This is a genomic window from Pseudomonas sp. SJZ078 (assembly GCF_007828255.1).
GTDB lineage: Bacteria > Pseudomonadota > Gammaproteobacteria > Pseudomonadales > Pseudomonadaceae > Aquipseudomonas.
Genome location: NZ_VIUG01000004.1, coordinates 1 through 115,343 on the forward strand (window position 1 = coordinate 1; position 115,343 = coordinate 115,343).

The window sequence follows — 115,343 nt, forward strand, 5'->3', positions numbered from 1 at the left end:
CTGAATGGGCATAAAAAATCCGATACCAGAGGACTGGTATCGGATTTTCTAGAAAGCCCGGCTTGGACTCAAATGCTTAAGTGAACAGCATTACGGCTTAGGCCGGGTTTTTTGTTGTGTGAATGATCCTCATGCGGCGAGGGTGGTCTGTCAGACGCATCGAAGTTTCTGACACGTTTTTAGGGTTGTCCCTCGGAAGCGAGGGCTCTAGCCTTTGGGTGTCGCTGCCAGTTCAGTGACCGGGCTTGACCGACCGAAGAATCACAGGGTATTGGCCCGGACAGTTTGTCCTGGGCTCCGTTAATTTAAGGAGTTTCCCTTTGAAAGATGATTCGAACGTTCGCAAGCCCGCAGCCACCTTCCCCTACGGCGACTACGCCCCCGAAAAGCTGCAAGAAGCCGCTGATCGTGCGCTGGACCATTACCTCAAACCCCAGGACAACCCGCCAGAACCCAAGCCCTCGCCGCAATTGTTCAACGTGAGCGATGCTGTCGACACCGAAGTCCTGCTGGCCAACCTCAGCGAAACCCTGGCCTCGGCCAATGCCATGCTCAGCGACCTGGCCTTCGACCTTGACGGCTCGCGGCGACATGTGGCGCTGGGGGTGGCGCAGATGATTGAGTTGGGCGCGCTGTTGGCGGACAAGGCGCTGGATCGGGTGGAGCTACGGGTTTGATGGCGTAAGGGCCGGCGTCATCGCGAGCAGGCTCGCTCCCACAGGGGGGTGTTCACAGATGTGTGGACCCCCTGTGGCGAGGGGATGAATCCCCTCGCCACAAAAGCTTTCATGTCGCAACAAGGCTTCCATGCCTCAACAAGCGCTTGCCACATAAGAGACAGAGGCTACGGCCGAATCTCGATCATCGTGCCATCCGGTACCAGATTCCAGACTTCGCGCATATCGACGTTGCGCATGGCAATGCAGCCATCGGTCCAATCCAGGGTGTGGAACAGCTGTTCAGGGTTTTCCTCGGAATCCGGCGTGCCGTGGATCATGATCATGCCCCCCGGCTCCACGCCTTCACGGCGGGCGCGGGCGGCGTCGCTGATGTTGGGGTAGGAGATGTGCATCGACAGGTAGAACCGGTCGCTGACCTTGCGCCAGTCGATCCAGTAGAAACCCTCGGGGGTGCGTTTGTCGCCCTCGATCAGCTTGGGGCCTTTCTTGGCGCCCTTGCCCAGGGAAATGCGATAGGTCTTGAGCGGCTTGCCGTCGTTGATCAATTGCAATTGATGAGCGGACTTGAGTACCAGCACTTTTTCGATGGGCTTGCCGTCGTAGGTTCCCACCGCAGAAGCCTGGGACACAGCAGCGAACGTCAAGCAGAACAGCACAAGCAACCAGCGCATTGAAACGGTATCCCTAGAGGTGTGGTGACGGTATGGTTTTTCAGGTCTTGGCAGGTTGAGCCAGCGGCGGGATCGATTCGGATCGCACCGGGTATTGCTCGGTTCGTCGGTCAGCATAGAAGTATTCCAAGGTCCGGCCCACTGTGCGGAAGGCCAGTTCGTCCCAGGGAATGTCCGCTTCTTCGAACAGTTTCACTTCCAGGCTCTCGGGGCCGGCGGCGAAATCCTCGTCCACCAGCTCGGCGCGGAAGAATACATGCACCTGGCTGATGTGCGGCACGTCGATCAACGTATAGATGTTCAGATTTCGCACCCGGGCGCAGGCTTCCTCGGCGGTTTCGCGCTCGGCGGCCTGTTCGACGGTTTCGCCGTTTTCCATGAAGCCCGCCGGCAGCGTCCAGTAACCGCGTCGCGGCTCGATGGCGCGGCGGCACAGCAGGACTTTGCTGCCCCAGGTCGGTACGCAGCCGGCCACGATGTTGGGGTTCTGGTAGTGGATGGTGTGGCAGGTGTCGCAGACAAAGCGCAGGCGCGAGTCGCCTTCGGGTATGCGCTGGGTCACCGGGTTACCGCACTGACTGCAGAATTTCATGCTTGGGTTCCTGAATGCTGCGCCTATCTTGGCGTGCGGGGCGGGTGTCGGCAAGTTGTCGTTTCGCGACACGACGCAGTCCGGGGGTTGGGCGGCTTGAACGATTGGTGCATGATGCAAGGTAGCGAATAAATCGAGAAGTCTCATGCTGGACGAGCTACTGCATCGAGTAAGCAACCATACCCCGCGTGACCTGCAGGTCGACCGACGTTTCCCTGAAGCCGCGGTGCTGGTGCCGATCACCCGCAGTGACGAGCCGGAGCTGGTACTGACCTTACGCGCCAGCGGGCTCTCGACCCATGGCGGCGAAGTGGCCTTTCCCGGTGGACGGCGTGACCCGGAGGACCCGGACCTGGTGTTCACCGCCCTGCGTGAAGCCGAAGAGGAAATCGGCCTGCCCCCCGGCCTGGTGGAAGTGATCGGCCCACTCAGCCCGTTGATTTCGCTGCATGGCATCAAGGTCACCCCCTATGTCGGGGTGATTCCGGATTTCGTCGAATACCAGGCCAACGATGCCGAGATTGCCGCGGTCTTCAACGTACCGTTGGAGTTTTTCCGCAAGGATCCCCGCGAACACACCCATCGCATCGATTACCAGGGCTGCAGTTGGTACGTGCCCAGTTACCGCTTTGGCGAGTACAAGATCTGGGGCCTGACGGCGATCATGATCGTAGAGTTGGTGAACCTGCTGTTCGACGCCGGCATTGACCTGCACAAACCACCCAGAAGCTTTATCGATACCTGAGCCCGAGGATCCTCATGAAATACCGCCTGGGCGAAGCCCGTGTCGAAACCCACCCACAGAGCTGGGTCGCGCCCAATGCCACGCTGGTGGGCAAGGTCCGCCTCGAAGAAGGCGCGAGTGTCTGGTTCAACGCCGTGCTGCGCGGCGATAACGAGTTAATCCTGATCGGCAAGGACAGCAACGTGCAGGACGGCACGGTGATGCACACCGACATGGGCTTTCCCCTGACTATCGGCACCGGCGTGACCATTGGCCATAACGCCATGCTCCATGGCTGCACGGTGGGGGATTACAGCCTCATTGGCATCAATGCGGTGATCCTCAACGGTGCGAAAATCGGCAAAAACTGCATCATCGGCGCCAATGCGCTGATCGGTGAAAACAAGGAAATCCCCGACGGTTCGTTGGTGATGGGCTCGCCGGGCAAGGTCGTGCGGGAATTGACCGAGGCCCAGAAGAAGATGCTCGAGGCCAGTGCTGCGCATTACGTCCACAATGCGCAGCGCTACGGCCGCGACCTGGCCGAGCAGGAATCATGAACAGCGTCGAACGTCCGGTGCCATCGCCCTGCGTGAGCATCTGCTCGCTGGACGATGACGACGTCTGCACCGGCTGCCAGCGCACCGTGTCCGAAATCACCCGTTGGCGCAGCATGGACAACGATGAACGGCGTAGCGTATTGGCCTTGTGTCATGAACGGGCGAAGGCCAGCGGGTTGGTGTGGATGTTGCCGGGAAGGTCCTGAATCATGAGGAACCCTTGTGGCGAGGGGATGAATCTCTAGCGAGCCCGCCACCGATCCAACCTCACCATCCCCAGCGCAATCCCGACAAACCCCAGCAATATGCCCCCGGCATTGATGAACACCTGTGGATAACCCAGGTTCGCCACATCGATGAAAGGGTAGGGGTATGCCCCCAGGAAACTCCCCCGCAACAGGACGTAGGCGAAATACACCACGGGGTAGATCACCCAGAGGCCGATGTGGCCCAGGCGCAAGGTGCCTTTGGGCACGCACTGCCACCAATAGGCGATGAACAGCAGCGGCATCACGTCGTGTAGCAACTCGTCGGCCACGAATTGCCACCCTCCGGGTTGCCACAGATGGCGCAGCAGCAGGTTATAGGCCAGGCCGACCAAGGCGATGTTCACGGCGATACCGCTGCAGACGGCGGGCCGCAGGAACCAGCGCCGGGCGGCCGATTCGCGGCGGGTCACTTCGCAGGTCAACACCACGGCCACCAGGGTGTTGGTCAGTACCGTGAAGAAACTGAAGACATTCACCAGGCCGCCCAGCAGGCTCGCGCCCAGTTCCCAACGCCCCAGCAGAACCAAATACAGCTGGATGCTCAATCCAGCCCAGCCTAGCAGCGCCGCCACCGATACGAAGCGCTGTCGAAGGTTCATGACTCAGACCGGCCGCTTGGTACGCATCAGCTTGATATACAACCGCTCGACTTTCTCCCGCGCCCACGGCGTCTTGCGCAGGAAGGTCAGGCTCGACTTGATGCTCGGGTCACTCTTGAAACACCGGATATCGATGCGTTCGGCCAGGCCCGACCATTCGTAGTGCTGCACCAGGGCGTTGAGGATCTGCTCCAGCGTCACGCCGTGCAGGGGGTTGTTGTGCTGTTCGGTCATGGAGGTATGTGCGTGAAGGGAATAGGCGCGCACCTTAGCCGAGGTGCCCATGGGTTGGAAGTCTAGCGGCAACACTGTTACCGGTTTCGAAAAGATTCATGTCGGCAAAAGCGCTTTCTCTATCGGGAGTGGAACATTATTCTTGCGCCGTCTGCTGAAACGGTTCTTCTAAGGCGTCAAGGCCGCTGCGGCCTTGCGTTCCAAGAATTCTCCTGAATGCTCCGTCTTTATAAGACAGCGCTGTCTTTGTGTGGGAGCGGGCTTGCTCGCGAAAACGGTGGTCAGTCGACTGAAACGGCGGCTGTGAAATCGCTTTCGCGAGCAAGCCCGCTCCCACAAGGGACGCTGCAATGTCTGGAGACTTTTTACTGAACCATGCCCGCACAGGATCGTCATCTAAAGTGATTACTTGCGCGGGACTCCTTAAATATCACGGAGAATCACACTATGAGCACTGAAGGTGCTTCGAATCGAGGCCGTCTGCTACCGAGCCTGCTCGGCATTCTGCTTCTATTGATGGGCCTGGCCCTGTTGGCCGGCGGGGTCAAGCTGAGCATGCTTGGCGGTTCGTGGTATTACCTGCTGGCCGGTATCGGCCTGGCCCTGACCGGTGTGCTGCTGATCATGGCCCGCCGGGCGGCCCTGGGCCTGTATGCGCTGGTGCTGTTCGCCAGTACGGTATGGGCTTTATGGGAAGTGGGCCTGGATTGGTGGCAACTGGTGCCGCGCCTGGCGATGCTGTTCGCCCTGGGCATTGTCATGTTGTTGCCATGGTTCCGCCGCCCGCTGCTGACGGCCGACGCGTCTCCCATGGGCACCCGCGCATTGGGCGCCGCCGTGGTCATCGCCGGTGTCGCGGCGCTTGCCAGCCAGTTCACCAATCCGGGTGAAATCAAGGGGCAACTGGACCGCGACAACGTCGCGGGCATGACCAACACCGCACCGGCAATGCCCGACGGCGACTGGAACTCCTATGGCCGTAGCGCCCATGGCGATCGTTATTCGCCGCTGGCGCAGATCACCCCCCAGAACGTCAGCAAGCTGGAGCAAGCCTGGAGCTACCGTACCGGCGACCTGCCGGGGCCGAACGATCCGGGCGAGACCACCGCTGAAAACACCCCGCTGAAAGTCAACGGCATGCTCTACGTGTGCACACCCCACAGTCAGGTGATTGCCCTGGAGCCTGAAACCGGTAAGGAAATCTGGCGTTTCGATCCGAAGCTTTCCACGCAGAAGGCGGAAAACTTCAAGGGTTGGGCACACATGACCTGCCGTGGCGTGACCTATCACGATGACGCGGTGTATGCCTCTGCCGAGCAGAGCCCCACCGGCACCGCCAGCCCCACGCCGGCCAGCACGGTGTGCCCGCGCCGGATTTTCCTGCCGACTGCCGACACCCGCCTGATCGCCCTCAATGCCGACACCGGCAAGATGTGCGAAGACTTCGGGGACAAAGGCCAGGTCGACCTGACCGCCAACATCGGTGGCTTCACCGCGGGTGGTTACTACTCGACCTCGCCTCCAGCCGTCACCCAGAACCTGGTGGTGATCGGCGGCCACGTCACCGACAACGTTTCCACCGACGAGCCCAGCGGCGTCATCCGCGCCTACGACGTGCACACCGGCAAGCTGGTGTGGAACTGGGACAGCGGCAAGCCGGACGACACCACGCCAATTGCCGAAGGCCAGACCTACACCCGCAACTCGCCGAACATGTGGTCCATGTTCAGCGTCGATGAAAAACTCGGCATGCTCTACCTGCCGATGGGCAACCAGACCCCCGACCAGTTCGGTGGCCTGCGTACCCCGGAATCGGAAAAATATTCCGCCGGCCTGACCGCGCTGGATATTGCCACCGGCAAGGTCCGCTGGTACTTCCAATTCACCCACCACGACCTGTGGGACATGGACGTCGGCGGTCAACCGACCCTGATGGACATGAAGACCGCCGACGGCGTGAAACCGGCCGTACTGGCCTCGACCAAGCAGGGCAGCATCTACGTGCTGGACCGCAGCAACGGTCAGCCGATCATCCCGATCAAGGAGATCCCGGTGCCGCAAGGCGCGGTGGAAGGCGACCACACGTCGCCGACCCAGCCGATGTCCGACCTGAATTTCGTGCCGCCGGTCCTCAAGGAACGCGACATGTGGGGCGTGACTCCGTTCGACCAGATGCTCTGCCGGATCGACTTCAAGTCGCTGCGCTATGACGGCATGTTCACGCCGCCGTCGCTGCAGGGTTCCATCGTTTACCCGGGCAACTTCGGGGTGTTCGACTGGGGCGGTATCTCGGTTGATCCGGTGCGCCAGATCGCTTTCGTCAACCCGAGCTACATGGCGTTCAAGTCGAAGCTGGTACCGGCGGCCGAAGTGGCCGGTGGCCCGGGTCGCAAGAGCGAAACCGAAGGCGTGCAGCCAAACAAGGGCGCGCCCTATGGCGTGATCCTCGAAGCGCTGCTGTCGCCCATGGGCCTGCCCTGCCAGGCACCGGCCTGGGGTTATGTGGCAGCGGTCGACCTGACCAACAACAAGACCCTGTGGAAACACAAGAACGGCACCGTGCGTGACAGCTCGCCAGTACCGATCCCGCTGAGCATGGGCGTACCGAGCCTGGGCGGCACGTTCACCACCGCCGGTGGCGTGGCGTTCCTGAGCGGTACCCTTGACCAGTACCTGCGTGCCTATGACGTGAAAAACGGCAAGCAACTGTGGGAAGGCCGCCTGCCCGCCGGCGCCCAGACTACGCCGATGACCTACACCGGCAAGGACGGCAAGCAATACGTGCTGGTGGTTGCTGGCGGTCATGGTTCCCTGGGGACGAAGCAGGGGGATTATGTGATTGCCTACAAACTGCCGGATTAAACCAGGCCGGTAGCAATGAAAAAGGCGACACCTTTGCGGGTGTCGCCTTTTTTGCGCCAATTTTCACTTGATCGTTCCCACGCTCTGCGTGGGAATGCAGCCCGGGACGCTCCGCGTCCCAAAGAGCCGAACGCGGAGCGTCCGCAGAGGCATTCCCACGCGGAGCGTGGGAACGATCAATACAGCAGGGTAGTAGCCAAACTTACAGCTCGATCTTCACCGCTTGAGACGCGCGGGTCGCCTTGGCACGGGCCGCTTCGATGGATTCGTCGCGGGCCAGGGCCACGCCCAGGCGGCGCTGGCCGTTGACTTCCGGTTTGCCAAACAGACGCAGCGCGGTGTCCGGTTCGCTCAGGGCGACGCCCAGGTTGGCGAAAGCGGTCTGGGTCGACTGGCCTTCCACCAGGATCACCGCCGATGCCGACGGGCCGAACTGGCGGATCAGCGGGATCGGCAGGCCGAGGATGGCGCGAGCGTGTAGGGCGAACTGCGACAGGTCCTGGGAAATCAGCGTCACCAGACCAGTGTCGTGGGGACGCGGAGAGACTTCGCTGAACCACACCTGGTCGCCCTTGATGAACAGCTCGACGCCGAACATCCCACGTCCGCCCAAGGCCTCGGTCACCGCCTTGGCGACGCGCTCGGATTCGGCCAGTGCCGCCGGGCTCATGGCCTGGGGTTGCCAGGACTCCTGATAGTCGCCTTTTTCCTGGCGATGGCCGACCGGTGCGCAGAAGGTGGTGCCGCCGGCATGGCGCACGGTCAGCAAAGTGATCTCGTAGTCGAAGTCGATAAAGCCTTCAATGATCACCCGGCCCTTGCCGGCGCGGCCGCCTTCCTGGGCATAGTCCCAGGCTTTCTGTACGTCGTCGCTGCTGCGCAGCAGGCTCTGGCCCTTGCCTGACGAGCTCATCACCGGCTTGACCACGCATGGGAAACCGAGGGTTTCAACGGCCTTGCGGTAGTCCTCCACGGTGTCGGCGAAGAAGTAGGGCGAAGTCGGCAGGCCCAGCTCTTCGGCGGCCAGGCGCCGGATGCCTTCGCGGTTCATGGTCAACTGCGCGGCGCGGGCGGTGGGGATCACGGTGAAGCCTTCGGCTTCCAGTTCCACCAGGGTGGCGGTGGCGATGGCTTCGATTTCCGGCACGATAAAGTGCGGCTTCTCGGCCTCGATCACCGCACGCAGGGCGGCGCCGTCGAGCATGTTGATCACGTGGCTGCGATGGGCCACTTGCATGGCCGGCGCATTGGCGTAGCGATCCACGGCGATCACTTCCACGCCCAGGCGCTGCAATTCGATTACCACTTCCTTGCCCAGCTCACCGCTGCCACACAACAAAACGCGGGTCGCGGTGGGCGACAAGGGAGTTCCGATACGGGTCATCTGAAGGTCCTCAAACAGGAGCGGATCATCGGGGTTGCGCGCCGGGCGAGCTTCCCATAGGGAGAAAGCGCGGCATTTTACATGAACCATGGGGTTTGGCTTCAATTGGCCATGACCTGCCGACGTAAGCGCCAGGCCATGATCAGCCAGACGGCGGTGACCCCGGCGAATTTCGAGGCCAGGGCGGTGATGACCACCGGTGGGGTCAAGGCATCGATCAGGCCGAAGAAAATGAAGGTGTCGAGGGGAATGCTCAGTGCCGAGCTGATCCACAACCGATCATGCAACGCACGCTTGGTGATCGTGAACACCAGCCAGTCGATGCACTCGGACACCGCGAACGCTGTGGCGCTGGCCAGAGCGATGGTCGGGTCCGAGGTGACATAGGACAACACCAGCGCCGCCAGCATCGCTGCGATGGCGCCATGGCCGAACCTGGTCTGCACCATGTCCCGCAGGACGAACACCAGGCCACCCCAGGCCGACCAGATGATGTCCAGGTGCGGTGCGGCGGAAAAGGCGTAGTTGATCAGCACGACGCTGCTGATGTAGGCGATCAGGAAAAGCATGGGGAACCTGGCTCAGCAAATAGTTCGAAGGCGAATGATAAGCCTGTGGCGAGGGGATTTATCCCCGTTGGGCTGCGCCAGCAGCCCTAAAACCAGCCAACCCGGTGTATCAGGCAGATTGAGTCCACTGTGATGGGGGCTGCTGCGCAGCCCAGCGGGGATAAATCCCGTCGCCACAGGGGGGCCGTTCAGAGGGACAGGGTAGTTCAGCCGCCAGTCTCTCAATCCTCCTCACTACCCTCCGCCTTCCAATACCCCACCGCCTTCACAAAGTCCTGGTCCAACCCTTTCTCCTCCAGCAACACCTTGCGAATCTGCCGTGACACCTTGCTTTCGGTGGCGACCCAGGCGTAGAGCTTGCCGCCCGGCATGTCCAGATGCTGCACGGTAGTCAACAGGCTGTCCGGGCGGCCTTCGCGCAGTACCCAGATCACGTGCACCTGCGCCGGACTTTGCAGGACTTGCTGCTCGGCACCGTTTTCGACTTCCACCACCACCAGCGCACGCCGGTTGGGCGTCAGGCCTTCGAGGCGGCGGGCGATGGCGGGCAGGGCGGTTTCGTCACCGATCAGCAGATAACTGTCGAAAATGTCCGGCACGATCATCGAGCCCCGAGGCCCTCCGATGTGCAGTGATTGCCCGGGCTCAGCCTGGGCCGCCCAGGTCGAGGCGGGACCGTCGCCATGGAGCACGAAATCGAGATCCAGCTCCAGGGCCTCCAGGTCGTAGCGACGCGGGGTGTAGTCGCGCATTTCCGGCAGCGGGCCCTGGGCCTTGCCGGCGCTGGGGTCGAAGGTTTCCAGGGCGGCCCGTTCCTCGGCGTTCTGCGGGAAAAACACTTTCACGTGATCATCCGTGCCCAGGCTGATAAACCCGGCCAGTTCCGGCCCGCCAACGGTGATGCGGCGCATGCGTGGTGTCAGGTCTACCACCCGCAATACTTGCAGGCGACGACGCTTGATCTCGTGGCTGACACGGTGAATGGTGTTTGGATCGATTTCAGTCATCGCTTGGCTCCGAAACGGGTGGACGGGCGGCGCCGTCACTGATGGCTTTGGCGGTGTCGTTGAGTAGATCGCGTATCCGCTGGATTTCTTCCGGGCTCCAGCGATCCTGGTGCCTCTGCAGGGCCCGGCGCAGGTTACCCACCGCTTCGTGGATTTCAGCCGGTCGATCCTGCTCGCGCAGGATGCGCTTGCTGGCTTCTATGCGTATCCGCACGCCATCCATCGCCTCGGCCTGGTCGTGAAGGAACAGACGTCCAGCGTCGGTTGCGCTGTAACATTTTTTACCGCCCTCGGCGTCTCCGCTGACCATCTTACTCATTTCCAGGTGGGTCAGGGTGGGGTAGATCACGCCGGGACTCGGGGTGTAGGCGCCGTCGAACATGGCTTCGATCTGCCGAATCAGCTCATAACCGTGACAAGGCTTTTCGGCGATCAGTGCCAACAACAGCAACTTCAGGTCGCCCGCAGCGAACACTCGTGGACCGCGCCCACCGCGCTCTCGACCGGGTGGGCGCCGTTCGAAACCATCACGATGATGTTGTTCGCGAGTGGGAGGGTAATAAGGAGCTGTCATCTATCTACTCTCTGTTCTGCATAAATAGAATCGAGATATATCTTTGACTTCAGATATATCTTCGACTATAGATATATCTTTGTTAAAAGATATATCTCGGTTGCGTCATACTTGAAGTGAAACAAGACCTTACCTGAATCCCTTGTGGGTGCGGGACGAAACCGGATGGGCGTCTGGGTGTTTTAACCGCAACTAGTGAGAATGTCGGAAGTCTCTTACATTCAAAGTTGCGTTTTGTCGAAAAATGCATATTTTTCGTAGTTTAGCGTGCGCGTTTTACTACATGACTCTGCGAACTTTCCTGCTTATTTTTAATTAAAGAGCGACGATCATGCACCGGCGTTGAAGGGGCACGCCAAGCTGTATTGGTGCGCAACTTCGGCCCTTCTCTCTTTATTGCTATGAACAGGTGTTAAACAATGCTCATGAAAATCGTAACCGCAGCCACCCTGACCACTGCGGCCCTGAGTTCTTCGCTGGCTTTCGCTGCCGACGACGCACGTTCGTCCATTCATATCACCGCGAACATTCCGACCGAGCAGTTCCACGTGCAGCCCCGTGACGGGAACTGGGGTAAGGACGAGACCATGACCTACAACACGGTCAGCGGCACCTTGACTTCGCTGCGTCAGACCTACGATGTGAAAAACACCGTCGGTTCGGTCAATGCCTACATCGAAGGCGGCCCGGCTTCGCTGTACAACGGCAGCGACGCCATCGCCCTGACCACTACTTTCAACGGCGTCACTCTGACCGCCATGTCCCAGGAAGTGGTAGACGATGCAACCTCCACCCCAGGGACCCAGGCCGAAATGGTCATCCTCCCGGCCAAGCCTCTCAACACTCAGAACGGCCTGTACACCGCCGACATGACCGTCATCTTCGACGCCGTGCCGCGCCCGTAAGGCCATTCGCTGCCCGGTGAGTTTCACCTCTTTCCCCGGGTATGCAGGGTCGACCGGTTCTCCCCGACGGGTCGGCCCGTACCTGAAACACCCCGATAGCTCGCTGATTATGAGAGTCCGTTGATGTTACCGATGACACCCATCGCGAGTGCGCTCGCGCTGTTGATGTGCGTCAGCGCATTGGCCGCACCGACTGCCCCCGGTACGACGCCGAGAAGCCTGCTGTCCCAGGCCAAGGGCCTGCCGGCGGAGTTTGAATCCCACTTCTTCGATGTGCCCATCGCGGTTCGTATTGAACTCAATCAACAGTTTCTCGGTGAAGCCATGGTGGTCATGACGCGCGATGATCGCATCACCTTGCTTGAGTTCAACGACACCCAGGACAGCACCATCAAGGCCGTTGAGCGCGAGCAATGGGAGCAACGGCTCAAGCAGGGAATGGTATTGGGCGCCTGCGAGACCAACTGCACGGCCGGACTGTTGGCGGTGCATTACAGCCTGGAAAATTCGTTGGTGTCGATTCTGACCCGCGACATCGAGCGTGGTATCGAAACCCAGCGTTATTACGAACAACCGGAAGGCGGCAGCCTCGGCCTGATCTTCAACAACCAGCTCAATCTCAATGGCGGCCAGGAGCAGGACACAGGCGGGCGCTATGGCCTCAACGCCAGTTCCAGCGTCGGCAACTGGAGCCAGTCGCTGGACCTCCAGCTTTCGCGTCTTGGCGGGCCGGACGACAAGCTGTATCACGCGGTCCATGAGTTGTTCACCCAGCGGGAAATGGAAGGCAATTTCTTCCGCCTGGGTTACTTCACCCCCAGCTCCGATGGCTTGAATCGCCAGATACGCTCCTTCGGCGCCAACCCGGATACCGCCCTGGGCCTGATGTTCGGCAGCTCCGACAGCCTGGCGATCGACAATCCCAAACCCAGCGTCTACCCCATTTATGTCACCGCCAGCCGCCAGGCTTCGGTGGAGATTTATCGCAATGGCCTGTTGATCAACACCCAGGCCGTCGCCGCAGGCTTGCAGAGTCTCGATACCCGGCCGTTGCCCGGCGGTATCTATGAAGTGGAAGTCCGCTTGATCGAGGACGGGCAAACCACCGCCACCAGCCAGGAGCTGGTCTACAAACCGAACAATTGGAGCAACGCCGAGGACCGCTGGCGCTACAACCTGTTCGCGGGCCGGGAAACCCGCCTCTGGAGCAATTGGGATGACCAGCCTTCAGGCTTCACGACGGCAGGGTTCGGCCTCAACTACCTGCTGCATCCCCGGGTGATCCTGGGCGCCTCTACCCGCAAGGTGCAGGACAAGATGCAGGTGGGCACCTCGGTGGATTGGACGCTTGCCAGCAGTACCAGCCTATACGCCAACGTCTATCACACCGAACAGTACGGCAATGGCATGGACTTGCAGGCGCTCTATAGCTACGGCCAGGGCAGCGTCGTCGCCAGCCACAACCGCAGCTGGCTGGACACCCGCAACACCTACGAAACCCTGCCGGACGGCACGCGCATCCGTCAGCGCAACGTCTACGTCGGCCAGACCAGCAACTCGTCGCTGTCGGTCAATCATCGCTTGAGCAACAAGACGTCTATCAACGGACGGCTTGCCTACAGCGAAGGCAATGTCCAGGGCACCGGCCTGGACCTGGGCTGGACCCAGCGCGGCAAGCTGCGCGGTAGCGACGCCAACTGGCGGGTGTCGTTGTTCGATCGCCCCGGCACGTCGAGCACCAACGACCGACGCAACCGCGGCATTGACCTGAGCGTCAGCGTGGCCCTGGGTGGGCCGGGCGAATACTGGTCCGGCAGCATCGGCACCCGGACCTCACGCGAGGGTGACCGGGACAACAACGCGTCGCTGACCTATCGCCGCGACCTCGAAGACCATGTGTTGCAAAGCGTCTCCGGCACCGCGCTGGCCGACACCTATGGCGTAGGCCTGTCCGGCATCGCCAGCTTCAGCACCGAGTCCCTCTATGGCGATGGCTTCCTGCAGCGCTCGTCCTACAACGACAACCTTACCGGCGGCCTGAACCTGAGCAGCACCGTGGCCGTGGGCGGGCAGAAGGCTGTACTCACCGGCCTGCCCCATGGCCGTGGCGCGGGGATGATCGTCGACGTGGAGACCGACCTGGACAATGTCGTCCTGCGTGCCGACGATCTGACAGGCGGCAGCACCACCCTGCATCCGGGTCGCAACTTCGTTCCGATCACCGCCTACCGCAACAGCATGGTGACCTTCGACTTCGAAGGCGTCCATCCACCGGCAGCGAACATTGAGCCTGCTCGCACTCGCTATCACCTGAACAAGGGCGGCGTGGACTACCGCAAGGTCAGCGTGATGAAAACCGTGACCGTGCTCGGTCGCCTGTTGGACGAAAACGGTGAACCGCTCAAGGGTCACCACGTGATCAACCACGCCAGCCGTGGAGTCAGCGAGGCGGACGGGTTCTTCTCCATGGAAATGAACGCCGCGTCCCCGACCCTGGAAGTGCGTTACGGCAACGAGCTGTTCTGCCGCTTCCGCCTCGACCCGGAAAGCGCCAGCGACGATGGCGACGTGTTGATGATCGGCGATCTGCGGTGCACGCCAGACACGCTGGCTGACAGCTCGTTGGCCGAGGCCGGTAAGGACTGGCAGCGCTCTTGATTTTTGGGTGTGGTGGGGAGCAAGGGTCGTTCCTCACGCAAGGATTTTCCTTCCAACTTGCAGGGATTTGCATTGATGTATGAGGTTGTATAGATGAAACCTTTTTCGGTAGCCGTGCGCAGCGTGGTTTCGCTGTTGTTGCTTGCTTGCGTGCCGGTGGCCAATGCGGCGAGTCAGAATATCAGCGCGATATTCAGACCCGATGCTTCGAAGCCAAACCTGAATCAATTTACCAATACCACACCGGTTTCAGGCTACTGCACTTTCTATCCGGCAGATTGCGCTGCGACGAAGATATTCAGCATTCAGTTGCCTATCAGTTTCAATTCGAACAGCCCTATCCAGGCGAACCATACCGATTATAGGCAAGGGGCGACCTTCAAGGTGCCCGCCAACTGGCGTACCGCACAAGTGACTCATGCCGAAACGGGGGAAATCGAAACCGTCGAAGTACGCTTTTCAGGCATCGGGTCGAGGTATCGACTTCCAATGAACGTGCTTGACCTGATAGGTAATCCGAACATTGACCTTGCATTGGCTCATAACCGGTTGTGGGGTGGCTACGGCCATAGCTGGGTGAATCCCGGCACACCTTGCGGGTATACCGGCCATGGAGGCCTTAATGCGACTACATATCGGTTTTTCTGGAAAACCAGGGTCGAAGCTGCGTGCTCCAAAAAGGCCAGCTTTTTGATCCCCAGCTTTACCTACGATTATCTGGACTTTGCCTACGAACTACGCACCCCAAATCCTCTGAAAATGTCGAGCGGTCTATATACCGGGTCACTGACCTATAACATTGGGCCAGGTCAGGACCTCGACATGGGCGATGTCATGATCCCTTCCGACCCGGTCCTTACCTTTAATTTCAATCTGACCGTCGAACACACCCTCAAGATCGAAGTCCCCCCCGGCGGCAACCGCGTGGAACTGGTGCCCCAGGACGGCTGGCAAGCCTGGCTCAACAGCGGACGCAAGCCGACGCGGCTGTTCCGCGACCAGCGCTTCCATATCTCCGCGTCTTCCCGTTTCAAGATGGCACTCGAATGCCAGCAAATCAGCGGCAACACCTGCGCGATTTCTGAAGCCGGCACCGGCCACGCCGTACCGGTGGACGTCAGCGTGACCCTGCCCGATGGCTTGACGGATGCCGGTGGGCAGCCGGTCAACCGCCGTCGGTTGCTGCGTGACGGCAGTGGTACCGAGCTGTTCCAGCCGGGCCTGTATGTCGACCGCAGGCCGGGAATGCTGCACTTCGAAGTGGCTCGCAGCAGCGTCGAGGAGATGCTCGACAGCGGTGCGAAAGCCTACACCGGCAACGTCACGGTGATCTGGGATTCGGAAGTTTAAGGGGCATGGATTGTCCAGCCTGAGGCGAAAGGACGGTGAGGTATCGATGAAACATTTACCGATGGCAGTGCGTAGTGTGGTCTTAGTGGGGTTGTTGACCTGTGCGTCGACGGTCAGTGCCGTGAGCGCGGACATCACCGCAGTCTACAGGCCGGATCCTTCGAAGCCCAACGACAATACCTTTCTCAACACCACACCGGTCTCAGGCTATTGCTTCAATTATGCGGCGCTGTGTGAGAGAGAGAAAATTTCCAGTGTCCAGTTTCTCCTCAACGCCCACTCGAATGCACCTATCCAGGCGGACCATGGTAATTCCCGGCAAGGGGCGATGTTCCATATGCCAGCCACTTGGCGTCTGGCACAGGTGACCCATACAGGAACAGGTGAAACCGAGATCGTTCAAGTACGCATAGCCGGCATAGGCTCGTACTACCAGCTCCCTGTCAGCGTCATTGATCTAGTCGGTGGTGGCGTGGATATGAGCACCGCTCACGCAAAGTTATGGGGAGGTTCCAGTTGGAAGTATGCGCCTTCACCCTGCCAATCCTCGGGTCATTCGGGCTTGAATGACCTCGTCTACATTTTCTTCTGGAAGACCCCGGTTGAAGGTGTGTGCGCCAAAAGGGCCAGTTACCAGATCCCCAGCATGTCCTACCACGGCTTGAACTTTGCCTACGAACTGCGCACGCCCAATCCATTGAGGATGTCGGCCGGTCAATACATCGGTTCAGTGTCCTATGGTGTTGGTCCGGGGCAAGACTTCGACATGGGCGATGTGATGATGCCCACTGACTCGGTGATTACCCTCAATTTCAAACTGAACGTGGAGCACGCCCTCAAGGTGGAGGTTCCGCCTGGCGGCAACCGGGTCGAACTGGTGCCTCAAGAGGGCTGGCAAGCCTGGTTGAGCAATGGCAGCAAGCCGACGCGGCTGTTTCGCGACCAGCGCTTCCATATCTCTGCGTCCTCGCGTTTCAAGATGGCAATCGAATGCCAAATCATCAGCGGCAACACCTGTGCGATCTCCGACACCGGCACCGGTCATGCCGTGCCGGTGAACGTCAGCGTGACCCTACCCGAAGGATTGACGGATGCCGGTGGGCAACCGGTCGACCGGCGCCCGTTGTTACGTGACGGCAGCGGTACCGAGCTGTTCCAGCCGGGTTTCTACCTCGACCGTAAAGCCGGAACGCTGCACTTCGAGGTCGGCCAGAGCAACGTCGAACAAATGCTCGACTCCGGGGCAAAAGCCTATAGCGGCAACGTCACGGTGGTCTGGGATTCGGAAGTTTAAGCGGCCTGTCGGCCAGGATTTTTTAGTGAGTCGCGTCAAATGCATGAGGTTCGAAAAGTGATGAAACATTTATTGGCATGGGTTGGTTTTTCTCTGTTTTGCGGCGTGGCCCAGGCCGGTCCGCAGATTGGGGTCGGGGTGGTCTACGACTATCTGGACGGCAACAAGACTACCTATATGAAGCGGGTGTTCAACGGCGGCACGTCCACAGCCTTCGTCAAGGTCAACATCCTGGAGATTATCTATAACGAGGACGGCACCTATCAGGAAGTGCCGCTGCAGAACCAGGCCAGTGCCCAGGCCAAGGACGGCCTGATGGCCAGCCCGGCGCGCCTGATCGTGCCAGCCAACGGCGTGCAGGGAACGCGCTTGCTGTTCATGGGCAACCGCGACAAGGAGCGCTACTTCCGTGTGCGCTTCGTGCCGGTGGTACCGGAGGCCGAAGACGAGTTCGCTGTCAGCAAGGAAGAGCGCGAGCAATATAAGAAGGATCGCGTGGGCGCCGGGGTCAAGGTCCTGGCGGGCTACGGCACGGTGTTTTTCGTGCGGCCCAAGAACACCCGTTTCGAGTCAGTGATCGAGGACAACCCCAACCGCTATCTGCTGCGTAACAAGGGCAACAGCGTCGTGGTGATCGATGAGTTCAAGGACTGCGAGGCCAAGAAAGACAACGAATGCCGCCCCACCACCAAGCACCACGTGATGGCTGGCCGTACGTTCTCGTTCGATAAGGAAGCGGGGCGTGAATACCGCTTCACGCTGATTGAAGGCAGCCAGACAAAAAACGTCGAGATCAAAGGTTGACGGTCGTCGTTGACGCCACAGGTAATCAAATATGTCCAAGACACTGGTACGCCCCTTCGCATTGACCGCCCTGACATTGCTTTCGGCTGCGGCCTGGGGCGCAGTCGAGCGGGAAACCTTCGAACTCTACGTGACCATTCCGACGGCCGACTTTCATGTGGTGCCCCTCGACCCGCAACTGGTCCAGCGCGAACAGCGCCTGCCCTTCAGCACCATCACCGGGGAGCTGAGCCCGTTGCGGGCCACTTACGAGGTGAAGAACAGCAACGGTTCCATCGGTGCGCGCCTCGGGCAGGAGGCGTATTTGTCCAATGGGCGTGATCGTATCGACTTGCGGGTGAGATTCAACGGCGTCGAATTGACTTTGGATTCGGCCCAGGTGGTCTCGGCCACGGAAGCCCGACCGGGGCGGCAGGTGCCGTTGGAGATCGCCGCCATCAAGCCCGATGACGATTACAAGCCGGGTGACTACTACGGCACGGTGCACATGGTGTTCGACGCTACCGCGCCGTAGCGAGGCCTCACCTTGCGGTGAGGATCATGAAACAACACGAAACCCTGTGGCGAGGATGTTGTGTTGGGCCCGTGACGATGGGAGCAAGGTGTGCTCCCGCGCTTTTCATTACTATAAAAAGGTATCAAGCATGTTTAAGAAAGTTGTATCCGTTATTGCTTTGGGGGCTGCTCTGAACCCTTCACTGGTGTTCGGGGCCGATGATGCGCGTTCATCCATCCATATCGAGGCGAACATTCCGACCCAGCAGTTCCATGTGCAGCCACGGGACCCTGAGTTTGGCAAGGATGAATATATGTATTACAACCCTATCACTTACAAATTCACGTCTTTGCGCCACACCTATGATGTGAAGAACACCGACGGTTCGGTCCACGCCTACATCGAGAATGCTAACGAGACAGGTGCCATCCATCTGACCAACGGTGTGGATGTGGTATCCCTGCGGGCTATTTTCAACGGGGTACCGCTGGACAACCGACCTCAGGAAGTCGTGGACGATGCCACGTCCACACCGGGTACCCAGGCGGAGATGCGTGTCGTTGTTGCGAACTCGCCTACACGCCCACTCTCTGCTGGTATGTACAACGCCGACTTCACGGTGATTTTCGACGCGGTGCCTCGAAACAACCCCTGATCTTGGGTCTACCCCTGATCTGAGGGCAACTCCTGACCTTTGTGGCGCGGGGATAATCCCCTCGCCATAGGTAACCTGCCTACATCGCCGTGACTCGCTGCCCCGCCACCAACGGCGTGCACTGGGTATGGCTGCCCGGCTGCAAGTAGGGCGTGAGGAACGGTGCCATGCCCTTGAGCACCTGTACCGGCAAGGCCGAGGTGAATTTGAAGTTCTGTGCCGAGGCCCCCGGGACATAGGCGGTGAGAGTGCCGAAATGGCTGTCGCCGATATAGAAGACGAAGGTGGCGGTACGGTTGATCGCCTTTGAACTGATCACCCGTCCACCGGCGCCAACGGCTTCGATACGGTTGTCGCCGGTGCCGGTCTTGCCGCCCATGGCCAGCGGCGTGCCGTCGGCCAGTTTGAAACTGCCGGCGACCCGTTTCGCGGTGCCGGCGTCCACCACCTGGGACAGCGCACCGCGCAGGGCCCGGGCCACTTCAACCGGCATCACGCGTTTGCCTTTGTCCGGGTCGTTGACCAGTTGCGTTTCGTAGGGGGTGTCGACGGCGAAGTGCAGGCTGTCGACCCGCAGTGCCGGTTGACGGATACCGTCGTTGAGAATAGTGCCCACCAGCTCTGCCAATGCGGCGGGGCGGTCACCGGAGCTGCCGATAGCCGTGGCCAGTGAAGGCACGAGATGATCGAACGGATAGCCGACTTTCTGCCAGCGCTGGTGGATATCCAGGAACGCCTCGATCTCGAGCATGGTGCGAATACGACTGTCGCGAGCGCTCTTGTGCCGGCTCTTGAACAGCCAACTGTAGACTTCCTGGCGTTCGAATTCACTGGCCTTGACGATCTGGCTGAACTTGGCGTCGGGGTTGTTCAACAGGTAACCCATCAACCATAGATCGAGCGGGTGGACCTTGGCGATAAAGCCCTGGTCGGGCAGGTCGTAGGCGCCGGGGCCGTAGCTCTGGTAGAGCCGTTCCAGGCGTTCGTCGGTGAGCTTTTCGTTGCTCTTGACCGATTTGAGGTGCGAACGCACGAAGCGGTTGAAACTGTCCTGGCTGTCATTGGGAAAGAAATAGCGGTGCACGGCGGCCAGGCGGATCGCCGTGGGGTGCATGCTGTCGAGAAAGGTTTCGAGGCGCTGGCTGGTGTCTTTCTTCTGATATTTTTTCCAGAACCTGAGCAGGAACGAGGTGCCTTCGCGGTCGGCGAACTGGGCCAGGTATTCCTGGCGCCGCGGGTTACTGTCGTCCTTGAGCAGCTCGGCGCTGTTGTCGGGCCCGGCATAGGTGGCGTAGCGCACCAGATCGCGCATCAGGCGGATGAACGGCAGGTTGATCGACTCACGCAGGGCATCGCGCAAGGTGGGGTTGCGGCCGTTGTCCTCGCTGCGGAAGTTGTGAAAGGTGTGCAGCCCGCCGCCGGTAAAAAATGCCTCGCCGGGGCTGGCGGAGTACGTACGATCCAGCGCCGCCTCGAGCATCTTCGGCAGGCTGCGGTCGCTGTTCTGGATCAGGTAGTCGACGGCCCAGCGGGACAGGCGATCCTGCTCGGCGACCTCGACTTTTTTCAGGGCCGCCGGGGGCTCCGCGCCATAGCGGTCGTGCAGCTCGGCGATGATCTGCAGATAGGTGGTCAGTACCCGCAACTTGGCAGTGGAACCGAGTTCGAGTTTGCTGCCTTCGTTGATGTCAAAAGGCTGGTCGGTGCTGTCGGTCTGCACCCGCACGCGGGAGCCGTCCGGGGTCAGTTCCAGCAGGGTGAAGCTGTAGCGCACCTGGGTGGTGCTGGTGGGGGTGAGCAGGCGTTCTCCCATCAGGCCGATTTCGGTCGCGAAGGCCGGGTCGGCCAAGCGCTTGAGGTACTCGGTGGCCTGGGTCTGCAAGTCGTTCTGCAAGGTGCTGGTGGCGGACAGGTCCAGGCGATCGAGGTCATACAATGGACGGTCGAGCAGCGTGGCGAGTCGACTGCGGGCGGCGCTGATGCCTTTATTGGTTTCGTTGGGCTGGATCGTCGGTTGCTGCACCCAATCGCGATAACTGACCTTGCTCGCCAGGGCTGCATCGGCCAGGGCACCGTCGATCACACCGTTCTGGGTCAGCAGCCGGATATGGCTGTCCGTCAGGCTTGCCAACTCGTCATGGCCCTTGGACAGGTAATGGGAAGGGCGGCGCTGGGCGATCATCAACGACAACATCTGTCGTAAGGCCAGGCCCTTTTCGGCCAGGCTCCGCGGGTCGGTGGCGGTGCTGAACAACTGCTCGTTGGCCCGGTTGAAATCGGCGCCGTACCAGACCCGCAAGCCTTCGGCCATGCCATGGACCTCTCCGTGCCCCGGTACGGCGGACAGCGGCACGCTGTTGAGGTAATCGCGCACGATCCGCTGCCGCGCCTCGAGGGTCTGCGGACCGGTCCGATAGGCGCGCACGCTGGCGGAAATCATCTGACGGATCTTTTCACCCCCCGAGACGGTCAGGCCATCGGGAGAATGGCGGTACTTTTCCAGCTGCGTCGCCAGGGTACTGCCCCCGGCGGACTGCCCCGGCAAGCTCAACAGCTTGGCCACCTGCGACCAGGCCGCCATGCCGAAGCGCGGCCAGTCCACCGCCGGGTTGGCCTGGGGCTGGCGGGGATCGAGCAGAAAGCGGTTTTCGATGAACAGCAGGCTTTGCACCACCACGGGGGGGATGGCGTCGAAACTGGCATATAGCTGTTGTGGATACTTGAACTGATACAGCGGCGCGGCGCGGCAATCGGTGATGGTCAGGCCGGCCTGGATCTTCTCCGGATAAGGCACGAACAGGCCTTTGCCGACGTAGTCCATCAAGGCCGGCGAAAACCGTGTCTGGGCCTGGATCACATAGTTGCGCTTGAGCAGTCGCGGCAGGAACTCCCCCAGCGAGCTGTAGCCCAGCCGCCGGTCGAATGGACCCGCACCGGGGTAGACGATGGCATCGCTGGGCCCCGGTTGCAGCGAATAGCTCAGGGATGCAGCGTATTTGCTGATCTCCCTGGCCTGGAACCTGGAAGTACGCATTTCCTTGGCCACCGCGAGACCGACCACCACGACAACAATCAGCAGCAGCAACCAGAACGCACGCCAGCCATGCCGCGCGCGGCGTTTTCTTGGGGGGATAGACGCTTCTTCCATACGTTCAGTCGGGACCATAGGTTTATTCGAATCGGTTTGCCATAGAGCGCCCATAGTCGACTGATCCATTCACGCAGATTGATCGGACTTGCTTGAAGCTTAGACGGTGGTTGGCGTGGGGGAGGGGAAATTGTGGACAGGCCGGCACCATGAATCCCCTCGCCACAAGGGCAGCGGTGCCCGTAAGTTGTTGAAGTGTCCTATCTGCGTAATTTTTACCCTCGTTTACACATTCCATTCCCTGTAATCCCAGTGAACGCCTCTCCAAAAACCCACCTTTTGTTATGGCTTATCCCTGAATTTCCAAGGTTTTACAGTGAAACTCTCTATCCCCGGCTTTTTATACTGCACGGCCCCATCGGTGTTGGCGTCTGGTTTACACGACGGTCTGTCCACGAGTCAGGCCCGGTTTCGGCAAGGTGGCAGGCTTATCGGCCTGTGCCCTTGGAAACCCGGTGGCTAATCCAATAACAAAATGGAGTTGTATCCCTATGCCTGTCGGCAATCATCTGCCCCCTGGCGAGACCGCTCAGGGCGGTCTGCTCAAACGTGAACTCGGCGAGCGGCATATCCGCCTGATGGCGCTTGGCGCCTGCATCGGGGTCGGGCTGTTCCTCGGTTCGGCCAAGGCCATCGAAATGGCTGGTCCGGCGATCATGCTGTCCTACATCATCGGCGGCCTGGCGATCCTGGTGATCATGCGTGCCCTCGGCGAGATGGCCGTGCACAATCCGGTGGCTGGTTCGTTCAGCCGGTATGCCCAGGATTACCTCGGCCCGCTGGCGGGTTTCCTGACCGGCTGGAACTACTGGTTCCTGTGGCTGGTGACCTGCGTGGCGGAAATCACCGCGGTGGCGGTGTACATGGGCATCTGGTTTCCCGACGTGCCCCGCTGGATCTGGGCCCTGGCCGCGCTGGTCAGCATGGGCTCGATCAACCTGATCGCGGTCAAGGCTTTCGGAGAGTTCGAATTCTGGTTCGCCCTGATCAAGATCGTGACCATCATCGCCATGGTCATCGGTGGCGTGGGCATCATCGCCTTCGGGTTCGGCAACGACGGCGTGGCCCTGGGTATCTCCAACCTCTGGACCCACGGCGGGTTCATGCCCAATGGGGTGCAGGGTGTCTTGATGTCCCTGCAGATGGTGATGTTCGCCTACCTGGGCGTGGAGATGATCGGCCTGACCGCCGGTGAGGCGAAGAACCCGCAGAAAACCATTCCCAACGCTATCGGTTCGGTGTTCTGGCGGATTCTGTTGTTCTATGTCGGCGCATTGTTCGTGATCCTGTCGATCTACCCCTGGAACGAGATCGGCACCCAGGGCAGCCCGTTCGTGATGACGTTCGAGCGCCTGGGCATCAAGACGGCTGCGGGCATCATCAACTTCGTGGTCATCACCGCTGCGCTGTCGTCCTGTAACGGCGGCATCTTCAGCACCGGACGGATGCTCTACAGCCTGGCGCAGAATGGCCAGGCTCCGGCCGGCTTCGCCAGGACCTCGGCCAACGGCGTACCGCGCCGCGCGTTGCTGTTGTCCATTGCCGCGTTGCTGCTGGGCGTGTTGCTCAATTACCTGGTGCCGGAAAAAGTCTTCGTCTGGGTGACTTCCATCGCCACCTTCGGGGCGATCTGGACCTGGGTGATGATCCTGCTGGCCCAGCTCAAGTTCCGTAAAGGCCTGAGCGCTTCCGAGCGTGCCGCCCTGAAATACCGCATGTGGCTGTATCCGGTCAGCTCGTACCTGGCCCTGGCCTTCCTGGTGCTGGTAGTAGGGCTGATGGCGTACTTCCCGGATACGCGGGTGGCGCTGTATGTCGGGCCTGCGTTTCTGGTGCTGCTGACGGTGCTGTTCTACACCTTCAAGTTGCAGCCGACGGGTGAGGCTCAAGGTTCGGTGAGTTCGGTGCAGTGATGCGATGGGTCCGACGAGGCTATTGTCAGGCTTGACGGTAGCCTCGCTCGATTCCGAATGATCGAGCGCTAACGCTGTGACATCTCCCGCAGTGACCTCGGAATGGCCGAGCGTTGTTCGTTCAGTTGCGTTCCCGAGGTCACTTCGAAGCTGGCCTGATTATCAGTGGCGGAGCTCCCTCCGACGTACACCGTGAACGTCCCGGACTCGACGACCGGCAGATAGTCGGCACTGAGTGAAGCGAAGTCATTCTGATCAAGTGTGAACTCCACGGTCTTTGCTTCTCCCGGCGCGAGCCGGACTTTCGTAAAACCACGCAACGTACGGACAGGACGTGTCACGCTCGCGACATTCTGGCGCAGGTATAGCTGGACCGTTTCGTCTCCGGTTCTTTGACCGCTATTGCGAACATTAACCTGTACCTTCAGTGTTTCATCGAAGGCCAACCGCTGTTTACTGAGAATCGGGGTTCCATACGTGAACGTGGTGTAGCTCAGGCCGTGGCCGAACGGATAGAGCGGAGTCCACTGTATATCCAGGTATCCGGATGTATAGGGGCTGATGATGCTCGGTGGCCGTCCGGTATTTTTATGGGCGTGGTAAAGCGGAATCTGTCCCACCGACCGGGGGAAAGTAGTGGGAAGCTTGCCGCTGGGATTGATATCGCCAAACAGCACGTCGGCAACCGCATGGCCCATTTCCGAACCTAGAAACCAGGTTTCGAGGATCGCAGGGGCCTGTTCGTCCACGGTGGGTATGGTCAACGGCCGGCCATTCATGAGAATGACCACCACAGGTTTACTCGTTTTGGTCAGCTCCGTGAGGAGCGCGTTCTGTGCCCCAGGCAAGTCAAGAGCGGCACGGCTGCGGGCTTCACCGCTCATGTCTCCTGTTTCGCCAAGCACGGCAACGATCACGTCGGCGTTGCTGGCCATGTGTTGAAGCCCGTTGGTACCGGCCACGTCGGTGCTTTCCGGAGCGGCCAGGGGCAGATAAGTAACCTGCGTCCCGGGCGATACGGCGCGCTTGATACCCTCCAGAACGGTGATCGACTCTTCGGCACGACCATCGGCCGACCAGGACCCTAATGTCGATTGCGCGTCGTTTGCCAACGCCCCAACGATGAGAAGGTTGCGCAGGTTTTTGGGCAATGGCAGCAACGCGTTATCGTTTTTCAACAACACAATGGATTTCTGTGCGGCTTCTCGTGCCAGCGCGCGGGTTTCTGGCGTCCCGAGTAGATTCCGTTCCCGTGTCGGATCGCTGTAACGGTAAGGATCTTCAAACAGGCCAAGCCGCTGTTTCGCCTGGAGCACCCGTCGCACTGCGTCATCCAGCTGGCGTTCTTGAAGTTGGCCGCTCTGTACTAATACCGGTAATTCACTGGCGTAATCGTAACCGCCCATTTCGATATCGATGGTCGCATTGAACGCGCGCAGGACCGCCGCTCGTGGTGTAGATGCGACACCGTGTTGGATCAACTCCCTGATAGCGGCGAAATCACTGACCACTATTCCCTGAAACCCCCACTCGTCGCGCAATTTATTCTTGATCAATCGTTGGTTGGCATGCATGGGCGTACTGTCTACTTCACTGAATCCAGGCATGAACGCATCGACCCCGGCTTGTACGGCTGCGCGAAACGGCGGCAGATAAACCTCCTCCAGCGTGCGCTCGGATATGTCCGAGGTGTTGTAATCGCGCCCACCTTCGGCGGCGCCGTAACCAACGAAGTGCTTTGCGGTGGCGAGCATCTTCGTGGTGTCGGGAGCGATTTCGCCGCGAAAACCCCATACACGTGAAGCCGCCAGCGCGGCGCCCAGGAATGGATCTTCGCCAGAACCTTCGACGATCCGCCCCCAACGTGGGTCTCGCGCAATGTCCACCATGGGGGCATAGGTCCAATGCACGCCGGCCGCTGTCGCTTCGACGGCGGCCGCTCTTGCGGTGCGTTGCGACAAGTCTGGATCCCAAGCCGATGCTTCAGCCAGCGGCACGGGAAACAGGGTGCGAAACCCATGGATGACATCCAGGGAAAACAGCACAGGAATATGTAGACGCGAACCCTGGACGGCTTCGTGTTGCAGCTTGCGAGTGGTTTCTGCGCCGTATGCACCCAATACTGAACCGGCATGAGCGACACCGATGGGGGGACGATCCCTGTTGTCCTCTACCGGGCCGGTGGGGGTTTGTTGCATGTTGAGTTGGGTCAATTGGTCAATTTTTTCTTCAAGGGTCATTTGCCCGATCAGTTGTTCGATAAAAGCAGCCTCTTCCTGCTGCTTCCTGGATGGGGCGTCGGCTCGGGCCGTTGAATGAAGCCAGGTGATGAAAATCAAGGTACCGAGCATGGCTGCGGTGGTGACGCGCATGAAATCCATCGCATCAGGCCTTTGGTGCGGTGGCTGATGATTGAATGAGGGTTTCTTGCATCACCGTCGCTGGCAATGAATTGGAGGGGTGGTACTGATACAGCCAGGATTCGGACAGCGTTTGTTCTGCCAGACGCAGGTATAGGCGCAGTTCGACGGGTTCATTTCCCTCAACGCTCAGGTCGAATTGAGCGTTCCAGTGTCCCGGTGTTTCACTGGACATCATTTCAGTGTGCACATTCGCAAACGAACCCCTGGAGGCCCAGAGTACGGCTTGCGGTTTCGTGTCTGAGGCAAGCTTTTCCAGTGGTGGGCCGATGAACTCCACAAAAAACTTGCGCACGCCCTTGGGGCGCGGCAGGCCCGGACGGCCTCCGTTTCCCAGGCGCGTCGCCACGCAGCGCGCCAGATTGCCTGGGTAAGGCTCATCGGCCAGCCAATGCAGTCGATATTTCAGACGGTATTGATTACCGGCTTCGGCGGGTTCCTTGGGCACCCACATCGCCACGATGTTGTCATTGATCTCGTCGTCGGTCGGGATTTCCACCAGTTGTACGCTCCCTTCACCCCAGTCCCCCAAGGGCTCTACCCATAGGCTGGGTCGACGCTGGTAATTCACATTGTCCAGGTAGTTGTTGAAAGAACGATCACGTTGAAGCAGTCCGAACCCTCGTGGATTCCTGTCTGAGAATGCCGAAGCCATGGTGCGCGTCGGATTGTTGAGCGGCCGCCAGATCCGTTCACCCGTCCCCGTCCATAGGGCCAGTCCATCGGAGTCGTGAACCTCGGGTCGCCAGTCGATAGCGCCAGGCTTGGCCGTTTCGCTGAACCAATACATGGACGTCAGGGGGGCGATACCGAAACGGTCAATGTTCTGGCGTAGAAACAACGCAGCATCGATGTCCATCAGCACACCCTTGGTGCGGCTGATCACAAATCGATAAGCGCCGCAGAGGCTGGGCCCATCGAGCAACGCATACAGGGTTATGTCGGGGTGCTGGTCGTCGCTCGGTGTCTCGATCCAGAAGTGGGTGAAATCCGGAAACTCTTCGGCCTTGTCCGCCAGGGCCACATCAAGCGCTATACCTCGCGCTGAAATTCCGTACTGGTATTGTTCGCCAATGGCCCGAAAATACGAGGCGCCGAGAAAAGCGACCCAGTCGTTTTTTTTCCAATCGTGGTCTTTTTGATTCCCCAGGCGGCTTTCCTGAAGACGAAATCCGGCGAAGCCGCTATCGGCTGCGAGTGCCTGGGCCGGGCTGTCGACAGGCAGATCGAACAGCGTTTTGTCGTAAGGGATTTCATGAGCCACGCCGTCGCTGACGACATGCATTTTGACCGGGGTGCGAAAGAATTTGCCCAGATGAAAGAAGGTGACGGGATACAGGCCAGGCCCGTTGGCAAAAAGAGCACGTGCGCTGTCGAATCGGATCTTGCCCAATGCCTCATAGTCGATATTCGAGAGCAGGTACTTGGGGAGGGCGGTCGACTTGACATAGGGCTTGAGCGCCGTCGCTTCGGCGAGCCGGATCAGTGTGTCAAAACTGAAGGGGAGCGAGGTGTCGGGCTTCAGGTCGCTGGAAAACGCGGGGATAGGCATGGGCAACGAGGCAGCAGCTGCACAGAGCGAGGTGAAGCTCACCAGATCGCGTCGGGTCAACATAGTCTGTTCCCTGAATTGAACGTCTGAGGGATGTTCAATTGCAGAGGCGCGGCCGTCTACTGTCAGAGTTAACAGGAGAGGAGCGGCGAAGCCGGGACTGTCAGTGATTTTGTGTTCGGGCATCACATGCGTTTGGGGGGCATGCCATGCCAAATAAAAAGACCGGCCAATAAGATCAAAGAGCTGCCCTCGATTCCGAAGGAACTGGTAGAACAGTTCGTCAACGGACCGATGACGGTCGAGTCGATTCTGGTGGTGCTGGCGCTTCTGGTGTTGTCGACGGTGTTGTTTTATATCTTCAAGTTGCGGCCAAGGGCTGATCAACAAGGCGCGGTGCTTCCGGTGTTGTAACGACGCCAAGCGGTAGAAATTGACCGCCTGTCGGAAACAGCTGCGGACCTGTAAGTTCTGACAGTAGACCATCCTGGATGGTGGCCCTAGCTTTGAAACCCGCTAACAACGGGTAAACGCAGGCTCCATGATGAAGGGATTCTCTGCATTGATGGTTATCGGTCTGGCCAATGGACTGATCCATTGGCAGGTCTTTTTCGTGTTGCGTAGCGCTGTCGGGCTGAGCCAGGCGGTCAGCAACCTGACGGCATTTTGTGTTGCCACAGCATTTTCATTCTATGTGAATGCGCTCTATATCTTTGAGCCTGGGGCGCCTCGGCGTGGTTACTTGCCGCTCAATGCTTCAATAGCTGGCTTGAGCTACGGCATTGGAGCTGTCGGCGATACCCGAAACCTGCCTGGATGGGGGGTGTTGGTTTCGTTTTCGTTGCTGAACCTGGCAATCGGCTACAGTTTTTTCCGGTTTGTCGTGTTTCGTGACCGTCATCCAGTATGAACGCCTGCGACCAGGTATTGCAGCCCATGACGGAGGACCGTTCAGTTTCGCTGCCCTTTGTTGTCGACCTGGATGGCACGCTGCTCAAATCTGATCTGATGTTTGAATGCGCCATGGCGTTTGTCCGCAACCAGACTTGGCGCTGCCTGAAAGTTTTGGCCTGGGTGCTCCGCGGAAAGGCCTATCTGAAGAAACAGCTGGCTCAATCGACGGATGTCGATGTCAGCCTATTGCCCTACGATCAGGATGTGCTGACCCTGATCGACGAGCAGCGCAGGCTAGGCCGCAAGATCGTGTTGGCCACCGCCAGTTATCATTCGTTGGCGCAAAGGATCGGCGAACACTTGCAGGTGTTCGATGAAATATTAGCGACTCGCCTGGAATGCAATCTGTCAGGTCCGCGCAAGCGTGACCGATTGATTGAATTGTTCGGTCAACGAGGCTTCGATTACGTCGGTAACGCACTGGACGACCTTGTGATCTGGCGCTCGGCCAGGCTTGCTTATGTGGTCAATCCTTCAGCACCTGTCGAACTGGCCATCTTGAAGCTGGGTAATGTGGTGCGACTGATCCGCTCCGACACGACGGGATTTAGCGAATGGCGGAAGGCCTTGCGCCTGCATCAATGGGCAAAGAATGCGCTGATTTTCGTGCCGTTGCTGGCCGCGCATCAGATCACCAACCCAATGTTGCTATGGCATGGCTTGCTGGCATTCATATTGTTCGGATTATGCGCTTCCGGCGTTTATATACTCAATGACCTGCTGGATCTGGAAGACGACCGAAGGCATCCAACCAAACGGAACAGACCCTTTGCAAGCGGATGCCTGTCGATCAGGTCGGGCCTGACGATTTGTCCAGTGCTATTGATCATATCGCTTGGCGGCGCTTGGTGGTGGCTACCTCCACGGTTCGTTTCGGTATTGGCTTTTTATTACGCCTTGACGCTGGTCTATTCGTTCAAGTTGAAGCACATCATGCCCCTGGACGTGATCACTCTGGCGTTGCTCTACACCTTGCGAATCATCGCTGGTGGCGCGGCCTTCGATTTGGAACTGACGCCGTGGATCCTTGCGTTTTCCATGTTTATTTTCCTGAGCCTCGCTTTGGTCAAGCGCTATACCGAACTCCTGGTGGTCTCGCGCAACGGGGTTAGCGGTAAAGCTAGCGGTCGGGATTATTACCCAGGCGATATGGCGATGCTTTCATCGCTAGGCGCGGCTTCCGGCTATCTCGCGGTATTGGTTTTGGCACTGTACATCCGCGACAGCGCAACCGTTGCCCTGTATGAGCGTTCACACATCATCTGGCTTGCGTGCCCCTTGTTGCTGTTCTGGATCACTCGGCTCTGGATGCTGACTCATCGCGGATTAATGAAGGAGGACCCGGTGGTGTTTGCGCTAAAGGACCGATTGAGCCTTGTCGTAGGGGTGTTGTTTTGCCTGATTTTCTGGAGTGCGACATGAACGATCGTTTTGATGCCGGGGGCCTGCTCGTTGATACCGCGCAGTCGTGCCTGCTATGAGCTTACCGTTGAGTTCGTGGGGGCAATATCCCGCAGAACCGCAAATCGCTCATCCCTGTGCCTGGCGAAATGATCTGGATGATCAGTGGTTGCGGGTCAGTAAAATGCATGGCTCGACATTGCCGTTCGGTAATGGCCGCAGCTATGGCGACAGTTGCTTGGCCAGTAACGGCCATGTATTGCACATGCGCCCGTTGAGTCGGTTCATCGACGCCAACTGGCAAACGGGAGAGATCTGCGCCGAGGCAGGGGTCACTTTGGGTGAAGTGTTGCAACTGGCGGTTCCTCGCGGGTGGTTTTTGCAAGTCACACCTGGAACCTGCCATGTGACACTGGGCGGAGCGGTGGCCAACGATGTCCATGGTAAAAATCACCACTGCCGTGGGACGTTTGCTCATTCGGTCTTGAGTTTCGGATTACACAGATCCGAGCAACCTTTGACGGTGTGTTCGCCAAGGGAAAATCCCCAGTGGTTTGCGGCTACTCTCGGCGGACTAGGTCTGACGGGCATTATCAGCTGGGTCAGAATTCGTCTGCGCAGAATCCAATCCAGTCGGATCGATACGACCCGGGTGCGATTTGGTGGACTAAGTGACTTTTTCGCACTGGCGACAGAGCTTGATGCTTCCCATGAATACAGCGTGGCCTGGATTGATTGCCAGGCCAAGGGCTCTGCGTTGGGGCGCGGTGTCATGATCGTAGGGGACCACTGTGAGCACGGACCGTTGGAAGTGCCGACGACCCGTGCCATGACTTTACACGCTCAGCCAGCAGCGTCCTTGGTCAACCCATTCATGGTGGGATTGTTCAACCGCTGTTACTGGCACATGCAGCCGGCCAGCAGGAAAAACCAGACGATTGCTTACCGTCCGTTTTTTTACCCGCTGGATAGCATTGAGCACTGGAACCGGATCTACGGCCGCAAAGGATTCCAACAGTTCCAGTGCGTAGTACCACAAGCGGTTGCCGAGGACGCCTTGGTGCAATTGCTCGACGTCATTGCCCGTAGCGGACAGGGATCTTTCCTGGCGGTACTCAAGCGTTGTGGTGATATCGCCTCCCCAGGACTGTTGTCCTTTCCGATGCCCGGGACCTCGCTGGCGCTGGACTTTCCCCAAAACGGCGCCCTGAACACCACCTTGCTGCCGCGGCTGGACACTATTGTCCATGAGGCTGGCGGTCGGTTGTACCCGGCCAAGGACGCGCACATGAGTGCCCGCGATTTTCGCCAGGCCTATCCCGCTTGGGAGCGTTTGGAGGCAATGCGCGACCCGGCATTGATGTCCCGGTTTTGGCAGCGAGTGACACAATGAAAAAAATCCTGATTGCGGGGGCTACTTCTGCCATTGCCTGTGCTTGCGCACGACTGTGGGCGATTGAGCAGAGCGAGTTCTTTCTGGTTGCCAGGGATGAGTCAAAACTGCTGCAAACCTGTGCTGATCTTAAGGCGCGAGGTGCAAGCAGGGTTACCCCCTGCGTGATGGACCTTGGCAATGTTGATGCACAAAGCATCATGCTGGAGCAGTGCCTGGCTGTGATGCAATCGATGGATATCTGTTTGATTGCTTATGGATCTTTGCCAAATCAACACGAATGTGAGCGAAGTGCTGAATCGGCCATGGCCGAGTTTGCCAACAATGGCAGTTCGGTAATTGCCTTGCTGACTCGTCTGGCGAGTCTGATGATCGTTCAGCGCGGTGGCACGCTGGCGGTTATTTCTTCAGTGGCGGGGGATCGCGGGCGTCCCTCCAACTACGTGTATGGCGCAGCCAAAGCGGCCGTTTCCACATTCTGCGAAGGTCTGCGCGCGCGGATGTCCAAGTCCGGCGTGCATGTGATCACCATCAAGCCCGGCTTTGTCGATACGCCAATGACCCGCGGATTGGCGATGCCGGCTTTCCTGGTAGCGCAACCGGAGGTAGTCGCTCGTCGAATTGTGGCGGGTATCGAACGCAAGGCCTCGGTGCTTTATGTACCGGCGTTCTGGGCGTTGATCATGTACCTGATACGGGCATTGCCGCAGTCACTGTTCAAAAGGCTCAACCTGTGAACCAGGCCGCGACTTTGGCTGGATGGCGCTATCAGTTGTTGATCGGTTCGGCGATCTGCTCCGCCCTGGTTTACCTCGCCATTTCCCTCTGGGGTGGGTGGGCGGCGGTGAGCGGGGCGGTCAGTCGGGTAGGGTGGGGGGACGGGGCGCAAATAATCGTTTTGGTTCTGCTTGGCTATGGGCTGCGTTTTTTGCGCTGGCAGGTTTATCTCAGGGCCTTGGGACATACATTGCCTTGTTGGCCCAGCTTGAAAATCTATCTGTCGGGATTTGCATTGACTACAACACCTGGCAAGGCGGGCGAGGCATTACGTGGAGTCCTGTTAAAACGCTGGGATGTGCCTTATGCACACAGTTTTGCTGCGCTATTGAGTGAGCGGTTTTCGGATTTGCTGGCGATAGTTGTTTTGGCGCTGTTGGGCTTGAGTGCTCACCCCAAATGGCTGCCGATGATGGCGGCCACTCTGGCGTTGCTGGTCTGCGGCGTACTGCTGATGGTGCACCCGGAACTGATAGGCAACATTGCCCGCCGCATCGGCAAGGGACGTAGCTGGATTTCCCGGATGCTGCGCTATCTCGTTCGGGTATTGCTCCAGGCACGCAGATGTCATACCCCACGTCGACAGATTGTCGCGACGTTATTGAGTCTCATGGCCTGGGGGCTCGAAGTGTTGGCGTTCGACTGGATTTTGAGGGCTGTGGCAGCGGACGTACCTCTCACATCGGTCATGTTCATTTATGCCATTTCCATGCTGATTGGTGCCCTGAGTTTCATACCCGCCGGATTGGGCAGTACCGAAGCGGTAATGGTGGCTCTACTGGTGTCTGGTGCCGTTGCGACGGCAAGTGCAATTGCCGCGACGATTCTGTTGCGGGTGGTGACGTTGTGGCTGGCGGTGGGGCTGGGGGCTGTCTTCTTGATCGGGCGGGAACGATCGTTACCTGGTCGCTGACGAGGAGAACAATGATGATTATGAAAGCAACTCCCGTTTGTGGGCAGGGTGCAGTTGCTCGGTATTGGAGTATTGGGTGAGTACGTCGGGGGAATTTATCTGAAGGCCAAGCATCGGCCTCGGTATGTCATCAAGGAAATGATCCGACAAGGCAGATTGAAGTCCCGGGAGGAATAACGGTGAACGATTTTTTCTATCGCGAGCTCAATCGTCGCCAGATTGCGCTGTTTTTCTTAGCCGCAATCTTGCTTTACGTCCTGCCGTTGATCCTTGCTGATTTTCGCTACATAGACGATAACTGGCGAGCGTTGGAAGCTGGAATGGGTTGGACTGGTCAAGGGCGCTGGTTCGTTGATCTGTTGTACCAAGTGCTGTCCTTCACCGGCGCCGCACCAGACATTTTCCCGCTGCCGCTATTACTCGCCGCATTGGCCATGTCGCTGGCTTTGACTCGCCTGACCTTTCATTACTTCCCTCAGCCGACGCTGGTCTGTTGTTTGGTCCCGTTACCTATCTGGTACAACCCCTTCCTGTTGCAGAACCTGTCGTATCAATACGATGGTCCCGCCATGGCATTAAGTCTGGTCGCTGTCATTTACGCAGTGACCTTTCAGGGGGCTTCGCGAATGCGTCAGTGGTGCGTGCCAGCCGGATTGTTGATGGTGTCATTCGGGCTCTATCAGATCAGCGTCAACGTGTTCCTGGGCCTGTGTTGCCTGGAACTGCTCAGGGCGGCATACAAACGGGAACCATACTTCCAGTTGCTTAAAATGTTGGGTTGGAAGGTGGCTCAATTTGGCTTGGCCGTTCTGATTTACCTGGTCTCCGCCGTCTTTCTGATGGGAACGGAGCGAACTGCATTGTTGAATTGGAAAGTCGATCCGCTGCTGCAGATTGGCATCAATATCGGGCGAGTGGTGGAAAAAGTCGCGCTACTGTTTCACGGTGGATACACCTGGCTATTGGCCGCGCTGATCTTGTGGGCAATTATTGGTGCCATGCGGTTGGGCTGCCGGATACTGGAGCGTAAGGAACAACGTTGGAAGACTGCCGTGTTGATCCTGGGGGGATTGCTGACGTTGCCCTTGTTGATCCTGTTAATACCTGGCATCGCGCTGTTTTTTCGTGATTTCAACGAATGCGCTCGCACCTTGATGGGCTTCGGTGTGTTGCTGATGTCGTTGTTTTATCTTGCTTTTCTGGCCCTTGCACCCATCCATCCCCGCCTGCCGCTGTTGCTGATCATCCCGCTTCTGGCAACGCTTTCACTTTCCTTCGCTTATGGCCGGGTGCTGACCTTCCAAAAAACGTTCAGCAACGGTGCGCTTTACAGTCTGGCGTATGACATCACTTCACACCGGGAGCTGTACGAAGCCAAGCGGATTTATCTATCGGCAACCCCTTCCTATCACTGGCTGGCAAGTGCTCGCGGCTCGTTTCAAGAATTGCCTGTTCTGCCTTATCTGTTAAATGTCTATTACTTCATGCTCCCGGAAAATTTGTCGTCAATGGGTATCACCAACGTAGCGTGGGAAAATGACCGGCACAACGCGACCTATGTTGGTTTTTTAGGTTATGTGCCTGTCGTGGACAACCGGAATTATCGGATTTATCTATTGGGCGACTATGGTTTCATCGTTTTGAAAGAGCCTGTGTGGGTCACTCGTCGTGTTGTAACGTGGTGACTTGGCTCGATAGTCATATCATCGCCTGTTCTTACGGTTGCCTTGAAATTGCGCAGCCTAGAAGTGGTTCGCTGCGCGATTGTTCACGCAACCTCCACCTCCAAAGGCTCAAAACTGTCCGCCCGCGCCATCTGCCACATCCGTGAATAAAACGCCCCATTCACCTCACCGGTGAGCAACTCCCCCGGCTTCAAAAACACATGCAACTGCGAAAACAGCTTGATCTCAGTCGCTGACATCCGCCGAACCAGGTGCTTGGGTTGCAGCTGCGAAGGGTGTTCGAGACCTGCGGCGGCGAGCATTTCGGCCAGGGCCTTGAGGGTGTTGCGGTGGAAGCTGTAGACCCGCTGGGCCTTGTCCGGGACGACCAGGGCGCGCTGGCGCAAGGTGTCCTGGGTGGCGACGCCGGTGGGGCATTTGTTGGTGTGGCAGCTTTGCGACTGGATGCAGCCAATGGCGAACATGAAGCCCCGGGCGGCGTTGGCCCAGTCGGCGCCGATGGCCAGTACGCTGGCGATGTCGAAGGCGCTGACGATCTTGCCGCTGGCGCCAAGCTTGATCTTGTCCCGCAGGTTCAGGCCCACCAGGGTGTTGTGGACGAACAGCAGGCCCTCGCGCAACGGCGCGCCGATGTGGTCGGTAAATTCGACCGGCGCTGCGCCCGTGCCGCCTTCCTTGCCGTCCACCACGATAAAGTCGGGCAGGATGCCGGTCTCCAGCATGGCTTTGGCGATGCCCATGAATTCCCAGGGATGACCCAGGCAGAACTTGAAGCCTACCGGTTTCCCCCCGGATAACTCACGCAGTTGTTGTACGAACTGCATCAACTCGATAGGCGTGGAAAACGCGCTGTGGCAGGACGGTGAAACGCAATCTTCGCCCATGCGGATGCCGCGGGTTTCGGCGATTTCCCGGGTGACCTTGTGCTTGGGCAGGATCCCGCCGTGGCCGGGCTTGGCGCCCTGGCTCATCTTGATTTCAATCATCCGCACCTGTGGGTCCCGGGCCTGGGCGGCGAACCGATCCGGGTCGAAGTGGCCGTCCGCGGTGCGACAGCCGAAGTAGCCGCTGCCCAGCTCCCAGGTCAGGTCGCCACCGTGTTCACGGTGGTAGGGGCTGATGCTGCCTTCGCCGGTGTCGTGGGCGAAATTGCCGAGCTTCGCGCCCTGGTTCAACGCCCGGATAGCGTTGGCACTCAGGGAGCCAAAGCTCATGGCGGAAATGTTGAACACCGAAGCCGAGTAAGGCTGGGTGCACTGCGGGCCACCGACCGTTACGCGAAACCCGCTGGGGTCGCTCAACGGAGCCGGGCGCATGGAGTGGCCGATGAATTCGAAGCCGGCCTGGTAGACGTCGATCAAGGTGCCGAAGGGTTTGTCGGCACTTTCGTTCTTGGCCCGGGAATACACCAGAGAGCGCTGGGCGCGGGAGAAGGGCAGGGCATCGCTGTCGGATTCGAGCAGGTACTGGCGGATCTCCGGGCGAATGCCTTCGACCAGGTAGCGGATATTGCCCAGGATTGGATAGTTGCGCCGCACGGCGTGGCGTTTTTGCAGCAGGTCGAACAACCCCAGCAGGCTCAGCAGGCCTGTCACCAGCGCGATCGGCCATAGCCAGTCATGGGCGAGGAACGGCAGGCTGGCGAGGGTGAACAGCACACAGCCAGCAAAGAAGGCGTAACGGCTCAGTAGCGACAGGCTCATGCGGTTTCCTTGGGGGAGGGGCGAAGGGCCATTCTGCGCTGGTGGCGAAAGGCTGGGCAACCGGTGATGAGAGGATTTCATGTGCTGAGGGCTTTAGCTGTGGCGAGGGGATTTATCCCCTCGCCACAGGGACTCAATTCACAGATAACTCTGCGTCACTCCGCCAGCTTCATCTGCCGCATCGGCAACTCGACCCGGAACGTCGTACCCACCCCCACTTCGCTGCGCACGGTGATCTCGCCGTTGTGTTTCTTCACGATGCCATAGGACAACGACAGCCCAAGCCCCGTGCCCTGGCCGATGGGTTTGGTGGTGAAGAACGGGTCGAAGATTTTTTGCAGGGTTTCCGGCGGGATGCCCGAGCCGTTGTCGGCAACTTCGATCCACACGGTGTCACCGTCGACGCCGTTGCGCAGGGTAATCGTGCCCCGTTCGGGGCCGATGGCCTGGGCGGCGTTGACGATCAGGTTCATGATCACTTGGTTGATTTGCGACGGCAGGCATTCGACCTCTGGTAGCGGGCTGTACTCCTTGACCACGTCGGCCTTGTACTTGATTTCGTTGGCTACGATGTTCAGGGTCGAGTCGATGCCCTGCTGCAGGTTCGCCATCTGCCATTCCTGGTTGGAGTCCACGCGGGAGAAGTCCTTCAGGTCCTTGACGATCTGTCCGACCCGGGCGATGCCGTCCTTGGACTCCTTGATCAGCAGTGGAATGTCCTCGACGAGAAAATCCAGCTCCACTTGTTCGCGCAGCTTGACCAAGTACAGCACCAGTTCCGGCGAGGCGATGGCTTCCTCGGCGTTGCCGTAGGCCAGGAGCATTTCCTCCAGCTTGTTGAAATAGCCGTCCAGCGCTCCCAGGTTGGAGGAGATGAAACCGATGGGGTTGTTGATTTCATGAGCTACCCCGGCGGCCAACTGTCCCAGCGAGGCGAGCTTTTCCGATTGCACCAACTGAGTTTCGAGCATCTTGCGTTCGTCGATTTCCATCTGCAGCAGGGTACTGGCTTGCTTGAAGGCCTGGGTGCGTTGCTGCACCAGTTCCTCTAGCTTGCTCATCTTCAACTGCGCGCGCGAAGTCATTTCCCATTTGGTGGTCAGGGTGTTGGCCATCTGCTGGACTTCGATGTTATCGAAGGGTTTTTTCAGGATCAGCAGGCGGTCGTGGCCGTTCAGTCGATCCAACAGTTCATCCCAGGAATAATCCGAATAGGCCGTGCATACCACCACTTGCAACTGCGAGTCGCACTTCCACAATTCCTCGATGGTCTTGGCACCGTCCCAGCCCTCTGGCATGCGCATGTCGACGAAGGCGAGGGCATACGGGCGGTCCTTCGCCACTGCCGCCTGCAATTTGCTCAAGCCTTCCTGACCGCCATAGGCCGAGTCGAGCTCGAACACCGTGCCAACCGGTTTCGGTGCTTCGCCAAACAGCGCGCTTTCCATGTCTTGCAGGTCGGCGTTGCTGTCGTCCTCGGGGGTGAGAATCTTGCGAAAATCCTCATGAATGGCGGGCGTATCGTCGATCAACAGGATTCGCCGGTTACTTAAATTGTTCATGAATCCTCTTCCGCAAGTTTCAGGGGCACATGTAGCACAAACGTCGCTCCCTTGCCGGGGCCCTCACTGTGGGCGGTGAGGCGACCGTTCATTTCGATGGCAGCCGTTGCACAGCTGTGCAGGCCGAATCCGTGGCCTTCCTTGCGCGTAGTAAAACCGTGGGCAAAGATGCGTGTCATGTTTTCTTCCGGAATACCTTCGCCTTCATCCTTGACGCTGATCTGCAACGTCTCGCCATCTACGACCCGCGCACTAAGGGTCATGTTCCGCGCATGATTCGAGACCCCGGCCATGGCGTATTTGGCGTTGCTGATCAGGTTGATCAGAATCAGTAGCAAACGGTGCTTGTCGCCCATGATCCGCGGCAAGTTGCCATACTCCTTGATCACCGTCACATGGTGCCGGGTCAGGGCGCCGGAGTTCATGCGCAGGGCATCTTCCAGCAGTTCGCCGATCACCAGCGGTTCCATCATGCTGTTGGCCCCGGCATAGGATTGCTGCGTGGAGACGATGTCCTTGATGTGGTCCACGCTCTTGCTCAACTGGGTCAATTCATCGATCAGGCTCTGCTGCTCCACCGCCATGGCCTCCACCAGCTGGTTGAGATAGCCCGGCAGCAACTTGCCTTTCTCGTCCTCGGTGAGGAAATGCCCCAGGTCATGGGGGTGTTCGTTGATCAGGCTCATTGCTTTGCCCAGTCCCTGGGCCTTGCTGCTGCGCAACTTGCGACTGACCAGGTCGGCGGAGATGTTCACGCTGTTGAGCACGTTGCCGACGTTATGCAGTACGTTGGTGGCGATTTCCGCCATGCCAGCCTGGCGGGCGGTGTCCATCAACTCGCTCTGGGTATCCTTGAGCTGGCGAGTGCGCTCTTCGACCCGTTGTTCCAGTTCGTCGTTGGCGGTTTGCAGGGCTTTGTTGACGCGCTTGATCTCGGCGAAGCTGCGTATCAGCCGGATGGCCAGCCAGATCAATATCAACACCAGGAGCGTGGCGAACACCAGCAAGTACACGTGATTGCGTTGGTATTTTTCGGCGGCTATTTCCTGGTCCTTCTCGAGCAGGCGGGTGATGGTGTCGAGATGATCCGAGACGGGAACGGCTTCGATGCCCTCCAGCAACTCATTGACCCGCGGTTGTTCGCGAAGGATCAGGGCGATGTGCCGGCTCAGGATATCGATGGAGTCATGCAGGCCCACCGGCAGGCGCTCCTTGTTGACATCGAGCCGGTTCAGGCCCAGCAGGACCTCGGCAGCAATTTCGCGGGTGGTGAGCAGAGAGAACTCCATGCTGCTGAGCAGCAGGTCGTAGGTGTCGATGGCGACGCTCTGCAATTGCAGTTTTTCATCGTCCGACAGTTGGGTGAACTCGGCCTGGATGTCGTCCTCGGCGGTGGGCAGGAACGCCAGGGAGTTGCGCAGCACCGCGTTATGCGACTTGAACTGTTCTACCAGGCGGGTCTTTTCCTTGATGGCCTTGAGGTATTCGTCGCGCTGGGTCTCCCACAGCGAGGGCGCGTGGCGACCCGGCTCCGACTCGATGGCGTCCAGGCGCTGCCAGAGACGGGACATCTCATGCAATGGGGAAACCAGGGGGTCATAGTTGTGGCTCAAGGCGATCCGGGATTTGAGGACCTCGTTGTCCCAGATGGCGTCCTGCTGCTTGAGCTGGCGGATCAAGTCCCGGGACTCGATGTACGAGGCAGCCTGCTGCGCGCTCGAATTGACGTACATGAACAGCAGCACCGAGGCGAGCAGGGCGCCGATGAAGAACAGGCCGAAGCGACGAAGGGTCTTCATAATGGCTTGCCCTCCCGTTCGCCGGTCAGGGTCTTGAGGAATTCGACGATCAGCTCCGTGTCGTTTTTCAAGGGCTCACGACCCAACTGGTATTTGAACATCACCTCCACCGCGCGCTCGAGGGTCGGTGCGGATCCGTCGTGGAAATACGGTGCGGTGACGGCCACGTTACGCAGACTGGGAACCTTGAAGACCTGACGGTCGGCATCATCGCCGGTAATGTTGAAGCGACCCTCATCGACCCGGGTGGGATTGCCCCGGTCCGCAATGTAGTCACCCATGACGCCGAACTTCTGGAACATGTTGCCGCCGATGTTCACGCCCTGGTGGCAAGCGATGCAGCCGTATTCCTTGAAGCGTTGGTAACCGAATTTCTCCCGGGGGCTGAGGATGTCGGTGTTGCCCAGCAGATATTGGTCGAAGCGCGAGTTGGGCGTCAGCAGGGTGCGCTCGAAATCGGCCAGGGCCCCCTGGATATTGGACTCGGTGACGCCGTCGGGATAGGCGCTGGCGAAATCCTTGGCATAACCTGGGTCACCGGCGATGCGCTCGACCACCGATTCCCAGGTATTACCCATTTCCGTGGGGCTGGTCACCACGGTGTGCACCTGTTCTTCCAGGGTATCGACGCGTCCGTCCCAGAACTGGTGGAAGTTCAGGCTGGCGTTGAACACGGTGGGTGTATTGACTTCCACCGGTTTGCCATCGAAACCCAGGGAAAACCGTTTGTCGTCGGCCCCGCCCTTGTCCAGGTGATGGCAACTGGCGCAGGACAGGGTGTTGTTGACCGACAGCCGAGGGTCAAAGAACAACCGTTGGCCCAACTGGACGCGCTTGGGGTCCAGGGCCGGAACAGGGGGCAGCGGTTTGAGCGGCTCGTCCAGTGGTGCGGCGTGAGCGGTCACGCACAAGCCCATGAGCAGGCCGAGAGCGAGTAACAGTCCAGATGACGCCATCGGGTGCTTCCTTGAATCTCGTGGTTGATGAGGGGGTCATGAAAGTGGATTCGGACGTCGTTCCCACTCGGCCATCCACTGGACAAAAGCCTGCGGCTCCACCGCCTTGCTGAAGTAGTACCCCTGGGCCTCCTCGCACTGGTGAACCTTGAGGAACTCCAGTTGCTCGCGGGTTTCCACCCCTTCGGCGATGATGTGCAGGTTCAGGCCCTTGCCGAGGTTGATGATGGTGCTCACCAGCTTGGCGTCGTTGCTGTCGATGCTCAGGTCGCCGACGAACGATTGGTCGATCTTCAGCACATCCACCGGAAATTTCTGCAGGTAACTCAGGCTCGAATAACCCGTGCCGAAGTCGTCGATGGCCAGCCGGATCCCCTGTTGCTTGATGGCCTTGAGGATGGCGACGGTGGTATCGATGTTTTGCATCAGCACGCTTTCGGTGATCTCCAGTTCTAACTGTGTCGGGTCCAGTCCCGTTTCCTTGAGGGTGCGGGCGATGCCTTCGACGAAGCTGCGTTGACGAAAGTCGATGGCCGAGACGTTGACCGACAGGTACAGCGGCCGCATGCCCTGGGCTTGCCAGGCGCAGGCCTGCTGGCAGGCTTCCTGGAGCACCCATTGGCTCAGTGGCACAATCAGCCCGCTGTCCTCGGCCACCGGGATGAAATCCGACGGAGGGACCAGCCCGTGCCCCGGCCGGTTCCAGCGCAGCAGTGCCTCGGCGCCGACCACCTTGCCACTGCGCAGGTCCAGCTTGGGCTGGTAATGCAGCACGAACTCCTTGCGTTGCAGGGCCAGTCGCAAGCCGGATTCGATGGTCTGTTGCTGTCGGGCCCGCCGATTCATGTCTTCGGTGAAAAAACGGTAGTCGTTGGGACCGGTTTCCTTGACGTTGCGCATCGCCGTCTCGGCTTTCTTGATCAACGCTACGGCGTCGAAACCGTCGGCCGGATACACACTGACACCCAGGCTCGCGGTGACGGTCAGGTCATGGCCATCGATCGGTTGGGGCGAGTTGATGGCTGTCAGCAGTTTTTCCGCCACGCCCTTGATCTGCTGCGGGTCGGTGATATCCCCCAGCACCACCACGAATTCATCGGAGCCGTAGCGAAACACCGAATCGGATTCACGCACCACCGTCGCCAATGTGCGGGCCACGCGCTTGAGCATTTCATCGCCCACCGGATGGCCGAGGGCATTGTTGATGCGTTTGAAGCGATCCAGGCCAATGAACATCACCGCCAGTTGCCGGTCATGGCGCCGGCACTGGGCCATGGCCTGGGTCAGGCGATCCCCGAGCAACATGCTGTTGGGCAACTCGGTGAGCACGTCGTATTGCAGCAGGTGGGACACCTTGAGCAATTCCTGGACCCGCTCCTCGATGGTGCGTTCCAGGCTGCGCATTTTTCTCGCCGCATCCTGGGCCAACTGCCATTTCCAGGTCATGGCGCTGGCCATCTGGCGGATTTCCAGGGTATCGAAGGGTTTTTTCAGGATCAGCAGTTGATCGTCGAACTCGATGCGTTCGGACATGGTTTCCCAGGTGTAGTCCGAGAAAGCCGTGCACAGGGCGATTTGCAGGCGCGGGTCGGCTTGCCACAAGCGCTCGATGGTTTGCAGGCCGTCCCAGCCCGGCGGCATGCGCATGTCGGCGAACACCAGCGCATAGGGCTGGCCTTCGGCCTGGGCGCGCTTGACCAGCTCCAGGGCTTCTTCGCCCTGGTAGGCCGAGTCGATCTGAAATTGCAGTCGGTTGACCTGGGGCGTGCCGAACAACAGGCTCTCGGTGTCGTCCAGCGAATCATCGCTGCCGTTGCCGGGGCTGAGGATTTTGCGAAAGTCCTGATGGATGGCCGGCGTATCGTCCACCACCAGGATCCGCCGGTTGGCAGGTACCGACATGGGGTTCATGGGTTGCTCTCCGATAGCTGGCTCGCCGGCCGGGTCCAGTGATCCACCACGGGAACGATGGTACCGGCCTTGAGCAGTTCGGCGGCCTGGCCGCTGTCCACCACCGTGCTGAAATAATGCCCCTGGGCTTGCATCGCTCCGCCGGTGGACATCAGCGTGGTGCGTTGTTCCTGGGTCTCGACGCCCTCGGCGATGATGCCGATGCCCACGTCCCGGGCAAAGTTGATGATCGCCCGCAGGGTCATGGCGTTGTCAGGGTCGTCGTTGGCACTGTCGAGCAGGCGCTGGGCGAGTTTGAGGTGATTGACCCGATAGGTCTTGAGGTAATCGAAGGAGGAATACTCGGTGCCGAAATCATCGATGGCCACCTGAACTCCCAGTTCACACAGGCGCGGCAATACGTCGTTGTGGGTCCATTTGGTCTGGGCGAGGGTGGCTTCGGTGACATCGAAACGCAGGTCCCAGGGGGCCAGTTCCCAGCGGGCGGTGGTGCGCAGGACGTCATAGATCAGTTCCGGCCCGGTCTTGAGCTGGGTCAGGGAGAGGTCGAGGGCGATCACCGGCGGCGCCATGCCCTGGTCGCGCCACTGGCGCATCTGTTGGCAGGCCTGGTCCAGTACCCAATGTCCGAGGGCGATGATGAGCCCGGTTTTTTCGGCCGCCGGCATGAACGTGGACGGCTCCAGCCAGCCCCGTTCCGGGTGCTTCCAACGAACCTGCACGCCCATGCCCAGGATCTTGCCGGTGCCGAGGTCGACCTCCGGCAGGTAGTGCAGATGCAGTTCGTGGTTCTCGATGGCCTGGCGCAGGTCATTGGTCAGGGCGACCCGGTCCGTCACCTCCTGGTTGATCTCTTCGTTGTGGAAGTGGTACTGGTTGCGGCCCTTTTCCTTGGAGCGGTACAGAGCCATGTCGGATTGGGCCATCAGGCTGTCGGCGCTCTGGCTTTCAGGGGTGTACAGGGCGATGCCGATGCTCACGGAGATTCGTACATCGTTGCCGTCCAGGGAGTAGGGCGCTACCAGGGTGTCGCGGATCTTGGCCGCCAGGGCGGCGCACTGGGTCGGCTCGTGGACATCCAGCTGCAGGATGGCGAACTCGTCGCCGCCCAGGCGCGCGACCACGTCGTTTTCCCGGGTACAGCCCTTGATGCGGGTGGCGACTTCCTGCAACAGCAGGTCGCCGATGGGATGGCCCAGGGTGTCGTTGATCCGCTTGAAGTGGTCCAGGTCCAGGTAGAACATCGCGAACGCCGGCGCCCCCCGTCGCGCTGCGGCGAATGCCTGGTGCAGCCGTTCGATCACCGTGGCGCGGTTGGCCAGCCCGGTCAGGCCGTCGGTACGGGCCAGCAGGGCGATCTTTTCCTCGGCGAGCTTGCGTTCGGTGATATCCAGGATGATGCCTTCCACCTCCAGCAACAGGCCTTGCTCGTTGCGCACCGGGATATAGCGGTTTTCCACCCAGCGGAACGCGCCGTCGCCGGTGCGCATGCGGAACTCGATCGACGCTCCCGCCGTATCGCGATCCAGCACCCGGACCATGGCCTGGTCGATCTTGGACTGGTCATCGGGGTGGATCAGCGCCTGCGCCCAATCGGGTGAGTTGACCAGTTGCGCCGCGACATGACCGAACTTGGTGATGTTGTGGGAGATGTACATCAATGGGAACGGTGGTTCGCCGCGCAGGCGATAGAGGATGGTCGGGCTGTTCTGCACGATGATGTTGGCATCGGCCAGTTCCCGGGTGCGCTCCTCCACCGCTTGTTCGAGCATGTCCATCTTCAGTGCCGCGTCTTCGGTCATCTGCCATTTGACGGTCAGGGTGCTGGCCATCTGGCGAATCTCGATGGCGTCGAAGGGCTTTTTCAGGATGAGCAGACGGTCGCCCAGTTCGAGGCGGTCGGCAATGTCTTCCCAGGAATAATCCGAATAAGCGGTACACAGCGCCACTTGCAGCTTGGGGTCGGCGCGCCACAGCCTTTCGATGGTTTCCAGGCCATCCCAGCCCGGAGGCATGCGCATGTCGATGAAGGCCATGGCATAGGGCTGCCCCTGGGCCAGCGCTGTCTCGACCTTGTTCAAGGCTTCCATGCCCTGGAAGGCCGAATCGAGCACGAAACTCTGGGTAGCGACCGCGACTGGTGCGCCGAACAGGGCCTCTTCGGCACTGCTCAGGTGGTCTTCGGCAGGTGCCTGGGGGCTGAGGATCTTTCGAAAATCCTCATGAATCGTCAGGGTGTCGTCGACGATCAGGATCCGCCGGTTGGCTCTCTCCAAGGGCTGGCTCATGGCCGTGCACCAAGGTGATGCTGACTACAGAACCGTGGGTACATCTGATATCCCTTTCGCTGGCATGAGTATTCTGGCCTGTACTTGGCCCTTCATGGGGTACAGCATAGTCGTCTGATCGGGATGCGCTCGGTCAGTGATGGCAAATCATGTCTAAATTCTTGCGATCTACTAGCCTGTCATTTGGGGGTAAGGTAGAACTGTAGTCGTCTTACAGGAGGGGGTAGTAATGGAAGATCAATCGCCGGACGTTCCGGTCATGAAGCCGACGGTGCTGTTGGTCGATGATGAAGAGTCGATTCTCAATAGCCTGCGTCGGTTGTTGCGCAGTCAGCCCTATGAAATCCTGCTGGCCGACAGCGGTGCCAAGGCCCTGGAAATCCTCAAGGAAAGGCCGGTGGATCTGGTGATGACCGATGCGCGCATGCCCAACATGGACGGTGCGACGCTGCTGGCCCAGATCCGCAAGCTCTATCCGTCGACCCTGCGCATCCTGCTCACCGGCTACGCCGATGTGGACATGATGACCAAGGCTATCAACGAAGGGGGGCTTTATCGCTACCTCAGTAAGCCATGGAACGATGATGAACTGGTACAGGCCCTGCGCCAGGCCCTGGCCCACCAGCATTCGGAAAGCGAACGCCAGCGCCTCGAAGCGCTGAACCGCGAGCAGAATCAGCAGCTCAAGACCCTCAACGCCACCCTGGAAAAGCGCGTGGCGTCACGTACCGCCGAGCTGCAGCAGACCGCCGACATGCTCGACCTGGCCTATGAAGAGCTCAAGCGCAGCTATGTGACCGGCACCGAGGTGTTCTCGCTGATCGCCAACCTGCGCCTGCCCAAGGCCAAGCAGACCAACCGGCAGATCATCGAACTGATCCGGGTCTATAGCCGGCTGCACTTTCTCGACGAGTCCACCGACCGCGACCTGACCATGGCCGCGGCGCTCTACAACATCGGCAAGCTGAGCTGGACCGATAACATGATGGTCACGCCGGTCGACATGTTGCATCACAACGAACTGGACCTGTATCGCTCCTATCCGAAGCAGAGCGAGTCGCTGCTGATGACCCTGGACCCGATGAAGGACGCGGCGCGAATCATTCTTCATCACCAGGAACGCTGGGACGGCAGTGGTTTCCCCGATCACCTCAAGGGCGAGGCGATTCCGTTCGGTTCCAGGCTGTTGAAGCTGGCGGTGGACTTCATCGAGTTGCAGCGCGGGTTGATTCTCGAACGGCAGATGAACAGCGACGAGGCACTGGTCTACATCCGCAAATACGCCGGCAAGCTGTATGACCCGAACATGGTGGAGGACTTCATCAAGGCGTGTGGCGAGTACCTGGAAGACGTGACCCTGTCCGACCCGACGGTGAAAGTCATGGACACCCGCGAACTGGCCGCCGGCATGGTCCTGGCCCGCAACCTCAACGCCGACAACGGCATGCTGTTGCTCAATGCCGGCAAGGTATTGAGCGGTCCCTTGGTGGAGAAACTCATCGCCTTCGAAGCGATGGAAGGGGCCCGGTACAGCGTGTTCGTCAAGACACCCGAGGAGGAGCTGGATCCTTCGGCGCCGAAGCCGATGTTGGGGTGAGGGCTTCTGCAAATCAACCTGTGGGAGCGGGCTTGCTCGCGAAGGCGGTGTATCAGTTGCATCTATATGACCTGACACTCCGCGTTCGCGAGCAAGCCCGCTCTCACAGGGATTTGTGTTGAGTCCATTGTGGTCTGTAATCTCCCTCGGCATTTTTCCGCCAAGGCCGACATCCATGACCACCCTCCTCATCCATATCGCCGCCGCCCTGCTGATCGGGCCGGACGGTCGGACCCTGCTGGTGCGCAAGCGCGGTACCCGGGCCTTCATGCAGCCGGGCGGCAAGATCGAGCCCCACGAGCAACCGGCCCAGGCCCTGGCCCGGGAGCTGGAGGAAGAACTGGGACTGACAATCGATCCGGCACAGGCTCGCTACCTGGGCCCGTTCAGCGCGCCGGCCGCCAACGAGCCGGGCTTTGTCGTCCAGGCCGAGGTGTTCCTGTTGATCATCGACACCGCTGTGCTCCCTGCTGCCGAAATTGAAGAGGTTCGCTGGATCGACCCGGCCGGCGACGGCGGGTTGCCGCTGGCACCATTGACAGGTGAGGTGATCCTGCCGTTTTATCGAACCTCAGAGCTGTCGCACCCAAGCCTCAAGGACTGACTCACATGATTCCCTTGCCGGACCTGCTGGTGTTTGCCGCCGCCGCGTTGCTGATGGTGCTTACGCCCGGCCCGAACATGATCTACTTGATTTCCCGTTCGATCTGCCAGGGCCGTAAGGCCGGGGTTACCTCCTTGCTGGGGGTGGTGGCGGGGTTCTTCGTGCATGTATTCGCAGCGGCGGCGGGGCTGACGGCGGTGTTCCTGGCCGTGCCCATGGCCTATGAAGTCCTGAAATGGGCCGGTGCGCTGTACCTGTTGTGGCTGGCCTGGCAGGCCGTGAAACCGGGTGCTCGCTCGCCGTTCCAGGCACAGCAGCTACCCGCGGACTCGACGCGCAAGTTGATCACCATGGGCTTTCTCACCAGTGCGCTGAACCCGAAGATTGCGGTGTTCTACCTGTCGGTATTTCCCCAGTTCATCAGCCCGGAACATGGCTCAGTGTTCACCCAGAGCCTGATTCTCGGGCTGGTCCAGATCAGCGTCAGTTTCAGCGTCAACCTGCTGATTGCCCTGTTCGCCGCGGGTATTGCCGCGTGGTTCGTCCACAATCCCACCTGGCTGGCGCTGCAGCGCTATTTCATGGGGTTCGTTCTGGGCGCGCTGGCGCTGCGGTTGATGCTTGAGCAACGGCGGGCCGCGTGAACATCCGGCGGCTGCGGGCCGGCGATGCATCGGCCTATCGCGAGCTGATGCTCCAGGCCTATGGGCTGCATCCACAGGCCTTCACCTCCAGCGTCAGCGAGCGGGCGACGATGCCCATGAACTGGTGGGAGTCTCGCCTGACCAGCCGGTTCGAGGTGGTGCTGGGGGCGTTCGTCGAGGATGAGTTGGCCGGTATCGTCGGCCTGTCTCTGGAGCCGCGGCAGAAAGCCCGGCACAAGGCGACGTTGTTCGGCATGTATGTCGTCGATGACCATCGTCACCGTGGGCTTGGCCAGCAATTGCTGGAGGCCGCGCTTGACGAAGCTCGTCGGCATAGCTTCTTGCGCCTGGTTCAACTGACCGTCACCGCGGGCAACGATCCGGCGCTCAAGCTCTATCAACGTTGCGGTTTCGTGCTCTATGGCCTGGAGCCGATGGCGATACGAGTGGATGACGGGTATCTCGACAAGATCCACATGTGGCGTGAGCTCTAAGGCCCCATCGCGAGCAGGCTCGCTCCCACAGGGACTCGCGGGTGTACTCAGAATTTGTGCCCACCACAACATCCAGTGTGGGAGCGGGCTTGCTCGCGAAGGCGGTGGGTCAGTGCCACTTGTGGCGGCAGGCACGGCCTCTTCGCGAGCAAGCCCGCTCCCACAAGGGATCGTGGGTGTACTCGGAATCTGAGCCCACCACCGTTCCCTGTGGGAGCGAGCCTGCTCGCGATAGCGACCTTCCTGTATCAGCGAACCGCACTGACCCCATCCAGCGTCGAAAACGACGTGTCCTTGGCCGTCAACAGGAAGTCGCGCATATACGGTGCGTCGAGCATGTCGGTGCGAACCGCCGCGTACAGTGTGGCGAACAGGCCTTTCTCCCCCAGCCGCTTGGCTTTCACGTAACCCCGTGAGCTGTATTCATGCAGGGCCCAGTGGGGCATGCCGCAGACGCCCCGGCCGCTGGCCACCAACTGCATCATCATCACCGTCAGTTCGGACGTGCGGACCTGGGCCGGTTCGATGTCGGCCGGCTCGAGGAAGCGGGTGAAGATGTCCAGTCGGTCGCGCTCCACAGGGTAGGTGATCAGGGTTTCGCTGAGCAGGTCTTCGGGCACGATATAGGGTTTGCCCGCCAGCCGATGCTGGTTGGCCACGGCGAGCATCGCTTCATAGGTGAACAGCGGCACGTAGGTGATGCCCGCCAGTTCCAGCGGGTCGGACGTCACCACCAGGTCCAGGTCGCCGCGGGCCAGGGCCGGCAACGGGGCGAAGGCAAAGCCCGAGGCCAGGTCCAGTTCGACTTCCGGCCAGGCATCGCGGAACTGGTCGATGGTCGGCATCAGCCACTGGAAACAGCTGTGGCATTCGATGGCCATGTGCAAACGGCCGGCGGTGCCACCGGCCAGCCGGGCGATGTCCCGCTCGGCGCTGCGCAGCAACGGCAAGGTGGCGTCGGCCAGTTGCAACAAGCGCAGGCCAGCGCTGGTGAACCGTACCGGTTTGGTCTTGCGCACGAACAATTGCATCCCCAGGCGCTCTTCCAGCTCCTTGAACTGGTGGGAAAGGGCGGACTGGGTCAGGTGCAGGCGTTCGGCGGCCTCTACCAGGCTGTCGGCTTCGCGCAGGGCGTGCAGGGTCTTGAGGTGGCGGAGTTCAAGCACCGAAGTTGCTCCATGAAGAAAACTTGTGATCAACACGAAAAGGTTGAGTTTGTCTCATGTGGGGTCGGCTGTCGACAATGGCGTCATCTTTTACAGGAGGACTCTTACCATGGCCCTGGCCCACACCCTCGGTTTTCCCCGCATCGGCGCCGACCGCGAACTGAAGAAAGCCCTCGAAGCCTACTGGAAGGGCGATCTGGCACCGACCGCGTTGCAGAGCGTCGGTCGTGAACTGCGGGCCCGGCACTGGCAACTGCAGAAAGATGCCGGGATCGACCTGCTGCCGGTAGGGGATTTCGCCTGGTACGACCAGGTGCTCGGCCACACCTTGACCCTGGGTGCGGTGCCGGCGCGATTTCACGACACCTTGAACCTCCAAGGCCGACCGACCCTCGATACCCTGTTCGCCATGGCCCGGGGCGCCACGCCGACCTGCTGCGATGCCGACCACGGCCAGACCCAACATGCACAGGAACTGACCAAGTGGTTCGACACCAACTACCACTACCTGGTCCCGGAGTTTTCCATCGACCAGACCTTCGCCGTGAGCTGGGAACAGCTGTTCGATGAAGTGGACGAGGCTCATGTCCTGGGGCACCGGATCAAACCGGTGATCATCGGTCCGCTGACGTATCTGTGGCTGGGCAAGGCCAAGGGGCGGGATTTCGACAAGCTCGAGCTGCTGGAGCGCCTGCTGCCGGTCTACGGTGAAATCCTCAATCGCCTGAAGGCCCAAGGCGTGGAGTGGGTACAGATCGACGAGCCGATCCTCACCCTTGACCTGCCCCTGGCCTGGCGCAGTGCCTTCGAGCGGGCCTATCACATCCTTCAGTATTCGCCGCTGAAGAAACTGATAGCGACTTATTTCAGTGGCCTGCAAGACAATCTCGGCCTGGCCGTGAGCCTGCCGGTGGATGGTTTGCACATCGATGCGGTACGCGCGCCGGAGCAACTGGGCCAGGTGTTGGATCGCCTGCCGACCTACAAGATCCTCTCGGTGGGCCTGGTCAATGGCCGTAACGTCTGGCGCTGCGAACTGGAACAGGCGCTGGCGCAATTGCAGCCGGCCCAGGAACGCTTTGGCGACAACCTCTGGGTCAGCACGTCGTGCTCGTTGCTGCACAGCCCGGTGGACCTGGAGCGTGAAGACCGGCTCGACCCCGAGCTCAAAAGCTGGCTGGCCTTCGCGGTGCAGAAGTGTGGCGAAGTGGCGGTGTTGCGTGACGCCTTGAACGATCCGCAAGCCCCCGGCGTACAACAGACGCTGGCCGCCAGTCGCAAGGTGCAGGCGAGCCGCGCCGCTTCGACGCGCATTCACAAGCCCGAGGTCCAGGCCCGGCTGGCGGCCATCAAGCCGCAGGACTGCCAGCGGCGTTCAGCGTTTGCCCAGCGCATCGAACGGCAGCGGGAACGCCTGAAATTACCGGCCTTTCCCACGACCACCATCGGCTCTTTCCCGCAAACCCCGGCGATTCGCCTGGCGCGTCAGGCCTACAAGCAGGGCAAACTGTCGGCCAACGACTATCAGGACGCCATGCACACCGAAATCCGTCACGCCGTGCAGATCCAGGAACGCCTCGGCCTGGATGTGCTGGTCCATGGCGAAGCCGAGCGCAACGACATGGTGGAATATTTCGCCGAGCAATTGGACGGCTACGCCTTCACCCGTTTCGGTTGGGTGCAGAGCTACGGTTCGCGATGTGTGAAGCCGGCGATCATCTACGGCGACATCAGCCGGCCGAAGCCCATGACCGTCGACTGGATCCGCTATGCGCAAAACCAGACCGACAAGGTCATGAAGGGCATGCTCACCGGCCCCGTGACCATGCTGATGTGGTCGTTCCCCCGCGAAGACGTGTCGCGTCGGGTCCAGGCACAGCAACTCGCCCTGGCCCTGCGTGACGAAGTGATGGATCTGGAAGCGGCCGGGATCCGCATCGTGCAGATCGACGAGGCGGCCTTTCGCGAAGGCCTGCCGTTGCGGCGCGAGCAATGGCAGCAATACCTGGATTGGGCGGTGGAAGCCTTCCGCTTGAGCGCATCGGGTGTGCGTGACGAAACCCAGATCCATACCCACATGTGCTACAGCGAGTTCAATGATCTGATCCAGGCTATCGCGGCCATGGACGCTGACGTCATCACCATTGAAACCTCACGCTCGGACATGGAGCTGCTGGAGGCGTTCGAAGCGTTCGACTACCCGAACGATATCGGCCCGGGTGTCTACGACATCCATTCGCCGCGGGTGCCGGACACGGCCGAAATGGTCGGGTTGATGAACAAGGCCGCGAAGCGGATTCCCGCTGGACACCTGTGGATCAACCCCGACTGCGGCCTGAAGACCCGGGCATGGCCGGAAACCGAAGCGGCGCTGGTGAACATGGTCGCGGCGGCAAGGCAACTGCGTGGGCAGTTGGCCTGAGCGGTTCGACTCCTCTGCAGGTGAACACTTTTGTGGCGAGGGGATAAATCCCCTCGCCACAAAAGTGAGGTGTCTGGCCTTTCGGCAATCTTCATCAAACTGTCACGCAACTGTGGCAGCGCGCTTCAACGAATTTCATCAGACTCGCGCTCTACTGGGGTTCTGCGTTTTGGTGTTTCTTCATGCGTGTGTTTATTTTCCTGGCCGTCCTGTTGTTCGGTCTGCAGTCTATTGCGGCGTCTCGTTGTGATGTCAACGTCCCGACCCGACGGGTCGATCTGGAACAGGTGAGCCTGGCGTACCAGAGCATCGGTCGTGCTTCCGATCCGGCCTTGTTGCTGGTGATGGGGCTGGGCGGGCAATTGATCCATTGGCCGGATGAGGTGGTGGTCGCCCTGTGCGAGCAGGGCTTTCGGGTGATCCGTTACGACAACCGGGACGTGGGTTTATCCACCTGGCGGCAGGCGCCGGGCAGCGCCAACCTGACGTTCGAAGCGCTTCGTTACAAACTGGGTTTGACGGTCGACGCGCCTTATACCCTCACCGACATGGCCAATGACGGCCTGGGATTGATGGATGCGTTGCACGTGCAGAACTTTCATCTGCTGGGGGCAAGCATGGGCGGCATGATCGCCCAGCACATGGCGGCCATGGCGCCGCAACGGGTTGAAAGCCTGACCCTGATAATGTCCAGCTCCAGCGCCGCTGGGTTACCGGCGCCCAGCGCAACGCTGGTGCGATTGCTGTCCCGACGCAGTGCGCCGAATCGCGAGGTGGCGCTGGAGCAGCAGGCTGACCTGCTGGCCGCTCTGGGCAGCCCCATGGTGGTCGATGACCGCCAGGCGCTGCTGCATCAGGCGGCTGTGGCCTACGATCGGGCGTTCAACCCCGAGGGTGTGCAACGCCAGATCATGGCGATCATGGCCGAACCGAGTCGGGTCGAGTTGCTCAATCAATTGCAGGTGCCGACCCTGGTGGTCCATGGCACCGCCGACCCGCTATTACCGGTAATGCATGGCGTCCATCTGGCCGCGCATATCCGCGGCAGTCAGTTGAAATTGATCCCGGGCCTGGCCCATCGTTTTCAGGAAGCATTCAAGGAACCATTACTGGGGGCGGTGTTGCCTTACCTGCAACAGCATCGCGAAGACACCTCGCATTGGGCGCAAGTCGAACCGGCGCAGGCGCCGAATCTGCTTTGATAGAGGATTCGAAGGTTGTAGTGATCCCCTCGCCACAGGGGCTTGCTGCAACACCTATCGAGTTTGGGCCTGCTCCACCAACCACCCCATCAATTCCTGCAACGGCCCCGATGCCTGGGCCCTGCGCGGGAACACCAGGTGATAACCCAACCCGGTCCTGACCTTCAGCTCGAACGGCATCACCAACCGCCCGGCGCTCAGGTCATCGCCGATCAGCGACCAGTCACCTATCGCTACGCCGGTGCCCTGTGAGGCCATGGACATCGCCAGGTCCAGGGTTTCGAAGTGCTGGCCCTTGCTGACATTGCTCAAGTGCACGTCGGCGGCATCCAGCCAGGCCGTCCAGTCGCGCTCATCGCAGGTGGGGTGCAACAGCAGGTGTTGCTGCAAGTCGGCGGGTTCGCGCAGCGGCACGGAGCCCTCCAGCACCGAGCGGGAACAGACCGGCGTCAGTTGCTCATCGAACAGATGCAAGCACGCCAATGAGGTGTCGGGTGGCGGGCCATAGACCACGGCCGCGTCGAAGGCCTCGCGCTGGAAGTCCACGCCGTGCCTGACGGTGGTAGTCAGTTCCACCGGCACGTCCGGCCGTTCCTTCTGCCATTGCAACAAGCGCGGCAGCAACCAGCGCATCACACAGGTCGGTGCCTTGAGTTGCAAAGTCTGGCGCTTCTCGCCGATCTGCTCCACCGCGTCGCCGATCAAGCGGAACACCTGCTGTACCCGAGGCAACCACGCCGCCCCTTCAGGCGTCAGGCTCAGTCCGCGGGCCTGGCGCTGGAACAGCGCGTAACCCAGATGCTCCTCCAGCCCGGCGATCTGCCGGCTCACCGCGCCCTGGGTAATGTGCAGTTGTTCGGCGGCACGGGTGAAGTTGCAGCATTGGGCCGTGATCAGAAACGTGTGCAACGCTGGAAGCGGGGGAAGTCGTTTCATTTGCAGCCAAGCCATGACGTGGGGACATGGCTAGTATGACTTTTTATCCATTGTTGCCGCTATGGCCACACCGTTCAATGAGGCCATTCCAAGACAAGAAGAAGGGCAGTGGCAATGGCAACGTGTGGCGAAGTATTGGTCAAGTTACTCGAAGGCTATGGCGTGAAGCAGGTGTTCGGCATTCCCGGCGTGCACACCGTCGAGCTGTATCGCGGACTGGCCCGTTCAAGCATTCGCCATGTGACGCCGCGTCACGAACAGGGCGCCGGCTTCATGGCCGACGGTTACGCCCGCGTCAGCGGTCAACCCGGCGTGTGTTTCATCATCACTGGCCCCGGCATGACCAATATCACCACCGCCATGGGCCAGGCCTACGCCGATTCGATCCCGATGCTGGTGATCTCCAGCGTGCAATCGCGCAGCCAGCTGGGTGGCGGACGCGGCAAGTTGCATGAATTGCCGAATCAGGCTGCGCTGGTGGGCGGGGTCGCGGCGTTTTCCCACACGCTGATGTCTGCCGCTGAATTGCCCAGCGTACTGGCCCGGGCCTTCGCTGTGTTCCAGGCCGGGCGTCCGCGGCCGGTGCACATCGAAATCCCTTTGGACGTCCTGGTCGAGGATGCCGATGCCTGGCTCGCCAGCACGCCTGTGAGCATCGATCGCGCCGGTGCCGCGCCGGGAGCGGTGAAACAGATGACGGCGATGCTGGCCTCGGCCAGGCGGCCGCTGATCCTGGCCGGCGGTGGCGCCATCGACGCCGCCGCCGAATTGACCGAACTGGCCGAACGCTTGGGGGCACCGGTGGCGTTGACCATCAACGCCAAGGGCCTGCTACCGTCCCGTCACCCCTTGTTGATCGGCTCTACCCAGAGCCTGGTAGCCACCCGCGCATTGGTCGCCGAAGCGGATGTGGTGCTGGCCATCGGCACCGAACTGGCCGAAACCGACTACGACATCACCTTCGCTGGTGGCTTCGAGCTCCCAGGTGCGCTGCTGCGCATCGACATCGACCCGGACCAGACCGTGCGCAACTATCCACCGCGCCTGGCGTTGGTGGCCGATGCCCGCACCGCCGCCCGGGCCTTGCTTGACGAGTTGAACCGACAGCCTTTGGCCGAGCGCAGCAACGATTGGGGCGCTGTTCGTGCTACGCGGTTGCGTACTGAGCTGGAAGGCAGCTGGGACGCTGCGGTTCGCGCCCAGAGCGTTTTTCTTGACAGCGTTTTGCAAACGCTGCCTGAGGCGGTATTCATCGGCGACTCCACCCAACCGGTGTACACCGGCAACCTGACGTTCAACCCGGAGCATCCGCGGCGCTGGTTCAACTCGTCCACTGGCTACGGCACCCTCGGCTATGCGTTGCCGGCGGCGATTGGCGCCTGGCTTGGCGGCAAGGACCAGGGCCATGGCCGCCCCCCGGTGGTGTGCCTGATCGGTGACGGCGGCTTGCAATTTACCCTGCCGGAACTGGCCAGCGCCGTGGAGGCGCGGGTACCGGTGATTGTGCTGCTGTGGAATAACCAAGGCTACGAAGAGATCAAGAAGTACATGGTCAACCGCGCCATCGAACCGGTGGGCGTGGACATCTATACCCCGGACTTCATCGGTGTCGCCAAGGCCTTGGGCTGCGCGGCCGAAACCATCGATGAAGTGGCGCAGCTGCAAGCCGCACTGCTCGCGGCCAGAGACCGGCAAGGCCCGACGCTGATAGAAATCGATCAGGCGCGCTGGATGAGCGGGGTGTCGCAATGACGCTTCCTACGGTAATGGAGGGGCTGTACATCAACGGCCAGTGGTCTTGCGGTGAGCAGTATTTGCGGGTGATCAACCCGGCGACCGAGGCATTGCTTACCACTGTTCAGGGCGGTGATGAACGCGCGGTCGATCAAGCCCTGGACGCCGCGATCCAGGCCTTTGGCCCATGGTCGAAAACGACGGGGGCCGAGCGTGGCGCGATCCTGCGCCGAATCGCCGCTGGCGTGCGGGCCGGTCGTGAGCAGTTGATGCAATTGCAATCGAGCAACAACGGAAAACCGTTGTTCGAGGCCGCCATCGATGTCGATGATGTGGTGGCGACCTTCGAATACTACGCCGAGCTGGCCGAAGGCTTGGACCTCCGGCAGGACAGTTCGCTTGCCCTGCCCAGCGATGATTTCAGCGCCCGCCTGCGTCGCGAACCTTGCGGTGTGGTCGGCTTGATCGTGCCGTGGAATTTCCCGATGGTCACCACCGCCTGGAAACTCGCACCGGCCCTGGCCGCCGGCTGCTGCGTGGTGCTCAAGCCGTCGGAGGTCACGCCGTTGCCGGAGCTGGAACTGGCCTCGATCATTGCCGAGTGTGGCTTGCCGGACGGCGTGTTCAACCTGGTGTGCGGCACCGGCCTGGCGGTTGGCGCTCCGTTGGCGGCGGATCCGCGAGTGGCGAAGATTTCCTTCACCGGCAGCAACGCGGTGGGTGTGCAGGTGATGCAACGGGCGGCGGAAACGGTGAAGGGCGTGAGCCTGGAGCTGGGCGGCAAATCGTCCCTGTTGGTGCTGGCCGATGCCGACCTGGAACTGGCGGTGGAGCTGGCCTGTGGCGGCGGTTTTTTCAATGCCGGGCAGATGTGTTCAGCCACCAGTCGTGTGTTGGTCGCCGATGAGTTGGCCGATGAATTCCTGCAACGGCTCAAGGCTCGCGCCGAGGCGATCCGCGTGGCCGATCCGTTCGACCCGTATGTGGAGATGGGCGCGCTGGTCAACCAGGCGCAATACCAGCGGGTACTCGGGCACATCGACCGCGGCTTGAGTGACGGGGCGACCCTGGTCTGCGGTGGTCAGCGCCCGGCGCATCTGGCGCGAGGTTTTTTTTTGCAGCCGACAATCTTCACCGACGTGCCCTTGGACAGTGCGTTGTGGTGCGAGGAGATCTTTGGACCGGTGCTGTGCGTACGGCGTTTCAGCGGTGTGGAACAGGCCATCGCCCAGGCCAACGACAGTCGTTTCGGTCTGGTGGCCAGCGTGGTCAGCCGTGATTCCGACGCTGCCGAGCAGGTGGCCAACGCTTTGCAGGCGGGCCTGGTGTGGATCAACGCGCCCCAGGTGATCTTTCCCCAAACGGCCTGGGGCGGCTACAAGCAGAGCAGCCTGGGCCGCGAGCTGGGGCCGTGGGGACTGGCCGCGTTCCAGGAAATCAAGCATGTGATCCGGGCGGTCTGACAGCACGTTATCGGGTCACGCATGCCTCGAAAAAAGGCATGCGCCAGGAACATGGCTTCAATGAGTTTTTTTCGATAGTCAGGGATTTTGCACGACCTCAGGATAGCCCTGGATAGCGACCAAGCCCTTGCAATACGGGGCTTTGACCGGTTTCCAGCGGCGCGGGCGCAAGGGTTTTGAGCCACCTCATACTTAGAAGAACAAAGGGAGTCCTCCATGGGCAAGCATGATCTGAACAGACGTCAATTCATCAAAACCGCAAGCGTAGTGTCGGTCGCGGCCGCCGCCATGAGTGTGCCTTTCATCAGCGCCCGGGCCAGCGATACGCGATTCGTCGGCAAGACCCTGCGCCTGCTGACCTGGTCCGACGACACCGGGCTGGCGGCGTTGCGCAACATCGCCGCGACCTTCGAGGCCAAGACCGGCGCCAAGGTCATCGCCGATCGCACCGGCAGCACCTCGGAAATGGTTGCCAAGCTCAAGGCCGGTGGCGACCGGCCGCAGTACGACATCATCACCCTGGCCGGCGTCGGCGCCGAGGGCCTGGCTGCGGCGGGCCTGTTGGAAAAGCCGGACCTGAACCGCATCCCCAATCTGGTGGACGTGCCGGCGCAATACCGCACAGGTGCCGGCGGCCATGGCATCGGCTACCTGCTGTGGTGCAACAGCCTGGTCTACAGCACTCGCACCATGAAGCAGGCGCCGGACAGTTACGCCGCGCTTTGGGACGCCGACCTGGCGCCGAACATCTTCCTACCGCCACCAAATTGGACCGAGGCCATGGACCTGATCATCATCGCTGCCAAGCTGGCTGGCGGTGACGAACACAATATCGAACCGGGCTTCAAGAAACTCGCCGAACTCAAGGAGCGGGTGGTGACCCTGGGGGAAAACCCGAATCAGATCGCCGAACTGTTCCGCACCGGTTCCCTGGACATGGGCGGCTTGTATGCACCGGCGTTTTTCCCCAAGCAGATCCGCGACCCGGCCTATGGCCTGGGGGCGACGTTCGGCATGAAGGAAGGCTTCTACACCGACCTGATGCTCTCGGTCATGCCCAAGAACCGCCCGGGCGACACCGACCTGGCCTACGCCTTCATCGACCACTCCCTCGACCCGCTGGTGCAGGGCAAGATGGCCGAAGACATCTTCAACGGCCCGGTCAACGCCAAGGCCATCATCTCCGCCGAAGCGCGCAAGAGCCCGTACATCCTCACTCCGGAGCAAATCGCCGAGAAAGCGATCATGCACGACAACGCCTTCCTGGCGACGGTGCATGACCAGTGGATTCGTCGGTATACGGAGATTTTCTCTTCATGAGTTGAAGGACATTGTGACTGGGAACGCATGGATTCTGCGGTCGTCCGGAGATCCAAATGTGGGAGCGGGCTTGCTCGCGAAAGCGGTGGATCAGTTGATGGAGATGTCACCTGTGCCGCCGTATTCGCGAGCAAGCCCGCTCCCACATTGGTTCCATGGTGTTAATGGATACTGCGTTCACCACAATCCAATGTGGGAGCAAGCTCGGCTCCCACAGTAATCCCACAGTAAAAAGTTGTGTTTGTGCTGTCGTTTTCCACTGACGAGACCTTGCCATGGAACACCAACCTTTAACTCATCCGCAGAGCGTTGCGCCAGTGCGTTCCAGCCGGAGTATTTCGCCCACGACGCGGGCGTGGTTTTTCCTGTCGCCGTCGATGCTGTTTCTCGGCGTGTTGATTGCCGCCAGTCTGTTGGTATTGCGCATGAGCGTCGGCACCAAGGGCGCGGAGTGGAGTGGGTTCAGCCTGGCCAGCTATGGTCAATTGCTGGAACCCTATTACCTCAAATCCCTGCTGCTGACTTTGCGCCTGGCGCTGATCAGCGCGGTGATTGCCGTGCTACTGGCGATTCCCGTGGCCTACACCATGTCGCGTTTGTCCTCGCCATTGTTGCGACGGGTGTTCTTGGCCGCGGTGCTGTTGCCGTTATTGGTCAACCTGCTGCTGCAAAGCTACGGCTGGCTGGTAATCCTCGGCCCGGCCGGCATGCTCAACCAGGCGCTGACGGGCCTGGGGCTGATCAAGCGGCCGATCATGTGGCTGTACAACCAGAACGGCGTGCTGATGGGCCTGGTGCAGACCGCGTTCCCCCTGGCCGTGTTGCCCATCGCCAGCGCCATGCGCGGGGTGGCCCGCAGCTATGAAGAGGCGGCTGCCACCCTTGGCGCCAGCCGTTTCCAGGTGTTTCGTCAGGTGGTGCTACCGATGAGCCTGCCGGGCATCATCACCGGCGCGACACTGGTGTTCGCCTACAACGCCAGCAGCTTCGTCGTACCGTTGTTGTTGGGCGGGAGGCGAGTGCCGATGCTGGCAGTGATGGTCCACGACCAGATTGCCCCGCTGATGAACTGGCCGGCCGCGTCCGCCGCCGGGGTGGTGTTGATCGTCACCACGCTGCTGATCATGACCCTGTCCGAATATTTCACCGGCCGCCGTCGGCGGATGCTGGAGGCTTCTCAATGAGCGCGTTGAGCCAAAAACGCCAGTCGCTGTTGCCCGGTGAAACCGGTCGGATCGCGGGGCTGCTGTCGGGTTTCATTCTGTTGCTGGCGGTGTTGCCGATCCTGACCATGATCGTCATGTCGTTCAGCGGCGCGGCGAACCTGGATTTCCCACCAAGCAGCTACAGCCTGCAATGGTATCGAGCCGCCTGGCAGACCTTCGTCTCCCCGGATACCAGTGACGTACTGAGCTTGGGCCAGGCCATGGGCACCAGTCTGTTGGTGGCGTGCCTGACCATGATCTTCGCCACCCTGATCGCGGTACCGGCGGCCTATGCACTGACCCGCTGTGAATTTCGCGGCAAGGCCGTGGCGCTGCAACTGATGTCGCTGCCGCTGGTATTCCCCATGGTGGTGCTGGGCCTGGCCCTGCTGTTGGTATTCGACAGCCTGCCCTTCCAGATGACCACCTCACGGCTGGTCATTGCCCACGTCATCCTTGCCCTGCCGTTCGTGGTGAAGAACTGCACCGCCGCCATGCTCGGCATCGGCAGCGAAGTCGAGGAAGCCGCGCGGATGCTCGGGGCGTCACCGCAGCGGGCCATCGGCGATGTGGTGGTGCCGTTGATGAAATCGGGAATCCTTGCCGGGATGCTCCTGGCATTCATTGTCTCGTTCAACGAATTCACCGTGACCTATTTTCTCTACACCGTCGACGTCATGACCGTGCCGATCTGGATGTACAGCCGCACCGTGTCGTCGCTTGATCCCACCGTTTTTTCGTTTGCCGTGCTCATCGTGCTGATCGACTTCGTGCTGATCTGGGCGTTGGAGAAGCTGGTGGGCGAGGGCGGCGTTTCCTTTTGATTTCGAGGTGAAGACATGACTGGACTGATACTGGAAAACGTCGAGAAGCACTACGGCTCGGCCTGCGCGGTCAAGGACGTGAACCTGCATTTGCCCGAGGGCAAGCTGGTGTGTTTCCTCGGGCCTTCGGGCTGTGGCAAGACCACGCTGCTGCGGATGATCGCAGGCCTGGAAAGCCTCAGCGGCGGCGAGATCCGCCTGGATGGCGATGACATCGGTCATACCCCGGCGCACCTGCGCAATTTCGGCATGGTCTTTCAATCGCTGGCGTTGTTTCCCCACATGACCGTCGGCGAGAACATTGCCTATCCACTGAAACTGCGCGGCGTGGGCAAGGCCGAGCAGCGGGCGCGGGTGGTGGAGCTGCTGGAACTGATTCAGCTCCAGGCCATGATCGACCGGCCCGTGGCGAAATTGTCCGGCGGCCAGCGTCAGCGTGTGGCGATTGCCCGGGCGATTGCCGCGCGGCCGAAGATCCTGCTGCTGGACGAACCGCTGTCGGCCCTCGACGCCAAGCTGCGTGAATCGATGCAGGTGGAAATCCGTCAGCTACAACAGCGGCTGAACATCACCACCATTCTGGTGACCCACGACCAGCGCGAGGCCATGACCATGGCCGACATCGTGGTGGTGCTGGGCGAGCACCGGGTGCAGCAGGTCGGCACGCCGATCGAGATCTACCGGTACCCGACCAACGAGTTCGTTGCCGACTTCATTGGCTCAGGCAATATTTTCCCTGCGACCACCCTGGGTACCGGGCGTGTCGGCCTGCCGGGCGGGGACGCGCTGGATGTGCCGGCCAGCCATAGCCCCATTGTTGGCGAGAAAATCAAGTTGCTGGTGCGCCCGGAAGACGTGCAACTGTCTGCTCCTCAGGCCACAGCGGGTAACCGCTTGCTGGGCAAGGTGACATTTGTGCGTGACATTGGCGCGACCATCGAAACCACGGTGGAGTGTTCCGGGGTTTCATTCACTGCGCTGAGTACGCCTTGCCAGGGAATGGATCTGGGCATCGGGCATGCGGTATCGGTGACCTTACCGGCTGAGGCGTGTCGGTTGCTGAGGGCCTGATTCTTGAGAGATGGGTTGCCCGGGCTGGCCTCTTCGCGAGCAAGCCCGCTCCCACAATTGATCGGTGGTGAACAGAGAATTCATGTTCGCCGAAGATCCCATGTGGGAGCGGGCTTGCTCGCGAAGAGGCCGGTAGGGCAATCAAAATCCCAGCTCAAACCGACAACCGCAACCGTGCCAGATCCCGCAGCGGCGGTGCCCCGAACAACCGGCTGTACTCGCGACTGAATTGCGAAGGGCTTTCATAACCCACTCGATACCCCGCCGCCGAAGCTTCCAGCCCTTCGGCCAGCATCAGTCGCCGGGCTTCCTGCAGACGCAATTGTTTCTGATATTGCAGTGGACTCATGGCGGTCATGGCTTTGAAGCGATGATGCAGTGTCGAGACGCTGAGGTTCACTTCCCGGGCCAGCTCGTCGATGCGCAACGGCTGTTCGAAATGACCGTTGAGCCATTTGATTGCCTGGCCGATGCGATGGCTCTGACTGTTGGCGATGGCGATTTCGTACAGCCGGTAGCCCTGGGGACTGCGCAGCAGTCGGTACAAAATCTCCCGTCGTACCAAGGGCGCGAGCATGGTGATGTCCTTGGGGTGGTCCAGCAGGCGTACCAGGCGCAGCACCGCATCGAGCATCGAAGTGTCCAGGCGTTCGACATACAGGCCTCGGCCGGCGGGGCGGGTTGGCACGCCCAGCGGGCCGGCATCGGCGATCAGCGCGGTGATTTCCGCCGGGTCGATGTCCAGGCGCAGGGCCAGGATCGGGTGTTCCGGCGAAACGTCGGCGATGCACCCGCTCAACGGCATCGACACCGAGACCACCAGGTAATGGAGCGGGTCGTAGTTGAACAGTTCGTCCGCCAGCCGCACCTGTTTGTTGCCCTGGGCCATGATGCACAGCGCCGGTTGCGCCAGCACCGGTGCGAATTTATGGGGCTTGCTGTGACGAGACAGATTCAATGCGCCGATGGCCGTGGTGTAGCTGCCGTCTTCGCAGGTATTGCGGTCGATGATCGACGCCAGTTCGGCGCGCTGTTGTTCCAGATGCGGGTCCAGGGGGACGTGGGCGTGGTCGAGCGGCGACATGCCAGGATCCTCGGAAATAGAAGCGATGGACAAAGCTTATGTTTGTGCAAGGCGCGGTGGTAGTCACATCCTGTTGAAAGCTTGCCTGATCCTGCACGGCCATCGTGCCGGATCGTTGCAATGGGGCCGAAACTTGCTTGAAACCTTTTGTCTCAAATTTGTCGGTTCCAATCGACGCGCTGCCGCTTCGCGATCTACTTTTGCGCAGGATTGTGCAAGGCGTCGGCAGAAATCGACTAACGACCCTGGCGTCGCGACGCTTAACCTTCAATCCTGTCGCAGCTGTCCCCGGCTGCCCAATGGATGACCTGGGAGGGTTGAACATGTCTACACAGATCCCCGTCAGTCACATGGCTTTTGTGCGGGCCCGCGCCGGAAGCTCCAAATTATTGGGCGCGCGACTGAGCAAACTCATCGCGCCTTCGCGCCAAGCCCCCGGCTGTGTGCACTTTGCCTTGCAACAATCGCAATGCGATGCCGATCTGTGGCTGATGTCCGGACTCTGGGTCGATCAGCAGGCGATGGATGCGTACTTCGATTCCCCGGCCATGGGGATCTTCGCCGAGCTGGTGCAGGACCTGGTGGTCAGCAGCCTGGATTTTCATACGTTCAGGGAAGTGTCCGCCGTCCAGGCGACTTTGGCGACGGTACACAAACTGGCCGGATGAAGGTTTAATGACCGCCCATCTCATCGCCAGGATGCGCAATATGGCACGTAAAGTCTTTGGACCCTTTGAAGCTGTTTCCGCCGTCATGCCCCGGGAGGGTGGCGGCTATTATGCGGCCATCGCCACTAAAGCCATCGGTGGCTCGGGTGCGCCGCGTTTCAACAAGCTACTTGAGAAGCAGCATTTCGAGACGGCTGCCAAGGCCGATGAAGCTGCCGCTGTGCAGTTGACCCGTCTGAAGGGCGTCAATGAAGAGGGTGGGTTGCTCTGGTAACCCTAATCAGCCATAGAGCTTTTCTGTGGCGAGGGGATAAATCCCCTCGCCACAGGGGTTGTGTACCTTTATTGCGGGCGATGCATCCTGAACAGCGCCTCAGCCCCCAACTGGAAGTAATCCGCCGGCCCGCCACCGCGCAAGATCGGTTCGGCGGCGGCCGTGTCGTAGACGCCGTCCTTCAATAGCCACTTGGCAATATGCACCGCAACCACTTCGCCAAGGATCAGCCAGCTCGGCACCAAGCTCTTGTCCGCTCGCTGCAACTGAATGATCTGGGTGACCTTGCATTCGAAGGACACCGGACTTTCCGCCACCCGCGGCACCTGGATCACCCGTGACGTCGCTGGTGTCAGCCCCGCCAATTCGAATTCATCGACCTCGGGCGCGACCATCGCGCAGCTCTGGTTCATTCGCTCGGCCAACGGGCGTGTGGCCAGGTTCCAGGCGAACTCGCCGGTCTGTTCGATGTTGTTCAGGCTGTCTTTGCGCCCGACGCTGGAAAAACCAATGATCGGCGGTACGTAATTGAACGCGTTGAAGAAACTGTAGGGCGCCAGATTCAGGCGACCTTCGGCGTCCTGGGAAGAGATCCAGCCGATAGGGCGTGGGCCGACGATGGCGTTGAACGGATCGTGGGGCAGGCCATGGCCGTTGGCGGGTTCGTAATAGTGGATATCGTCGGGCATGGAAGTGCTCAAATCCTGGGGGATGGGTGGGATTCGAGAATAGTGCCGGGCCGTGTCGTTTTTGTCAGTACCGCAGGGGCTTGGCAGGAATTCTTTTACATCAGGATGGCGCTTGCCAGGGCTTGAATGACTAAGCCCGGCCGAAGCCGGGCTGTAAGGACGCCTTTGGAGAATCAGCTGATGGAGGCACCATTGGTACGGTCGAAGCCATCTTCAGCGACGGTAGCGCCATTGGTACGGTCGAAGCCATCTTCAGCGACGGTAGCGCCGTTGGTACGGTCATAACCATCTGCAGCAACGGTGGCGGCACCGGTGCGCTCGTAACCATCGGCGGCGATAGCCGAACCGGTACGCTCGAAACCGTCGGCGGCGAAGGTGTTGGCAGCCAGTACGGACAGGGTCAAGGCAAGGATCAGTTTGGTTTTCATGGTCGTAACTCCGAATCGTTGAGGGGGCGTGTCTTGCATGGGTTTAATTCTACTCATGCAAACTTGATTAAAAAGCGCAAAATAATGCTAAAAAGAATCGATTAATTCGATATTAAGGTCGAGACGCATCAGGCGTTACTCGCCACTGCGAAGATCGCGAACGTATCGATTCAAGTGAGATGAGGATGCCAAGCCAACATTAATCGGCGATTAATTCGAGCTCAGACGGATGTGACAGATTTTTCATGTATTGCCGACCTGTTTTTCACCGGCAGAACGCCAGCCTTTCTCCAAGCCCTGTACCCAAGGGCGGTCGCCTCACATTGGAGCTTTGCCTGAGATGAATAAACTGCCTCAAATCACCCTGGCCTTCTGGGTCATGAAAATCTGCGCGACGACCCTGGGCGAAACCGCAGGGGACTTGCTGTCGATGACCCTCGATGTTGGTTATGCCCTCAGCTCGCTGATCCTGATCAGCGTGTTCGTCCTGACCCTGGTCACGCAGTTGATGGCCAAGACCTACAAGCCGCTGCTGTACTGGATTGTGATTCTGTCCACCAGCACCGCCGGCACCACCATGTCCGACTTCATGGATCGCACCCTGGAACTGGGCTACGCCACCGGGTCGATGATCCTGATTGCGATTCTGTTGGCGATCTTCGCGGCCTGGCGCCTGAGCGGCGATTCGCTCAATGTCACCAAGGTGCAGACCTTCCGTGGCGAGATGTTCTATTGGATGGCGATCCTGTTTTCCAACACCCTGGGCACGGCGCTTGGCGACTACCTAGCGGATGATTCGGGTCTTGGGTTTGGCGGCGGTGCATTGCTGATCGGCTCGACCATTGCCCTGGTCGTGCTGCTCAAGTACCTCACCAACATCTCGACAGTGGTGTTGTTCTGGATCGCGTTCGTGCTGACCCGTCCGTTGGGAGCAACGCTGGGTGACCTGATGACCAAATCCCATGAACAGGGCGGTCTGGACTTCGGCACCATCGGTTCGTCGGCGGTGCTGGCGGGGATACTGGTGGTGATGATCGCTGGAGCGGCGTATGCGCAGAATCGTTATGGCGACCGGGAGCGTGCGGCGGAGTTGAGCTAAGACCGAGTCGTTCCCTTCGCGAGCAAGCCCGCTCCCACAGGTTCAGCGTAAATCCTGTGGGAGCGGGCTTGCTCGCGAAAGGGCCATGACAGTCACCCAAGCAGTGACTGTCGGAGCACCATCAGTCCGTCACGATCCGCGAATGCTTGCGGGTGTCTTTCATGGTGATGTACACCAGCAACGACACCGCGATGCACGCCGTCACGTACCAGTAATAGCCCGTCTCCATGCCGATGCTCTTGAACCACAGGGCAATGTACTCAGCCGTGCCGCCGAAGATCGATACGGTCAGCGCATATGGCAGACCGACACCCAAGGCGCGGATTTCAGTGGGAAACAACTCGGCTTTCACCACCGCGTTGATCGAGGTATAGCCGCTGACGATGATCAGCGCGGCCATGATCAGGAAAAACGCCCCCCACCAGGTCTGGATGGTGTGCAGGGTGGTGAGGATCGGCACGGTGCACAGCGTCCCCAGGATGCCGAAGGCAATCAGGATCGGCCGGCGCCCGATCTTGTCCGACAGCCCGCCGATCACCGGTTGCAGGCACATGAACAGGAACAGCGTGGCGGCGGAAATCGTGGTGGAGTCGGAAATGTTCATGCCGACGGTGTTCACCAGATATTTCTGCATGTAGGTGGTGTAGGTGTAGAACGCCAGGGTGCCACCCATGGTCAGGCCGACCACGGTCATCAATTCCTTCGGATGGCGCAGCAAGGTGCGCATGGCGCTTTCCTTGGCTTTTTCCTTCTTGGTGAATGACTCGGTTTCTTCCATGCCACGCCGCAGGTACAGCGCCACGATCGCACACAAGGCCCCGATGGCGAACGGAATGCGCCAGCCCCAGGCGTATAGCTGGTCACTGGTGAGGAACTGCTGCAATACGATCAGCACGCCAAGGGCGATGAGCTGGCCGGAGATCAGGGTCACGTACTGGAAGCTGGAGAAGAAGCCGCGACGCTCCTTGGTCGCCATTTCGCTCAGGTAGGTCGCCGATGTGCCGTACTCGCCGCCCACCGACAGGCCTTGGAGCAAGCGGGCGAAGACCAACAGGATCGGTGCGCCGACGCCGATGGCTTCATAACCGGGGCTCAGGGCGATGATCAGCGAGCCGAAGCACATCAGGTAGACCGAGGCCATCAGCGCCCGCTTGCGACCGGCGCGGTCGGCGTAGAGGCCCATCAACCATCCGCCGATGGGACGCATCAGGAAGCCCACGGCGAAAATCGCGGCGGTATTGAGCAACTGGGCGGTGGTGTCACCCTTGGGGAAGAAGACTTTGGCGAAGTACAACGAGAAAGCGGCGTAGACGTACCAGTCATACCACTCGACCATGTTGCCGACCGAACCGCTGAAGATCGATTTGATCCGGCTGGCGGTGGTTCTTTCGCGGGCGGGCACGGCAGCCGACCCGAGGGGCAGGGCGTTGGAGTTATCCATTGAAGGATCCTTCGTTTAATTGTTTTTGTGGAGCGCGTAGGAACGCAGCCTGACAGGGCTATAGCAGGAGCTGTGCCAGTTGGTTGAGGGCCGGTTTAGAGGGGGTGGTTGGTTTGGATGAGCGGAAAATTGCTTGTTTAAAGTTTTGGGTGGGCGGAAATCCGCTTATTCCTTGGAGCTATCGCGAGCAGGCTCGCTCCCACAGGAGATGTGTGCAGACCCACAATTTTTGCAGACACCCCAAAACACTGTGGGAGCGAGCCTGCTCGCGATGGCGTTAGTCCAGGCGCCGCAACCCCCCGGGCTAGACAAACATCTCCCGACTCAACCCATGCCGCTGCATCTTTTCGTTGAAGGTGCGGCGGGGCAGTTGCAGTTCTTCGAGCACGGCTTTCACATCGCCTTTGTGGCGGGTCAGGGCGGCGCGCAGGCATTGGGCTTCGAAGGCTTCCTGCTGGGCAGCGAGGGACTGGCCGGGGGCCGTCTCCTGGGCATGATAATGATCCAGCCCCAGCAACTGGCGTTCGGCGACGTTCGCCAGTTCGCGCACGTTGCCCGGCCAGTCGTGGCTCAGCAGATGGCTCAATTGCGGGCCGCTCAACGGTGCGGCTGGGCGACCCAGGCGTTCGGCGGCGCTGTGGGTGAAGTGCTCGAACAGCAAGGGGATGTCCTCGCGCCGTTCACGCAACGGCGGCAGGCGCAGTTCAGCGATGTTCAGGCGATACGCCAGATCTTCGCGAAAACGCCCGGCCCGGGCTTCGTCCAGCAGGTCGGGTTTGGTGGCGGCGATGATGCGCAGGTCCACGGCGATGCTCTGGTTGGAGCCCAGGCGTTCAAGTTTCTGTTCCTGCAAGACCCGCAGCAGCTTGACCTGCTGGGCCAGGGGCATGCTCTCGATTTCATCGAGAAACAGCGTTCCGCCATGGGCATACTCGAGCTTGCCGATGCGCTTGCCCTGGGCGCCGGTGAAGGCCCCGCTTTCGTGGCCGAACAGTTCCGCCTCGAACAGTGGTTCGGGAATGGCCGCGCAGTTCAATGCCACGAAGGGTTTGTTCGCCCGAGGGCCGAAGTCATGCAGGCAACGAGCGACGAGCTCTTTGCCACTGCCGGTTTCGCCGCGGATCAATACATTGACCGGCAGGGCCGCCAGGTCCAATACCTGGCGTCGCAGGTTTTGCAGCGCCCGGGAGACCCCCAACAGCGTCCCGTCGAGTCGGGCCTTGGCGTCGGCCTGCTCATGCAGCCGGCGGTTTTCCAGCACCAGGGAGCGCTTGTCCAGGGCTCGGCGCAGGCTACCCAGCAGGGCTTCAGGGCTGAAGGGTTTCTCCAGAAAGTCGTAGGCCCCATAGCGCATGGCTTCCACGGCCATCGGTACGTCGCCGTGCCCGGTCAGCAGGATCACCGGCAGATCCGCATCGCGCCTGCGTACTTCGGCCAGCAGCTCCAGGCCGCTGAGCCCGGGCATGCGCACGTCGCTCAGGATCACCCCCGGAAAATGCGCCGGCAACGCGGCCAGGCACTCTTCGGCGCGGCTGAACAATTGCACCTGGAAACCCGACAGGCTCAGCCACTGTTCGACGGCGCTGCGGATAGTGCTTTCGTCATCGACGATCATGACAGAGTCAAGCATGCGACCGGGTCTCCTGATCGATGGGCAATACCACGCAGAATACGGCGCCACCTTCATGATTGTCTGCCGTCAGCCGCCCGCCAGACTCATGGATGATGGCAAACGATACCGCCAGCCCCAGGCCCAGGCCGTCGCCCACCGCCTTGGTAGTAAAGAACGGATCGAAGACCTGGGCCAGGTGTTCCTCGGCGATCCCGGTGCCGCTGTCACTGACCGTCAGGCGCCACAGTTGCTCGTCGGCTTCCAGGCGCACTTCCAGGCGTTTCAAGGGTTGGTCGGCCATGGCGTCGAGGGCGTTGCGCAGCAGATTGATCAGCACCTGTTCGAAGCGGATCGCATCGCCACGCACCCACGCCGGACGCGTCAGGTGCAGCACGGTGCTGACCTGCTCGTCGCGCAGGCGAGCGTCCAGCAGTTGCAGGGCCTGATCCACCACCGCCGCCAGGTCCAGTCGTTCGCGCAGGCCGCTGGGGCTATTGCGGGCAAAGGTTTTCAGGTGGCCGGTGAGGGCGGCCATGCGGGTCAGCATGTCGTCCACCGGTTTGAGCGCCTTGTAGGCATCGTCGACCCGGCCGTGATCCAGTAGCAGGCGCAGCGTCGCCAATTGCATCCGCTGGGCCGTCAGCGGCTGGTTGATTTCATGGGCCAGGGCCGCCGACATCTGCCCCAATGCCGCCAATTTGGCCGATTGCACCAAGCCTTCCTGGGCGGTACGCAACTCCCGGGTCCGCTCTTCCACCAGGCGTTCGAGCTCTGCGCGGCTGCGCTGACGCAGCTTCGCCAGGCGCCAGCGTTGGTTGAGGAACAACAGGAGAAACACCAGCGCCAACCACGATCCGGCGGCGGCGAGCCCGGCGTTGCGACGGTCTTCGAAAGCGATCTGCGGGCGCCGCAGCAAATGCAGGGTCCAACCTTCGGCTGTCAGCGGCAGGGATTCCCACAGGTAGTCCGCCGTGCCGTCGGGAGAATCGACCCGGGCCAGATGACTGTTATCGTCAAAGCGCCGCAGCGCCTCGTAGCTCAATGGTTGCAGCGGTTGCTTGTCGTATTGGCGGGTGGCCTTGAGTTCGGCGCGGTCGCTGTCGCTCAGAGGCTGCAGATGGCGATAGCGCCAGCCCGGCCGGTTGGCGATGAACACGATGCCCCGGGCGTCGCTGACCAACAGGGTGTCGCTGCCCTGGCGCCATTCACGTTCAAGCTCTGGAAATTCCAGCTTCACTACCATTGCCCCGAGGAATTCGCCGTTATCACCGGTCACCGCGCTGGAGAGGAAATAACCCGGAATGCCGCTGGTCACACCCACCGCGTAGAAACGCCCGGTGCCCTGGGTGCGGGTCTGGAGGAAATAGGGCCGGAAGCCATAGTTGTGGCCGACGTAACTGCTGGGCAGGCGCCAGTTGCTGGCCGCCACGGCCAGGCCGGTACGGTCGAGCAATTCCAGAGTCGAGGACTGCGCGGTGTCGTTGATTTTCTCCAGTTTGCGATTCAGCGTGTCCTGTTGCGCCGCGCTGATCGGTCCCGCCAGGGCCGCACGCAACTCCGGGTCCAGCGCTAATACGGCGGGCAGGGCGCGGTAGCGGTCGATCAGGGTATGCAGGGAATTGGCGTACAACGCCAGTTGCTGGTTCGCACGGCTGGCGTCCTCTTCCAGCGCCTGGTGTTCGGCGTGGTGTATGGCCAGGGCGGCGGCGCCAACGGCACCGGCGAGAATCAGCACAATGGCAAGGGACAGGCGCAAGGGGCGAGGCATTGCGAGCATGTGAGCGCTTCAAGGGCCGACGGGACTGGCACCATAGCATGCCGCCCGTGTGTCGTAATGCACCTCGTACCGGGCTATCGCAGCGCTGCTTGTGTCTGCCTCAGTCGGCCGATCGTCGCCTCCATTTCCCTGCGCAGGCCTCGACGTGTGATGCCGTTGGAGGGGCCGAACATCTTGCTCAATGGCCGGTAGGTATCGATCGCTTCAACCCCCGCTTCGTCAAACAAGGTATCGACATAGTCCATCTGCACGTTCAATACGCTGATCATGTCGGTAATGTGCGTCTCTGCCCGGGCCAGTTTTTCTTCGGAAAGGCTTTGGCCCGCCGCGCCGATTTCATGAATGATTTCAAGGGTGCCCGTAACGGCGTTGACCACCGCGCCGACTTCGTTGGCGGCAATGTTTCCGGTGGCTTTCAACGCTGCCTTGGTACCGATGACCGTCGCTTCCTTACCCAACTTCAAGACGTTTTTCTGGCTCGGGGCATACATGGCTTCGACCAGGTGCCGGGCTTTTATCTGCGCGTAGGACGACAAGTCCATGGTTCTGTATTCGCCCCTCCTCACGATTCGATCAGGATCCAGCTTGCGCGATTTGAAATTCACCGCCGCGCTCAGGCTCAGCCTTTCCAGGGCGTAGTCCAGGCCAACGCTCACGGCTTTGCTGGTCACGAACCCCAACGCGGCACCCATGACGATGCCCGGGGGACCCGCGGCACTGCCCAACGCGGCGCTGCCGATCCCCACCGCCACGCCCATGCCATAGCTGACGACCTGGGCACCCACATGAGCGCCGATACGTACCGCGGCGGATTGGGCGTGGTCCGCCGCCGAGCGGTGGTTGGCCAATTGAGATTGCGCTTCGCTGGCCCTGCGTGAGGTCAGTTTCATGATGTAAATGAATTTTTCGACCTCCCTGTTCAGCCGGGATAGGGTCTTCCAGCGCTGCAATTGCGTAGCGGCCAGGGCTTTCCTGGCAGCCCGTTGTGCCGGTGTTTCCAGCATCAGTCCGCTGAAATCGGTGAAGATGATCGGGTTGTTGCCGACGAACCCATAGAGGTTCAGGCCATCCAGGTCTCCCGCCGGATCTGAGCTGACCCAGCGCTGCAACCACGGTGCGTAGTAGCGTACGCCGTAGTAATACAGCCCGCTGGCGTCCAGCTCCTGACCTGAATAGCGGAGCGTTTTGTAACCGGCTTCCACCTCGGAGCGGGCGGCATGCCAGGCCGTGCCACCGAAAGGATAATAGTGCTCCTGGCTGATCAGTGCGGCGTTACGGTCCAGTTCCAGGGCGCTGGAACCCAGGTGGTCATCCAGGCTGTAGCGCAGTTGATCGGCTTCGATAGCGCTGGGTTGGCCGCTTTCCCAGTGCAGGCAACGGACCTGGCCGTGGGTCAGCAGACAGGTGATCACGTGCAGCTCTTCGCCGTTGTGGGCGAGACGGATTTCAAGGCCTGGCAGGTAGCGTGTCTCATGGCGGATGCCCGCGCGGGTCTGGGTTTTGCTGACCCGTTCACCCTGACTGTAGAGGTAGGTTTCGTCATCGTCCGGCAGACCGTTGTCGCGTTTGAGCAGCGTGACTTTACTGAGCTGGTCGCGAGCGTCCCACACCAGCGGCTGTGCACCTCGTTGCAAATGCAACTGGTTGCCGTGGGCGTCGAACAGTGCGTCGAAAACCGGCTCGGGGTCGCCTTCGGCCCAGCGCACGCCGCGGTTGCTGTAGGGATCGATCCGGAGCGTCTGGGTGTGATTGTTGCCTGTACGCACATGACGCAGGCGGGTCAGATTGTTGCCGGTGTCGTAGTCATAACATTGGGTGTAGTTGAAACGGCGACCGGGATCGATGGGAACGAGCGGCGGTGGCAGCCCGGGCTGCAGGTGCGGTAGGTCTCCCTCCAGGCCACTGGCGCTGGTCAAGCGGTAAAGCGAGTCGTAGGTGAAATCGCGATGCCCATCCACGCGCTGGTTGGCACAGTACACCGTGGCGACGCTGTGGTCTTCGATGCGCAGCACGTTGCCCACGGGGTCGTAGGCATAGGCGAGGTTCTGGCACAAAGCTTCATCGGGTTTCCCGGTCTTCAAGGTGCTCAGCAGGTCGTCGGCCGGGTCGTAGGTCCAGCGAGAGGTCACCCCGTTGGCTGTGTCTTGCCGCTCGATCTGGCCGGCGGCGTTGTAGTGAGCGTCCAGCAGAATCGGTTGCGCGTGAGCATGTCCTTTGAGTTGCAAATCCACCCGCTTGAGCTGTCCGCAGATGTCCAGTTGCAGAGACTGTCGGTGGCCGCCGGCGTCAGCGCGGCCTATGGGGGTGCCAAGGGCGTCGTAGGTCAGTTCGGTGGTGTAGGCCGTGGTGTCGGCAAAGCGACGTACCTGGCGCAAGGATTCGCCCGACAGACCATAGCTGTCCAGGTGCACTACACCCGATGGGTCGATCTGCTCAATTAATTCTCCGCGCCGGTTATGAGTGGCGTCGGCCGTGGCGTCGGCGTAAATGAAGGTGTCGGTTTCGGATTCTTCCTGGCTGTCTTTCTCAAGGCGCAGCGGACGCAATCGAGGGTCATAAGTGATGCGCCAATGATGGCCCCGCTCGTTCCACAATTGCCGGATTTCACCCGCCAGGCCCGGTAATACCAGGCGCCACCCGGCATCGACGCTATCGGAGCGTAATGAGCTGCCCGTAAGGGTATACAGGCTGGCCTGGTTGGCTTTGGGCGCTTGACCGAAAAGCCGTGGGTCCCATTGTTCCAGCAGGTGGCCGGCGACGTTGTAGCGCTGGCGGGATATCAATGCGGTGGCGGGGGATGCGACTTGGCTGCGCAAATAGACATTCTGTCGCGTCGGCAAGCCGCGAGTGTCGATGGCGATGACGTTGGGAGTACGGTAGTGGACGGAACTCATCGGTCGACGGCCTCCAAGGGGACGTCGCTTCGATCCAAGCCATCAGGGGCAAGCCGATCCATCGCGTCATCCTCTTGCGGCCCTGGTGCGGGAGCGCTTCAACAGGAATTGATTATCCGTGGTACTCATCTCTTTGTACCAAGTCATGCCTGTTTGTGCCCGTTCGATGTAGTCGAGCGTGAGCTGGGTCTTTCTCTGCAAGACCGAATGGTGGATCGGTGTCAGGGTTTGCCGGGGGGTCATGTGGTTGACGTTGGGCAACAAGTCGCCTGGGTAAATGACCGATTGACCCAGGGCCTTGAAAGTGGCGTCCGTTGCACTCCAACGCTCTTGCACGGTGCTTTTCCATTCGGCGAGCATGGCTTCGATCTTCTGGATCTTGACGGGGGTCAGCCCCATCTTGATGTCCTCGGCTTCCTGGGCCCGAACGCCCAGTTTCAGCAAGTTGAGGCCGGGTACCACCGTGCCTACGACGCGATTCAGGAAAAAATTCGAGAACTCCTGGACCGAGGCGCCCAGGGAGTCGTCCCGAGCGAGCCCTAACCGGCTATCGATCGCCTTGATCGACATGGCCGATGTCTGCGGAATGAGCGGCCGCAGCAGGCGGGCCGTCGGGAGGCTGATGTCGGCTGTCACGTCCGCGATGTCGGCGCCTATGTTCCCACCGGTGAGGCCACTCATATAAGGGACCTCATTGAGCAATGGAACCATGGAACCGAGCCCCTCCGCCCCCACGTAGCCACCCGAAAAACCGACCACGGCGCCGAGGGTTTCACCTGCCAGGTTTTTCAGCATTTCCTTGGCGATGTTGGTCTTGTTGATGATGTTGTCGATCTGCGCCAGCGCCGTTGCGGCTTCTTTCCCGAGTTCTGAAATGAAATCCGAATAGTTCAGGACCTGCCACTCGATTCGGTTCGTTCCGCTGTCCACATAGCACAATGGGTTATTGCCCAGGAACGCATACAGGTTCAACCCATCCACATCCCCCGCTGGATCGGCGGCGATCCAGCGCTGCAGCCATGGTGCGTAGTAGCGTTCGTTGTAGGCATACACACCGCTGACGTCCATTTCCCGACCCGAATAGCGCCGGGTCTTGTACCCGACTTCCAGGGTCGAGCGTGCGCTCATCCAGGCCGTCGCCCCGAACGGATAATAGCCTTCGTGGCTGATCAACCGGGCCTGCTGATCAAGCTCCATCAGGCTCGAGCCCAGATGATCCTGCAGACTGTAGCGCAACTGATCGTCGGGAATTCCGGCCGGTTTGCCGGTGATCCAGTGCAGGCAACGTACGCTGACGGGCCCGGCGGCGATCTGGATGACGTGCAACGCCTCGCCTGAGTCGCGTGTGCGGATTTCCAGGCCAGGCAGATAGTGCACCGCATGGAAATGACGGGTGGCGCCGGCGTAGGCGTCGTGGCGTTTATAGACCCGCAGGCCCTGGCTGTAGTGGTAATGCTCTTCGTCGTTGGGGGCGGCGTCACGCTTGACCAGTGTCACGGTCGCCAACTGATCACGGGCGTTCCATTCCAGGTCCTGGCCGGGTTGCAGTGCCAGGAGGTTGCCGTGACGGTCGTACAGCGCATCGAACGATGGTGCGGGATCACCCGGCTCCCAGCGCGTGCCCCGGTTGCTGTGCGGGTCGATGAACATCTGGCGGGTGTGGCTGGCACCGTCGCGCGCGTGGTGGAGTTTGACCAGATTGCCGCCGTGATCATATTCGTAGGTTTGCACGTAGTTGCGCCGGTCATTGGGATCGGTCGGCTGCGGGAGGCCAGGATTGTCCGAGGGCGGGCGATCGTCGTATCCGCTGGCGCTGCGCAGGCGATACAACGAGTCATAGCTGAACACGCGGTGGCCATCGACCCGCTGGTTGGCGAAATGACTGGGCGTGAAAGCCTGATCAAGGATACGGGTGATGTTACCCACCGGGTCATACGCATATTCGAAATCCTGCAGAGCTGTCTGGTTGCTCAGCGTCCATTGACGCTGCAAGCGCGCATCGGCCGGATCGTAGCGCCAGTGGCTGACCGTGCCATTGCCGATCCGTTGTTCGATGATTTGCCCACCGGCGTTGTAGCAGGCACTTTCCAGGATCGGTAGCCATTCGGTCTGCCCCATGAGCTGCAATTGGGCCTGTGCAAGCTGTCCGGCCAGGTCGTAGCGCCAGCGTTTGCGATGCAAGCCGGCGTCGGTCTGTTCCAGGACGGCGCCTAGCGGATCGTAGAGGTAGAGGCTGGTAAAGGCTTTGTCATCCTCGAATGTGCGTGTTTCGCGCAGCGGTCGGCCGAGCAGGCCGTAGCTGTCCAGGCGCAGGCTGCCCGAGGGGTCGGTTTGTTCGAACAAATGTCCGCGCAGGTTGTGACCGGCATCCGCGGTACTGTCGGCATAGGTGAAGGTATCCACATTGGCTTGGCCGTTCTCCTCCAGAGCCACCGGGCGCAGTTGCTCATCGTGCCTCGTGCGCCAGTGGCTGCCGCGCTCGTCCCAGCGTTGTCGGATTTCACTCGCCAGGCCCGGTAGAACCAGGCGCCAGCCTGCATCGACGCTGTCGGTGCGCAAAAGATGCCCGCTCATACCATAGCGGGTGGCCTGGTTGGGTTTGGGCGCGCTATCGAACAGACGCGCGTCCCATTGCTCGATGAGTCGGCCGGCGGCATCGTGGCGGCGTCGGGAGATCAGCGCCCTGGCCGGAGTCGCGACCTGGTCGCGCAAATAAACGATCTGCCGAGCCGGCAGGCCACGACTCTCGACGACGGTCAGATCCGGCGTACGCACATGTACCGTGCTCATGGCGTGGGCCTGCCTGTACACATTTCAGTCCCCTGGATCCGTATCGTTGTAATCGAAGTCGCACTGGTACCAAGGGTGATAGACGTGCCAGGCTTCGTGCCCCTTGGCATTGATGACCTTGACCAGGCGTCCCGCCGGATCATAGAACTGCTGGTCGTGATAACCATGCACGCGCAGCGAAGCGTCGTTGATGTAGCGCCAGGCATCGGCGAAATAGGGGCGGTAGACCCGGGTGACCAATCCCTTGTTGTCGTACTCGACCCTTTCGCTCACCCGCCAGCGCCGTTCGGCCAGGTGCTGGAGCGGCTGCCCGTTCTGCAACACCAGCGAACCGTCTTCGGCCACGGCATAGGCTTGCCCGGCTTCCACCTGCTGTTTGCTTTGCAGGGCACGGCCGAATCCGTCGACGGCATTGACGGTGATGCGGATCTGTTGCAACGGATCGTCCGGGTAACGATCGGCGTTCAGCGCGACACTGTGGATCGGTTCCCGGGTCACGCCCTGTATCAGCACCCACAGGAGTTCCTGAGCAGCACTGCGTTCGCTCAGTCGCGCCAGGCGCGTGCGCGCCGAGGCGCGGATGTGGCCGTCGGGCAGCAGATAGCGCTCGCTGATCCACTCCTCGCGCTGTGCGGGGAGTACCAGGGCGAGATCGAGCGTTCCCATCCAACTGAGTGAGTCGGTGCGCACGGCACTGGCGATCCGGCCCAGGGTATCTTGTGGATAATCGATGGCATGGCCCGGCGACAGGTCCGCGGGCGGCTGGTAAGTGGCGATGTCGTCGAAGCCTGCCGGAGCGCCGCCCTCGGTGCCATGGAAGGTCACGCCCAGCGGAGTGCCCGCCGGGCCATAGAATGCCTGCTGGATATTGTCATTGGCATCGACGATCTTGCGCGGCAGTAACGCGTGGTAATCGTACTCGACCTGGGTCGTGCAGCCGTCCGGCAAGGTCACGGCAGTGGTCATCAAGTGATAAGGGTCGTGTTCGACAGTGGTCACCCCGTGGCTTTGGGTTTCCTGCAGGGTTGTCAGTTGGAAAAAGCCTTCGAGGGGTTCGTAGGTCGCAAACCCGACTTTCCTGGACCAGAGATTTTCGCGCTCGTCCTCGTCCGGGTCGTCCGGCAGAAACAGTTTCATGGGCTCGAAGCCTATGGTTTCCAACTGCTCGCGGATGTCGAAGGGGGGAGGCAGATCATCATAGGCTTGCAACGCATGCTTATCGAACTCGGCCACTTCCAGTGGGCCACGCAGTGCCGGGAAGGCTATGTCGTCGTGCTCGTCCAGCAGATAGTTCTGTTCCTGAAGCGCGATCAATTGCCGGGCGGCGTCCCATGATGGGGAGTCCTGATGTTCGAGGAAGCTTTCATAGCTGACCTGCCGGGGGGAGAGCCCCAACGGCAGGTCACCTTTTGGACGTTGCAACCCGTTGGCCCTGGAGCGCCATGGCAGGTTCAGTCGCTGCCGTTGCCTGTCGTCATCGATCAGGTGCAGGTGCTCGGCGCGCTTCTCGACGATGTGGAACACCTGTTGCTGGTCGTCATGGGCGTCGCGCCACCAGCCGTTTTCGTCGTCATCGTCGAAGGGCGGTGGGTCGAGTGGGGTGAGGCGCCTGGCGTAGTGGACGGCGAAACCGTGGATAAGCTGGCCGAACAGGTTCCACTTCAGGTTGAGGCCATGCTGGACCTGCGGATCGTCGATAAACCCGTCGTATTGATAAGTGATCGTCTCCAGTTCCAGCACCAGCAGGCTCTTGTGGTGGATGTGGGGATGGCGCAGCAGGTAGCGCTGTTGGGTCACGGTGTAAGGTCCGGCCGTGCTGGTCGGTTCGGCGGGATGGGTTTCGCTGCGCAACATATGGCCGCCCAAGGCATAAGCCATCTCCCGCGCGGTGTCCGGATCGGGGCTGATGATCTCGTTGGCCTCGTCGCTTTCATGGAAGCGGGTCAGCAGCGTCGGGCCCAGCGGCACCGCATCGGTGTCGCCTGCGAAACAGTCCTTGAGGGGTTGATCCACGGTACGGCCGGTGTGGAACCAGGTCTTGACCAGTACCGGCGCGGTGAAACCGGTTGGTGTCTCGCCTTCGGGCGCTTCGCTGTCGACCTGGTACAACCGGCCGAAGCCCCGGAACTCCCGGTGATGGCTGTCATAGTCGCCTTCGAAGTAGGTGAAGCGTTGGGTCAGGCAGTTGCCGGTGATTTCGTCCAATTGTCGTTGCCACGCCACCAACGGCAGGGCCTGGGGCAGGTAACAGGTCAGTGGTTCCCGGCTGGCCACGCGTTGCTGTTTTTCATCCAGCCAGTACTGCGCACTGCTGCGATAGCTCAGGGAGCTGCTGCAGCCCATGTTGTTGTTCATGGCATTGAGCAGATAGGGGCGGGCCGCGACGAAGTCATAGCGCCAATGGCCGGGTTTCATGTCAGGCGTCATGTGCGGCTTGCTCAGGATCAGACTGGCACATCCCAGGCCCTGCAGATCGGCCAGGGTAACCTGGCACAGATTGTCGTACCGCACACCTTCGGGCCATGGTACTCGCACGGGTGTCTGTTCAAGTCCATTGCCGCCACGGTTGAGGTAGATCTCGAAGCATTCGCTCTGCAGGTAGATCAGCGCCGGCGCCCCGGACCCGTCCAGGTCAGCGATGCGGACCCGTTCGGCATCGAACTGGCTGTAGCTGAAGGGCAGGGCACTCATGACAAAGCCTGCGCCGAAGCGCCCACGGCCCAGGCTCGGCCAGCACTTGATCTCGTTGCAGCGGATGCGGCACAGCTCGGTACCGTCGCTGCCCAGCAAATTGCCGAACATCACCAGCTCGTTATGCGAGTCACTGAACAAGGGCAGGGCGCTGTCCGGTTCGTGGGGCACATCCACCCCAGGGGCAAACCCTGCTTCGCGGCGGTTGGCATACAACCGCACGCTCTTGGGGCCGATCATGGCCAGGGAGCGCAAACCGTCACCGTTCAGGTCCCCCAGTTGCGCGGACGGATGCAGTAACTCCGTCGGAAAACGCTTGAAGTCCGTGAAGGTGGACCAGCTGCGGTCCGGGTTGAGGGTGTAGAACCCGCTCATGCCGGGCTGGACGATGAGCCAATTGAGGCGCCCCCTGCCCGTCAGGTCGGTCAGCACCTGCAACACCGTCGGGTTGTCGGCGGCGATCGGTACGTTATCCAGGCGTGACCACGGACCGTAGGCAATTTTGTCGTCGGCCTCGCCGCGTTCCGGTTCGCGGTAATACCAGCCATGGGTGTAGCGGCACAGGAAACCCGGAACGCCCTCGCCGTACAAGTCGACGCAGTGGTAGTGCCTGCCGTCTTCCATCGCGGGCATCGTCTGCAGTTCAAAGAACGGCTCTGGTGTCAGATTGAGCTCGAAATCGTTGTAGTGCAGTTCGACGGGAGGACGGTAATCGACCCGGCCCTCGGCGTCCCAGTCTTGATAATGAGCTGCGGTCAGCAGGTTGTAGCCCAGTGTGGTGGCGCTGTATTCCAGCAACAGCCGCGCGACCAGCGCAGGTTCGGTGCCTGCTTCGGCGGGGAAGTGATGGAACATCAGGACCTGTTGGCACAGGCGCCGTGTGCCGACTTCGAAACCGTACCGGTAGGTATGGATCGGGTCGCTGCGCAGTTGCCACGGTGCTTCTTCCGGGACGTGCCAAGCCGGTTTCTGCGCAAGGTCGAGGGTGCGTTGGCCATAGTCGAACAGCAGATGGAAATGCCAGTGCCTGCTGGCCGGATCGATCTCTTCGAAGCAGTAGAAGTCGTCACTGGCCGTGGCGTTGCCGTAGCACACCCGCCGCAGGTAGCGCTGGGCGCGATAATCATGGGGCCCGTCGAATGGACCGGGGTCGGCTTCGTATTCATAAAAGATGTGCTCGCCGGACGGGCCGAGTTCTTCAAGCAGCAACCATTCGGCGATGCGGATCGGCGCTTGCGGATCGGTGTGGGGCGCGGTGATGCGCGACGCTTCGCTGTTGCCGTAGCAATACAAATGACCATTGCTGCCCTGGACCCGCCAGAACGGCGCCTGGCCATCGTCGGGACTCCAGAGTTCATACACATCGAATGCACTTTCGATCCTGGGGTAATAGCGCACCACCGAACAGGCCCGGCTGCCGGGCCCGGCCAGGGTGCGAATGACCGGCATGCCTTCGTTGAACTCAGGCCAGCGCTCGACCCCGTCGGCATCGATCATCACGTCGTCATCGGCATAGTGCGGGACGCCTTCGCTGGTACGGCGGGCGATGCTGGCGAGGGACAGCTGCATGCCGATGCCGAAGGTGCCGTTGCCACTCTGGCTGTTGTAGTGCAACGCCAGCGCCGGTGTCAGGTGGCGGGCGCCGGAAAGAGGCAAGGGTAATTCGAAAGAGGCCGCCCCTCGTGTGCCGACTGGGCCGATCCGGCTACCCATCGTGGCAATGGATGCGCTGTTGGCGATGGTGGGGGTCACAATCTGAAGAGGCGTTTGTTCTGCCATCGAGGAAATCTTCTTGTTAGGCAATATCAGGGGATACCCGGCTGAACATGAGGATGCCAAGAGATGAACGATGGGTAACCTGTCAGATCCGACAGGTGTGCGAGCAGGCCGATAAGTGGTAGGCGTTCCAGCGCGCAACAAAAAAGGCCAGTGGGCTTGTCGCCCACCGGCCTTTTAACGGTGCGAAGGTGCCGGTTACTGCACTTCTACCGCCAGGCTGTCACTGATCTTCTTCTGCCAGATGGCTGGGCCGGTGATATGCACCGACTCGCCCTTGCTGTCGACCGCAACGGTCACCGGCATGTCCTTGACCTCGAACTCGTAGATCGCTTCCATGCCCAGCTCGGCGAATGCCAGGACCTTGGACTTGCGGATCGCCTGAGCCACCAGGTACGCGGCGCCGCCAACGGCCATCAGGTAGACGGCCTTGTTGTCCTTGATCGCTTCGATAGCCGTCGGGCCACGCTCGGATTTGCCGATCATGCCCAGCAGGCCGGTCTGTTCGAGGATCTGGCGGGTGAATTTATCCATCCGCGTGGCGGTGGTCGGACCGGCCGGGCCAACCACTTCGTCGCCTACCGGGTCGACCGGGCCGACGTAATAGATGAAGCGTCCCTTGAGGTCCACCGGCAGGGTTTCACCCTTGTTCAGCATCTCGACCATGCGCTTGTGCGCCGCGTCGCGACCGGTGAGCATCTTGCCGTTGAGCAGCACGGTTTCGCCCGGTTTCCAGCTCTGCACTTCTTCCGGGGTCAGGGTGTCGAGGTTCACGCGACGAGCCGACGGGCCGGCTTCCCAGACGATTTCCGGGTAGGCGTCCAGCGGTGGCGCTTGCAGCTCGGCAGGGCCCGAACCGTCCAGCACGAAATGGGCGTGACGGGTGGCGGCGCAGTTGGGGATCATGCACACCGGCAGGGAGGCGGCGTGGGTCGGGTAATCCATGATCTTCACGTCGAGCACCGTGGTCAGGCCACCCAGGCCCTGGGCACCGATGCCCAGCTGGTTGACCTTCTCGAACAGCTCCAGGCGCATTTCTTCGATGCGGTTCTGCGGACCGCGGGCCTTGAGCTCATGAATGTCGATGGATTCCATCAACACTTCTTTGGCCATGACCGCGGCCTTCTCGGCGGTGCCGCCGATGCCGATGCCGAGCATGCCCGGAGGGCACCAGCCGGCACCCATGGTCGGAACGGTCTTGAGCACCCAGTCGACGATGGAGTCGGACGGGTTGAGCATGGCCATTTTCGACTTGTTCTCGGAGCCGCCGCCCTTGGCCGCCACGTCCACTTCCACGGTGTTGCCCGGGACGATGGAGTAGTGGATGACCGCCGGGGTGTTGTCCTTGGTGTTTTTGCGCGCACCCGCCGGGTCGGCCAGGATGGAGGCGCGCAGGACGTTTTCCGGCAGGTTGTAGGCGCGACGCACGCCCTCGTTGATCATGTCGTCCAGGCTCATGGTCGCGCCGTCCCAGCGCACGTCCATGCCCACCCGTACGAACACGGTCACGATGCCGGTATCCTGGCAGATCGGCCGATGGCCGGTGGCGCACATGCGCGAGTTGATCAGGATCTGCGCCATGGAGTCACGGGCCGCCGGCGATTCTTCGCGCAGGTAGGCTTCGTGCATCGCCTGGATGAAGTCCACGGGGTGGTAATAGGAAATGAACTGCAGGGCGTCGGCAACGCTCTGAATCAGGTCGTCTTGCTTGATCACGGTCATGAGTCGCGCTCCTCTCTAAAACGGGAACATTCTATAAGGCAGCTTCAAGCCGCAAGCTTCGAGCAGCAAGCTGAAGCAGTATGCGTACTGCTCTGAGCTTGTCGCTTGGAGCTTGCGGCTTGCAGCTGACCTTCAGGTCAAGGCACGCCGGGCATGCTGGCGCGACGCTAAAAAGGCGCGGCAGTATATCGCAGGCGGACACCCTGTGGGAGCGAGCTGCCCTGTGGCGAGGGGATTAATCTGTGCTGAGGGATTTATCTGTGGCGAGGGGATGAATCCCCTCGCCACAGATAAATCCCTCAGCCCAAGTGGGGGGCGTCGAGCAAGAAACCCCTGCGTCAATCCGGGCCATTGCTTTGACGCCATTTTTCTGCTCCAGAATTGAATGGTCATTTGTCCTACACGCCACTAAAGTGGCGTCTGGCCTGTAGCGTAGGACGCCTCCTGTCAGTTTCCTTTCCCATGGTGAGTCAACGATTGACCCATAACGCCATTCAACGTCTCCTGCTCAAACGCTTCGCTCTGGCGGCCGCGACTTACGCGCTGGCGCTGGTGTTGCTGTGGCTGGCATTTTTCAGTGGGCATTACCTCGATTCGTTACGCGGCGTCATCATTGGCAGCGCTTTGGTGGTGCTGTGCCAGGGGGCGCTGTTCGCAGTGTTCATCAGCGGTCGCAACCTGCGGTTCGCCGACCCCAGCCTCACGGAAGTGCAAGTCCTGATCGGCCTGGGCTGGCAGACCTGGATGATGGGGCACCTGGACCAGGCCCGGGGCCTGTTCCTGGTCTTCTATGTATTGATCCTGCTATTCGGGCTGTTTCACCTGTCCCGCCATGCCTTTGTGCGTTGTGCGATGCTGGTGTTCTTCAGTTTCACCGGCCTCACCTTGTGGGACGCCTGGTTCTTCCGGCTCTCTGACCCCACGCTGGCCGGCTTGCAGGTGTGTGTGCTGTTTATCGTGCTGGTATGGCTGGTGCTGTACGCCCGCTATGTCCAGACGTCGCGCCAGCGCATGCGTCAGCGGCGCTTTGCCTTGCAGGCGCACCAGGACACCCTGCGCGGCATGATGCGCCAGCTCGAAGACCTGGTGGCCACCGATGAACTGACCGGCCTGTTCAATCGCCGGCATTTCCTGCGCCTGGCGTCCCGTGAACTCAATACGCTCAAGCCTGACATGGCCCATGGCCTGGCCTTGATCGATCTTGACCATTTCAAGCGCATCAACGACTTGCACGGCCACGCCGCCGGCGATCAGGTGCTCCAGGCTTTCGCCAGCGTTGCCACATCCTGCCTGCGCGAAGGCGACGTGCTGGCGCGCTATGGCGGCGAAGAGTTCGTCATGCTCCTGCCCGCCTGTGACCCCGCGCGCCTGACCGCTTGTTGCGAGCGGCTGCGCCTGGCGTTTGCCGGCGTCGAGTTGACCGGTCTACGGGTGGGGCCTCTCAGCCTGTCGGCGGGCATGACACTGTTGGAAATGGACGATGACCTGGACAGCGCATTGCAACGTGCCGACCAGGCCTTGTACCGTGCCAAGCGAGACGGCCGGAACCGATGTGCCGCCGCCTGGGAGAGTGTCGATGCCTGAGCTGACGGTCGCCGGCCGGCAATGGACCGTCGCGCCCGGCAGTAACCTGTTGGACGCGTTGAATCAGTCCGGGGTGCCGGTGCCCTACAGTTGCCGCGCCGGCAGTTGCCATGCCTGCCTGGTGCAATGCACCGGCGGTGATGTGCGCGACGCTCGGCCCGATGCCCTGAGCCCGGCACAGCGCGATCAGGGCTGGCGGTTGGCCTGCCAATGCCAGGTGGTCGAGGATGTGCAGGTCCACACGTTCGACCCGCAACGCGACGGCCAGGCGGCCCAGGTAGTGGCGGCGGATTGGTTGGGCCCCGACGTGCTGCGTTTGCGCGTCACTCCTGAACGGGCGCTGCGTTACCAGGCCGGGCAACACCTGGTGCTGTGGCTCGGCGATGTCGCCCGGCCTTATTCCCTCGCAAGCCTGCCGGAGGAAGACCGTTTCCTGGAGTTTCACCTCGACTGCCGCCAGCCCGGACAATTTGTCGACAGGGCTCGCTCCCTGAACGTGGGGGAGCCCATCCGCCTGGGCGAACTGCGCGGCGGTGCGCTGCATTACGATCCCGCCTGGCACGACAAGCCACTGTGGCTGCTGGCTGGCGGTACCGGATTGGGGCCGTTGTTCGGCATCCTGCGCGAGGCTCTGCGCCAGCAGCATCGAGGGCCGATTCATCTTGTGCATGTCGCTCATGACACGGCGGGACATTATCTGGACAAGCCCTTGGCAGCGCTGGCGGCCAAGCACCAGAACCTCACCGTCGAGTTGCTGACCTCGGCCGAAGCGCCATCGGCGCTGGCGAAACTGCGGCTAACGTCCCGGCAGACCCTGGCCCTGGCCTGCGGCCATCCCGAGCGGGTCGAGGCTTTTGCCAAGCGCTTGTACCTGGCGGGGTTGCCGCGTAACCAACTGTTGGCGGATGTGTTTCTTAGCCGGGGTTGAGTTTTTGTGGTGGCTGTTAGGGCCTCATCGCGAGCAGGCTCGCTCCCACAATGGTCCGCTGTGAACAGAAAACTTGTGTCCACTGAAGGCCCCTGTGTGCGAGCCTGCTCGCGATGAGGTCCGAACAGCCATCCCACCCCTGAAGACAGAAATAAAAAAGCCCCACCATCCACATGGCAGGGCTTTCTTATTTCAGCAACCGGGTACTCAGACCATCGGGTCGCCGACGTGCAGGATTTTCATCCCGTTGGTACCGCCGATGGTGTGGTAGCTGTCGCCCTTGGTCAGGATGACCCAGTCGCCGGTCTGCACCACGCCGCGCTTGACCAACTCATCGACCGCCGCCTGGCTGACTTCGCCCGGTTGCAGGGCGGCCGGGTCGAACGGCACGGTGTAGACGCCACGGAACATGGCGGCACGGGCCTGGGTTTCGCGGTGCGGGGAGAACGCGTAGATCGGCACCGAAGAACGGATGCGCGACATGATCAGCGGCGTATAGCCACTTTCGGTCAGGGCGATGATCGCCTTCACGCCCGGGAAGTGGTTGGCGGTGTACATCGTCGCCAGGGCAATGCTCTCGTCGCAGCGTTCGAAAGTCTTGCCGATGCGATGGCTGGAGGTCTTGCCGGTAGGGTGTTTTTCGGCACCCACACAGATGCGTGCCATGGCCTGCACCGCTTCGAGCGGGTATTGGCCGGCGGCGCTTTCGGCCGAGAGCATCACGGCGTCGGTGTAGTCGAGCACGGCGTTGGCTACGTCGGACACTTCGGCGCGGGTCGGCATCGGGTTCTGGATCATCGACTCCATCATCTGGGTCGCCACGATCACCGCTTTATTGTGACGGCGTGCGTGCAGGATGATCTTCTTCTGGATGCCCACCAGCTCGGCATCGCCGATTTCCACGCCGAGGTCGCCACGGGCCACCATCACGGCATCGGACGCCTTGATCAGGCCGTCGAGGGTTTCGTCGTCGGCCACGGCTTCGGCGCGTTCGATCTTCGCCACCAGCCAGGCGGTACCGCCGGCTTCGTCGCGCAGCTGACGGGCGTATTCCATGTCGGCGGCGTCGCGGGGAAAGGACACAGCCAGGTAGTCGACTTCCATTTCCGCGGCCAGCTTGATATCGGCCTTGTCCTTGTCGGTCAGGGCCGGTGCCGTCAGGCCGCCGCCGCGGCGGTTGATGCCTTTATGGTCCGACAGCGGGCCGCCAATGGTCACGGTGCAGACCAGTTCGGTGGCAGTGGCGGTGTCGACACGCATGACCACGCGACCGTCGTCGAGCAGCAGCTCGTCGCCCACGCCGCAATCCTTGACCAGGTCCGGGTAGTCGATGCCGACCACCTGCTGGTTGCCTTCGGTCAGCGGATGGCTGGTGGAGAAGGTGAAGGTGTCACCGATCTTCAGCTCGATGCGCTTGTTGGCGAATTTGGCGATACGGATCTTGGGGCCTTGCAGGTCGCCCAGCAGGGCAACGAAGCGGCCGTGCTTGGCGGCGAGGTCGCGCACCAGCTTGGCACGAGCCTTGTGCTCGTCGGGGGTACCGTGGGAAAAGTTCAGGCGGGCAACGTCCAGGCCAGCCAGAATCAGCTGTTCGAGAACTTCCGGCGAATGACTGGCCGGGCCAAGGGTAGCGACGATTTTGGTGCGACGGACGGACATGCAAGACTCCTCAGGTTCAAGCGCCAGCGAAGGCTACTATGGTCTTTGGGTGTAGTCATTGTTCATGTGCACTACTTATTCGTTTCTTTTTCGAAATGAACATTCCCGAAGATTTTTGCGCCTCCCAGGTGTTCACATTTCCCCCCTGTGGACACAATACCCCTCGCCACAAAGGTAGTTTCTGGTTCTGTTCAGGGCTGAAGATTTCCCCACCCAGGCCGATACAGCGCTCAAGACAGGAGAACCTTCCCATGCGATTCGTGCTTTTTATTGCCCTGGCCCTGAGCATCACGGGCTGCACCCGGTGGTCGATGAACCACCACATGAACCTGGCCTACAAGGCCTATGACCGTGGCAATTGCGACCAGGTAATGCTCGAACTGTCCCAGGTCGACCGCGCCAGCCGTGCCCGCCGTTATATGCAGCCGGAAGTCTCGATGCTGCGCGGCCAGTGCCTGGAGCGGCAGAAGCTGTTCATCGATGCGGCACAGACCTACCAGTTCATCATCACGCAATACCCCACCAGCGAATACGCCTTCCGCGCCCGCGCCCGGCTCGAGACCCTCGAAAGCCTGGGGCACTACCCGACCCGCAGTGCCTCGGCGATCCGTCCGACGGCATTCTGATCGCCGCCCGCAGCGAAGCCGCATCTGGGAATGTTTCCCAGCCGAGGAGCGGCATCGCTGCGGACTGGCTTCTGTCCAAGCTTGAGCTATATTTGTACAACTCGTGGCTAGAGCATGCTCTCTAACCGCGAGGCAACACCTGTGACCGGCAGGAACAGGCTCAAGGCGCTTGCAAGCGTCTGGCACCGGGATCGGGGAGAGCGGGCTGGCTTGGGCTCGTTCCGAAGCATTGGGAAGGTCCCTGTTTGGGGCTGAGAAAAAGCGATACAAGACATGTACAAAAAGCGTCGGATTGAACGGCAGGATCTGCCGTGCTTCTTGAAAGTGTTCAACGGCGTCAACGACAGGCTTATTGGTTATCTGGGAAACCTTTCTGAACATGGCCTGATGCTGATCAGTACGTTGCCATTGATGGTCGGTGCAGACTTTGAACTGCACCTGAAAATCCCCGCCGATGAAGGGTCGCAGAGGAATATCAAGCTGAAGGCCACTTGCCTGTGGTGCCATGAAGACGTGACGCCACAGCATTTCGACGCCGGCTTCAGCCTCCATGGGGCGCCGCCGGAGTACGGACAACTGGTCAGCGCGCTGCAGCAGTATTTCAGCTTTCATTCATTACCGGCTTCGGCTTGATGCCATCCCCGACTTTTTACAGATGTACTTCAAGCCCGGGCTGAGTTAGACAAAGCACCGCAAATCACTTGTGGGAGCGGGCTTGCTCGCGAATGCGTTCTGTCTGTCACCTGTTAAGTGACTGACCCACCGCTTTCGCGAGCAAGCCCGCTCCCACAGGTCCTTCATGAACCCTGGTCTTCAGCGCTGAATCTTCTCTTCGCTATCCAGCAACCGCTCCAGTAACAACACCCCCATCTCGCCCATCTGGTGAATCGCCAGGGCCAGGTTGCGCGGGGCTCCTTCCAGATCTTCGGATAAATCCAGAATCAGCGTGCTCACCGAGCAGAAGGTTTCGTAGGTGTGCGCGAGCATGCCTTCAGGGTCGGCGTCGGGGGCGACGATGAAGTAATCCAGGTGTTTGGCGGTTTTCGGGTCGGGCTGGCCGTTGTCGGGCTTGAGGTAGTAGTCCAAGGCTCTCTGGGCGGCCTGGTCGAGTTTGGCGGGGTCGAGGGTGTCGTGGGGGGAGAGTGGGTCGGTGTGCGGGGGATTGGGTGTTGGTTTGATCATAATCGTTTTTCCATGATTGGGGCTGCCACCCCTGTTCGCGACTAAACGAGGGGGTGGCGGCTGGACGCAGGTTAGTCGACCGGTGGAAAAACGAAGCCCGGCGCGCCCGAGGGCGCCCTGCGAACAGCCACCATCAAGTGCGGGGATAGGGGAACCCGACTGGATGACGCTTGTGCACATCGTTCTACACCACCGGGCGACTAAACCCGATCACTGACTATCAGCGACGCGAATCAAGTTACGGGGCAAGGCCAAGGCACACAAGCCGGCGGATTCTGGCGGATCTGTAGTCCGTTGCGCAAGGCGTTGTAGTCAACCGGATATCTTCCCTCCAGGCTTGCCGCTTGTCGGGACTGTCAGAACTAACAGGTGCTGGCATGAACGGGCTTGTCATCTACTGGCTCTGGAGCCCTTGTAATAGCCGAGAGAGCAGTCATGGACAGTGATGACGGTATTGAAGAAAGTGAGTCTTCAGAAACGCCCCAAGATATAAATACCGACGTCGGTGAGACTCGCGCAATAAGAACCCTGAGGGCGAGTAGCGGTGCGGCATATTGGGCCGAACTGGAACTTAATTACATATGGTCCGGGAATGGTAAAACCTTCACTGTAGAAACCATGCGATTCAGGGCTGCGGACAATGGTCGGACTTCAGGAAATATTAAGCTAGGGCTGGTTTCAGCAGGTGACACCGGTTGGGATGAGTTAGAGACAAGGGCGACCCAAGACGGACAATGGCATACCTTTGTGAAGAGTCGTTTCGTCGCTGGGAATGTTGATCATGCGATCATACATTTCAATTTCATCTATGACAGAGCGGGGACGGGCGACAAGAATATGACCACTCAAGAAAGGGTGGAGTACGTTATTCCCAAGCCCTCTATTAATCCGATCAGAAACGTTAACGTCCGAAGGTTTTATGTGAGGGGAGCGGGAGGTATATTCAACGGGGGATCGGTGTTTGTTCGAACCAGTATCAGCGATAGGGATGTCCTTGCAGTCATCACGTCGGTTAGCGGAGCATGGGAAGCCATTGTCGAACTCTCGGCAGATGGGCGGCATATGACGCTGGATGCTTATCAGAAAATGGCCGGAAGTTTAAAACAGTCTGACTACGCAGCCGGTCATCATATTTTTCTGGCCTATATCACTGCTCCTGCTGCTAATGCTGTTCTGGGCATCGGTGATAAGTTTAAGGGGTTTGCTGCCCCCGGCAGTAAAGTAAAAGTGGTGAGGAGCGACAATCAAAACGTTCAATTGGCAGCCGAAACGACTGTAACAACGAACGACAGTTGGGAATCTGCTCTCAATGTTGCGCTACCCGGCGGCCCTGTCGCGGTGGTAGCAATCTTCGAGTTGGAAGGTTTTCCCACCGTTGTTTCCCAACCCGTTACCTATAACGTACTAGGCGTTCCGGCCATCACAGGTCCTTCCGCTAATAGTATTCAGGCGCAAACCTTTACCCTCAGCGGCACCAGCGCCATGAAAGGTGCAACCGTGAAGGTTTATCGCGACCTGACAAACACCAGTGTGGGTCACTCGGTGGTCACCCAGGACAATGGTACCTGGAGTACAGAGGTGACCGTGCCGGCGGGACCGGTGTCGTTGGCTGCCATGCAAACATTGAGCGGGAAAGACTCGGGTCGTAGTTCTCCTCGGGCATTCAAGATAAAGCCCCCGAAACCAACGAATATCCAAATCACTTACCCCAGCCCCGGCACGGTGCGATTCTCAGGCACTGGTTACCCCGGCGCCACGGTGGATGTGCATATTGCTCACAATAATACCCCCCAGGCTAGCGGTGAGGTGCGTGATGGCAGGTGGGTGGTGGATTGGTCCGATCAGCCTCCGGCCCGGCACGAGATAAATATCCGGCAGAAACTGGCCGACGGTTCAAACTGGATTGACTCCGACTGGAGCGACCGGCTCACGGTCTCGATCCCCGTGCCGGTCCCTACGCTGACGATTCAGGTCGGCACGGACCGCAAACCGGTGTTCTCCGGTAGCGGCCACAGTTGGGAAGGCCAGCCTGCCGCGCAGGTCGAGGTGCGGCGTGAAGGCGAACAGTCGTCCGCCGCGCCCATTGTCGCTGTCCGCGCTGATAACGGTTGGACCACTACCGCCACCCAAGCCTGGGACCCGGGCACTTACCGTGTGCAAGCGTGGCAGTTATTCAATGAACTTTCGTCTGAGCCGAGCACCACGCAGTCCTTTACCATCCCGGCCCCACTGCCCACCGTGGAGGTGCGCCAGGACGGCTTGACGCCGCATTTTTCGGGCATTTGCTTGAATGGCGCCCAAGTGAAACTCGGGTTCGATGGGGAGCAGGGCACGCCCCATGACGCCATCGTGAACGGTACCACCTGGACGTTCACCCGGACGGAATCGTTCATGCCCGGCACTTATACCGCCCGCGTGACGCAGACGCTCGGCGGCCAGACCTCGGCTGAGGCAACTCTGGCGTTCGAGATTGTCATCTTGCAGCCGGTCATCACCGCGCCCATCGATGTCGAGGTCGACCACAACCCCACCATCAGGGGGAGCGGTGGTATGGCGGGGGCGATGATGCAGGTATTCAACGCGGTGACGGAAAACTTCTTGAGTGAGGCCTCCGTGACCGAGGACGGATGGTCGGTCCCCCTTGAAAACCTGCCATTTGGCTCATACAGCGTCTATGCGGTGCAAACCTATAACGGGTTGCCCTCCGAGAAAAGCCAGCCGGTGTCCTTCACGGTCATCCTGTTTCCCCCCACCATCGACCATCCCCAGCCAGGCGACAAGCTGGCCCGCAATGCGGTCATCGACGGCTATGCCCGCAAGGCGTTGGAGTTCGATACGGCGCAGGTCGAGTTGTGGCTGGGCGGTGAATTCCTGGACAGGGTGAAAGCCAGGGGCGTCGACGGCTACTGGATCTACGAGCACGCCTTGCCCGTGGGGGACTACGTGCTGCGTGCCAAACAGTTGTTTGCCGATAAGGAATCCGTGCTCAGCCCCGATCATGCTTTCACCGTCATTCCGGCCCTGCCGATCATCGAGTCGCCCATCGTGCAGCAGCACACCGGGTCGAGGGTGACGCTCTCCGGGTTCGGGTACGCCGGCGATTGGGTCGAAGTGGCCTGGAGCGATGCGCCCGACACACTGTTGGGTCGGGCCCAGGTGCAAGCGAACCGGACCTGGTCGCTGCCGTTGTCCCTCGACCGGCCGGCGGGTCCGCAGCATTGGGTGGTGCAGCAGGAAAGCGAGGGTTATCGCTCGGGCTGGAGCGAGCCCCATGAAGTGCTGCAGCTGTCCAGTGCGCCGACGTTTACCGCGCCTGAAGCCGGACATTGGTTTGCGGACACGGTGCTTTTCGCAGGCGCAGGCGAGACCGGCAAACGTATTGAGTTATCGCAGTGGTTCGATTCCCGGCGGCTGGTTTCCCAAGGCGATTCGGTGGCGGACGGTACCTGGACCGCCTCGCCCGATGCGCCCTTGTTGCCGGACGCCCATTGGGTGAAGGCTCGGCAAGACGATTCAGACTGGGGCGATAGCCCTCGTTTTGAAGTGGCTCCGGTGAGTAGTGAGCCATGAGTTCAGACGATGATGTCTTTGCGAGCGATGAGCCTGGCGAAAGCACTGAAGAGGCGCTAGGAATCCAAATCATTTCTCCGTCGGGTTATGTCCCTGAGCGAAGCTTCCTTGTTTCCGGGGTTGGTGCCCGGCCCAATTCTCAGCCGATTGAATTGTTTGATTCAAGTAACAACCAGCGAGTGGGTTATGGCTACGACATCAACCCTGACGGCAGTTGGAGCGTGCAAGGCGCTATACCAAACGGGTCGGAGACTCTGACGTATTACGCCCATCAGACAACGGTAGGGCCTTCGAGGCCAAAAACAGTCAGCACACGTGCAACGACATTAGTAAGACCCCTATCGAACGCCTTATTGAGCTCGAATCAGGTTGTTTTCGGCGGGGAATGCTTTGCGGGTAACCCGGGGATGCTTATCAGGGTGCTCGAAGAGTCCACGGAAATGGCTTCGGTCACCGTTGTAGAGCCAGCGACAACATGGGAAGCCAGGCCCACTGTTTTTTTGTCGAGTAGAACTTATACCGTGAGGGCTGAATATTCAGTCCAGACCAGCCCCGTTTTGAGTTACACCCCTTATGTCTCTTTCAGAGTAGTTGGGCTACTGCTCATCAACCCCACCTCAAGCGATCAAGAGATGCGCTTCACGTTAGCTGGAAGCAACGGCGTGGCAGGTGCCAAAGTTGAAGTGAAAGTGGACTTTGCAGAGATTACGGTCGGCGAAGGCTCCGTAGCTACCAACGGATCCTGGACCGCTGAGGTACAGGTTCCGGCGGGCCCCATTTCCTTGGTGGCCGAACAGATTTATCAAAACGTCCGTTCACAACGTAGTAGCCCTGCCAGTTTCAAGATAAAGCCGCCGAAACCAACGAATATCCAAATCACTTACCCCAGCCCTGGCACGGTGCGATTCTCAGGCACTGGTTACCCCGGCGCCACGGTGGATGTTCATATTGCTAACAATAATACCCCCCAGGCTAGCGGTGAGGTGCGTGATGGCGGGTGGGTGGTGGATTGGTCCGATCAGCCTCCGGCCCGGCACGAGATGAATATCCGGCAGAAACTGGCCGACGGTTCAAGCTGGATTTACTCCGACTGGAGCGACCGGCTCACGGTCTCGATCCCTGTCCCAGTACCCACGCTGACGAGTCAGGTTGGCACGGACCGCAAACCAGTGTTTTCCGGTACCGGCCATCGTTGGGAAGGCCAGCCCGCGGCGCAGATCGAGGTGCGGCGTGAAGGCGAACAGTCGTCCGCCGCGCCCATTGTCGCTGTCCGCGCTGATAACGGTTGGACCACTACCGCCACCCAAGCCTGGGATCCGGGTATCTACCGTGTGCAAGCGTGGCAATTGTTCAAGGAGCTTTCGTCTGCACCGAGCACCACGCGGTCCTTCACCATCCCGGCCCCACTGCCCACCGTGGAGGTGCGCCAGGACGGCTTGACGCCGCATTTTTCGGGCACCTGCTTGAATGGCGCCCAAGTGAAACTCGGGTTCGATGGGGAGCAAGGCACGCCCCATGACGCCATCGTGAGCGGTACTACCTGGACGTTCACCCGGACCGAGCCTTTTACCCCCGGTCCGCATGGCGTCAGCGTGACACAGGCCCTCGGTGGCCAGACTTCCAATGCAGCGACCCTGGCGTTCGATGTAGTCGGATCAAGGCCTATCATCACCGCGCCCATCGATGTCGAGGTCGATCACAACCCCGTCGTCACAGGGACGGGAGGTATCCCAGGCGCGAGAATACAAGTGTTCGAGGCGGTGACCGACAGCTTATTGGGCGAGGCATCCGTCACTCAGAACGAATGGTCGGTGCGCCTCGAGGATCTTGCGCTCAGGACATATTGCATATATGCCGTCCAGATCCATGGCGAGCCGCCTTTTGAACCAAGCGATCCGGTGTCCTTCACAGTCATCCTGTTTCCCCCCACCATCGACCATCCTCAGCCAGGCGACAAGCTGGCCCGCAATGCGGTCATCGATGGCTATGCCCGCAAGGCATTGGATTGGGATACCGCGCAGGTCGAGTTGTGGCTGGACGGGGAATTCCTGGACAGGGTGAAAGCCAGGGGCGTCGACGGCTACTGGATCTACGAGCACGCCTTGCCCGTGGGGGACTACGTGCTGCGTGCCAAACAGTTGTTTGCCGATAAGGAATCCGTGCTCAGCCCCGATCATGCTTTCACCGTCATTCCGGCCCTGCCGATCATCGAGTCGCCCATCGTGCAGCAGCACACCGGGTCGAGGGTGACGCTCTCCGGGTTCGGGTACGCCGGCGATTGGGTCGAAGTGGCCTGGAGCGATGCGCCCGACACACTGTTGGGCCGGGCCCAGGTGCAAGGGAACCGGACCTGGTCGCTGCCGTTGTCCCTCGACCGGCCGGCGGGTCCGCAGCATTGGGTGGTGCAGCAGGAAAGCGAGGGTTATCGCTCGGGCTGGAGCGAGCCCCATGAGGTGTTACAGCTGTCCAGTGCGCCGACGTTTACCGCGCCTGAAGCCGGACATTGGTTTGCGGACATGGTGCTTTTCGCAGGTACGGGCGAGACCGGCAAACGTATTGAGTTGTCGCAGTGGTTCGATTCCCGGCGGCTTGTTTCCCAAGGCGATTCGGTAACGGACGGTACCTGGAGCGCCTCGCCCGATGCCCCTTTACAGCCGGGCGCTCATTGGGTGAAGGCCCGGCAAAACGATTCGGATTGGGGCGACAGCCTGCGTTTTGAAGTGGCCCGTACTGGCGACAGCGGCGACTGACCTGGCCAGTGTGGGAGCGAGCCTGCTCGCGATAACGGTGGGTCAGGCACCGTCGATGCTGCTGAGCCACCGCCATCGCGAGCAGGCTCGCTCCCACAGGTTTGCTCCACGACCCTTCTCTCTGCGTCAGCTCTGCCGCTCATCGGGACTGTCAGAACTAGCAGGTGTTTAAGCAGGCCGCCGTGTCATTTACTGGGGCCCCAGAGCTGCTGGAAAAGGCCGGCAGCCCACTACTCATCCTGACCCAGTTACCTCTGTGGGAGCGCAGCTTGCTGGCAATAGCGATCTCAAGCACGCCATCGCCAGCAAGCTGTGTCCCAGCGTCTCAACCGTTGAAGCGGAGCACTACGATGAATGAATCTCCGGCTCAAATCGCCAGTCGTTTTTGCGAGCAACTCTTGGCTGGACGACAGGCTGATCGCCTGTCCGATCTTGAGCAGTATTTCGCAGCCGGTGGCTCGGTCTGTGCACTGGCACGCAAAGGGGTTGTCGGGCTGGTGAACGAATACGGGCTGGAACACGATGATGCCGAGGCACTCGCGCTGCGTCTCAACGGCCTGGCGACGTGGGTGTTGCGCCGCTTTATCGAAAGCCAACTGACCAGCCCTGAGCCGCCACCTGCGCATATGCGTCAGGGATTGTTGTCGTTGATCGCCGACGGACCTACCTACGGCAAGCTGTTTCAACCTGACTTTGCCAAGAAATGTCCGGTTGATGCAATCGAAGCCATTCATTCGCCGGTGGCCTATGCAGTGTGGCTCAAGCACTGGTCGGAACAACGGTTGAGGCCTTCCGATCCAGACCAGGCCTACGCGCTCAGGACCCGGCGGGTCGACCTGAACACACTGCGTATCGATCCGGTGGCGGTGCATGGCGTGGTGTCTTCGGTCGAGGTGGTCAGCGCTGTGCTGGAAAAGTCCATCGAGGACTCCTTGGGTGAAATCGAAAACCTGGACCGTTTGCTGAGCGAGTGGCGCTATCCCAATGGCCTGCCGTATCACCATCCTTGGACCACATTGGATGAGTTGACCCGGGACCTGGGTCAGTCCGTGGGCGCGGTGGTGGAGTTGTGCGATCCCGACTCACCCTATTTCCTGCACGCATTGCCTTGGTCGGAAACCGCCGATCATGCGCTTACCCAGGCGTCTCGACTGAGCCCGAGCCAGCGGTTGATCATGACCGAAGATGCGCATTTTCCAGAGACTGATGAGGACGCGGAAGACGCCTATTTCCAGGATAACTTCGGGCTGAAGAAGGGGTCGGTTGAAAAGTACAACCTGAACCAGACCGTTTTTTTCAACCAGCGCACCAAACTGACTCAACTCGGCTTGGAAGCCTTGCTGTCGGTCGAACTGTTCGCCCCCAGCGTGTCCGAGCATGTGTTGGTCACCGACGTAGCGATCACCCCCGGGCATGCAGGCTCGGTGTTCGTCAACAATGGGGTGGCTGAAGCCTCTATGGGAATCGAGTACAGGGGCTCTGAACTCACTAACAGAATCACCCAGCTTTTTCTCGACAATGATGTTTACAGGTTCGACAAGATCGATCGCCTCAATCGCAAGATCCGCCTGGACAATGGCTTGCAACTGCCCAGCCATGAAACAGACGCATTGTTGAGTGCCATCATCGGTGCCGAATCCGCTCGGGCCGAGCTTGCAGAAGGCGCATTGGATGAGAATGCCCCCAATTACTGGATGACCGACAATACCCTTCGGGCACTGGGTCTGTTTCAGATGCTCAGGGAGAACTACCAATGTTCGGCTGAAGAGTTTGCGGCTTTCGTGGGCGACCTTTCGATTTTTGGTCGTGGCGCCGAGCGCTCGCAGTTCGACCGGGTGTTCAACCAGGACACCCTGTCGACCCCGCCTCTGGTGCTGGATGACAGCGAGTTTGCACTGGTACCGGTTTCTGAAGGGGAAGCACTGACGGTCGTACAGATTTGCGGTGGCCTGCATATCGACCTGGCCACGTATTTCACCCTGGCGCCGTTGATTGCCGACGCCCATGGCCTGACAAAGCTCAAACGCAGCCTGCCGGTGATTTCAAGTTTCTACCGCATGGCCAGGTTGCCACAGATTCTGGGCGTGGCACCGAACCTGGCGGTGACGATACTGGACCTGTTGAGCGCCGATACCTGGCGTGGTGTGTTGGCCGGGCAACCGCACATCAACCCGGAAAGAATGTCGACACCGGATGTGCTGTCGGAAATCCGTCGCCTGGAGGGCTGGGCGCGCTGGTGTGCCGACAGTGGCCTGAGCGTGGCCTGGACGGTGGAACATGTCAAACCCATTGCCGCGCCGCCTCAGCCTTCCGAGACGCAGATTCAACTCCTTGCCCAGATCCGCGGACAGCTCGCACCGGCCTTGTTCACCGAGGCGGCGCTGAGCATGGCGGGCGTATCGGCTTTGTCGAACAACCGGCAATGGACCAACCAACTGCTTGAGCTGGCGGATCATGATGGGTTGGTTATCCACCGGGACGAGTCCGCTGAGCAACCTTATGAACCCTATGCCCGTGAGGTCGTTGAGCTCGTCGTGCGGCGGGTGCTCGATCGAGAGGAGCCCGAGACCGTTGAAAAAATCCTCGGGGTATTGTTGGGCAGTCGCGCCAGCCAGCACAGCGTGGTGCAAGAGAGCCTGGCCGTGTTCGGGCAGTTGTCTTCCGCCCTGGTATTGCCGGTGCTGAGCTGGTCGGGTGGCACGGTGCATGACGTGCTTGTGCAGGTGTTGGGACGGACCACAGCGACCAATGTATCGGGCCGGGGGCCGCGTGACGAGCCGCCGGGCGATCCGTTCCTGGGCATGCTGGAGGGTTTTACCCGGCGCAGCGAGGTGGTCAAAGAACTCAGGCTGAGTGCCGAATTCCTTGCCCTTTACCTGAGCATCGGCGATGGCGTGAATGGTCTCCCTGCCGCGCAGCCTTTCACGCCGAGCGCGTTGTATTACCTGACGGTTTATAACCGTGCCGTGGTGCTCAGCCAGGCACCCGAAGCACAGTTGCTCGCTTACTTGCGGTTGGTCAACGGGCTGCCCGGGGACTTGTCTGGCGGTGGGCTGCGCCTGGTACAGGAGCAAGCCGCCAGACTGCTGGCCGAGCTCTTTGATTGCAGTGCCGAAGAGGTGCGCGCCTGCGCCAACCACGTCAATGCCGGGCCGGGCTACATCCGCACGCTTGCACACCTGGACCTGTTCACACGTCTGCGCGGGTTCTCGTTGTCGAGCAAGCTGGATGCGAAGACCACACTGAAAATTGGCTTATTGGACGAGCAAAGCTCATTCAGTCAATACGAAGAAGTGGCCCATCAAGTCGCAGCCCTGCTGACGGACCCGAACCGGGCATCGCCCCTGCTGGGTATCCAGTCCACGGCGGACCAGGTAGCGGTCGAATGCAGCGTCGACGTTGATGAGTTGGTCGCCAACAGCAATGACACGGCGCTACTGACTGTCACGGTCACTCGGGCCCAGGCCCCCCAGGGCAACGTCAATATTTACTGGGCATCGAAGCTGTGCACCTTTGACCGACCCGTCTCCACCACCGATGGCGAGGGCGTCGCCACGGTCACCGTGCGAGCCGGCACCACCATGGGCCGTGACGTGATCAGTTATCGGCTGGACGCCCGCGAGCCACAACCGGCGGTGACGCTCACACTGGGTAATGATCCCACGACATTTGCGTTCTATCGACTGGATGCCGAGATCTACGTCAGAAAAGCAAAAGTCGACAGCGACGTCACCCTGCGGGTGGTATTGCTCGACCGGTATGGCAACCCGGCGCTGTATGAACCGGTGACTTGGATATTGGGGGCACCGTTTGTCGATATCGCGACATCAACCAATGCCAGCGGTGTGACGGAGGCGACGTTCACCAGCGATGTAGGTCTGGAAATCACCCCAATCGTAAAGGTCACCAGCTCTTCAAGCCAGTTGACTTTTCCATCCATCGAATTCATCGAGTGAAAACGCCTTTGATCGAGCGCCGCGGCAGTTGGCCGGAGGGTGCCCAGGCCCAGCAGACAGGAGACGGTTATGGCCACGCAAAACATCACCCGGACGACAGCCCTGCGCCGCGATGCGTTGATCGAGCGTGCCCTGGGGATCAAGGAAATCGAAGATCGGGAGCAGAACCTGGGATTTCCACCGATCAAGACCGCCGATGACCTGCTGGAATGGCTGCGTACCGACCCCCTGGATAACCATCAGGTCAAGACCTCCTGGGTCGCCGAGGCGGTCAGTTGCTTTCAGCAATACATACACGCCGTTTATCAAAAGCTTGAACCGGGCTACTCCCACATGGAGTTCGAGAGCAAGGACCTCAAGGACTGGGACATCGCCAGCCAATACCCATTATGGGCGGCCAGCCAATTGCTCAAATGCATGCCCGAAGACTACATCACCCCTTATGCGCGTATTCGCAAGACCAGCCTGTTCAAGGCACTTGAAAGCAACCTCAACCAGACCCGGCTGACGACGGATTCGGTGCAGTCGGGCGTCCAGCAATACCTGCGAACCTTTGAAGAGGTGTGCAACCTGGACGTGCTCAATGGCTATGTCGATGGCAAGGAGGTACGCAGTGCCGACTACTATCTGGTCGGCAAGGAACGGATCGCGCCCTATCGCTATTTCTGGCGCAAGGTTGATGTCCAGGTGGACGCCGACACCCGGACCATCAACCCGGCAGCCTGGAGCGAGTGGCAACCCGTCGACATTCCCAGCGATACGCAAGTGCTCGACAGCCGCCTGGTCTTCTGGGGCGGTCGCTTGTGCCTGGTCTGGGCCGAATGGCGCCAAGCGTTGTTCGATGGCGAGGGCGGGCTGCAAAAGCCCTATGAGCTTGAATTGAAGGTGGCCTTCATCACGTTGAGCGGCCAGTGGTCGTCGCCGATACGCTTGAATCTGTCAGCATTTGATCGGGACGTCAGCCGCAATTGTCGGTTGATCGCGGTGATGTTACGCGATGATGTGGACAGGCTTTACCCCAAGGGTCGGCTGGCGGTGCACTTGACCAATGCGACAGGGCCACTGCTGCTGAGCCGGGCCAACCCGGTGGAAATCTATGAAACCCGCGACGCGCTGTTCCGTAAGGTAGACGATGAAAAATCGATCATGGACTACCTGGCGATGGTCCGGTTCCTGGATCCCTCGACCCTTCAGCAACGCGTCGTTCCGGGCGATGGTTTTTCCAGAATGACCGAAAGGGTCTCGACGCCGGGGTTTCTGGCAGAGAATTTTACGATCAAGGCTTTTGTCGTGCCGCAGGGAAATCAGCAGGCATTGTATGTCCAAGCACATTGCGCCTTGCTCACCGCCGGGGCGGCTGGAGAGATGGCAAGCTTCACGTTAACGCTGGCCTATGCTTCAGAGGATTATCCAGGCCCCTTTACTGAGGAGCACTCCACCAACGGTGGCTGGTCATTCAACTGGCACAACTTCACTCGCGATAGCTTCGCCGGTTTGACCGTCACATTCACCCTGGAAGGTGTATTGGGAGGGGAGCCTCTCGAGAACGAATTGGCGCTGGGGAAAAAAACCTTTGAGTTGGTGATACCAAGCAGCCTTCCTTCCACACAACCCCTTCCCTCCATACACAAGACCGATTCTCGCGGCGCTCAATTCCTGAACTTCAATGACCCGGCGTTGACGCTCAAGTACGCGCGCCTGAACACGCTGATCGGCGCTGAGCTGGTCACCCGTTCCAATGTTTCGATCGACGCGGTGCTCGATTGGGATACCCAGTTTCCCGCTGAGCCAGCGCTGCCCGATGGCTCGGATGAGCCCAACGGGCCGTTCGATGGCGCCAATGGTTTGTTTTTCTGGGAACTGTTTTTCCATTTGCCTCACCTGGTGGCAACGCGGCTCAAGGATGAAGACCGCTTCGTCGAAGCCCAGCAATGGTTGCATTTCATCTTCGACCCCCAGGCGCCCGCGGACACGGGGGAGGGCGTGGTGAATCCCAAGCCCTTCTATTGGCGTTGCCGGCCACTGAGCTTGCCCGACGGTGAGGGCGATGTGGGGTGTGAGGCCGACAGCCCGACCGATCCGGATGCGATTGCCTATTCGACGCCCCGGCATTACCAGATGCTGATTTTTCTCGACTATGTCGCCAACCTCGTTGCGTGGGGGGACTGGTTGTACCGGCAGTTAACTCGCGACAGCCTGGCGGCGGCCAAGCTGCAATACCTGCGTGCGAAAAACCTGATGGGCGAATCACCGGACACCCATACCCTCAGCCAGTGGACGCCCGCCACGTTGCAGGAGCTGGTCGAGGAACTGGAGGCGGGGAACGCGCTGAAGGCATTCGAAAACGCGACCGAGCTGGACTCGGGCTGGCTGCCGGTCAAGACACGGTTCTTTGAAGACCCTGGCGTCATGGTCTCGGACCGTTTCAGGTTACCGGTGAGTCAGCGGGTGTTGCAGCTTTATGAGCTACCGGCACAACGCATGTACAACTTGCGTAATAACCTGACCATTGACGGCAAGCCCCTGTCCCTCGAACTGTTCAGCACGATCAATCCTGCTGAGTTGCTCAATAACCTGGCGGCCGGTGGCGCAGGGCCTGTGCGGCCCATAGGCGGGCCTTTGCGGGTGGCGGCGTTTCGCTGGCGTGTGCTGTTCGAGGCGGCGCTGCGGGCGACGCAGTACCTGCAAGAGTGCGGTAATCAGGTCATACGGCTACTGGAACAACAGGACCGTAGCGAGCAGGAGTTGATGCAGCAACGTCACTTGACCGAACTGGGCGAATTCACCAGGGCCATGCAGGAGGAAAGCCTGGCCCAGGCCCAGGAGAACCTGGCGGCGCTGAACAGCAGCCGGGCACTCACCGAGCAACGCCGCGCGCACTATGCGGCCCTGCACTTGGAAAATATCTCCGATGCCGAATACGAGGTCATGGCGAGCCTTGATACCGTGAAAATACTCTCGGCCACCAGTACCGGGTTCGAGACGGCCGGTGCCGTCATTGACACCTTCCCCAAGATATTCGGTCTGGCAAACGGCGGACACCAACTGGGCAACGTTCCGCGCGCCGTTGGCTATGGTCTGCGGATTGCGGCGGATGTCGTACAAAGCAATGCCGAGAAGGATGCCACGTCCGAAAGTTATCGGCGGCGGCGCGCCGAATGGGGGCTGGCACGGGACCAGGCCGCGGCCGAGTTGGTGATGATCGATGACAACATCCGGGCTCAGACAAGCGCGGTCGCCACTGCCCGGGAGGGCCTGGCGCAGACTATCAGGGTCAACGCCCAGACCCAGGCGCTTTATGATTTCCTGCTCACCCGAGCCACCCGCGTCGAGCTGTACCGCTGGTACCTGGGGCAATGCAAGACCTTGCATTACCAGGCCTATGACCAAGTCCTCGGTTTGTGCCTCAGCGCCCAGACCGCCTTGCAGGTGGAGAGCGCCGAGTTTGACCTGAAACACATACGCACCGATGCCTGGCTGGACAATTACTACGGCTTGACCGCCGGGGATGCGCTGCGCCTCGATCTGCTGCGTATGGAGGCCGATTATCTGCTGCGCTATGAGCGCCGTCCGGAAATGGTCAAGACCGTGTCGTTGCGCCAGTTGTTCGACGACACAACCGATCCGCAGGAGAGCTTCGATTGCTGGGATGACGCGTTGCTGGAGTTGCAGGCTCGCGGCGAACTGAATTTCAGGCTTTCTCAGAAACTGTTCGACCGTGACTATCACAACCACTACTGCCGGCAGATCAACGCGGTAGAGGTCACCCTGCCGACCCTGCTCGGCCCCTTTGAGAACATCTGTGCAACGTTGACGCAGGTCGGCAGTGTCACCGCCATCAAGGACTCGCGTCAGTCGCTGGACTATCTCTACAACCCCAGCCTGGCCGCCCCATCCGATGTTCTGATCAACGTCAGCAGCGGTGAACAGATCGCCCTTTCTATCGGGTTGGACGATTCAGGCATGGCCGCGTTGAAGCCCGCAGAAGGGGTGCGCAACCCCTTCGAAAACACCGGTGCGGTTTCCCGCTGGACCCTGGCCTTCCCCTGGCATCTGGAAGATCGGCAGCAACAGCAGTTGCTGGCCTTGACCGACGTCATTCTGAAAGTCCGGTACACCGCCAAGGTCGGAAGTCCGGCGTTTTCCAGTGCGGTCCAGAACAAAGTGAAACCTCCAACCGTGTCCGAGGGGACGAAAAAATGAACAGAGAGCCTGTCAACACACGGACCAATATCCTGCCCAATGGACATTTCGATATGGGCTATAGCGAGTGGGGGCCGGTTGGTGGCGAGGACTACGATGTGAAACAGGGGGATTGGGAGGGGCACCCCATTTACTATATGTCTATTTACAAAGGCACCGGAATCACTCAGAAAGTGTCTGCTCCCGCAGCGCGGTCAGCGAAGGCGCGTTACCGTCTGAGCTTTTTGTACGACAACCGCAGTGTCGCTTCTGGCCTGTTCGTCCTGAGACGGCTCGGAACCGAGGACAGCCTGGAAATTGCGCTGCCGTCCAGCGCTCATGTGGCAGACCCCGAAGGCCGGGCGCTGGAGCTGACGCCTGTCTCCGTGTTGATCGGGTTCGACGTCGAACAGGACGATCTCTTTGAGTTCGTCATAACCAGCCCGAGCCAAGCCACTGCCTTCAACGACGTTATCGTCGCCCGCATCGACTTTCACCTTGAACTCGACCCGCTGGTATTGGCGCAGATCGTCAACGACGGCCAGTCCTTTACCCCGACCGCAGAACCCGTGCTTTACCTGTGTCAGGGGGCCACCGGCAGCCAGCGTCACCAGGTCTCCTTTCAACCCGCTGCGGACAGCCCCTGGCATGGCACCGAAGCGCTGCTTTGGAGCCAGGACAACCCGTTGGAGGCGGTGATCGTTACGCCCGAGTGGGGGGAAACCCAATCGCTGGTAGAAGCATGGGAAGTGGATTGCCCCGAGCTGCTCACCGACGACACCCAAGTGTTCAATCTGTCGATCTACAGCAAGTACCACGCTGATACCTACCCGATTTCGGTGTCTCTGGGGCACCATCGGCTGATGGTCGAGACTGTCCTGGAGCCGGCTTACGAGCCGGTGGTCGAGTATGAGCAGTCGGTCAAGCTTAAGGTGCGAGTGAAGTCATATTACCTTGACCTGCCGATGCGCGATTGCCCGGTGTCCTGGGTGCTGGACGGGGTGGCGCTGGATGTCGTCAATACCGATGACGGAGGCTTCGCCGCGTTCGACTTCACACCTGCGACCGCCGGCTCGTTGCCGGTACAGGCCCGCGTCGACAGCCCTTTCTATGCCCAGGGCCATGCGCTGTCGACGATCAATGTGAAAGCCCATGCCACCGACCCCTTGAAGACTGTGCGGGTCAAGTTTCCAGACATGGACGCCGCCCCATGGGGTGAAAAAACCGGCTATCCGGATCGCGGTGCATCGTATCGGCTGGAGGTGACCTTCGGTGCCGATAGCCCGTTGCTCAACCGGTCTGTCTGGTTGGAATGGGATGGCAAGTCACCTGGAGAGCTGGGGGTCACGGCTTTCCCTGATTTTTTGCACCCGGTAACGGTCACCAGTGGCGCGTTGGTCTGGCGCTTGGATTGCGAAGACCGCCTCGACGGCGAATTCAACCTTCGGTTGAAAAGTGCTGCCTTACTCGAACCTACCGTGCTCAACCTTATGTCGCTGGCTCGCCACAACCTCAAGATCGGTCCGGTGCGCGAAGCCAACCGGGTGCCGGTGGTGGATGAGCAGGACTATGTCTGGTGCATGTTGCAGGTCACGAGCCTGGGTAATGACCCGGTGGCCGGCGTGCCGGTCGAATGGGACACCTCGACGGGGCTGCAGCGGACCTGGACCGGCGTGAACGGCTGGGCCAGTGTGGTCGATCGGCCGGCGGTGCATGGGGATTACACCCTGACGGCGCGGGTCAATCCTCGTGAAGACGGACAGGTGCTGGGGCACGACTTTCAAATCCAGACGTTGCCGACCAGTGCCTGGAAAACGGCGCGCTTCACACTGGGTGACGTCGTGGTCGATCGGGTGGGAGCGGGCGCGGTGTGTTCCATGGGGCAGGCCGTGGTGTTCAAACTGACGGTCGAGGCCGGTAGCCCTTTGATCGGTAAAGAGGTTTCTCTGCGTTGGCAGGATCCGGACAGCGCCGCCTCCATTGTGATCGCCGATATGGGAACGCCGGTCCCCATCACTGCCACGGGGGTGCAGTGGAACGTTGAGCCACGGCAGGCTGATACCAGCGGTGTTTTTGACTTGCACGTGATCTCAACCGGGATGGAGCCGCTCGACCTGGCGTTTCGGTTACTGCCCCAGGATTTGTCCGCCGAGGTCGAGCTGGTGTTCGACCAGGTACCCAAGGCCTGGAGCGTCGATACCAAGGTGTATCCCTGCCTCGGCGCGATCCATGAGCTGACGGTCCAACCGGTGGATAACCTGGGCGGTTTGCATGGGTTGCTGCTGGAAACCCGCGTGGCGCCGGACTTGCCGTCGGGTTGGGTGATCAGCCCGCCGTTGACGGAAAAGCCGCCGATGACCGCCGGTGGTGTTCGTTACCGCTGTGACTTCACGGCGACGACCGCAACCGCCGAGCGTAGCTGGGCCGTGCATGTCCTGGGTGTTGATGCGTTTACCCAGCCACCGGCATTCGGCTTGAAACTGGCCCATAACAAAGTGGTGATCGATACGCCTTATGAGGTCGCCACCGATCCGGTCCTGAGCAAGGGGGAAAGTGCGCGGCTGGCAGTGCGCTACGTGTCGGCTTTCACCGGCAGACCGGCAAATGATGTCAGTGTCGCGTGGGAGGACGGCGATGGGTCCTTGAGCGGAGCAGACGGTATCGCCCAGCGCGACTACCGGCCGGCCATGGCGGGAAACCAGGAGATCCAGGCACGGGTCAGCAATCTTTATGACGCTACCGAGGTCGCGCACACCTTTGCCGTGTATGCCCATGAAGAAGATCCCTGGCTCGACCTGAACGTACACATACATTCGGGAGAGCCCCGACCCTGGGGCGAGCACACGTTCTTTCCGCGCCGCAAGGAGAGGCTGGACCTGACGCTTTCAGTACCGCCGGGCAGCCCGTTGCTCAATCAGGAACTGAAGATGGGCTTCAGCGGGGCTCACGAACTGGACACGGCGCTGGTGTTCGGGCCAGTAGGCTTGGGCGAGTCGCTGCCTTGGCGTGATGATGGTGTGCCGATCAGCCTGGTGGCCGGTGACCAGACCGATGCTGCGTTCTATTTGCAGCTGGCCGCCTCGCGGCTGTTGTCGCGTTCGCCGCTGAACGCGTTTTCCCTGGGCAGCCATGTGCCGGTGGATGTCATGGCGGCGACGAATGAGGGGCGCACGGTCGTCGACTGGGGCGAGACCCTGTCGTTTGAAATCACCCTGATCAGCGCCTTGACCGGCCAGCCCGCACGAAATGCACAGGTGACCTGGAGCGGTACTGACGAGGCCATGGAGCCGGTGGTGACGACCACTAATTTCTACGGCGTTGCACGGTTCGCTTTCATTGCCACGGTTGCCGGGCCGGGGACCGTGACAGCCCGCGCCGTTGCAGGCGTCGAGGTGGTGGCGTTCGATTACCTCGTGCACGAGGCTTGCGTGATTCAGAGCTTGACCGGCGATGATCTGGAGGGTGTACCGGGGGACGAAATCAGCGCCGAGGCGACGGTGGTCAGCGCGGCGACCGGCGAGCCGGTCAAAGGGGTGAAAGTGCACTGGTTTTTCAAAGGCGTTGTGCTGGAGCCGGTGCCCACCGATGAACAAGGCAGGGCGCGGGTTGTCTTCGAGCTGCCGTCGAGGATAGGGCGCTATGTGTTGAGTGCATCGGTGCGCGGGGAGTTCGGGTGGGATTCGGATCGGTTGCCGGCCGGGGTGTTGGGGACGGTGGATAGCTGGGTGCAGGAGTTTACGCTTCGGCTGGATGAGCGCCCTATCGATATGGATGACCTGGTCAATCGGAGGATGTACTTCACCCATGCGAAAAGCCATATTTTGGAGTTGAGCGTCAAAAAAGACAGCAGTTTGATTAATAGCACCAACGTTTCCCTGCATATGCGGGAAGGGGAGGCTCTGCAATTGGAGTTCGATCCTCCGTTGTTCCAGTCTCAACCGGTGAGCGGGGTTCCCCTGAGATGGGTTATCGTAACCAAGGAATCGCGTTTTGGCAGTTTTGAGTTGCAATTTGTCAGCCCGGCTCTGCCGTCACGATCATTACCGTCCGAGGTGAATGTTTAATAACTTTGGCTATAAATTCCCCGCCTTCTTCCACCCCAGATACAACGTCACCAGCTCGGCCCCCAACTCGCCGGGCCGGGCTTGCAGGACCGCTACCCCCTGGGCGCTCAATCGCTCATGCAGCTCGGTGCGGGCATTCAGATACTCCACCGTCCCGCAATAAGCCAATGCATCGGACAAGCTCTGCACCGGTGTTTCCCGCAGCCGGTCCAACGCCTCTTCCCGCAGGCTGGCCACCAGCACCCGATGCTGTTGGCCGAGGCGTTTGACAGCGCTCAGCAGGTCTTCGTCGTCCTCGTCCCGCAGATTGGTCACCAGCACCACCAGGGCCCGGCGTTTCTGGCGGGTCAGCAGTTCGTTGACGGCGGCCTGGTAGTCGGCGGGGCGTTGGCTGCTGTCCAGGTCGTACACGGCATTGAGCAGTACGTTGAGTTGGCCCTGGCCTTTGGCCGGGGTGAGGTAGCGCGGCTGTTCGCTGGCGAAGGTGCTCAGGCCCACGGCGTCACCCTGGCGCAACGCGGTGTAGCAGAGCAGCAGGCAGGCGTTGAGGGCGTGGTCGAAATGCGACAGTTCATCGTCCTGGCTGCGCATGCGTCGGCCGCAATCGAGCATGAAGATGATTTGCTGGTCGCGCTCGTCCTCGTACTCCCGGGCGATGGGTGTGCGGTGGCGGGCGGTGGCCTTCCAGTCGATCTGGCGCAGGCTGTCGCCCTCGCGGAATTCGCGCAGTTGATGAAACTCCATCCCCTGGCCGCGCCGCTGGCGCTGGCGCACGCCGAGCTGGTTGAGCCAGTTGTCCACTACCAGGAGCTGGCCGTCGTAGAGCCGGGCGAAATCCGGGTAGACGCGGGTTTCATCGCGGGCGTCCAGCAGGCGCTTGTCGGACCACAGGCCCAATGGGCTTGGCAGGTTGATCTCGCAGTGTTCGAAGTTGAAATGTCCACGCTTGAGGGGACGCAGGCGATAGCCGACCTGACTGTGCTGGCCGGGTTGCAGCTCGACCGACAGTGGCAGATATTCGAAATCCAGGCCGTTGGGTACATGATCGAAGACCTGGACGTTCAGTGGCTGGTGAACGTTGTGAGTAATCACCAGGTGAACGTCGCTCCAGCGACCCAGTGCCAGGCTCCCGGGCATTTGCCGTTGCACGCGTGGCGACGGCAAGCGCTTGAGGCGCACCGCGTCGAGGAGCGCCAGGGCCAGCAGGGCCAGTTGCAAGCCCCAGTTGATGGACACCAACGACGACGGCACCCCGACGCCCAGCGCCTGCAGCGTACCCAAGGCAATGCCGAGGGCCAGCAGGACCGCCAGCCAGATCAGCAAGAGGCGCGAGGGCTTCATCTCTGATTCCATCATCCTCACAAACGCGGCGCCGGTACTTGGTCCAGCAACTGCCCCAATACCTGGTCCACCGAGAGCCCTTCGATGTCCAGCTCGGGCGCCAGGCGTACCCGGTGGCGCAACACGGCCAGGGCACAGCCCTTGATGTCATCCGGCACCACGAACTCGCCGCCGCGCAGCAACGCCCGAGCCCGGGCACAACGCACCAGCGCGATCGAGGCCCGTGGCCCGGCGCCCAGGCTCAGCCCCGGCCAGCAGCGGGTGGTGCGAGCCAATCGCACGGCATAGTCGAGTACCTGATCGTCCATCGGCAGGTCGCTGGCGATGCGTTGCAGCGCTTGCACGTCCTTGGCCTGCAACACCGTGCGCAAGGGTTGGACATCGAGCATGTCGGCGCGGGTCGAGCGGCTGACCTGGCGCACCATGTTCATCTCCTGTTCGGCATCGGGGTAGTCCATGCGCACCTTGAGCATGAAACGGTCGAGCTCGGCTTCCGGCAGCGGGTAGGTGCCTTCCTGTTCGATGGGGTTCTGGGTAGCCAGCACCATGAAGGGCTGGGCGATGGGCAGGGCACGGCCTTCGAGGGTCACCTGGCGCTCCTGCATGGCTTCGAGCAACGCGGCCTGGGTCTTGGCCGGCGCGCGGTTGATCTCGTCCGCCAAGAGCAGGTTGGTAAACACCGGCCCCTTGCGCAAGTTGAACTGCTCGGTCTGCAAGTCGTACACCGCATGCCCGGTGACATCGCTGGGCATCAGGTCGGGAGTGAACTGGATGCGCGCGAACTCGCCGCTGAAACAGCGGGCCAGGGCACGCACCAACAGTGTCTTGCCCAGACCCGGAACACCTTCGAGCAATACATGGCCACCGGCGATCAAGGCCGTGAGCACGTCGTCGATGACCGCAGCCTGGCCGACCAGGGCCTTATGCAGCTCGGTGCGGATGGCCTGGGCCAACTGACTGGCGCGCTGGCGCTGTTGGGCGGCATGGGCCTGGCTGCCGGCAGGTTCGTTCTGTTCAGTCATAAATTCCGGAGCCTTTCTAACGGTTACATGAGATTTTATTGACCAAAACCAGCCAGTTACCCGAGCTGATTTTGATTCAGCAGTCGCTCTGCGACAGCAGCGAAAGCGACAAAGCAGGTCTGAAAATCCGGTTTGTCCACGGCGTAGAGCAACGGCTTCAGGCGCTGTTCGAAGTTCATCTTCAGCCCTTCGTGGGTTGCTGCAGTGGCCAAGCTTCGCCGAAGTACCGCGTAGGGAGCCTGATCGAATTCCGGGTGTTGTCCCTTGAATTCCTCGACATCCTTCTGGACCAGCGCTTCAAAAATCTGGCAGGCGGGTTCTATGGCATCAGGCTGGCTCCCTGCGATACGCCAGACATCGTAAACGTGGCGAACCAAGGCCGTATCAAATTCGCCGCGTTGATTCCCATCCCAGTTCCAGGCGCAGCGGCGTAGGAGCGACAGTACTTTCTCAGCTAACGTCTCTGCCACGGTTATACATGTCATGGAAAAACGGTCAGGTACTTCGCGAGGGACAAACTGGTCAAGCATATACCCCATTTCGCGCTTCTCGGCGGCCAGCATGGGGGGCCTATGAATCAGTTCAAGCTTGAGCTGTGGTCGAAGTACGCCAGACACATCCTGGAAATGTGCACCATAGGAAATCAATAAGCAGTAGTAACGCCGGCTGTCGCGCAGGACCGGGTTTTCGTTGTCATCATGGAGCACATGTTCGAAGCCCATTTCTGTCAAACAACGCTCCACCTCTCGTTGCAAATCCTTCAAGCGCCCTCGATCCCCTTTTGGCAGAGCGTAGCCTTCCGGTACCTCCTCCAGCATGACCTTGATGTCAATGTCTTCGGACATCCGCTCGATAAGGCCATAAGCTTTCGAAAGGCAGGTGCCGCCAGCGAAGATCAGTCGTGTGGCCAGAGGGATCGACGCCGGTCTGGTATCTCCCTTCCGGCGATCCCTTTGCTGCGCCGTGTGCGTCATCTGGATTTGCGCCAGAACGCGTAATGCATCGGTGATGTGCTGATCTTTTTCAGCTACAACAGCGGGTAGATTCCCCAGTAATCCGGCGGTGGCGGCATCTTCGATATCAGACTTCAGCTCGTCTGGAATTTTTTTCATAAGTTAAGGTGTTATTTCCTACCGTCACTTTCCGTGAAATGCGTCGACGTCCTGTGTTAACAGTCGCTCCCATTGGGATCTGGGTCGATTTGCCGCTGTTGTACTCCGAAACGAGCGAGTTGGGTTCCACAGAAATTTTGAGTTTGCGGAAGAGCTCCGCTGCGATCATTTCCAGTGTCCCCGCTGGGGTCGGCTTGCCGGTGAACTTGTTGATGCGGGTCTTGGCGAACGCTCCCTTGCTCACGCGGATGAGCATTCCGTCCTCCACAAAGCGAGCCAGCACTCGTCCAACCTGAGAGTCACTCCCCATCTTGGCAAAGTCCGAGCGCAGGACGACCACGCTTGCGCGCTGCTTGATCGAGCGAGCCATGCGTTCTTCAAGTTTCATACCCTCACCTCTAACGCGCAGCTGTAGAACATAGGGGTGACTCTAGCTTGTGATTGACTTTTCTTCCAGTATTTACAAGGGTTATACAACGCAAGTATTGCGCATTGATGCGTATATTTTGTAACTCTGATGATGGCGCCAGTATTCCCCTCGGAGATCCAACACCTTCAAGCGATTCATAAGGCATTCCTGAGGGTTTGCAGATGGGCGACCTGGCGGCAGAACTCGGCACTGGACATGCGCTGTTTCGGCCGGGGGCTCAAGGCCTGGCTGATGGCCCGCGTGGATTGGCGGCTGAGCCGTGCGAGCACTTGCCATTGTTCGGCGACGGCCAATTGTTCGAAGCCGGGATGACGACGCCGCGCCCGGCGCAGCACGTCCTGTTGCAAGGTCTGCAGCAGATGCTGCCGGCCGTTGTGTCGCAGATGGAATCCGGCGCTGGCCTGTACATGTTCTTCCAGCTGGCGCCGGGCTTTGGACGCCGGTTGTTGCAGCGGGCCGTGGCGTATCGCCGAGCGCCAGAGCCAAAGGGCGACCAAGGCTGTCAGCGCCACCAGTGCCTGGGGAAAGTAACGCAACAGCAGGGTCAGCAGGCTGTCGTGGTCGATATTGAACAGCAACGTGACGGTGCTATCGGCGCTCAGGTACCAGAGCAGCCAGGCGTTGTCGTACTGTTCGATCTGGTCGTTCTTCCACAGCTCGGCGTCGGTGATCACGGTGATCGAGCCCTGGCCGTGGTTCAACTGCATCATGTGGGTCGACAGCGCGCTGTTGGCCCAGGCCTGGGCAAGGTTCTTCGGGTCTTCGAGGTGAAAGTCGGTGTCGAAGGCGACATAGGCGGGTGCCTCTTCGTCTTCGAGGTACAACTTGGTCAGCTCGGGGTAGGGATCCTTGATCAGCTCGGGGGGCGGCTCCTTGAGGTCCTTGCTCAAGACCTGGTGCAGTTGCACGCGGTCGAGCAGCAGGTCGCCGCTGCTGCCGGTACTGTCATCCCACAAGGCTTCGGCCACGAACAGCAGGCGGCCACCGGCGCGGGTCCAGTTCATCAACTGGTCGACCTGCCGTGGCGTCATGTTCGTCCGCTCGCCCAGCAGCAACAGGGTGCGCTGATGGGGTTCCAGCGTAGGCAGGACGTCCAGGTTGTTGGCGTGCTCGACCTCCACGCCCTGCTTGCGCAGGAAATGCTCGGCTGCCAGATAGGGATTGGCCTGGGCCTCGGGGGACGGGCCGTAATCGACGGTTTCCTGATAGGGCACCGCGCTCCGGTAGAGGTACATGGCCAGCGCCCCCACCAGCGCGACGACAATCAGTACCGTGAGCAGCCATCCTGCGCGGCGGTTCATCGGGATATTCCCGTATCGAACAAACCGCGCCAGCCGTCGCACAATTCCTGCTGCAGATCCGGGGGCGGTGCGCGATGCCCGTAGGCAATGTTCTGCCAGTGCAGGGTCAGGTGCTTGCTGAACGCCAGCAGGTTTTCCTGCTGGAGCTGTTCGACCCGCTGCAGCACCTGGCCTTCGGTATCGGCCGGCTTCAAGGCAACGCCGAACTGGTGGTGCAACCGGCTGAGCAAGGCCCGGTACAGCAGCCCTAGGGCGTCACGAGGATCGCTGCTCCATAGCTGCTCGACGCGGGCCGCCACGTCGTCGGGCAGGCTCTCTTCGCGAATATCCAGGCCGAACATCCGGGGCGGTGCCGGTCGCTCCACCACTGGCCGTTTTATCGGCCGGCGCTGACCCAGGGCCTGGAAATGTTCACGATAGCGCCAGATCAGCCAGGCAATCGCTCCCGCCAGTGTGGCCCAGAGCACGACCTGGATCAGCGCGGCAGCAGCTTCGTAGCGCTGGCGGCCCAACCATTGGAACAACGCCTTGAACCAGTCCGGGGTTTCCTTGGCCTCGGTGGATTCGGCGGTGTCTTCGCCGAAACGGTAACGGGTGACCGTTTCCGGGTTCTTGAACGGCGGGGCTTCGAGGATTGCCTTGATACTGTCCCTGGAAGCTTCGCTGGTCAGGGGCTGGTTGAGCAGGCGCGGGCTGTCGGGGGCGTTGCTGTCTTCGTCGGCCCAGGCCGGGGGCTGTGGCGGCAGCAGGAGCAGCGTCAGCAGCATCAGCACAGGGGCTGCGCTGCTCAGGCGCTGGCGCAGTCGCCGGAACACCAGTTCAATGTCCCAGGCCTCGAGGATCGTGCGCCGGTTCAGGTAGAGGCTGAAACCACAGGCGACATACACCGGCTCCCAGACGATCAGCAGCAAAGGATACAGGACGTTCACCAGGTGCTCGAACCACAACCAATCGTGCTCGGTCGCTGCGACCAGCTTCTGCCAATCCCATTCCAGCTCGACCTGTTGCGGTATGAACATATAGAACAGGGCCATCAGGCCGAACCACAAGACGATCTCCAGGTGCACGCCGATCACGGTCAGCCATCGCGCCGCGCGGCCATTGCGTTGCAGCAACACTTGCAGGCGCAGCGCTCGCGCGTTCCCGGCGAGCCCTTCTAGTTGCACCACCGGCATCAGAAAACTGCGGCTCAGGCTCAGTCGCCGCCAGGTCAGGCTGGCGAGCAATTGCGGCTTGAGCACTGCCGGCCACTGGCGCAAGGCCTGCTTCAGGGTCGGTGTTTCGCCGAATAGCGCCTTGGACAGAATGTACAGCGGCAAACGGTCGAAGGCCGGTTTCAACCACCAGAACATCAGCACGACCAGGGACGGCGAGTCCCATAGCAACAGGCACAGCAGCGCATAGATCGGCAGTGTGACAATGGCCCAACTGGTCATCAGCAGCCGTCGGTGTTGCTGGCTCATCAGCACGCCCAGGTCCATGGCTTCCCAGGGGGTGCGGGGACGGATGGCAACGGTGGCATCACTCAGGCGCATGGCGTAGCCGTCCGGCAAACAGCAGGTAACTGATCACCAGCAGCCACAGCAAGGCGCCGACGGTGTATTTAACGGTGGGTGTTACGGTGCTGGAGGACCAATACGCTTCGATCAACGCGGCGAGGAGCAGGAACAGCATGACCCCGCCGATCATCGACACGCTTTTACCCGCGGCGAGCCGCAGGGCTTCGCCCCGGGTGAGGCGTCCTGGCGCGATCAGTGCCCAGCCCAACTGCAGGCCTGCGGCGCCGGCCAGGGTGATGGCGGTGAGTTCGAAGGCGCCATGCCCGATCACAAACGACCAGAAGGTGCCTCCGGAACCGATCTGGGTCAGGTGTCCGGCAATCGCTCCAATGGTCAGGCCATTGAAGAAAAGGAAGAAGGCACTGCCCAGGCCAAACATCATGCCGCTGGCAAACGTCTGAAAAGCGATGCCGATGTTATGCATGATGTAGTAGCCGAACATGGCCCAGTCTTCGCTGGCTGCCCGCTCGATCGAACGCCCCAGGTGGCCGGCAGCCGGGTCGTACATGCTGCGGATCTGGCTGATCTCTTCGGCATCCATCACGCTGTAGACCAGATCCGGAAACAGATAGACCAGCAACCCGATGCCGGCCAGGCTGCCGAGGAACATCAGACCAGCGGCCAGCACGAAGCGCCATTGTTCACGGACCAGGCGGGGAAAACCGAACAGGATGAATGTCGAAAGGCTGGCCGACGGCCGGCTGCGGTCACGATAGAGCTGCTGGTGACCGCGCAGCGCCAGTTGTTGCAATGCATCCACCAGCAGGCTGCTGTAGCCCCGCGCCTGGGCCAATGCCAGATGCTGGCAGAGCTGGCGATAGGCCTGGGGAAAATCGCTGCTCTGGGGCACATTGCGGCTGCGCTCCAGTTGATCGAGCTGTCGGGACAGCTGGTCCCACTCGCCTTGGTGACGGCTCTCGAACAGGCTTTGCTTCATGTCGGCCCCAGCAGGCCGCGGGCGATGCCATTGAGCTCGGCCACGGCTCGCGGTGGCGCAACGTTCAGGGGAGCCGCCAGGATGGTCGCCAGTTCGTTGACCCTGGCTTCGGACAGTTCGGCCTGACGCTCGGCGAAACCGAGCACCGCGCGTTGCTCGTTCAGGCTCAGGGCAAAGGGCGGGCGTACCGGCAGCGCCGATGGCAGGGCGGGGCGCTTGACCGGTTGCTCGCGATACACCACCAGTGTGCC

At 60.5% G+C, this 115,343-nt stretch carries 83 protein-coding genes and 2 pseudogenes (1 of these 85 running past the window's edge); 46 read left to right on the forward strand and 39 right to left on the reverse strand.

Translation table 11 applies throughout. The features are described from left to right. Positions 1 to 320 precede the first annotated feature (320 nt). A complete protein-coding gene (locus FBY02_RS05420) occupies positions 321 to 677 on the forward strand; it encodes a DUF6124 family protein (RefSeq protein WP_144924360.1) in 357 nt (118 codons plus the stop codon). 167 nt (positions 678 to 844) lie between these two features. On the opposite strand, the gene FBY02_RS05425 is transcribed toward FBY02_RS05420, so the two are convergent. Continuing rightward, positions 845 to 1,351, reverse strand: coding sequence for a murein L,D-transpeptidase family protein (locus FBY02_RS05425; RefSeq protein WP_144924365.1), 507 nt, complete (start codon positions 1,349 to 1,351; stop codon positions 845 to 847). Positions 1,352 to 1,391: 40 nt separating this feature from the next. Beyond that, positions 1,392 to 1,943 (reverse strand): NUDIX hydrolase, encoded by a 552-nt coding sequence (locus FBY02_RS05430; protein WP_144924368.1) that lies wholly within the window; start codon positions 1,941 to 1,943, stop codon positions 1,392 to 1,394. A gap of 145 nt (positions 1,944 to 2,088) precedes the next feature. Here FBY02_RS05430 and FBY02_RS05435 point away from each other — a divergent pair, with 145 nt between their 5' ends. From FBY02_RS05435 to FBY02_RS05445, 3 genes are read left to right on the forward strand one after another with little or no spacing between them, the layout of a single operon-like run. Then, a complete protein-coding gene (locus FBY02_RS05435) occupies positions 2,089 to 2,688 on the forward strand; it encodes a CoA pyrophosphatase (RefSeq protein ID WP_144924371.1) in 600 nt (199 codons plus the stop codon). 14 nt (positions 2,689 to 2,702) lie between these two features. Then, complete coding sequence (locus FBY02_RS05440; RefSeq protein ID WP_144924374.1) at positions 2,703 to 3,227, forward strand: gamma carbonic anhydrase family protein; 525 nt, start codon at positions 2,703 to 2,705, stop codon at positions 3,225 to 3,227. After that, a complete protein-coding gene (locus tag FBY02_RS05445; protein ID WP_144924378.1) occupies positions 3,224 to 3,433 on the forward strand; it encodes a DUF1289 domain-containing protein in 210 nt (69 codons plus the stop codon). Before FBY02_RS05440 ends, FBY02_RS05445 begins: the two co-directional genes overlap by 4 nt. A gap of 35 nt (positions 3,434 to 3,468) precedes the next feature. Here the strand turns inward: FBY02_RS05445 and FBY02_RS05450 are convergent, their stop codons facing one another. Together FBY02_RS05450 and FBY02_RS05455 are read right to left on the reverse strand one after the other, a co-directional pair. Further along, a complete protein-coding gene (locus FBY02_RS05450; protein WP_144924381.1) occupies positions 3,469 to 4,095 on the reverse strand; it encodes a Pr6Pr family membrane protein in 627 nt (208 codons plus the stop codon). A gap of 3 nt (positions 4,096 to 4,098) precedes the next feature. Continuing rightward, positions 4,099 to 4,329, reverse strand: coding sequence for a VF530 family DNA-binding protein (locus FBY02_RS05455; RefSeq protein ID WP_024780901.1), 231 nt, complete (start codon positions 4,327 to 4,329; stop codon positions 4,099 to 4,101). A 447-nt stretch (positions 4,330 to 4,776) separates the two neighbouring features. On the opposite strand from FBY02_RS05455, the gene FBY02_RS05460 reads away from it, so the two are divergent. Beyond that, on the forward strand, positions 4,777 to 7,191 hold the full coding sequence (locus FBY02_RS05460) for a glucose/quinate/shikimate family membrane-bound PQQ-dependent dehydrogenase (RefSeq protein ID WP_144924383.1): 2,415 nt from the start codon (positions 4,777 to 4,779) through the stop codon (positions 7,189 to 7,191). A 202-nt stretch (positions 7,192 to 7,393) separates the two neighbouring features. Here FBY02_RS05460 and purT read toward each other — a convergent pair whose 3' ends face one another. From purT to FBY02_RS05480, 4 genes are all read right to left on the reverse strand, one after another. Further along, positions 7,394 to 8,575, reverse strand: coding sequence for a formate-dependent phosphoribosylglycinamide formyltransferase (gene purT, locus FBY02_RS05465; protein WP_144924386.1), 1,182 nt, complete (start codon positions 8,573 to 8,575; stop codon positions 7,394 to 7,396). A 101-nt stretch (positions 8,576 to 8,676) separates the two neighbouring features. Next, on the reverse strand, positions 8,677 to 9,144 hold the full coding sequence (locus tag FBY02_RS05470) for a VUT family protein (RefSeq protein ID WP_144924389.1): 468 nt from the start codon (positions 9,142 to 9,144) through the stop codon (positions 8,677 to 8,679). 221 nt (positions 9,145 to 9,365) lie between these two features. Next, on the reverse strand, positions 9,366 to 10,151 hold the full coding sequence (locus FBY02_RS05475; RefSeq protein WP_144924392.1) for a siderophore-interacting protein: 786 nt from the start codon (positions 10,149 to 10,151) through the stop codon (positions 9,366 to 9,368). Beyond that, positions 10,144 to 10,725 carry a PadR family transcriptional regulator gene (locus FBY02_RS05480; RefSeq protein WP_144924395.1) on the reverse strand — a complete coding sequence of 194 codons (582 nt, stop codon included), beginning with the start codon at positions 10,723 to 10,725 and terminating at the stop codon, positions 10,144 to 10,146. The genes FBY02_RS05475 and FBY02_RS05480 overlap by 8 nt, the downstream gene beginning before the upstream one ends. Before the next feature lie 419 nt (positions 10,726 to 11,144). Here FBY02_RS05480 and FBY02_RS05485 point away from each other — a divergent pair, with 419 nt between their 5' ends. The 7 genes from FBY02_RS05485 (at position 11,145) to FBY02_RS05515 (ending at position 18,887) form a co-directional block, all read left to right on the forward strand. Continuing rightward, complete coding sequence (locus FBY02_RS05485; protein WP_144924399.1) at positions 11,145 to 11,630, forward strand: CS1 type fimbrial major subunit; 486 nt, start codon at positions 11,145 to 11,147, stop codon at positions 11,628 to 11,630. Between the two features lie 123 nt (positions 11,631 to 11,753). Next, the gene (locus FBY02_RS05490; RefSeq protein WP_144924402.1) at positions 11,754 to 14,288 is read left to right on the forward strand and encodes a CS1-pili formation C-terminal domain-containing protein; all 2,535 of its coding nucleotides are present in this window, start codon (positions 11,754 to 11,756) and stop codon (positions 14,286 to 14,288) included. 93 nt (positions 14,289 to 14,381) lie between these two features. Continuing rightward, the gene (locus tag FBY02_RS05495; protein ID WP_144924405.1) at positions 14,382 to 15,638 is read left to right on the forward strand and encodes a hypothetical protein; all 1,257 of its coding nucleotides are present in this window, start codon (positions 14,382 to 14,384) and stop codon (positions 15,636 to 15,638) included. 61 nt (positions 15,639 to 15,699) lie between these two features. After that, positions 15,700 to 16,932 carry a hypothetical protein gene (locus FBY02_RS05500; protein ID WP_144924953.1) on the forward strand — a complete coding sequence of 411 codons (1,233 nt, stop codon included), beginning with the start codon at positions 15,700 to 15,702 and terminating at the stop codon, positions 16,930 to 16,932. A gap of 60 nt (positions 16,933 to 16,992) precedes the next feature. Next, complete coding sequence (locus FBY02_RS05505) at positions 16,993 to 17,736, forward strand: molecular chaperone (protein WP_178111826.1); 744 nt, start codon at positions 16,993 to 16,995, stop codon at positions 17,734 to 17,736. Positions 17,737 to 17,767: 31 nt separating this feature from the next. Beyond that, positions 17,768 to 18,250, forward strand: coding sequence for a CS1 type fimbrial major subunit (locus FBY02_RS05510; RefSeq protein WP_144924410.1), 483 nt, complete (start codon positions 17,768 to 17,770; stop codon positions 18,248 to 18,250). 130 nt (positions 18,251 to 18,380) lie between these two features. Next, positions 18,381 to 18,887 carry a CS1 type fimbrial major subunit gene (locus FBY02_RS05515; protein ID WP_144924413.1) on the forward strand — a complete coding sequence of 169 codons (507 nt, stop codon included), beginning with the start codon at positions 18,381 to 18,383 and terminating at the stop codon, positions 18,885 to 18,887. Positions 18,888 to 18,966: 79 nt separating this feature from the next. Here FBY02_RS05515 and FBY02_RS05520 read toward each other — a convergent pair whose 3' ends face one another. After that, positions 18,967 to 22,089 carry a transglycosylase domain-containing protein gene (locus FBY02_RS05520; RefSeq protein ID WP_144924416.1) on the reverse strand — a complete coding sequence of 1,041 codons (3,123 nt, stop codon included), beginning with the start codon at positions 22,087 to 22,089 and terminating at the stop codon, positions 18,967 to 18,969. Between the two features lie 437 nt (positions 22,090 to 22,526). Between FBY02_RS05520 and FBY02_RS05525 the strand changes: the two genes are divergently transcribed. Beyond that, entirely contained in the window at positions 22,527 to 23,948 is a 1,422-nt protein-coding gene (locus FBY02_RS05525; RefSeq protein ID WP_144924419.1) for an amino acid permease, read from the forward strand. Between the two features lie 68 nt (positions 23,949 to 24,016). Here the strand turns inward: FBY02_RS05525 and FBY02_RS05530 are convergent, their stop codons facing one another. Then, positions 24,017 to 26,329 carry a glycoside hydrolase family 3 N-terminal domain-containing protein gene (locus tag FBY02_RS05530; protein WP_144924422.1) on the reverse strand — a complete coding sequence of 771 codons (2,313 nt, stop codon included), beginning with the start codon at positions 26,327 to 26,329 and terminating at the stop codon, positions 24,017 to 24,019. Between the two features lie 4 nt (positions 26,330 to 26,333). Continuing rightward, positions 26,334 to 27,920 (reverse strand): glucan biosynthesis protein, encoded by a 1,587-nt coding sequence (locus FBY02_RS05535; protein WP_256662477.1) that lies wholly within the window; start codon positions 27,918 to 27,920, stop codon positions 26,334 to 26,336. Positions 27,921 to 28,109: 189 nt separating this feature from the next. On the opposite strand from FBY02_RS05535, the gene FBY02_RS05540 reads away from it, so the two are divergent. The 9 genes and pseudogenes from FBY02_RS05540 (at position 28,110) to FBY02_RS28655 (ending at position 35,385) form a co-directional block, all read left to right on the forward strand. Further along, the gene (locus tag FBY02_RS05540) at positions 28,110 to 28,334 is read left to right on the forward strand and encodes a hypothetical protein (protein WP_144924428.1); all 225 of its coding nucleotides are present in this window, start codon (positions 28,110 to 28,112) and stop codon (positions 28,332 to 28,334) included. 127 nt (positions 28,335 to 28,461) lie between these two features. Further along, positions 28,462 to 28,830: a GtrA family protein gene (locus FBY02_RS05545; RefSeq protein WP_306085246.1), complete on the forward strand. Its 369-nt coding sequence runs from the start codon at positions 28,462 to 28,464 to the stop codon at positions 28,828 to 28,830. A 26-nt stretch (positions 28,831 to 28,856) separates the two neighbouring features. After that, the gene (locus tag FBY02_RS05550) at positions 28,857 to 30,296 is read left to right on the forward strand and encodes a UbiA family prenyltransferase (RefSeq protein WP_144924431.1); all 1,440 of its coding nucleotides are present in this window, start codon (positions 28,857 to 28,859) and stop codon (positions 30,294 to 30,296) included. A 55-nt stretch (positions 30,297 to 30,351) separates the two neighbouring features. Then, entirely contained in the window at positions 30,352 to 31,668 is a 1,317-nt protein-coding gene (locus tag FBY02_RS05555; protein WP_144924434.1) for an FAD-binding oxidoreductase, read from the forward strand. Further along, on the forward strand, positions 31,665 to 32,405 hold the full coding sequence (locus FBY02_RS05560; RefSeq protein WP_144924437.1) for an SDR family oxidoreductase: 741 nt from the start codon (positions 31,665 to 31,667) through the stop codon (positions 32,403 to 32,405). The genes FBY02_RS05555 and FBY02_RS05560 overlap by 4 nt, the downstream gene beginning before the upstream one ends. After that, entirely contained in the window at positions 32,402 to 33,358 is a 957-nt protein-coding gene (locus FBY02_RS05565; protein WP_144924440.1) for a lysylphosphatidylglycerol synthase transmembrane domain-containing protein, read from the forward strand. Before FBY02_RS05560 ends, FBY02_RS05565 begins: the two co-directional genes overlap by 4 nt. Before the next feature lie 36 nt (positions 33,359 to 33,394). After that, positions 33,395 to 33,535: pseudogene (locus FBY02_RS28305) on the forward strand (glycosyltransferase); the annotation flags it as partial. Then, positions 33,532 to 35,043 carry a glucosyltransferase domain-containing protein gene (locus FBY02_RS05575; protein WP_144924443.1) on the forward strand — a complete coding sequence of 504 codons (1,512 nt, stop codon included), beginning with the start codon at positions 33,532 to 33,534 and terminating at the stop codon, positions 35,041 to 35,043. The pseudogene FBY02_RS28305 and the gene FBY02_RS05575, both read left to right, overlap by 4 nt. A 171-nt stretch (positions 35,044 to 35,214) precedes the next feature. After that, positions 35,215 to 35,385, forward strand: a complete 171-nt coding sequence (locus tag FBY02_RS28655; RefSeq protein ID WP_371921395.1) for a DNA repair protein RecO C-terminal domain-containing protein — start codon at positions 35,215 to 35,217, stop codon at positions 35,383 to 35,385. Here the strand turns inward: FBY02_RS28655 and FBY02_RS05580 are convergent. The 6 genes and pseudogenes from FBY02_RS05580 to FBY02_RS05605 all read right to left on the reverse strand — a co-directional run. Next, positions 35,337 to 36,827 (reverse strand): annotated as a pseudogene (locus tag FBY02_RS05580) (FMN-binding glutamate synthase family protein); the annotation flags it as partial. The gene FBY02_RS28655 and the pseudogene FBY02_RS05580 overlap by 49 nt on opposite strands. A gap of 74 nt (positions 36,828 to 36,901) precedes the next feature. Next, positions 36,902 to 38,308, reverse strand: a complete 1,407-nt coding sequence (locus tag FBY02_RS05585; protein ID WP_144924447.1) for an ATP-binding protein — start codon at positions 38,306 to 38,308, stop codon at positions 36,902 to 36,904. Next, positions 38,305 to 40,107 (reverse strand): DAHL domain-containing protein, encoded by a 1,803-nt coding sequence (locus FBY02_RS05590; RefSeq protein WP_144924449.1) that lies wholly within the window; start codon positions 40,105 to 40,107, stop codon positions 38,305 to 38,307. The genes FBY02_RS05585 and FBY02_RS05590 overlap by 4 nt, the downstream gene beginning before the upstream one ends. Continuing rightward, positions 40,104 to 41,063: a cytochrome-c peroxidase gene (locus FBY02_RS05595; protein ID WP_144924451.1), complete on the reverse strand. Its 960-nt coding sequence runs from the start codon at positions 41,061 to 41,063 to the stop codon at positions 40,104 to 40,106. Before FBY02_RS05595 ends, FBY02_RS05590 begins: the two co-directional genes overlap by 4 nt. A gap of 36 nt (positions 41,064 to 41,099) precedes the next feature. Further along, on the reverse strand, positions 41,100 to 42,974 hold the full coding sequence (locus FBY02_RS05600; protein WP_144924453.1) for a GGDEF and EAL domain-containing protein: 1,875 nt from the start codon (positions 42,972 to 42,974) through the stop codon (positions 41,100 to 41,102). Continuing rightward, a complete protein-coding gene (locus FBY02_RS05605) occupies positions 42,971 to 45,262 on the reverse strand; it encodes an EAL domain-containing protein (RefSeq protein WP_144924455.1) in 2,292 nt (763 codons plus the stop codon). Before FBY02_RS05605 ends, FBY02_RS05600 begins: the two co-directional genes overlap by 4 nt. Before the next feature lie 229 nt (positions 45,263 to 45,491). Here FBY02_RS05605 and FBY02_RS05610 point away from each other — a divergent pair, with 229 nt between their 5' ends. The 4 genes from FBY02_RS05610 to FBY02_RS05625 all read left to right on the forward strand — a co-directional run bounded on the left by FBY02_RS05610 (position 45,492) and on the right by FBY02_RS05625 (position 48,601). Continuing rightward, positions 45,492 to 46,859 carry an HD domain-containing phosphohydrolase gene (locus tag FBY02_RS05610; protein ID WP_144924457.1) on the forward strand — a complete coding sequence of 456 codons (1,368 nt, stop codon included), beginning with the start codon at positions 45,492 to 45,494 and terminating at the stop codon, positions 46,857 to 46,859. 175 nt (positions 46,860 to 47,034) lie between these two features. Then, a complete protein-coding gene (locus FBY02_RS05615; protein WP_144924459.1) occupies positions 47,035 to 47,463 on the forward strand; it encodes an NUDIX domain-containing protein in 429 nt (142 codons plus the stop codon). A 5-nt stretch (positions 47,464 to 47,468) separates the two neighbouring features. Then, a complete protein-coding gene (locus FBY02_RS05620; RefSeq protein ID WP_144924462.1) occupies positions 47,469 to 48,107 on the forward strand; it encodes a LysE family translocator in 639 nt (212 codons plus the stop codon). Next, on the forward strand, positions 48,104 to 48,601 hold the full coding sequence (locus FBY02_RS05625; protein WP_144924464.1) for a GNAT family N-acetyltransferase: 498 nt from the start codon (positions 48,104 to 48,106) through the stop codon (positions 48,599 to 48,601). Before FBY02_RS05620 ends, FBY02_RS05625 begins: the two co-directional genes overlap by 4 nt. Before the next feature lie 248 nt (positions 48,602 to 48,849). Here FBY02_RS05625 and metR read toward each other — a convergent pair whose 3' ends face one another. Further along, entirely contained in the window at positions 48,850 to 49,767 is a 918-nt protein-coding gene (gene metR, locus FBY02_RS05630; RefSeq protein WP_024780930.1) for a transcriptional regulator MetR, read from the reverse strand. A 109-nt stretch (positions 49,768 to 49,876) separates the two neighbouring features. Here metR and metE point away from each other — a divergent pair, with 109 nt between their 5' ends. Together metE and FBY02_RS05640 are read left to right on the forward strand one after the other, a co-directional pair. Continuing rightward, the gene (metE, locus tag FBY02_RS05635; protein ID WP_144924466.1) at positions 49,877 to 52,189 is read left to right on the forward strand and encodes a 5-methyltetrahydropteroyltriglutamate--homocysteine S-methyltransferase; all 2,313 of its coding nucleotides are present in this window, start codon (positions 49,877 to 49,879) and stop codon (positions 52,187 to 52,189) included. A 182-nt stretch (positions 52,190 to 52,371) separates the two neighbouring features. Further along, entirely contained in the window at positions 52,372 to 53,391 is a 1,020-nt protein-coding gene (locus FBY02_RS05640) for an alpha/beta fold hydrolase (RefSeq protein ID WP_144924468.1), read from the forward strand. Between the two features lie 54 nt (positions 53,392 to 53,445). On the opposite strand, the gene FBY02_RS05645 is transcribed toward FBY02_RS05640, so the two are convergent. Further along, positions 53,446 to 54,327: a LysR substrate-binding domain-containing protein gene (locus FBY02_RS05645; protein WP_144924470.1), complete on the reverse strand. Its 882-nt coding sequence runs from the start codon at positions 54,325 to 54,327 to the stop codon at positions 53,446 to 53,448. Positions 54,328 to 54,441: 114 nt separating this feature from the next. Here FBY02_RS05645 and FBY02_RS05650 point away from each other — a divergent pair, with 114 nt between their 5' ends. The 6 genes from FBY02_RS05650 (at position 54,442) to FBY02_RS05680 (ending at position 61,944) form a co-directional block, all read left to right on the forward strand. After that, positions 54,442 to 56,079, forward strand: coding sequence for a 5-guanidino-2-oxopentanoate decarboxylase (locus FBY02_RS05650; protein ID WP_144924959.1), 1,638 nt, complete (start codon positions 54,442 to 54,444; stop codon positions 56,077 to 56,079). Next, entirely contained in the window at positions 56,076 to 57,524 is a 1,449-nt protein-coding gene (locus FBY02_RS05655; protein WP_144924472.1) for an aldehyde dehydrogenase family protein, read from the forward strand. The genes FBY02_RS05650 and FBY02_RS05655 overlap by 4 nt, the downstream gene beginning before the upstream one ends. A 216-nt stretch (positions 57,525 to 57,740) precedes the next feature. Next, positions 57,741 to 58,844: an ABC transporter substrate-binding protein gene (locus tag FBY02_RS05660; protein WP_144924474.1), complete on the forward strand. Its 1,104-nt coding sequence runs from the start codon at positions 57,741 to 57,743 to the stop codon at positions 58,842 to 58,844. A gap of 275 nt (positions 58,845 to 59,119) precedes the next feature. Beyond that, complete coding sequence (locus tag FBY02_RS05670; protein ID WP_144924476.1) at positions 59,120 to 60,028, forward strand: ABC transporter permease; 909 nt, start codon at positions 59,120 to 59,122, stop codon at positions 60,026 to 60,028. Next, positions 60,025 to 60,873, forward strand: coding sequence for an ABC transporter permease (locus FBY02_RS05675; protein ID WP_144924478.1), 849 nt, complete (start codon positions 60,025 to 60,027; stop codon positions 60,871 to 60,873). Before FBY02_RS05670 ends, FBY02_RS05675 begins: the two co-directional genes overlap by 4 nt. A gap of 15 nt (positions 60,874 to 60,888) precedes the next feature. Next, positions 60,889 to 61,944, forward strand: coding sequence for an ABC transporter ATP-binding protein (locus tag FBY02_RS05680; protein WP_144924480.1), 1,056 nt, complete (start codon positions 60,889 to 60,891; stop codon positions 61,942 to 61,944). A 154-nt stretch (positions 61,945 to 62,098) separates the two neighbouring features. On the opposite strand, the gene FBY02_RS05685 is transcribed toward FBY02_RS05680, so the two are convergent. Next, positions 62,099 to 63,028, reverse strand: coding sequence for an AraC family transcriptional regulator (locus FBY02_RS05685; protein ID WP_144924482.1), 930 nt, complete (start codon positions 63,026 to 63,028; stop codon positions 62,099 to 62,101). 323 nt (positions 63,029 to 63,351) lie between these two features. Here FBY02_RS05685 and FBY02_RS05690 point away from each other — a divergent pair, with 323 nt between their 5' ends. Both FBY02_RS05690 and FBY02_RS05695 read left to right on the forward strand, forming a co-directional pair. Then, a complete protein-coding gene (locus FBY02_RS05690) occupies positions 63,352 to 63,696 on the forward strand; it encodes a putative quinol monooxygenase (protein ID WP_144924484.1) in 345 nt (114 codons plus the stop codon). A gap of 40 nt (positions 63,697 to 63,736) precedes the next feature. After that, positions 63,737 to 63,970 (forward strand): hypothetical protein, encoded by a 234-nt coding sequence (locus tag FBY02_RS05695; RefSeq protein WP_144924962.1) that lies wholly within the window; start codon positions 63,737 to 63,739, stop codon positions 63,968 to 63,970. 68 nt (positions 63,971 to 64,038) lie between these two features. Here the strand turns inward: FBY02_RS05695 and FBY02_RS05700 are convergent, their stop codons facing one another. Both FBY02_RS05700 and FBY02_RS05705 read right to left on the reverse strand, forming a co-directional pair. Further along, entirely contained in the window at positions 64,039 to 64,659 is a 621-nt protein-coding gene (locus tag FBY02_RS05700) for a flavin reductase family protein (RefSeq protein WP_144924486.1), read from the reverse strand. A 173-nt stretch (positions 64,660 to 64,832) separates the two neighbouring features. After that, a complete protein-coding gene (locus FBY02_RS05705; protein ID WP_144924488.1) occupies positions 64,833 to 65,087 on the reverse strand; it encodes a hypothetical protein in 255 nt (84 codons plus the stop codon). Positions 65,088 to 65,427: 340 nt separating this feature from the next. On the opposite strand from FBY02_RS05705, the gene FBY02_RS05710 reads away from it, so the two are divergent. Then, positions 65,428 to 66,186, forward strand: a complete 759-nt coding sequence (locus FBY02_RS05710) for a hypothetical protein (RefSeq protein WP_144924490.1) — start codon at positions 65,428 to 65,430, stop codon at positions 66,184 to 66,186. 121 nt (positions 66,187 to 66,307) lie between these two features. Here the strand turns inward: FBY02_RS05710 and FBY02_RS05715 are convergent, their stop codons facing one another. The 7 genes from FBY02_RS05715 to FBY02_RS05745 all read right to left on the reverse strand — a co-directional run bounded on the left by FBY02_RS05715 (position 66,308) and on the right by FBY02_RS05745 (position 82,889). Further along, a complete protein-coding gene (locus FBY02_RS05715) occupies positions 66,308 to 67,627 on the reverse strand; it encodes an MFS transporter (protein WP_144924493.1) in 1,320 nt (439 codons plus the stop codon). 304 nt (positions 67,628 to 67,931) lie between these two features. Beyond that, on the reverse strand, positions 67,932 to 69,257 hold the full coding sequence (locus FBY02_RS05720) for a sigma-54 dependent transcriptional regulator (RefSeq protein ID WP_144924496.1): 1,326 nt from the start codon (positions 69,255 to 69,257) through the stop codon (positions 67,932 to 67,934). After that, complete coding sequence (locus FBY02_RS05725; protein WP_144924499.1) at positions 69,250 to 71,016, reverse strand: ATP-binding protein; 1,767 nt, start codon at positions 71,014 to 71,016, stop codon at positions 69,250 to 69,252. Before FBY02_RS05725 ends, FBY02_RS05720 begins: the two co-directional genes overlap by 8 nt. A gap of 74 nt (positions 71,017 to 71,090) precedes the next feature. Beyond that, positions 71,091 to 73,910, reverse strand: coding sequence for an RHS repeat-associated core domain-containing protein (locus FBY02_RS05730; protein ID WP_144924502.1), 2,820 nt, complete (start codon positions 73,908 to 73,910; stop codon positions 71,091 to 71,093). 66 nt (positions 73,911 to 73,976) lie between these two features. After that, on the reverse strand, positions 73,977 to 76,700 hold the full coding sequence (locus tag FBY02_RS05735; protein ID WP_144924505.1) for an RHS repeat domain-containing protein: 2,724 nt from the start codon (positions 76,698 to 76,700) through the stop codon (positions 73,977 to 73,979). Positions 76,701 to 76,724: 24 nt separating this feature from the next. After that, on the reverse strand, positions 76,725 to 81,170 hold the full coding sequence (locus FBY02_RS05740) for a SpvB/TcaC N-terminal domain-containing protein (protein WP_144924507.1): 4,446 nt from the start codon (positions 81,168 to 81,170) through the stop codon (positions 76,725 to 76,727). A gap of 195 nt (positions 81,171 to 81,365) precedes the next feature. Next, positions 81,366 to 82,889: a fumarate hydratase gene (locus tag FBY02_RS05745; RefSeq protein WP_144924510.1), complete on the reverse strand. Its 1,524-nt coding sequence runs from the start codon at positions 82,887 to 82,889 to the stop codon at positions 81,366 to 81,368. 477 nt (positions 82,890 to 83,366) lie between these two features. On the opposite strand from FBY02_RS05745, the gene FBY02_RS05750 reads away from it, so the two are divergent. Then, the gene (locus FBY02_RS05750) at positions 83,367 to 84,473 is read left to right on the forward strand and encodes a diguanylate cyclase (RefSeq protein ID WP_144924513.1); all 1,107 of its coding nucleotides are present in this window, start codon (positions 83,367 to 83,369) and stop codon (positions 84,471 to 84,473) included. After that, entirely contained in the window at positions 84,466 to 85,401 is a 936-nt protein-coding gene (locus FBY02_RS05755) for an iron-sulfur-binding ferredoxin reductase (RefSeq protein ID WP_144924516.1), read from the forward strand. The genes FBY02_RS05750 and FBY02_RS05755 overlap by 8 nt, the downstream gene beginning before the upstream one ends. A gap of 207 nt (positions 85,402 to 85,608) precedes the next feature. Here FBY02_RS05755 and pyk read toward each other — a convergent pair whose 3' ends face one another. Beyond that, positions 85,609 to 87,060 (reverse strand): pyruvate kinase, encoded by a 1,452-nt coding sequence (pyk, locus tag FBY02_RS05760; RefSeq protein ID WP_047701234.1) that lies wholly within the window; start codon positions 87,058 to 87,060, stop codon positions 85,609 to 85,611. A 251-nt stretch (positions 87,061 to 87,311) separates the two neighbouring features. Here pyk and FBY02_RS05765 point away from each other — a divergent pair, with 251 nt between their 5' ends. Together FBY02_RS05765 and FBY02_RS05770 are read left to right on the forward strand one after the other, a co-directional pair. Further along, positions 87,312 to 87,686 carry a tol-pal system YbgF family protein gene (locus tag FBY02_RS05765; protein WP_144924519.1) on the forward strand — a complete coding sequence of 125 codons (375 nt, stop codon included), beginning with the start codon at positions 87,312 to 87,314 and terminating at the stop codon, positions 87,684 to 87,686. Positions 87,687 to 87,959: 273 nt separating this feature from the next. Further along, positions 87,960 to 88,319 (forward strand): PilZ domain-containing protein, encoded by a 360-nt coding sequence (locus tag FBY02_RS05770; protein ID WP_144924521.1) that lies wholly within the window; start codon positions 87,960 to 87,962, stop codon positions 88,317 to 88,319. A 180-nt stretch (positions 88,320 to 88,499) separates the two neighbouring features. Here FBY02_RS05770 and FBY02_RS05775 read toward each other — a convergent pair whose 3' ends face one another. Then, positions 88,500 to 88,868, reverse strand: a complete 369-nt coding sequence (locus tag FBY02_RS05775) for a DUF6124 family protein (protein ID WP_144924524.1) — start codon at positions 88,866 to 88,868, stop codon at positions 88,500 to 88,502. A 435-nt stretch (positions 88,869 to 89,303) separates the two neighbouring features. Here FBY02_RS05775 and FBY02_RS05780 point away from each other — a divergent pair, with 435 nt between their 5' ends. From FBY02_RS05780 to FBY02_RS05800, 5 genes are all read left to right on the forward strand, one after another. Continuing rightward, positions 89,304 to 92,438 carry a hypothetical protein gene (locus FBY02_RS05780; protein WP_144924527.1) on the forward strand — a complete coding sequence of 1,045 codons (3,135 nt, stop codon included), beginning with the start codon at positions 89,304 to 89,306 and terminating at the stop codon, positions 92,436 to 92,438. A 1,004-nt stretch (positions 92,439 to 93,442) separates the two neighbouring features. Beyond that, a complete protein-coding gene (locus FBY02_RS05785; protein WP_144924530.1) occupies positions 93,443 to 95,188 on the forward strand; it encodes a hypothetical protein in 1,746 nt (581 codons plus the stop codon). Between the two features lie 350 nt (positions 95,189 to 95,538). After that, positions 95,539 to 99,144: a Tc toxin subunit A gene (locus FBY02_RS05790; RefSeq protein ID WP_144924533.1), complete on the forward strand. Its 3,606-nt coding sequence runs from the start codon at positions 95,539 to 95,541 to the stop codon at positions 99,142 to 99,144. A 69-nt stretch (positions 99,145 to 99,213) separates the two neighbouring features. Further along, positions 99,214 to 103,347, forward strand: coding sequence for a neuraminidase-like domain-containing protein (locus tag FBY02_RS05795; protein ID WP_144924536.1), 4,134 nt, complete (start codon positions 99,214 to 99,216; stop codon positions 103,345 to 103,347). Then, a complete protein-coding gene (locus tag FBY02_RS05800) occupies positions 103,344 to 107,390 on the forward strand; it encodes an Ig-like domain-containing protein (protein WP_144924539.1) in 4,047 nt (1,348 codons plus the stop codon). Before FBY02_RS05795 ends, FBY02_RS05800 begins: the two co-directional genes overlap by 4 nt. A 9-nt stretch (positions 107,391 to 107,399) precedes the next feature. Here the strand turns inward: FBY02_RS05800 and FBY02_RS05805 are convergent, their stop codons facing one another. From FBY02_RS05805 to FBY02_RS05840, 8 genes are all read right to left on the reverse strand, one after another. Then, complete coding sequence (locus FBY02_RS05805; RefSeq protein ID WP_144924542.1) at positions 107,400 to 108,731, reverse strand: DUF58 domain-containing protein; 1,332 nt, start codon at positions 108,729 to 108,731, stop codon at positions 107,400 to 107,402. 17 nt (positions 108,732 to 108,748) lie between these two features. Then, positions 108,749 to 109,753, reverse strand: coding sequence for a MoxR family ATPase (locus tag FBY02_RS05810; protein WP_144924545.1), 1,005 nt, complete (start codon positions 109,751 to 109,753; stop codon positions 108,749 to 108,751). Positions 109,754 to 109,809: 56 nt separating this feature from the next. Beyond that, the gene (locus FBY02_RS05815) at positions 109,810 to 110,865 is read right to left on the reverse strand and encodes a nucleotidyl transferase AbiEii/AbiGii toxin family protein (protein ID WP_144924548.1); all 1,056 of its coding nucleotides are present in this window, start codon (positions 110,863 to 110,865) and stop codon (positions 109,810 to 109,812) included. Next, complete coding sequence (locus FBY02_RS05820; RefSeq protein ID WP_144924551.1) at positions 110,834 to 111,253, reverse strand: DUF6088 family protein; 420 nt, start codon at positions 111,251 to 111,253, stop codon at positions 110,834 to 110,836. Before FBY02_RS05820 ends, FBY02_RS05815 begins: the two co-directional genes overlap by 32 nt. Before the next feature lie 176 nt (positions 111,254 to 111,429). After that, entirely contained in the window at positions 111,430 to 112,596 is a 1,167-nt protein-coding gene (locus FBY02_RS05825) for a DUF4350 domain-containing protein (protein WP_144924554.1), read from the reverse strand. Next, complete coding sequence (locus FBY02_RS05830; protein ID WP_144924557.1) at positions 112,593 to 114,131, reverse strand: DUF4129 domain-containing protein; 1,539 nt, start codon at positions 114,129 to 114,131, stop codon at positions 112,593 to 112,595. Before FBY02_RS05830 ends, FBY02_RS05825 begins: the two co-directional genes overlap by 4 nt. Then, positions 114,118 to 115,092 carry a stage II sporulation protein M gene (locus FBY02_RS05835; RefSeq protein ID WP_144924560.1) on the reverse strand — a complete coding sequence of 325 codons (975 nt, stop codon included), beginning with the start codon at positions 115,090 to 115,092 and terminating at the stop codon, positions 114,118 to 114,120. Before FBY02_RS05835 ends, FBY02_RS05830 begins: the two co-directional genes overlap by 14 nt. Beyond that, on the reverse strand, positions 115,089 to 115,343 hold the 3' end of the coding sequence (locus tag FBY02_RS05840; protein ID WP_144924563.1) for an RDD family protein. Its footprint extends 471 nt past the window's final position; 255 of the gene's 726 nt are visible here — the last part of the coding sequence; its start codon lies beyond the right edge, outside the window; its stop codon occupies positions 115,089 to 115,091. Before FBY02_RS05840 ends, FBY02_RS05835 begins: the two co-directional genes overlap by 4 nt.

Coding starts and splice junctions, on each gene's coding strand:
- FBY02_RS05425 (WP_144924365.1), bottom strand. CDS start 1,351: ATGCGCTGGTTGCTTGTGCTGTTCTGCTTGACGTTCGCTGCTGTGTCC.
- FBY02_RS05430 (WP_144924368.1), bottom strand. CDS start 1,943: ATGAAATTCTGCAGTCAGTGCGGTAACCCGGTGACCCAGCGCATACCC.
- FBY02_RS05435 (WP_144924371.1), top strand. CDS start 2,089: ATGCTGGACGAGCTACTGCATCGAGTAAGCAACCATACCCCGCGTGAC.
- FBY02_RS05440 (WP_144924374.1), top strand. CDS start 2,703: ATGAAATACCGCCTGGGCGAAGCCCGTGTCGAAACCCACCCACAGAGC.
- FBY02_RS05445 (WP_144924378.1), top strand. CDS start 3,224: ATGAACAGCGTCGAACGTCCGGTGCCATCGCCCTGCGTGAGCATCTGC.
- FBY02_RS05450 (WP_144924381.1), bottom strand. CDS start 4,095: ATGAACCTTCGACAGCGCTTCGTATCGGTGGCGGCGCTGCTAGGCTGG.
- FBY02_RS05455 (WP_024780901.1), bottom strand. CDS start 4,329: ATGACCGAACAGCACAACAACCCCCTGCACGGCGTGACGCTGGAGCAG.
- FBY02_RS05460 (WP_144924383.1), top strand. CDS start 4,777: ATGAGCACTGAAGGTGCTTCGAATCGAGGCCGTCTGCTACCGAGCCTG.
- purT (WP_144924386.1), bottom strand. CDS start 8,575: ATGACCCGTATCGGAACTCCCTTGTCGCCCACCGCGACCCGCGTTTTG.
- FBY02_RS05470 (WP_144924389.1), bottom strand. CDS start 9,144: ATGCTTTTCCTGATCGCCTACATCAGCAGCGTCGTGCTGATCAACTAC.
- FBY02_RS05475 (WP_144924392.1), bottom strand. CDS start 10,151: ATGACTGAAATCGATCCAAACACCATTCACCGTGTCAGCCACGAGATC.
- FBY02_RS05480 (WP_144924395.1), bottom strand. CDS start 10,725: ATGACAGCTCCTTATTACCCTCCCACTCGCGAACAACATCATCGTGAT.
- FBY02_RS05485 (WP_144924399.1), top strand. CDS start 11,145: ATGCTCATGAAAATCGTAACCGCAGCCACCCTGACCACTGCGGCCCTG.
- FBY02_RS05490 (WP_144924402.1), top strand. CDS start 11,754: ATGTTACCGATGACACCCATCGCGAGTGCGCTCGCGCTGTTGATGTGC.
- FBY02_RS05495 (WP_144924405.1), top strand. CDS start 14,382: ATGAAACCTTTTTCGGTAGCCGTGCGCAGCGTGGTTTCGCTGTTGTTG.
- FBY02_RS05500 (WP_144924953.1), top strand. CDS start 15,700: ATGGCAGTGCGTAGTGTGGTCTTAGTGGGGTTGTTGACCTGTGCGTCG.
- FBY02_RS05505 (WP_178111826.1), top strand. CDS start 16,993: ATGAAACATTTATTGGCATGGGTTGGTTTTTCTCTGTTTTGCGGCGTG.
- FBY02_RS05510 (WP_144924410.1), top strand. CDS start 17,768: ATGTCCAAGACACTGGTACGCCCCTTCGCATTGACCGCCCTGACATTG.
- FBY02_RS05515 (WP_144924413.1), top strand. CDS start 18,381: ATGTTTAAGAAAGTTGTATCCGTTATTGCTTTGGGGGCTGCTCTGAAC.
- FBY02_RS05520 (WP_144924416.1), bottom strand. CDS start 22,089: ATGGGCGCTCTATGGCAAACCGATTCGAATAAACCTATGGTCCCGACT.
- FBY02_RS05525 (WP_144924419.1), top strand. CDS start 22,527: ATGCCTGTCGGCAATCATCTGCCCCCTGGCGAGACCGCTCAGGGCGGT.
- FBY02_RS05530 (WP_144924422.1), bottom strand. CDS start 26,329: ATGGATTTCATGCGCGTCACCACCGCAGCCATGCTCGGTACCTTGATT.
- FBY02_RS05535 (WP_256662477.1), bottom strand. CDS start 27,920: ATGCCTATCCCCGCGTTTTCCAGCGACCTGAAGCCCGACACCTCGCTC.
- FBY02_RS05540 (WP_144924428.1), top strand. CDS start 28,110: ATGCGTTTGGGGGGCATGCCATGCCAAATAAAAAGACCGGCCAATAAG.
- FBY02_RS05545 (WP_306085246.1), top strand. CDS start 28,462: ATGATGAAGGGATTCTCTGCATTGATGGTTATCGGTCTGGCCAATGGA.
- FBY02_RS05550 (WP_144924431.1), top strand. CDS start 28,857: ATGACGGAGGACCGTTCAGTTTCGCTGCCCTTTGTTGTCGACCTGGAT.
- FBY02_RS05555 (WP_144924434.1), top strand. CDS start 30,352: ATGAGCTTACCGTTGAGTTCGTGGGGGCAATATCCCGCAGAACCGCAA.
- FBY02_RS05560 (WP_144924437.1), top strand. CDS start 31,665: ATGAAAAAAATCCTGATTGCGGGGGCTACTTCTGCCATTGCCTGTGCT.
- FBY02_RS05585 (WP_144924447.1), bottom strand. CDS start 38,308: ATGAACAATTTAAGTAACCGGCGAATCCTGTTGATCGACGATACGCCC.
- FBY02_RS05590 (WP_144924449.1), bottom strand. CDS start 40,107: ATGAAGACCCTTCGTCGCTTCGGCCTGTTCTTCATCGGCGCCCTGCTC.
- FBY02_RS05595 (WP_144924451.1), bottom strand. CDS start 41,063: ATGGCGTCATCTGGACTGTTACTCGCTCTCGGCCTGCTCATGGGCTTG.
- FBY02_RS05600 (WP_144924453.1), bottom strand. CDS start 42,974: ATGAACCCCATGTCGGTACCTGCCAACCGGCGGATCCTGGTGGTGGAC.
- FBY02_RS05605 (WP_144924455.1), bottom strand. CDS start 45,262: ATGAGCCAGCCCTTGGAGAGAGCCAACCGGCGGATCCTGATCGTCGAC.
- FBY02_RS05610 (WP_144924457.1), top strand. CDS start 45,492: ATGGAAGATCAATCGCCGGACGTTCCGGTCATGAAGCCGACGGTGCTG.
- FBY02_RS05615 (WP_144924459.1), top strand. CDS start 47,035: ATGACCACCCTCCTCATCCATATCGCCGCCGCCCTGCTGATCGGGCCG.
- FBY02_RS05620 (WP_144924462.1), top strand. CDS start 47,469: ATGATTCCCTTGCCGGACCTGCTGGTGTTTGCCGCCGCCGCGTTGCTG.
- metE (WP_144924466.1), top strand. CDS start 49,877: ATGGCCCTGGCCCACACCCTCGGTTTTCCCCGCATCGGCGCCGACCGC.
- FBY02_RS05640 (WP_144924468.1), top strand. CDS start 52,372: ATGCGTGTGTTTATTTTCCTGGCCGTCCTGTTGTTCGGTCTGCAGTCT.
- FBY02_RS05645 (WP_144924470.1), bottom strand. CDS start 54,327: ATGAAACGACTTCCCCCGCTTCCAGCGTTGCACACGTTTCTGATCACG.
- FBY02_RS05650 (WP_144924959.1), top strand. CDS start 54,442: ATGGCAACGTGTGGCGAAGTATTGGTCAAGTTACTCGAAGGCTATGGC.
- FBY02_RS05655 (WP_144924472.1), top strand. CDS start 56,076: ATGACGCTTCCTACGGTAATGGAGGGGCTGTACATCAACGGCCAGTGG.
- FBY02_RS05660 (WP_144924474.1), top strand. CDS start 57,741: ATGGGCAAGCATGATCTGAACAGACGTCAATTCATCAAAACCGCAAGC.
- FBY02_RS05670 (WP_144924476.1), top strand. CDS start 59,120: ATGGAACACCAACCTTTAACTCATCCGCAGAGCGTTGCGCCAGTGCGT.
- FBY02_RS05675 (WP_144924478.1), top strand. CDS start 60,025: ATGAGCGCGTTGAGCCAAAAACGCCAGTCGCTGTTGCCCGGTGAAACC.
- FBY02_RS05680 (WP_144924480.1), top strand. CDS start 60,889: ATGACTGGACTGATACTGGAAAACGTCGAGAAGCACTACGGCTCGGCC.
- FBY02_RS05685 (WP_144924482.1), bottom strand. CDS start 63,028: ATGTCGCCGCTCGACCACGCCCACGTCCCCCTGGACCCGCATCTGGAA.
- FBY02_RS05690 (WP_144924484.1), top strand. CDS start 63,352: ATGTCTACACAGATCCCCGTCAGTCACATGGCTTTTGTGCGGGCCCGC.
- FBY02_RS05695 (WP_144924962.1), top strand. CDS start 63,737: ATGGCACGTAAAGTCTTTGGACCCTTTGAAGCTGTTTCCGCCGTCATG.
- FBY02_RS05700 (WP_144924486.1), bottom strand. CDS start 64,659: ATGCCCGACGATATCCACTATTACGAACCCGCCAACGGCCATGGCCTG.
- FBY02_RS05705 (WP_144924488.1), bottom strand. CDS start 65,087: ATGAAAACCAAACTGATCCTTGCCTTGACCCTGTCCGTACTGGCTGCC.
- FBY02_RS05710 (WP_144924490.1), top strand. CDS start 65,428: ATGAATAAACTGCCTCAAATCACCCTGGCCTTCTGGGTCATGAAAATC.
- FBY02_RS05715 (WP_144924493.1), bottom strand. CDS start 67,627: ATGGATAACTCCAACGCCCTGCCCCTCGGGTCGGCTGCCGTGCCCGCC.
- FBY02_RS05720 (WP_144924496.1), bottom strand. CDS start 69,257: ATGCTTGACTCTGTCATGATCGTCGATGACGAAAGCACTATCCGCAGC.
- FBY02_RS05725 (WP_144924499.1), bottom strand. CDS start 71,016: ATGCTCGCAATGCCTCGCCCCTTGCGCCTGTCCCTTGCCATTGTGCTG.
- FBY02_RS05730 (WP_144924502.1), bottom strand. CDS start 73,910: ATGAGTTCCGTCCACTACCGTACTCCCAACGTCATCGCCATCGACACT.
- FBY02_RS05735 (WP_144924505.1), bottom strand. CDS start 76,700: ATGAGCACGGTACATGTGCGTACGCCGGATCTGACCGTCGTCGAGAGT.
- FBY02_RS05740 (WP_144924507.1), bottom strand. CDS start 81,170: ATGGCAGAACAAACGCCTCTTCAGATTGTGACCCCCACCATCGCCAAC.
- FBY02_RS05745 (WP_144924510.1), bottom strand. CDS start 82,889: ATGACCGTGATCAAGCAAGACGACCTGATTCAGAGCGTTGCCGACGCC.
- FBY02_RS05755 (WP_144924516.1), top strand. CDS start 84,466: ATGCCTGAGCTGACGGTCGCCGGCCGGCAATGGACCGTCGCGCCCGGC.
- pyk (WP_047701234.1), bottom strand. CDS start 87,060: ATGTCCGTCCGTCGCACCAAAATCGTCGCTACCCTTGGCCCGGCCAGT.
- FBY02_RS05765 (WP_144924519.1), top strand. CDS start 87,312: ATGCGATTCGTGCTTTTTATTGCCCTGGCCCTGAGCATCACGGGCTGC.
- FBY02_RS05770 (WP_144924521.1), top strand. CDS start 87,960: ATGTACAAAAAGCGTCGGATTGAACGGCAGGATCTGCCGTGCTTCTTG.
- FBY02_RS05775 (WP_144924524.1), bottom strand. CDS start 88,868: ATGATCAAACCAACACCCAATCCCCCGCACACCGACCCACTCTCCCCC.
- FBY02_RS05780 (WP_144924527.1), top strand. CDS start 89,304: ATGGACAGTGATGACGGTATTGAAGAAAGTGAGTCTTCAGAAACGCCC.
- FBY02_RS05790 (WP_144924533.1), top strand. CDS start 95,539: ATGAATGAATCTCCGGCTCAAATCGCCAGTCGTTTTTGCGAGCAACTC.
- FBY02_RS05795 (WP_144924536.1), top strand. CDS start 99,214: ATGGCCACGCAAAACATCACCCGGACGACAGCCCTGCGCCGCGATGCG.
- FBY02_RS05800 (WP_144924539.1), top strand. CDS start 103,344: ATGAACAGAGAGCCTGTCAACACACGGACCAATATCCTGCCCAATGGA.
- FBY02_RS05805 (WP_144924542.1), bottom strand. CDS start 108,731: ATGAAGCCCTCGCGCCTCTTGCTGATCTGGCTGGCGGTCCTGCTGGCC.
- FBY02_RS05810 (WP_144924545.1), bottom strand. CDS start 109,753: ATGACTGAACAGAACGAACCTGCCGGCAGCCAGGCCCATGCCGCCCAA.
- FBY02_RS05815 (WP_144924548.1), bottom strand. CDS start 110,865: ATGAAAAAAATTCCAGACGAGCTGAAGTCTGATATCGAAGATGCCGCC.
- FBY02_RS05820 (WP_144924551.1), bottom strand. CDS start 111,253: ATGAAACTTGAAGAACGCATGGCTCGCTCGATCAAGCAGCGCGCAAGC.
- FBY02_RS05825 (WP_144924554.1), bottom strand. CDS start 112,596: ATGAACCGCCGCGCAGGATGGCTGCTCACGGTACTGATTGTCGTCGCG.
- FBY02_RS05830 (WP_144924557.1), bottom strand. CDS start 114,131: ATGCGCCTGAGTGATGCCACCGTTGCCATCCGTCCCCGCACCCCCTGG.
- FBY02_RS05835 (WP_144924560.1), bottom strand. CDS start 115,092: ATGAAGCAAAGCCTGTTCGAGAGCCGTCACCAAGGCGAGTGGGACCAG.